Source organism: Brachybacterium sp. 107, from assembly GCF_052379725.1.
Taxonomy (GTDB): Bacteria; Actinomycetota; Actinomycetes; order Actinomycetales; family Dermabacteraceae; genus Brachybacterium.
On the sequence record NZ_JBQSYW010000005.1, the window covers coordinates 1 to 111514 of the forward strand.

Annotated in this window: 104 protein-coding genes, 4 tRNA genes and 2 pseudogenes (1 of these 110 cut by a window edge); 40 read left to right on the forward strand and 70 right to left on the reverse strand. The window is 70.5% G+C overall.

All coding sequences use genetic code 11. From position 1 onward, the window contains the following. Window positions 1-462, reverse strand: a pseudogene (locus ACT3UL_RS07450) (hypothetical protein); the annotation flags it as partial. A 394-nt stretch (window positions 463-856) separates the two neighbouring features. Between ACT3UL_RS07450 and ACT3UL_RS07455 the strand changes: the two are divergent. The 3 genes from ACT3UL_RS07455 (at window position 857) to ACT3UL_RS07465 (ending at window position 2924) form a co-directional block, all read left to right on the forward strand. Continuing rightward, window positions 857-1666: an ADP-ribosylglycohydrolase family protein gene (locus ACT3UL_RS07455; protein ID WP_444577537.1), complete on the forward strand. Its 810-nt coding sequence runs from the start codon at window positions 857-859 to the stop codon at window positions 1664-1666. A 79-nt stretch (window positions 1667-1745) separates the two neighbouring features. Next, window positions 1746-2441 (forward strand): lysostaphin resistance A-like protein, encoded by a 696-nt coding sequence (locus ACT3UL_RS07460; protein ID WP_444577539.1) that lies wholly within the window; start codon window positions 1746-1748, stop codon window positions 2439-2441. A gap of 96 nt (window positions 2442-2537) precedes the next feature. After that, window positions 2538-2924 (forward strand): hypothetical protein, encoded by a 387-nt coding sequence (locus ACT3UL_RS07465; protein ID WP_444577541.1) that lies wholly within the window; start codon window positions 2538-2540, stop codon window positions 2922-2924. Between the two features lie 156 nt (window positions 2925-3080). Here the strand turns inward: ACT3UL_RS07465 and ACT3UL_RS07470 are convergent, their stop codons facing one another. Both ACT3UL_RS07470 and ACT3UL_RS07475 read right to left on the reverse strand, forming a co-directional pair. After that, window positions 3081-4394: a hypothetical protein gene (locus ACT3UL_RS07470; RefSeq protein WP_444577543.1), complete on the reverse strand. Its 1314-nt coding sequence runs from the start codon at window positions 4392-4394 to the stop codon at window positions 3081-3083. Between the two features lie 117 nt (window positions 4395-4511). After that, complete coding sequence (locus ACT3UL_RS07475) at window positions 4512-5810, reverse strand: MFS transporter (protein WP_444577545.1); 1299 nt, start codon at window positions 5808-5810, stop codon at window positions 4512-4514. A gap of 509 nt (window positions 5811-6319) precedes the next feature. Between ACT3UL_RS07475 and ACT3UL_RS07480 the strand changes: the two genes are divergently transcribed. Further along, the gene (locus tag ACT3UL_RS07480; protein ID WP_444577547.1) at window positions 6320-7693 is read left to right on the forward strand and encodes an MFS transporter; all 1374 of its coding nucleotides are present in this window, start codon (window positions 6320-6322) and stop codon (window positions 7691-7693) included. Here ACT3UL_RS07480 and ACT3UL_RS07485 read toward each other — a convergent pair. Both ACT3UL_RS07485 and ACT3UL_RS07490 read right to left on the reverse strand, forming a co-directional pair. Then, a complete protein-coding gene (locus ACT3UL_RS07485) occupies window positions 7678-8538 on the reverse strand; it encodes an endo alpha-1,4 polygalactosaminidase (RefSeq protein ID WP_444577549.1) in 861 nt (286 codons plus the stop codon). The genes ACT3UL_RS07480 and ACT3UL_RS07485 overlap by 16 nt on opposite strands. Beyond that, window positions 8535-9683 (reverse strand): hypothetical protein, encoded by a 1149-nt coding sequence (locus ACT3UL_RS07490; protein WP_444577550.1) that lies wholly within the window; start codon window positions 9681-9683, stop codon window positions 8535-8537. The genes ACT3UL_RS07485 and ACT3UL_RS07490 overlap by 4 nt, the downstream gene beginning before the upstream one ends. A 129-nt stretch (window positions 9684-9812) precedes the next feature. Here ACT3UL_RS07490 and ACT3UL_RS07495 point away from each other — a divergent pair, with 129 nt between their 5' ends. Next, entirely contained in the window at window positions 9813-11477 is a 1665-nt protein-coding gene (locus tag ACT3UL_RS07495; RefSeq protein WP_444577552.1) for an NERD domain-containing protein, read from the forward strand. A gap of 138 nt (window positions 11478-11615) precedes the next feature. Here ACT3UL_RS07495 and ACT3UL_RS07500 read toward each other — a convergent pair whose 3' ends face one another. Together ACT3UL_RS07500 and ACT3UL_RS07505 are read right to left on the reverse strand one after the other, a co-directional pair. Then, window positions 11616-11891 carry an SHOCT domain-containing protein gene (locus tag ACT3UL_RS07500; protein ID WP_444577554.1) on the reverse strand — a complete coding sequence of 92 codons (276 nt, stop codon included), beginning with the start codon at window positions 11889-11891 and terminating at the stop codon, window positions 11616-11618. A gap of 106 nt (window positions 11892-11997) precedes the next feature. Beyond that, complete coding sequence (locus ACT3UL_RS07505; protein ID WP_444577555.1) at window positions 11998-13185, reverse strand: sensor histidine kinase; 1188 nt, start codon at window positions 13183-13185, stop codon at window positions 11998-12000. 129 nt (window positions 13186-13314) lie between these two features. On the opposite strand from ACT3UL_RS07505, the gene ACT3UL_RS07510 reads away from it, so the two are divergent. From ACT3UL_RS07510 to ACT3UL_RS07520, 3 genes are all read left to right on the forward strand, one after another. Then, window positions 13315-13965 carry a response regulator gene (locus tag ACT3UL_RS07510; protein ID WP_444577556.1) on the forward strand — a complete coding sequence of 217 codons (651 nt, stop codon included), beginning with the start codon at window positions 13315-13317 and terminating at the stop codon, window positions 13963-13965. A gap of 89 nt (window positions 13966-14054) precedes the next feature. Beyond that, complete coding sequence (locus tag ACT3UL_RS07515) at window positions 14055-16037, forward strand: GMC oxidoreductase (RefSeq protein WP_444577557.1); 1983 nt, start codon at window positions 14055-14057, stop codon at window positions 16035-16037. A gap of 156 nt (window positions 16038-16193) precedes the next feature. Further along, entirely contained in the window at window positions 16194-17768 is a 1575-nt protein-coding gene (locus ACT3UL_RS07520; RefSeq protein ID WP_444577559.1) for a DHA2 family efflux MFS transporter permease subunit, read from the forward strand. Between the two features lie 29 nt (window positions 17769-17797). On the opposite strand, the gene ACT3UL_RS07525 is transcribed toward ACT3UL_RS07520, so the two are convergent. Next, window positions 17798-19327 carry a polysaccharide pyruvyl transferase family protein gene (locus tag ACT3UL_RS07525; protein ID WP_444577560.1) on the reverse strand — a complete coding sequence of 510 codons (1530 nt, stop codon included), beginning with the start codon at window positions 19325-19327 and terminating at the stop codon, window positions 17798-17800. Between the two features lie 213 nt (window positions 19328-19540). On the opposite strand from ACT3UL_RS07525, the gene ACT3UL_RS07530 reads away from it, so the two are divergent. The 5 genes from ACT3UL_RS07530 (at window position 19541) to ACT3UL_RS07550 (ending at window position 25883) form a co-directional block, all read left to right on the forward strand. Further along, the gene (locus ACT3UL_RS07530) at window positions 19541-20155 is read left to right on the forward strand and encodes a TetR/AcrR family transcriptional regulator (protein WP_444577561.1); all 615 of its coding nucleotides are present in this window, start codon (window positions 19541-19543) and stop codon (window positions 20153-20155) included. Beyond that, a complete protein-coding gene (locus tag ACT3UL_RS07535) occupies window positions 20155-21882 on the forward strand; it encodes an MDR family MFS transporter (RefSeq protein ID WP_444577563.1) in 1728 nt (575 codons plus the stop codon). The genes ACT3UL_RS07530 and ACT3UL_RS07535 overlap by 1 nt, the downstream gene beginning before the upstream one ends. Window positions 21883-21978: 96 nt before the next feature. Then, window positions 21979-23862, forward strand: a complete 1884-nt coding sequence (recQ, locus tag ACT3UL_RS07540) for a DNA helicase RecQ (protein WP_444577564.1) — start codon at window positions 21979-21981, stop codon at window positions 23860-23862. Window positions 23863-23965: 103 nt separating this feature from the next. Continuing rightward, the gene (locus ACT3UL_RS07545) at window positions 23966-25099 is read left to right on the forward strand and encodes a hypothetical protein (protein ID WP_444577566.1); all 1134 of its coding nucleotides are present in this window, start codon (window positions 23966-23968) and stop codon (window positions 25097-25099) included. 103 nt (window positions 25100-25202) lie between these two features. Further along, window positions 25203-25883 (forward strand): NUDIX domain-containing protein, encoded by a 681-nt coding sequence (locus ACT3UL_RS07550; protein WP_444577567.1) that lies wholly within the window; start codon window positions 25203-25205, stop codon window positions 25881-25883. Window positions 25884-25901: 18 nt separating this feature from the next. Here the strand turns inward: ACT3UL_RS07550 and ACT3UL_RS07555 are convergent, their stop codons facing one another. The 9 genes from ACT3UL_RS07555 to ACT3UL_RS07595 all read right to left on the reverse strand — a co-directional run bounded on the left by ACT3UL_RS07555 (window position 25902) and on the right by ACT3UL_RS07595 (window position 36248). Next, complete coding sequence (locus ACT3UL_RS07555) at window positions 25902-27209, reverse strand: RNA polymerase sigma factor (RefSeq protein WP_444577569.1); 1308 nt, start codon at window positions 27207-27209, stop codon at window positions 25902-25904. Next, window positions 27206-27577, reverse strand: coding sequence for a YciI family protein (locus ACT3UL_RS07560; RefSeq protein WP_444577571.1), 372 nt, complete (start codon window positions 27575-27577; stop codon window positions 27206-27208). The genes ACT3UL_RS07555 and ACT3UL_RS07560 overlap by 4 nt, the downstream gene beginning before the upstream one ends. A 144-nt stretch (window positions 27578-27721) precedes the next feature. Beyond that, window positions 27722-28816 carry a metallophosphoesterase family protein gene (locus ACT3UL_RS07565; protein WP_444577572.1) on the reverse strand — a complete coding sequence of 365 codons (1095 nt, stop codon included), beginning with the start codon at window positions 28814-28816 and terminating at the stop codon, window positions 27722-27724. 99 nt (window positions 28817-28915) lie between these two features. Beyond that, window positions 28916-30169: a heparan-alpha-glucosaminide N-acetyltransferase domain-containing protein gene (locus tag ACT3UL_RS07570; RefSeq protein ID WP_444577574.1), complete on the reverse strand. Its 1254-nt coding sequence runs from the start codon at window positions 30167-30169 to the stop codon at window positions 28916-28918. 132 nt (window positions 30170-30301) lie between these two features. Continuing rightward, window positions 30302-30691 (reverse strand): hypothetical protein, encoded by a 390-nt coding sequence (locus ACT3UL_RS07575; protein WP_444577575.1) that lies wholly within the window; start codon window positions 30689-30691, stop codon window positions 30302-30304. Between the two features lie 86 nt (window positions 30692-30777). Then, the gene (locus ACT3UL_RS07580; RefSeq protein ID WP_444577577.1) at window positions 30778-32481 is read right to left on the reverse strand and encodes an ABC transporter ATP-binding protein; all 1704 of its coding nucleotides are present in this window, start codon (window positions 32479-32481) and stop codon (window positions 30778-30780) included. Further along, the gene (locus ACT3UL_RS07585; protein ID WP_444577579.1) at window positions 32478-33512 is read right to left on the reverse strand and encodes an ABC transporter permease; all 1035 of its coding nucleotides are present in this window, start codon (window positions 33510-33512) and stop codon (window positions 32478-32480) included. Before ACT3UL_RS07585 ends, ACT3UL_RS07580 begins: the two co-directional genes overlap by 4 nt. Before the next feature lies 1 nt (window position 33513). Then, window positions 33514-34608: an ABC transporter permease gene (locus ACT3UL_RS07590; RefSeq protein WP_444577580.1), complete on the reverse strand. Its 1095-nt coding sequence runs from the start codon at window positions 34606-34608 to the stop codon at window positions 33514-33516. Beyond that, window positions 34605-36248, reverse strand: a complete 1644-nt coding sequence (locus ACT3UL_RS07595) for an ABC transporter substrate-binding protein (protein WP_444577581.1) — start codon at window positions 36246-36248, stop codon at window positions 34605-34607. The genes ACT3UL_RS07590 and ACT3UL_RS07595 overlap by 4 nt, the downstream gene beginning before the upstream one ends. Before the next feature lie 275 nt (window positions 36249-36523). Here ACT3UL_RS07595 and ACT3UL_RS07600 point away from each other — a divergent pair, with 275 nt between their 5' ends. Beyond that, on the forward strand, window positions 36524-37489 hold the full coding sequence (locus ACT3UL_RS07600; RefSeq protein WP_444577582.1) for an SMP-30/gluconolactonase/LRE family protein: 966 nt from the start codon (window positions 36524-36526) through the stop codon (window positions 37487-37489). A gap of 28 nt (window positions 37490-37517) precedes the next feature. After that, the gene (locus tag ACT3UL_RS07605; protein WP_444577584.1) at window positions 37518-38336 is read left to right on the forward strand and encodes a hypothetical protein; all 819 of its coding nucleotides are present in this window, start codon (window positions 37518-37520) and stop codon (window positions 38334-38336) included. A gap of 93 nt (window positions 38337-38429) precedes the next feature. Here the strand turns inward: ACT3UL_RS07605 and ACT3UL_RS07610 are convergent, their stop codons facing one another. From ACT3UL_RS07610 to ACT3UL_RS07625, 4 genes are all read right to left on the reverse strand, one after another. Continuing rightward, window positions 38430-39194, reverse strand: coding sequence for a hypothetical protein (locus ACT3UL_RS07610; RefSeq protein ID WP_444577585.1), 765 nt, complete (start codon window positions 39192-39194; stop codon window positions 38430-38432). Between the two features lie 84 nt (window positions 39195-39278). Then, window positions 39279-40238, reverse strand: a complete 960-nt coding sequence (locus ACT3UL_RS07615) for a squalene cyclase (RefSeq protein ID WP_444577587.1) — start codon at window positions 40236-40238, stop codon at window positions 39279-39281. 78 nt (window positions 40239-40316) lie between these two features. Then, window positions 40317-40691 (reverse strand): DoxX family protein, encoded by a 375-nt coding sequence (locus ACT3UL_RS07620; protein WP_444577588.1) that lies wholly within the window; start codon window positions 40689-40691, stop codon window positions 40317-40319. A 189-nt stretch (window positions 40692-40880) separates the two neighbouring features. Then, window positions 40881-41891 carry an NYN domain-containing protein gene (locus ACT3UL_RS07625; protein ID WP_444577589.1) on the reverse strand — a complete coding sequence of 337 codons (1011 nt, stop codon included), beginning with the start codon at window positions 41889-41891 and terminating at the stop codon, window positions 40881-40883. Between the two features lie 776 nt (window positions 41892-42667). Between ACT3UL_RS07625 and ACT3UL_RS07630 the strand changes: the two genes are divergently transcribed. After that, a complete protein-coding gene (locus tag ACT3UL_RS07630) occupies window positions 42668-44293 on the forward strand; it encodes an HNH endonuclease signature motif containing protein (protein WP_444577591.1) in 1626 nt (541 codons plus the stop codon). Window positions 44294-44305: 12 nt separating this feature from the next. Here the strand turns inward: ACT3UL_RS07630 and ACT3UL_RS07635 are convergent, their stop codons facing one another. Further along, window positions 44306-44662: a cupin domain-containing protein gene (locus tag ACT3UL_RS07635; protein ID WP_444577593.1), complete on the reverse strand. Its 357-nt coding sequence runs from the start codon at window positions 44660-44662 to the stop codon at window positions 44306-44308. Window positions 44663-44710: 48 nt separating this feature from the next. After that, window positions 44711-45667, reverse strand: a complete 957-nt coding sequence (locus ACT3UL_RS07640; protein WP_444577595.1) for a LysR family transcriptional regulator — start codon at window positions 45665-45667, stop codon at window positions 44711-44713. A gap of 71 nt (window positions 45668-45738) precedes the next feature. Here ACT3UL_RS07640 and ACT3UL_RS07645 point away from each other — a divergent pair, with 71 nt between their 5' ends. The 7 genes from ACT3UL_RS07645 to ACT3UL_RS07675 are packed head-to-tail and all read left to right on the forward strand — an operon-like array spanning window position 45739 to window position 51556. Further along, window positions 45739-46830: a YeiH family protein gene (locus tag ACT3UL_RS07645; RefSeq protein ID WP_444577597.1), complete on the forward strand. Its 1092-nt coding sequence runs from the start codon at window positions 45739-45741 to the stop codon at window positions 46828-46830. A gap of 41 nt (window positions 46831-46871) precedes the next feature. Further along, complete coding sequence (locus tag ACT3UL_RS07650) at window positions 46872-47294, forward strand: TOBE domain-containing protein (protein WP_444577599.1); 423 nt, start codon at window positions 46872-46874, stop codon at window positions 47292-47294. Then, the gene (gene modA / locus ACT3UL_RS07655) at window positions 47291-48136 is read left to right on the forward strand and encodes a molybdate ABC transporter substrate-binding protein (protein ID WP_444577601.1); all 846 of its coding nucleotides are present in this window, start codon (window positions 47291-47293) and stop codon (window positions 48134-48136) included. The genes ACT3UL_RS07650 and modA overlap by 4 nt, the downstream gene beginning before the upstream one ends. 1 nt (window position 48137) lies before the next feature. After that, the gene (locus ACT3UL_RS07660; protein WP_444577603.1) at window positions 48138-48908 is read left to right on the forward strand and encodes an ABC transporter permease; all 771 of its coding nucleotides are present in this window, start codon (window positions 48138-48140) and stop codon (window positions 48906-48908) included. Continuing rightward, window positions 48905-49936, forward strand: coding sequence for a sulfate/molybdate ABC transporter ATP-binding protein (locus ACT3UL_RS07665; protein ID WP_444577605.1), 1032 nt, complete (start codon window positions 48905-48907; stop codon window positions 49934-49936). Before ACT3UL_RS07660 ends, ACT3UL_RS07665 begins: the two co-directional genes overlap by 4 nt. Before the next feature lie 22 nt (window positions 49937-49958). Next, window positions 49959-50930 carry a cation diffusion facilitator family transporter gene (locus ACT3UL_RS07670; RefSeq protein ID WP_444577607.1) on the forward strand — a complete coding sequence of 324 codons (972 nt, stop codon included), beginning with the start codon at window positions 49959-49961 and terminating at the stop codon, window positions 50928-50930. Continuing rightward, window positions 50927-51556 carry an endonuclease III domain-containing protein gene (locus ACT3UL_RS07675; protein ID WP_444577608.1) on the forward strand — a complete coding sequence of 210 codons (630 nt, stop codon included), beginning with the start codon at window positions 50927-50929 and terminating at the stop codon, window positions 51554-51556. The genes ACT3UL_RS07670 and ACT3UL_RS07675 overlap by 4 nt, the downstream gene beginning before the upstream one ends. On the opposite strand, the gene ACT3UL_RS07680 is transcribed toward ACT3UL_RS07675, so the two are convergent. Further along, window positions 51525-51788, reverse strand: coding sequence for a helix-turn-helix domain-containing protein (locus ACT3UL_RS07680; RefSeq protein ID WP_444577610.1), 264 nt, complete (start codon window positions 51786-51788; stop codon window positions 51525-51527). The two genes, ACT3UL_RS07675 and ACT3UL_RS07680, sit on opposite strands and share 32 nt — an antisense overlap. 66 nt (window positions 51789-51854) lie before the next feature. Between ACT3UL_RS07680 and map the strand changes: the two genes are divergently transcribed. Then, window positions 51855-52622: a type I methionyl aminopeptidase gene (map, locus tag ACT3UL_RS07685; RefSeq protein WP_444577611.1), complete on the forward strand. Its 768-nt coding sequence runs from the start codon at window positions 51855-51857 to the stop codon at window positions 52620-52622. Window positions 52623-52695: 73 nt separating this feature from the next. Here map and ACT3UL_RS07690 read toward each other — a convergent pair whose 3' ends face one another. Beyond that, window positions 52696-53886 carry an amidohydrolase gene (locus ACT3UL_RS07690; protein WP_444577612.1) on the reverse strand — a complete coding sequence of 397 codons (1191 nt, stop codon included), beginning with the start codon at window positions 53884-53886 and terminating at the stop codon, window positions 52696-52698. A gap of 112 nt (window positions 53887-53998) precedes the next feature. Between ACT3UL_RS07690 and ACT3UL_RS07695 the strand changes: the two genes are divergently transcribed. Both ACT3UL_RS07695 and ACT3UL_RS07700 read left to right on the forward strand, forming a co-directional pair. After that, window positions 53999-55303 (forward strand): acyltransferase family protein, encoded by a 1305-nt coding sequence (locus ACT3UL_RS07695; RefSeq protein WP_444577614.1) that lies wholly within the window; start codon window positions 53999-54001, stop codon window positions 55301-55303. Next, entirely contained in the window at window positions 55300-56322 is a 1023-nt protein-coding gene (locus ACT3UL_RS07700) for an NAD(P)H-dependent flavin oxidoreductase (RefSeq protein ID WP_444577616.1), read from the forward strand. Before ACT3UL_RS07695 ends, ACT3UL_RS07700 begins: the two co-directional genes overlap by 4 nt. An 18-nt stretch (window positions 56323-56340) precedes the next feature. Here ACT3UL_RS07700 and ACT3UL_RS07705 read toward each other — a convergent pair whose 3' ends face one another. Continuing rightward, window positions 56341-57180 (reverse strand): helix-turn-helix transcriptional regulator, encoded by an 840-nt coding sequence (locus tag ACT3UL_RS07705; protein ID WP_444577618.1) that lies wholly within the window; start codon window positions 57178-57180, stop codon window positions 56341-56343. Between the two features lie 101 nt (window positions 57181-57281). Here ACT3UL_RS07705 and ACT3UL_RS07710 point away from each other — a divergent pair, with 101 nt between their 5' ends. Beyond that, window positions 57282-58343: an aldo/keto reductase gene (locus ACT3UL_RS07710; RefSeq protein WP_444577620.1), complete on the forward strand. Its 1062-nt coding sequence runs from the start codon at window positions 57282-57284 to the stop codon at window positions 58341-58343. A gap of 78 nt (window positions 58344-58421) precedes the next feature. On the opposite strand, the gene ACT3UL_RS07715 is transcribed toward ACT3UL_RS07710, so the two are convergent. The 12 genes from ACT3UL_RS07715 to ACT3UL_RS07770 form a co-directional block, all read right to left on the reverse strand. Continuing rightward, a tRNA-Ala gene (locus ACT3UL_RS07715) sits at window positions 58422-58494 on the reverse strand. Window positions 58495-58548: 54 nt separating this feature from the next. Continuing rightward, window positions 58549-59202 carry a histidine phosphatase family protein gene (locus tag ACT3UL_RS07720; RefSeq protein WP_444577622.1) on the reverse strand — a complete coding sequence of 218 codons (654 nt, stop codon included), beginning with the start codon at window positions 59200-59202 and terminating at the stop codon, window positions 58549-58551. Then, the gene (gene rsfS, locus ACT3UL_RS07725; RefSeq protein WP_444577624.1) at window positions 59199-59573 is read right to left on the reverse strand and encodes a ribosome silencing factor; all 375 of its coding nucleotides are present in this window, start codon (window positions 59571-59573) and stop codon (window positions 59199-59201) included. The genes ACT3UL_RS07720 and rsfS overlap by 4 nt, the downstream gene beginning before the upstream one ends. Further along, the gene (locus ACT3UL_RS07730; RefSeq protein WP_444577625.1) at window positions 59570-60322 is read right to left on the reverse strand and encodes a hypothetical protein; all 753 of its coding nucleotides are present in this window, start codon (window positions 60320-60322) and stop codon (window positions 59570-59572) included. Before ACT3UL_RS07730 ends, rsfS begins: the two co-directional genes overlap by 4 nt. Then, window positions 60315-60893 (reverse strand): nicotinate-nucleotide adenylyltransferase, encoded by a 579-nt coding sequence (gene nadD, locus ACT3UL_RS07735; RefSeq protein WP_444577802.1) that lies wholly within the window; start codon window positions 60891-60893, stop codon window positions 60315-60317. The genes ACT3UL_RS07730 and nadD overlap by 8 nt, the downstream gene beginning before the upstream one ends. 35 nt (window positions 60894-60928) lie before the next feature. Continuing rightward, window positions 60929-61108: a hypothetical protein gene (locus ACT3UL_RS07740; RefSeq protein ID WP_343926161.1), complete on the reverse strand. Its 180-nt coding sequence runs from the start codon at window positions 61106-61108 to the stop codon at window positions 60929-60931. A gap of 89 nt (window positions 61109-61197) precedes the next feature. After that, complete coding sequence (locus tag ACT3UL_RS07745; protein WP_444577626.1) at window positions 61198-62469, reverse strand: glutamate-5-semialdehyde dehydrogenase; 1272 nt, start codon at window positions 62467-62469, stop codon at window positions 61198-61200. 43 nt (window positions 62470-62512) lie between these two features. After that, window positions 62513-63676 carry a glutamate 5-kinase gene (proB, locus tag ACT3UL_RS07750; RefSeq protein ID WP_444577627.1) on the reverse strand — a complete coding sequence of 388 codons (1164 nt, stop codon included), beginning with the start codon at window positions 63674-63676 and terminating at the stop codon, window positions 62513-62515. Between the two features lie 2 nt (window positions 63677-63678). Further along, a complete protein-coding gene (obgE, locus tag ACT3UL_RS07755; protein WP_444577629.1) occupies window positions 63679-65214 on the reverse strand; it encodes a GTPase ObgE in 1536 nt (511 codons plus the stop codon). A 97-nt stretch (window positions 65215-65311) separates the two neighbouring features. Next, window positions 65312-65566 (reverse strand): 50S ribosomal protein L27, encoded by a 255-nt coding sequence (rpmA, locus tag ACT3UL_RS07760; RefSeq protein ID WP_444577630.1) that lies wholly within the window; start codon window positions 65564-65566, stop codon window positions 65312-65314. 39 nt (window positions 65567-65605) lie between these two features. Further along, window positions 65606-65914, reverse strand: coding sequence for a 50S ribosomal protein L21 (gene rplU, locus ACT3UL_RS07765; protein WP_193115982.1), 309 nt, complete (start codon window positions 65912-65914; stop codon window positions 65606-65608). 289 nt (window positions 65915-66203) lie between these two features. Next, window positions 66204-69221: an Rne/Rng family ribonuclease gene (locus tag ACT3UL_RS07770; protein WP_444577632.1), complete on the reverse strand. Its 3018-nt coding sequence runs from the start codon at window positions 69219-69221 to the stop codon at window positions 66204-66206. Between the two features lie 378 nt (window positions 69222-69599). On the opposite strand from ACT3UL_RS07770, the gene ACT3UL_RS07775 reads away from it, so the two are divergent. The 5 genes from ACT3UL_RS07775 to ACT3UL_RS07795 are packed head-to-tail and all read left to right on the forward strand — an operon-like array spanning window position 69600 to window position 76907. Continuing rightward, window positions 69600-71156, forward strand: a complete 1557-nt coding sequence (locus ACT3UL_RS07775; protein ID WP_443350482.1) for a cytochrome ubiquinol oxidase subunit I — start codon at window positions 69600-69602, stop codon at window positions 71154-71156. A 19-nt stretch (window positions 71157-71175) separates the two neighbouring features. After that, window positions 71176-72258, forward strand: a complete 1083-nt coding sequence (gene cydB, locus ACT3UL_RS07780; protein ID WP_443350484.1) for a cytochrome d ubiquinol oxidase subunit II — start codon at window positions 71176-71178, stop codon at window positions 72256-72258. 13 nt (window positions 72259-72271) lie between these two features. After that, entirely contained in the window at window positions 72272-73963 is a 1692-nt protein-coding gene (gene cydD / locus ACT3UL_RS07785) for a thiol reductant ABC exporter subunit CydD (protein WP_444577634.1), read from the forward strand. Further along, the gene (gene cydC / locus ACT3UL_RS07790; RefSeq protein WP_444577636.1) at window positions 73960-75717 is read left to right on the forward strand and encodes a thiol reductant ABC exporter subunit CydC; all 1758 of its coding nucleotides are present in this window, start codon (window positions 73960-73962) and stop codon (window positions 75715-75717) included. The genes cydD and cydC overlap by 4 nt, the downstream gene beginning before the upstream one ends. After that, entirely contained in the window at window positions 75714-76907 is a 1194-nt protein-coding gene (locus tag ACT3UL_RS07795; protein WP_444577637.1) for a sensor histidine kinase, read from the forward strand. The genes cydC and ACT3UL_RS07795 overlap by 4 nt, the downstream gene beginning before the upstream one ends. 54 nt (window positions 76908-76961) lie before the next feature. Here ACT3UL_RS07795 and ACT3UL_RS07800 read toward each other — a convergent pair whose 3' ends face one another. The 8 genes from ACT3UL_RS07800 to ACT3UL_RS07835 form a co-directional block, all read right to left on the reverse strand. Further along, complete coding sequence (locus ACT3UL_RS07800; RefSeq protein WP_444577803.1) at window positions 76962-77549, reverse strand: response regulator transcription factor; 588 nt, start codon at window positions 77547-77549, stop codon at window positions 76962-76964. 118 nt (window positions 77550-77667) lie between these two features. Beyond that, on the reverse strand, window positions 77668-78612 hold the full coding sequence (mutM, locus tag ACT3UL_RS07805) for a bifunctional DNA-formamidopyrimidine glycosylase/DNA-(apurinic or apyrimidinic site) lyase (RefSeq protein WP_444577639.1): 945 nt from the start codon (window positions 78610-78612) through the stop codon (window positions 77668-77670). Window positions 78613-78616: 4 nt separating this feature from the next. Beyond that, entirely contained in the window at window positions 78617-79369 is a 753-nt protein-coding gene (gene rnc, locus ACT3UL_RS07810; protein ID WP_444577641.1) for a ribonuclease III, read from the reverse strand. Then, on the reverse strand, window positions 79369-79977 hold the full coding sequence (locus ACT3UL_RS07815; protein WP_444577642.1) for a YceD family protein: 609 nt from the start codon (window positions 79975-79977) through the stop codon (window positions 79369-79371). Before ACT3UL_RS07815 ends, rnc begins: the two co-directional genes overlap by 1 nt. Window positions 79978-80010: 33 nt before the next feature. Beyond that, complete coding sequence (gene coaD / locus ACT3UL_RS07820) at window positions 80011-80502, reverse strand: pantetheine-phosphate adenylyltransferase (protein WP_444577643.1); 492 nt, start codon at window positions 80500-80502, stop codon at window positions 80011-80013. Window positions 80503-80542: 40 nt separating this feature from the next. After that, window positions 80543-80923, reverse strand: a complete 381-nt coding sequence (locus ACT3UL_RS07825) for a DUF3224 domain-containing protein (protein WP_444577644.1) — start codon at window positions 80921-80923, stop codon at window positions 80543-80545. Window positions 80924-81014: 91 nt separating this feature from the next. After that, the gene (locus tag ACT3UL_RS07830) at window positions 81015-81587 is read right to left on the reverse strand and encodes a GNAT family N-acetyltransferase (protein ID WP_444577646.1); all 573 of its coding nucleotides are present in this window, start codon (window positions 81585-81587) and stop codon (window positions 81015-81017) included. Window positions 81588-81602: 15 nt separating this feature from the next. Continuing rightward, window positions 81603-82370 carry an SDR family oxidoreductase gene (locus ACT3UL_RS07835; RefSeq protein ID WP_444577648.1) on the reverse strand — a complete coding sequence of 256 codons (768 nt, stop codon included), beginning with the start codon at window positions 82368-82370 and terminating at the stop codon, window positions 81603-81605. Between the two features lie 101 nt (window positions 82371-82471). On the opposite strand from ACT3UL_RS07835, the gene ACT3UL_RS07840 reads away from it, so the two are divergent. Further along, complete coding sequence (locus ACT3UL_RS07840) at window positions 82472-83455, forward strand: helix-turn-helix transcriptional regulator (RefSeq protein WP_444577650.1); 984 nt, start codon at window positions 82472-82474, stop codon at window positions 83453-83455. A gap of 35 nt (window positions 83456-83490) precedes the next feature. On the opposite strand, the pseudogene ACT3UL_RS07845 reads toward ACT3UL_RS07840, so the two are convergent. Both ACT3UL_RS07845 and ACT3UL_RS07850 read right to left on the reverse strand, forming a co-directional pair. Beyond that, window positions 83491-83970: pseudogene (locus ACT3UL_RS07845) on the reverse strand (RsmD family RNA methyltransferase); the annotation flags it as partial. A 1-nt stretch (window position 83971) separates the two neighbouring features. After that, entirely contained in the window at window positions 83972-86212 is a 2241-nt protein-coding gene (locus ACT3UL_RS07850) for an ATP-dependent DNA helicase RecG (protein WP_444577651.1), read from the reverse strand. Window positions 86213-86503: 291 nt separating this feature from the next. Between ACT3UL_RS07850 and rpmB the strand changes: the two genes are divergently transcribed. Then, a complete protein-coding gene (rpmB, locus tag ACT3UL_RS07855) occupies window positions 86504-86701 on the forward strand; it encodes a 50S ribosomal protein L28 (RefSeq protein ID WP_096165582.1) in 198 nt (65 codons plus the stop codon). Between the two features lie 173 nt (window positions 86702-86874). Beyond that, on the forward strand, window positions 86875-87639 hold the full coding sequence (locus ACT3UL_RS07860) for a Type 1 glutamine amidotransferase-like domain-containing protein (RefSeq protein ID WP_444577653.1): 765 nt from the start codon (window positions 86875-86877) through the stop codon (window positions 87637-87639). 85 nt (window positions 87640-87724) lie between these two features. Here the strand turns inward: ACT3UL_RS07860 and ACT3UL_RS07865 are convergent, their stop codons facing one another. Both ACT3UL_RS07865 and thiL read right to left on the reverse strand, forming a co-directional pair. Further along, window positions 87725-88801 (reverse strand): NAD(P)-dependent alcohol dehydrogenase, encoded by a 1077-nt coding sequence (locus ACT3UL_RS07865; RefSeq protein ID WP_444577655.1) that lies wholly within the window; start codon window positions 88799-88801, stop codon window positions 87725-87727. A 60-nt stretch (window positions 88802-88861) separates the two neighbouring features. Then, the gene (thiL, locus tag ACT3UL_RS07870; RefSeq protein ID WP_444577657.1) at window positions 88862-89881 is read right to left on the reverse strand and encodes a thiamine-phosphate kinase; all 1020 of its coding nucleotides are present in this window, start codon (window positions 89879-89881) and stop codon (window positions 88862-88864) included. An 81-nt stretch (window positions 89882-89962) separates the two neighbouring features. Between thiL and ACT3UL_RS07875 the strand changes: the two genes are divergently transcribed. After that, the gene (locus ACT3UL_RS07875; RefSeq protein WP_444577659.1) at window positions 89963-90460 is read left to right on the forward strand and encodes a DUF3515 domain-containing protein; all 498 of its coding nucleotides are present in this window, start codon (window positions 89963-89965) and stop codon (window positions 90458-90460) included. Between the two features lie 21 nt (window positions 90461-90481). On the opposite strand, the gene ACT3UL_RS07880 is transcribed toward ACT3UL_RS07875, so the two are convergent. From ACT3UL_RS07880 to leuC, 7 genes are all read right to left on the reverse strand, one after another. Then, the gene (locus tag ACT3UL_RS07880) at window positions 90482-91597 is read right to left on the reverse strand and encodes a D-alanine--D-alanine ligase family protein (protein WP_444577661.1); all 1116 of its coding nucleotides are present in this window, start codon (window positions 91595-91597) and stop codon (window positions 90482-90484) included. Between the two features lie 13 nt (window positions 91598-91610). After that, entirely contained in the window at window positions 91611-92600 is a 990-nt protein-coding gene (locus ACT3UL_RS07885) for an NAD(P)H-dependent glycerol-3-phosphate dehydrogenase (RefSeq protein ID WP_444577663.1), read from the reverse strand. A gap of 46 nt (window positions 92601-92646) precedes the next feature. Then, window positions 92647-93450, reverse strand: coding sequence for a lysophospholipid acyltransferase family protein (locus tag ACT3UL_RS07890; protein ID WP_444577664.1), 804 nt, complete (start codon window positions 93448-93450; stop codon window positions 92647-92649). Further along, complete coding sequence (locus tag ACT3UL_RS07895) at window positions 93447-94043, reverse strand: hypothetical protein (RefSeq protein ID WP_444577665.1); 597 nt, start codon at window positions 94041-94043, stop codon at window positions 93447-93449. The genes ACT3UL_RS07890 and ACT3UL_RS07895 overlap by 4 nt, the downstream gene beginning before the upstream one ends. Window positions 94044-94092: 49 nt before the next feature. Next, window positions 94093-95409, reverse strand: a complete 1317-nt coding sequence (murA, locus tag ACT3UL_RS07900) for a UDP-N-acetylglucosamine 1-carboxyvinyltransferase (protein ID WP_444577667.1) — start codon at window positions 95407-95409, stop codon at window positions 94093-94095. 133 nt (window positions 95410-95542) lie between these two features. Next, entirely contained in the window at window positions 95543-96157 is a 615-nt protein-coding gene (gene leuD / locus ACT3UL_RS07905; protein WP_444577669.1) for a 3-isopropylmalate dehydratase small subunit, read from the reverse strand. A gap of 14 nt (window positions 96158-96171) precedes the next feature. Continuing rightward, window positions 96172-97611: a 3-isopropylmalate dehydratase large subunit gene (leuC, locus tag ACT3UL_RS07910; protein ID WP_444577671.1), complete on the reverse strand. Its 1440-nt coding sequence runs from the start codon at window positions 97609-97611 to the stop codon at window positions 96172-96174. Window positions 97612-97752: 141 nt separating this feature from the next. Between leuC and ACT3UL_RS07915 the strand changes: the two genes are divergently transcribed. Then, complete coding sequence (locus tag ACT3UL_RS07915) at window positions 97753-98487, forward strand: IclR family transcriptional regulator (protein WP_193116011.1); 735 nt, start codon at window positions 97753-97755, stop codon at window positions 98485-98487. Window positions 98488-98550: 63 nt separating this feature from the next. Here ACT3UL_RS07915 and ACT3UL_RS07920 read toward each other — a convergent pair whose 3' ends face one another. The 7 genes from ACT3UL_RS07920 to ACT3UL_RS07950 all read right to left on the reverse strand — a co-directional run bounded on the left by ACT3UL_RS07920 (window position 98551) and on the right by ACT3UL_RS07950 (window position 102746). Further along, window positions 98551-99381 (reverse strand): universal stress protein, encoded by an 831-nt coding sequence (locus ACT3UL_RS07920; protein ID WP_444577672.1) that lies wholly within the window; start codon window positions 99379-99381, stop codon window positions 98551-98553. A 154-nt stretch (window positions 99382-99535) separates the two neighbouring features. Continuing rightward, window positions 99536-99608, reverse strand: a tRNA-Glu gene (locus tag ACT3UL_RS07925). A 28-nt stretch (window positions 99609-99636) separates the two neighbouring features. Continuing rightward, a tRNA-Glu gene (locus ACT3UL_RS07930) sits at window positions 99637-99709 on the reverse strand. A 31-nt stretch (window positions 99710-99740) separates the two neighbouring features. After that, window positions 99741-99812, reverse strand: a tRNA-Gln gene (locus tag ACT3UL_RS07935). Window positions 99813-99996: 184 nt separating this feature from the next. Beyond that, window positions 99997-101517: a glutamate--tRNA ligase gene (gltX, locus tag ACT3UL_RS07940; RefSeq protein ID WP_444577673.1), complete on the reverse strand. Its 1521-nt coding sequence runs from the start codon at window positions 101515-101517 to the stop codon at window positions 99997-99999. A gap of 49 nt (window positions 101518-101566) precedes the next feature. After that, window positions 101567-102343 (reverse strand): fumarylacetoacetate hydrolase family protein, encoded by a 777-nt coding sequence (locus ACT3UL_RS07945; protein ID WP_444577674.1) that lies wholly within the window; start codon window positions 102341-102343, stop codon window positions 101567-101569. A 76-nt stretch (window positions 102344-102419) separates the two neighbouring features. Continuing rightward, window positions 102420-102746: a DUF4333 domain-containing protein gene (locus tag ACT3UL_RS07950; RefSeq protein WP_444577675.1), complete on the reverse strand. Its 327-nt coding sequence runs from the start codon at window positions 102744-102746 to the stop codon at window positions 102420-102422. Window positions 102747-103031: 285 nt separating this feature from the next. Between ACT3UL_RS07950 and ACT3UL_RS07955 the strand changes: the two genes are divergently transcribed. After that, window positions 103032-104108: an LLM class flavin-dependent oxidoreductase gene (locus ACT3UL_RS07955; RefSeq protein ID WP_444577676.1), complete on the forward strand. Its 1077-nt coding sequence runs from the start codon at window positions 103032-103034 to the stop codon at window positions 104106-104108. Between the two features lie 80 nt (window positions 104109-104188). Here the strand turns inward: ACT3UL_RS07955 and ACT3UL_RS07960 are convergent, their stop codons facing one another. Then, on the reverse strand, window positions 104189-104731 hold the full coding sequence (locus tag ACT3UL_RS07960; RefSeq protein WP_444577677.1) for a DUF2199 domain-containing protein: 543 nt from the start codon (window positions 104729-104731) through the stop codon (window positions 104189-104191). A 322-nt stretch (window positions 104732-105053) separates the two neighbouring features. Here ACT3UL_RS07960 and ACT3UL_RS07965 point away from each other — a divergent pair, with 322 nt between their 5' ends. Together ACT3UL_RS07965 and ACT3UL_RS07970 are read left to right on the forward strand one after the other, a co-directional pair. Further along, window positions 105054-106028 (forward strand): 3-methyladenine DNA glycosylase, encoded by a 975-nt coding sequence (locus tag ACT3UL_RS07965; RefSeq protein ID WP_444577679.1) that lies wholly within the window; start codon window positions 105054-105056, stop codon window positions 106026-106028. A gap of 73 nt (window positions 106029-106101) precedes the next feature. Beyond that, window positions 106102-108660: a DEAD/DEAH box helicase gene (locus ACT3UL_RS07970; RefSeq protein ID WP_444577681.1), complete on the forward strand. Its 2559-nt coding sequence runs from the start codon at window positions 106102-106104 to the stop codon at window positions 108658-108660. A 119-nt stretch (window positions 108661-108779) separates the two neighbouring features. Here the strand turns inward: ACT3UL_RS07970 and ACT3UL_RS07975 are convergent, their stop codons facing one another. From ACT3UL_RS07975 to ACT3UL_RS07995, 5 genes are all read right to left on the reverse strand, one after another. Next, window positions 108780-109220, reverse strand: a complete 441-nt coding sequence (locus ACT3UL_RS07975) for a hypothetical protein (RefSeq protein ID WP_444577682.1) — start codon at window positions 109218-109220, stop codon at window positions 108780-108782. A 251-nt stretch (window positions 109221-109471) separates the two neighbouring features. Then, window positions 109472-110503 carry a trypsin-like serine peptidase gene (locus ACT3UL_RS07980; protein WP_444577683.1) on the reverse strand — a complete coding sequence of 344 codons (1032 nt, stop codon included), beginning with the start codon at window positions 110501-110503 and terminating at the stop codon, window positions 109472-109474. Window positions 110504-110614: 111 nt separating this feature from the next. Further along, the gene (locus ACT3UL_RS07985; protein ID WP_444577685.1) at window positions 110615-110884 is read right to left on the reverse strand and encodes a hypothetical protein; all 270 of its coding nucleotides are present in this window, start codon (window positions 110882-110884) and stop codon (window positions 110615-110617) included. Next, window positions 110881-111132: a hypothetical protein gene (locus ACT3UL_RS07990; RefSeq protein ID WP_444577686.1), complete on the reverse strand. Its 252-nt coding sequence runs from the start codon at window positions 111130-111132 to the stop codon at window positions 110881-110883. The genes ACT3UL_RS07985 and ACT3UL_RS07990 overlap by 4 nt, the downstream gene beginning before the upstream one ends. Window positions 111133-111209: 77 nt before the next feature. Next, a protein-coding gene (locus tag ACT3UL_RS07995) for a glycine cleavage system protein R (protein WP_444577688.1) crosses the window boundary here: on the reverse strand, window positions 111210-111514 show its 3' portion. Its footprint extends 220 nt past the window's final position; the window shows 305 of its 525 coding nt (coding positions 221-525); its start codon lies off the right edge, out of view; it ends in the stop codon at window positions 111210-111212.

Sequence of the window (111514 nt, forward strand, 5' to 3'; positions counted from 1 at the left end):
GACTTCCTCCTCGGAGGGCTCCTCCTCCGCAGCAGGCGCTTCCTCAGCCGGCTCTCCCTCAGCAGGCACTTCCTCAGCGGGCTCGTCCTCGACGGCCGGCTCCTCGTCGACCACCTCGTCGGCCGCCGCGTCCTCGGCAGGAGCGTCGGCTTCCTCGTCCTCGATCGGCTCCGCTGCTGAGGTCTCGGCGGACGTCGGATCGTCTCCGCTGGAGAAGGCGATCGCGGAGCAGCCGCCCACGACGAGCAGGAAGAGCACGATGCAGCCGCAGCCGGCAGCGATCAGCCCCTTCTTCTTCCTCTTCGGGGCCGGCGGGACAGGCGGCATGCCGGACGCGCCGTTCACCGGGAAGCCGTGCGGGGTGCCGTTCTGGGCGAAGCCGTCGGGGACACCGCCGAAGTTCGGGGCGGGCGGGAGATCCGGAGAACCCGGACCCTGGGGCGAGGGCGCATTGCTGGTCATAGCTGCACTCCGTTCTGGGTAAGACATCAACCCCTGGGCACGGGCGTGCCAGGGCCACTGCTGAGAGAAGAGGCCTCGACGGTGTGCGTGGGCTCTGGAGCCGCAGCAGATCTGCGACGAGCATCGGCGTCCGATCCGAGATCGGAGGGGGAACATCTACCGCTTGGGCCTTCACCGGAGAGAGTACGATCGGCGTCCGACAGACGAAGCACTGCCGCCGTCAACAGCACCTGTGCAGCGCAAGGAGAACCCGAGGAGACCCGTGAGGTGGCGATGACGTCCGCGGGACGCTGAGACCGGGACGACGGGAGGGACTGCGCGCGGGAGCCGACGGGCTGACGGGGAGCACGGCGCCACGTACGATCCGGTCAACTCCCGAGCAGAGGTGGGCACCATGAACCGTCTGGACATCGTCAGGTCCGTCGCCGTCGCCGATGCCCTCGGGGCCCCGTACGAGCTGGGCCTGCATCCGGGGCCAGGGCTGTCCTCGAGGACGTTCACGGTCGATGGTCCGGAGGGACCCGCGCGGCCCACGGTACGGATCCTCGGCGGCGACGCACCGTATGGAACCTGGACGGACGACACCCAGATCGTGCTGATGGTGCTCGATGCCCTGCGCCGCGCCCCCTCGGATCCGGTCACCGCGTACAGGGAGAACCTCATCGCCTGGGAGCGCGGGGCGTTCACGCCGGCGGGCGTCCGGCTCGACGTGGGGATCCAGACCAGCAGCGCCATCGCCGAGCTGAAGCGGGGCGTGGATCCGACACCGACGACCTCCTCGGGCAACGCGTGCCTCATGGTCGCGATCGGCGTGTTCGCGCGCGGCAACGGGGCCGAGCATCTCGAAGCCCTGGTGCGGTCCACCCATCACAGCGACAAGGCGGTCCGCGACGCGGCTTCGATGCTGACGATCCTCGACGACGCCCGCGACGGTATCGAGCCGGTGCCGCCCGTCGATGTCGTCCTGCTCCCCGCGATGACGCCGACCGGCTTCAGCGAATCCACGCTGTACCTGGCGCAGTACGCCCTGCAGACCACGACGTCGTTCCTCGAGGGGATGGACTCGATCAACGCCGCTGGGGGCGACACCGATTCGATCGGTGCGGTCTACGGAGCGCTGTGCGCGGTCTCCGGCCGCGAGGCGCCGCGGGAGCTCACGGAGACGCTGGTCGCCGGGGAGGTGCTGGAGCAGTACGCGGGATGAAGCGGTCGGACGTCGCGGCGAGAAGCTGCCGACGTTCGTCTCTTGACCCCGGGGTGTGCCAGCGACGTCTACTGGACGGATGGATGCCACCGCACGGATGCGACCCACTCGCCCCGGCTGGCCCGAGGTCGTCCTCGGCGGCCTCGTCTATCTGGCGGCGTTCGGCGTCGTCGTCACGCTCCCCCGCATCGGTGATCCGGCGCTCACCGGCATCGTCGGACTCCTCGTCTCCGGGGCGATGGGACTGGCCGCCTTCGCGATCGCTGCCCTGATACGTATCCGCGGACTGGCCGCCTTCGGCATCCGCCGAGCGACGCCGTCGCATCTCCTCGTCGGGGCAGGCCTCGGAGTCGCCTCCTACCTGGTCGGCACGGTCCTCTCGGTCGGCTTCATCCTGCTCACAGGATTCAGCGAGAACGTGCAGTCGAGCTACCAGGCCGGTGCCGCAGCCGGCGCTGTGGGCCTGATCCTGTCGATCGTCGCCGGGGCGATGATCACACCGCTCGGCGAGGAAGCCTTCTTCCGAGGCGTTCTCGCCAATGCGCTGCTCGGGGTGACGAAGCCCTGGCTCGCGATCCTCCTCAGCGCCTCGATCTTCGCCCTTGCCCACGGCCTCAATCCCGTGCTGCCCACAGCGTTCGTCGTCGGCCTGGCCTCCGGGTTCCTGTTCCATCGCTCGGGTTCGCTGTGGCCCAGCGTGATCCTGCACGGGGTCAACAACCTCACCGCGATGCTCGTGCCCCTGGCGGTCGCACAGCTCGCCTCCGGGACGTGACCAGGCCGCATCCGCACCGCACGTGCTCTGCGATCCGTCAACTCGGACATCACCCGCCTGGTCGCCACCCCTGGACATGCATGCTCTACTGGAGGTATGAATACTCTTTCCTCCACTCGCCGCCGGATGACCCGTGACGAGGCGCTCGCCTGGAACGCCGACTGGTCCCCCGCTGACGTCTCGCTGTTGGAGGAGAACTTCGACCGGGTCGGAGCGCACACCTTCTACCGCACCCAGTCCAACGGCAGCCTCACCGTGCAGGACAAGGCCGGCAAGTCGCTGATGTACATCCATCCTGGCTATGTGTCGTTCCCGGCGGGCCTGGCCCCCGAGGACCGCGCGAACGCCGAGGTCCAGGGCTTCGACCTCTCCACCGTGCAGACCGGCGCGAAGGTGCCCGCCAAGGGCGAGGAGCAGCTCACGATCTGCCCCGACTGCTTCTACGCGATGCCCTACACAGGAGTGTGCGACACCTGCGGCTGATCCGCGGGACGAGGGACCCCTCCGCACCAGGAGGACCCCCGATCTCCAGCACAGGCCTACGGTTCACCCTCGTGGTGTCCGTCGGCCTTCTGCGTCCCCGGCCCTCTGCGTCCTCGGCCGTCTGAGCCTCCTGGCCGCCTGCGCCGGCGCTGCCTCTCAGGGGCGTGGATCGGCTCCGGGCCACCGAGCCTGCTGCTCGAAGAACGTCGGCGGGCGGCGCACGTCGATCCCGCCGACCTCCTCGGCCTCCGCTGCCAGCTCGAACGCCCGTGTCTCGGGACCGTAGGGAAGAGTGTGCGGGCCGACCTCGCGGACCAGGGGCCCCGCGCTCGGGACCGCCCCGGCGCTCCCGATCCTCGTGGCCTCGAGACGCCGGTTCAGGCGGTTGCCGAGGTCCTGGTCGCGGAACGGAGCGACATCCGGCCAGGTGATCACGACGGTGTGGCGCTCGAGCACCTCGATCCGCTCGATGCTCTCCCAGGGCACCAGGCCCTGGCCGTGCAGGATGTCGAACCAGCCCTGCGAGGTGATCGTCGCACTGCGGCTCTCGTCGGCGCGCAGCAGACGCATCAGGCGGGGCGCGAGGATCGCGATGCCGAGCACGGGGGCCCACACCAGCAGCAGCCCGATCCACCACGAATCGCTGCCCTGCGCGATCACTGCCAGGATGCCGATCAGCAGCAGGATGCAGGCCGACAGGGCCCAGACACGGCTCGCGATGCCGATCCAACGGCCGCTCCGGGAGGGGGCGAGCGCCTCCGGATCCGGGGACCAGTTCGCCTCCAATCGCAGGGCGTGGACCTCTGCGGCCGTGGGGGCGAACCCTTCCTCGGCCCAGCGGGCCACGGCCTGCTGGGCCCCCGGGCGCCAGCGCACCCGGGCACCCAGCCCGTCGACCGGGCGCCCGAGGGACTCGGCGGCACACTGTGCCTCCCGCACCGGGGCGATCCCCTCCCAGGGGAGGGGGTCCCGTATCTCGCCGTGGCCTCTGGTGATGGTCAGTCCCGACGGGGAGACGGCGACCACGCCCGCGCCGTCCGCATAGCGACGGCTCAGCCACGGCAGCGCCGTCGCGGTCGGGAGGGCGATCAGCACGGTGAGCATCACGGCAGCGAGCACCCCGCCCGGCGCGTCCAGGGACACGCAGATGCCGAAGGCGATCAGACCGATCACCGTCGACCCGAGCGCGATCCACGACACGATGATCGCGAGGCGACGCGAGCGGTTCGCCACGATGACCGCCTCGCCGAGCCGGCGGGGTTCCCGCAGATCCCGGTGGAACCCGATGACGGTGCTCGCCCAGATGATCGAGCCCAGCATCAGCATCACGAGGGTGACGGCGATGCGGAATCCGACACCCTGGTCACCGTCCCCGAACGGGACGGAGCCCAGGATCAGGAGGAACAGGACGGAGAGGCCCCCTCGCACCGGCGGGATCGACAGGCACCCCATCGCAGTCCTCGGGCTCATCGCGGGCACGCTCCTGCCCGGTCGGACGTCACGAGCTCGGGAAGGCCGACGGGCGCGGGGAGGGCGGGGAGGGCGGGGAGCAGCACCCCGATACGGTACGCCCCACGGGACGTCTCCTCACGCGATCGGCTTGCGCACGAGCAGGCCGTAGCAGACACCGCCCAGCACGGCGATCACGCCGGCCACCAGGAACGACGGGGTGTAGGAACCGGTCGCATCGACGACCACGCCGGTGACGATCGGTGCCAGAGCGCCGCCGAAGTAGCCGCCGAAGTTCATGATCCCGCCGAAGCGCGCCGCGTGGGAGTCCGGGACGATGTCCGAGGAGATCGCCCAGGACTGCGCCTGCGCGGCCGCGACGATCGCCAGGGCGAGGCTGAGCACCAGGAGGGCGAGGGCGAGGTTGTGCACGAACGGCACGATGCACAGGAGCACACCGAGCGCGACGCACCCGCCCACCAGGATCACCTTCTTGGAGAGCATCGAGCTGAGCTTGTACCTCCGCGCCAGCACGACCGTGACGCGGCCGGCGAAGATCGCACCGAGGGCTGCCGCGAGGTAGGGCACCGCCGCGACCCAGCCCGTGCTGGCGATCGAGACGCCGAGGGTGTTCTGCAGGAACAGAGGCAGGAAGGTCAGGAAGATGTTCCAGATCCAGATGGTGCTGAAGAAACCGAGCATCAGACCCCAGGTCTGCGGGTACGTGAAGAACGTGAGCCAGGGGATCTTCACGGGCTCCTCGGCGGCGTCGTCACGGCCGGCGAGGATGTGCCGGTATTCGTCGTCGGAGAGGTGCTTGGAGTCCTCAGGAGCTCGGTAGAACGCCCAGAACGCCACGGCGAGGAGAACACCAGCGGCGCCGATGATGAGGAACATCGAGCGCCAGCCGAAGGTGAGGGTCAGCAGCGTGAGCACTGGAGGTGCGATGGCCGATCCCCACTTCGATCCGGAGTCCCAGATGCCGGCGGCCTGACCGCGCTCCTCGCGAGGGAACCACTGGGTGGCGATCTTGCTCGAGTTCGGGGAGTTCGGTGACTCACCGATGCCCAGCAGCACGCGGAAGGTCAGGAAGTGCGCCATGGTGTGGCCGAAGGCCATCAGCGCGGTGGCGACCGACCACATGCCCATCGCGACGAAGTACATGCGCCGCGGTCCCACCTTGTCGATGAGATAGCCGGCGGGCAGCTGGCAGAACGCGTAGGTCCAGGAGAAGACGGCCCCCATGAGACCGATGTCGGTGTTGGTGAGGCCGAGCTCTTCCATCATGAACGGCGCCGCGATGGAGATCGAGCTCCGATCGAGGTAGTTCAGGAGGCCCGCGAGGAGCAGCCATCCCAGGATCAGATAGCGCAGGTTGCGCACTGCACGGTACTTCCGAGCGGGTCGCTGCGCTCGCGTCGTGGGCGTCGACGTCATCGGCTGAATACTCCTTCGTAGACAGGGTGCCGCGGCGCGATGCTGCGCTGCGGGCGCGGTCCGTTCTCGGACTGCAGGGGTCGAGGGTGGGGTGCCGTGGCCGGGCGGAGGACTTCTGTGGGCTCATCGGGCTCATCGTCACGCTGTGGTCCACGACACGATCCATAGATCCTATAGGTAAACATGGTCCTGTCAAACACTGCCACGGCACCCCGAGATTCGCGCGTCGGCCTGACTGAGCAGACCACACCTCATTCTCGGCCAATGCGCACCGCCGTGAACGTCAAAGAGCAGTCGTTGGAGTGTGCGCAGGCCTATAGGATCACTCTCCTGTCTCCGCTCTCCGCTCTCCGCAGACGCTGAGTGCGTGAGGAACCCGGACGCGACGAGGTGCCGTGCGGCGGGACTGCACGGATCATCCTGCGATCACTCGTTGACGCCCTGGAGGACTCGCGTCAGAGTTCAACGATCAGTGCGTCGCGATCGCCGCAGGAAGCGAAGGAGCTCCCATGTCACGCCCGGATCCCTCTGCCACGCCGGCCTCCTCAGGGCAGGAGCCGCCCGCTGAGGCCGGGGTGAACCCCGGGACGCACCGTCTGGTCCCCCGCGCCCCGGCGATCTCGTGGTGGATGCTGCTGCTGACCACCGTCGCGATCCTCATGACCTCGGTGGACCACCAGATCCTGCCCGCCGTGCTGCCCCAGATCTCCGAGCAGTACGGGCTCGACGCGCAGCAGGCCGGGCTCATCAACTCCGTGTACTTCGCCGGCCTGGTCGCCGGCGGCGTCATCTTCGGCTACCTCTCCGACCGCATCGGCACCGGCTACCGACGCTCGTGGACCTGGAACGTGGCGATGCTGCTCGCCGTGATCGGCGGCGCGCTCACCTTCGGTCTGGCCGGCAGCTTCATCGCCTTCCTCCTGCTGCGGATCCCGATGGGCATCAGCCGCGGCGGATCCGAGCCGGTGAACGTCGCGATCGTGGCCGAGTGGTGGCCCAAGGAGCACCGGGGTTTCGCCGTGGGCGTGCACCACACCGGCTTCCCGATCGGGCAGTTCCTCGCAGGCGCCCTCATCGCCATCGTGCTCGGCTCCGCCCATTGGAGCGCCGCCTTCCTGGTCATCCCGATGCTCGGCATCCCGATCATCATCGGGCAGGCATTCCTGGGCCGGAAGAAGCATCAGGCCACGGTGTACCGGAAGATGGAGGAGATGGAGCAGACGCCTCCGCTGCCGGAGCTCTCCACGCGCAGCGACGGCAGCTTCTGGGGCCCGGTCAAGGAGGCCCTGCGGCACAAGAACGTCCGCTGGGCGGTGGTGCTGTGCTTCCTCTTCCTCTGGGGTGAGGCCGGCGTCGTCACGTTCTTGACCACGCAGTTCCGCGGCTTCGGGATGGGGGTCTCCGACGCGATCCTCGTCTCCGGCGCCTCGGGGCTGACCGGCTGGATCGGCCAGGTGGTGTGGGGTTCCCTCTCCGACCGTCTCGGCCGCAAGTTCGCGATCGGATTCCTCATCGTCGGGTGGGCCGGAAGCCTGCTGGCGATGATCTTCATCCACGATCTGACGTCGGCCTGGATCATCCTGCTGGTGTGGGGCCTGTTCCGCAATGCGCCCTTCCCGGTCGTCTATGCCCTCCTGGTGGACTCCGTGCCGCGGGCCGCCGGCACCGCGCTCGGCATCATGATCGGCGTGGCCCTGGGCGTCTCGGGCATCTTCGCCTCGGCCGTCTCCGGCACCGTGATCACGCAGCTGGGCTTCACCTGGCACTACATCGTGCTGGCGATCATCTGCCTGCTCGCCTTCATCCCGCTGTCCCGGATCACCGAGACCGTCGCCATCGCTCGCAGGCGCATGCCCGACGGTCCGGCTCAGCAGCTCTCGTAGACGTACCCGGGCTCGCCGCTCGCAACCAGCTCCACGTCGCGCAGGATCGTCAGCGGTGCCCGGTCCGGATCCGCACACACCTCGGCGAAGCTCATCCCGGCCTCGGCGAGGGAGGGCGGGTACTCGATCTGGAGCACGTGCTCGCCGTAGACGTCGGTGTGGGCGGAGCACTCGTCGTACCTGCCGCATTCCTCGGTCACCGCCAGGTCGAAGCCGAGCTCGGTGTGCGCCGTCCCGGCGATCTCCGCGGCGTTCTTCTGGGCGGTGGCCAGGCCGGAGGCGTGGGCGATCTCGACGTACCGGGCGGCGAGGCTGCGGGCGCCGTCCTCGTCGATCGCGTCGAAGCGGGTCCAGGTGTCGAGGTTGTCGATCTCCACCGCGTCGAATCCCGCGTCGGCACATCCGGCGAGGACGGGTTCGAGGATGTTGAGGATCCCCTCTCGCTGCGCGGCGGTCGAGGGGTCCAGCACGTACTCGTCCGGCCAGTCCGGATCGGTCACGAGGTCGCCGCCCGGATCGGTGAGCAGCAGCTCGGGGTGGTCGCGCCAGAGGTCGGCCTCGTCGGGCTGGGTCTGGAAGCCGTTGACGTAGCAGATGCTGTAGGTGCCGGGCTGCGGTTGCGCGCGGGCGTCGCGCACCACGACCGCGACGTCGGCCTCATAGGCCCCGCCGAGCTGGTAGTCGAAGCCGCCGGTCGACGGAGGGAGGGCGACGTCCGCGGCGTCAGTCGGCGAGGCGGACGGCGTCGGGGCCGCCGCACCGGTGCAGGCGGCGAGCGCGAGGCTCGAGAGGAGCACGGCCGCGGCTCGACGTGCTCGGGCCGAACGCCCAGGGAAGCCCGTCATGCGGTCCGGTCGCTCACCTCATACGGCACCCCGAAATCCCGGGCGGCGCGACGGGCACAGGAGAGGGTGTCCTCGAGCGGCGGGTAGGTCAGCGCGCCGCTGGTCAGCTGAACCTCGAGACCGTCCGCGGTCTGCTTCATCCCCAGGACCTGGTCGAAGGGGATGAGCCCTCGATCATGCAGCACGTCGAACCACCCGTGACGGCTCACGCCGGCGTCGTGACGCTCCCGGCGCACGGCACGGACCGCCTGGACCACGAAGATCGGGACTCCCACCACCGGGATCCACCCGAACACGAGCAGCACGAACCAGTTCCCGTCGCGCAGCGTGCCCTCTGCGAGCACCGCACCGACGAGGATCACCTCGAAGAACGCCATGATGAGCGCCATCCACAATGAGCGCATGCCGCTCCCCCACCGCTGCATGCGGGTGGGTTCGTGGCTGCGCGGATCCGGGCACCACGCGGGGTCCAGGTGCAGGGACCGGGTCTCGTCGAGGCTCGGCAGGAACCCGTCCGCCATCCATCGCGCCACGGCTTCGCGCGCACCGGGGTGCCAGCGGACGTCGGGTGCGGCCACCGCCTCGAGGCGATCCAGCGATTCATGGATCTCGTCGTTTTCCGGCCGCTGAGCAGAGAGCTCCGGGAAAGGCTCCGTCTCCTCGTCGTGGTGTTCCGGGGAGATCACCCGCACGCCCTGCGTCGAGACACCGATGCCGCCTGCGCGCGCCGACCTTTTCCGACTGCGTCTCGGCAGTGCCGTGGCGACGATCAGACCTGCCAGCGCCGCGGCGAGCACGACGATCCTCAGGGGCGCAGGGGTGGGTCCGGCGAGGACCGCGCCGGCGATCGGTGCTGCGATCGCGGTGAGGATCAGCCCTGCCCACGAGAGCGCTACAGCGGCGCGCCGGGGCCGTGAGGCGACGGCGATCATCCCGTCGGGCCCGTCGGGCGGTCGCAGGTCCCGGAGGAATCCCGACAGCGTCATCGACCAGATGGAGACCGCGGCGAGGAGGATCACGGCCTCGATGGCCAGGATCATGGCCAGGTCGTCGATCTCGCGTGCGAGGAAGCCAGTTCCGAGCAGGACCGCCACAGAGAGCGTTCCCCTGGCAGGCGGCCAGTCGTAGAACCGTGCGTCGGACATCACCGGGTCAGCGCTCGCTGCAGTCGGAGGGAATCATCATCACCGCGCCATCATATTCACCCCTCCCCTCACTCCCACACGGATAACCTGGTGCCACCAGCGACGACGCCGCCAGCACGAGGAGCCCATATGCCGATCACCGTGCCCGACTCCCCCGAGTTCGCCTCCGAGGCGGAGCGCGTGGTGTGGGAGCACCTGGCCGCTCAGCTGCCCGGGAACGCGCTGCTGATCGCCGGGCAGCGGGTCACCGCCGCCGGTGAGGAGATCGAGGCGGATCTGCTGGTGCTGTGGCCCGGGATCGGCATGGCGGTGATCGAGGTGAAGGGCGGGCAGGTCTCGCTGCGCGGCGGGCGCTGGCTGCAGTCGGACCGGAAGGGCACCCACGAGCTGCCGCGCTCCCCCATCGAGCAGGCCCAGCGGGCCAAGCACGAGATCATCCGCTATCTCCGAGACACCTCCTCCCGGCCCATCGGGCGCAGCGTGCATCTGGCCGTCCTCCCCTACACCCAGCTCCCCGCGGACTGGGATCCGTCGGAAGCGCCCCGGGGCCTCGTGCTCGATGCCACCGACCTGCCCCGACTCGCCGAGGCGATCGTGCAGGCTCTGCGCACGCACGCCCACGACACCTACCAACCGCTCGATGAGCAGCAGCGCGATCATGCCCTGAGGATGCTTCGCCGCACGCACGGGGCGATCGAGAACCATCAGCTCCTGGCCCGCGAGATCGCCGACGAGGGCAACTCCCTGACCCGCGAGCAGGAACGCGTCGTCGCCCTGCTGCGCTTCCAGCACCGCGCGCAGATCATCGGCGGTGCCGGCTCCGGCAAGACCCACCTCGCCATGATCAAGGCCCGCGCCCTGGCCCGCGAGGGCTTCCGCACCGCGCTGCTGTGCTATTCCCGGGGCCTGGCCCGGCACTTCGAGCATCTCTCGGCGAGATGGCCGGAGGCCGAGCGCCCCGCCTACGTGGGGCTCTTCCACGATCTGCCGGTGCGCTGGGGCGCGGAATCCGAGGACCAGTTCACGGCGGAGACCGGCGGGACCCCGGTCATCTATTACGAGGAGCATCTCCCCCGCCGTCTCGCCGAGCTCGCCACCGAGCAGGATCCCGACGAGCTGTTCGACGCGATCGTGGTCGACGAGGCCCAGGACTTCGCGGACCTCTGGTGGGATGCGCTGCGTCTGTGCCTGCGCGAGCCCGACGACGGGGTGCTGTTCGTGGTCGCCGACGAGCACCAGAGCGTGTTCGACCGGGAGGGCCGTGCCCCGATCACCCTGAACCCCTTCCCGCTGGACGACAACCTGCGCAACACCCGCGCCATCGCCCGGACCTTCGCCCCGATGACGCCGATCCAGCAGACTCCGCGGATGGACGAGGGCCCGCCGGTGCGCTACGTCGAGACCTCCCCCGAGGACGCGGTCTCCGCGGCGGACGACGTCGTCGAGAGCCTCATGGACGAGGGGTGGGAACCGGGCCAGATCGCGCTGCTGACCACCCGCAGTCGCCACCCGGTGCAGAAGGAGCAGATCGAGAACTACGGGTATGACGCGTACTGGGATGAGTTCTTCGCCGCGACCGACGTGTTCTACGGGCACGTGCTGAACGTCAAGGGCCTCGAGCGGCCCGTGGTGGTGCTCGCCCTGAACGGCTTCGGCTCCGCCGAGCGCGCCCCGCAGCTGCTGTATGTCGGGCTCTCCCGCGCCAGGTCTCTGCTCGTGGTGGTCGGCGACCAGGGCGAGATCTGGGATGCCGGCGGCGGCGAGGTGCTGCAGCGGGTTCTCGGGACGACGTGAGCGCTCCGGCCGACGGCATCGACGACGCGAGGAACGCCCGAGCGCCGCGGCACGACGGGGATCACGGGACGCCTCGCGCCCGCTCCCCGAGGTTCCGCGGCGCCGTGGCCGCTGCTGGGTACGTCCGCGGACGTCTCGTTACTTGGTCTTCTCGCGCAGCACCGCCCGGCGGGCGCGGAACTCGTCCTCGTCGATCTCGCCGGTGGCGTAGCGCTCCCCGAGCGTCGACTCGGCGTCACGGCGCGGAGCCTCCGCGTGCCAGCGGCGACGGCGCATCGCCCCGGTGATGACGAACGCGGCGACGATCAGCAGGACGAGCAGAGGGAAGAACGGGAAGAAGAAGTGTGGTCCGTTCCAGGCGCCGTCGCCGTACGGGCCGCCGGCGGTGAGCTGGGTGAAGGTCTGGGTGATCATGGGAGAGATCCTCTCGGTCGATGGTGGTCCCACCCTCCTGCGAATCGACGCTCGCTCCATCGGCCCGGGAGCGGCATCGCGGCTACGTCAGCGGGCGTAGCGGCACTCAGCCGGGGAGCACGGCGCGCACTGAGAAGGTGTCGTCGTCGGCCCCGATCTCCACGCTCCCGTGCAGGTCTGCCGTGCGGCGCCGGATGCCGGCGATCCCGAAGCCCTCGCGGAGCTCGGTGAGCGGTGGCGCGGCATTGAGGATGCTCAGCTCCACCTCCCGCTCGCGGACGGTGAGATGCACTCGCGCTCTGCGCTCGGCGGCGTGCTTGACCACGTTGGTCAGCGACTCCTGCACGATCCGGTAGGCGGCGACGTCGACCGCCGCCGCCACGGGCCGGCGCTCCCCGGTGACCGTCAGCTCCACGTCGATCCCGGCCTCGCGCATCCGGGCGCACAGCGCCTCCAGCCGGTCGATCCCCGGGGTGGGGGCGTGGGAGTCGGTCGAGGCCGCGTCCGGGGCGACGGCGGCGAGGGTGGCCCGCAGCTCGGCGAGCGCCTCGGCGCTGGCCCGGCTGATCACCTGCAGCGCTTCGCGGGCCTGGTCGGGGCGGCGTTCGGCGATGTGCAGGGCGATGTCCGCCTGCATCTGGATCGCGGCGAGGCCGTGGCCCACCACGTCGTGGACCTCGGAGGCCAGGCGGAGCCGCTCGGCATCCAGGGCGGTGCGTTCACGCTCGTCGCGCTGGCGGGAGCGGGCTTCGAGCGTGAGGCGTCTGGCGAGGCCGACGCAGTAGGGCACCAGCACCCAGGCCGCGATAGGCACGGCGCTCACCAGCGCGGTGAGCGCAGCCATCGGTGAGGCGGCGACCAGGGCGTGGGCCAGCAGCAGGAGGATCCCGATCCCGGCGGCGATCGCGGAGCGCGGCAGCGGCGCCCGCCGGGCGAGGGCGAAGGCGCTCACCAGCACGGTCACGAGGATCGGACCGAAGGGGTTGCCGAGCGCCAGGAACAGGGAGGTCGCCGTCGTGGCGAGTGCGAAGGCCGGGACCGGCCACCGGCGCAGCGCCACCGCGAGCACGGCGAGGCCGGCGAGCAGGTAGGCCCAGCCATCGGGGACCGTGGCGGACACCCAGCTCCAGGGCCCGCCGCCCGTGCCGCCTGCGCCCTCGGGTCCCCAGCTGCTGCCGGGCCCGTCGCCCGCTCCCCACTGCCCTGCGACGCGCAGGGAGACGAGCACCAGCAGCCCCACCGGCAGCGCGAGCAGCACGTCGCGCAGATGCGGAGGTCCCGGGCGCGCGCTCATGGGGCAAGTGTCCTCCACCTCTCCGGGGCCGTCGCCGACCCTCGTGCGTACGGCGGTGTACGTCCCGGGACGTACGCGCAGCGGGTGCCGTGCGCGGATACTGGTGTCCGAGACGAGGGAAGGACCCCGATGATCCGCGTGCTGCTGGTCGATGATCAGGATCTGGTGCGGCTGGGCCTGCGCACGCTGCTGGAGACCGAGGACGGCTTCGAGGTCGCCGGCGAGGCGGCCGACGGGCTGGCCGCCGTGGCCGAGGCCGTGCGCGCCGTGCCGGACGTGGTGCTCATGGACATCCGCATGCCAGGCATCGACGGGATCGAGGCGACGCGGCGGATCGTGGCCCGTCCCGAGCTCGCCGCCGTGCGCGTGATCGTGCTGACCACCTTCGAACGTGACGAGCACGTGTTCGAGGCTCTCCATGCCGGGGCTGCGGGCTTCCTCCTCAAGGACACCCCACCGGTGCGGCTGCTGGAGTCGATCCGCACCGTGGTCGACGGCGGGGCGCTGCTCGCCCCGAGCGTCACCCGCACCCTCATCGCCGAGTTCGTCGCCGAGCAGCGCCGTCCCATCTCCCCGCATCCACGGATCGGGGACCTCACGACGCGGGAGGCCGAGGTGGTGGGTCTCGTGGCGCAGGGCCTGTCGAACCAGGAGATCGCCGAGCGTCTTGTGCTCAGCCCTGCCACCGCCCGCACCCACGTGAGCCGGGCGATGATCAAGCTCGGGGCCCGCGACCGCGCCCAGCTGGTGGTGTTCGCGTACCAGTCGGGGCTGGCGTGACCCGTGTCGGCGGAACCGGGACCGCCCCGGAGACTACGGTGAGCTGACGGATCAGCTGTATCCCCCGTTTCGAGAACACCGGAGTTCCCATGCCGACTGATGGCCGCGACGAGCAGCTGCGCTCACTCCTGACCGACGCCCTGGATCCGGCGCTGGCCCGTCCCGCCGTCCTCGAGGACATGCTCGCGTCCCTGCGGGAGGCGGAGGCCGAGGGCGTCGGATGGACCGAGCGGATCCTGTCCGGTGCCCCCGGCTCTCGCGCCCTGGTGGGCGATCTGCTCTATGCCCGGGGCCTCACGCCGGGGAATGTCGGCCCCGACCTCGCGCCGCATATCGACTCCTGGTCCGCGCCCGGCGTCGACCGCCAGGAACCGCTGCTGCTCGAGCACTCCGCCTTCGCCACCCCGGAGACGATCACCGAGCAGTACGACGCGATCGTGGTCGGCTCGGGCGCCGGCGGCGGCATGGCGGCGCAGACCCTCGCGCAGTCGGGCCGTCGAGTGCTCGTCGTCGAACGCGGCGATCTCCCCCGTCGCAGCGACCTGCTCACCGACCATCTGCGCACCCCGCGCTCCGGCAGCGGCCTGTTCCCGCACTCCGGCCCCGGCCCGGACGCCGAGGTGCGCGAGGTGATGCTCGGCGACGGCCCGTGGCGGGACGTCGCCGCGGGCGCGGGCCTGTGGAGCAACAACGCGATGACCATCGGCGGCGGCACCCGGATGTACGGGGCGCAGGCCTGGCGCTTCGGCCCGAAGGACCTCACGATGGCCAGCACCTACGGGGTCCCCGAGGGCAGCTCCCTGGCGGACTGGCCGATCACCTACGACGAGCTCGAGCCGTACTACACCCGCGCGGAGCAGATGCTCGGCGTCAGCGGCGGCCCGTCGACCGACCCGTGGGAGGGGCCGCGCAGTGCGCCGCTGCCCATGGGGCCGCTCGACCGCTCTCCTCTCGGCGACCTGCTGAGCGGCGCGGCCGAGCGCCTGGGGTGGGGCACCCAGCCGGTGCCGCTGCTGATCAACACCCGCGAGCGCGCCGGACGGGCAGCCTGCATCCGCTGCGCGCAGTGCGTGGGCCTCGACTGTCCGGTCGGAGCCCGCGCCGGCAGCCACAACACCACGCTCCCCGCGGCGCTCGCGACCGGGAACGCGACGCTCCTCCCCTCGGCGCAGGCCTCCCGGATCCACGTCGGGCCGGGCGGCCGTGCCGCGGCGGTGGACCTCGTCGGCGAGCGCGACGGCACTGCCTGGCGGCGCACCGTCTTCACCGATCTCGTGGTCCTGGCGGCCGGCGCGATCGAGAGCGCCCGGGTGCTGCTGGACAGCGCGAGCGACCGGCACCCGGGCGGTCTCGGCAACGACGCCGACCAGGTGGGCCGGCACCTGCAGGGGCACGCCTACGGCGGTGCGGCCGCCCTGTTCGCGGAGCAGGTGGTGGATCTGCGCGGCCCGGGTGTGGACATCTCCACGACCGATCACCGTCACGGCAACCACGGCGTCGTCGGCGGCGGGATCCTCGCCGACGAGTTCGTGCCCACCCCCGCGAGCACCCAGCGCGAGCTGCGCCTGAGCGGGCTCGTCGACGCGGACATTCCCGTCGGCTCCCCCACGATGGAACGGGCGATGCTGCGCCTGGGCAAGGTCGTCGGCCCCCTCCAGGAGGTCACCAGCGCCGACTCCAGGGTGCAGGTGACCCCCTCCCGGCGGGACCGTCTGGGCCGTTCGATCGTGCGCCTGTCCGGGAGTCTCCACGCCGAGGACCTGCGCGGCCGGGACCTGCTCTCCGCCCGCGCCGCCGACTGGCTGCGCGAGGCCGGCGCGCTCGACGTGCGGCCGATGCCGTCGATGCGCCTGCCCACCCCGCCCAGCGGCGGACAGCACCAGGCCGGGACCTGCCGCATGGGCACCGATCCGGCCGCTTCCGTGGTCGATCCCGACGGGAGGGTGTGGGGGCACGAGAACATCGTGGTGGCCGACGGGTCCACGCATGTCACCAACGGCGGCGCGAACCCCGTGCTCACGATCTACGCGAACGCCCTGCGGATCAGCGAAGCGGTCGTGCGGGCGGGCTGAGTCGTGCGGGCGGGTTGAGGTGCCGGTCGGCTCCGGCAGCCGTCCGGACCGTGTGTCCTGCACGTCACGTGCAGCGCACTGGTGCGTCCGCCCGGGCGTAGCCTTCCTCCTGCGCTCCCGTCGGAGCGCCGACACTCCTGCGCCGAAGGTTGCTCCATGCCCCACTCCGACCCGACCGCCGCAGCACGTGCCGCGACCGGCACCGACCGCGACCCACGGCTGGACCGTCCCTGGCCCGCGCTGTGGTCGATCGTGCTGGGCTTCTTCATGATCCTGGTCGACACCACCATCGTCACCGTCGCGATCCCCCGCATGCAGGCGGACCTCGGCACGGATCTGGCCTCCCTGCTGTGGGTGACCAGCGCCTATCTGCTCGCCTACGCGGTGCCGCTGCTGATCACCGGGCGCCTCGGCGATCGCTTCGGGATGAAGACGATGTACATGGCGGGCCTGGCCGTGTTCACCGCCTCGAGCCTGTGGTGCGGCCTCGCCGGCAGCGTCGAGATGCTCATCGTGGCCCGCGTGGTCCAGGGGCTCGGCGCCGGCATGATGACCCCGCAGACGATGTCGATGATCACGCGCATGTTCGCCCCCAAGGACCGCGGGCAGGCGATGGCGCTGTGGGGCGCGACCGCGGGCGTCGCCACCCTGGTCGGTCCGATCGCCGGCGGGCTGCTGGTGGACGGTCCCGGCTGGGAATGGATCTTCTTCGTGAACATCCCCGTGGGCGTCCTCGGGCTGCTGCTGGCCTGGAAGAACGTGCCCCGCTTCTCCCGGCGTGCCCACTCCTTCGACTGGCTGGGCGTGGTGCTCTCCGCCGCGGGTCTGTTCCTGCTGGTGTTCGGCATCCAGGAGGGCAACACCTACGACTGGGGCACGGTCACCGACTCCCTGCAGATCGGCCCGCTCGACACCCACGTGCCGATCAGCGTGCCCGGCCTGATCATCGCGGGCGCGCTCACCATGGTGGCGTTCATCGTGTGGCAGGCGAAGAACCGGCGCGAGCCGCTGGTGCCCCTGTCGCTGTTCCGGGACCGCAACTTCTCCGTCGCGAACATCGCGATCGCCATGATGGGCGCGACCGTGCTGACGCTGTCCTTCCCCATCACGCTCTACTTCCAGCGGGTCATGGGCATGTCCCCGACGCAGGCCGCGCTGATGACCGTGCCGATGGCACTGGTCTCCCTCGCCTTCGCCCCGTTCGTCGGGAAGTGGATGGTCACCCGCAACCCGCGCTGGATGGCGCTGGGCGGCTTCGTCTCCCTCGCCGCCGGTCTGTTCTGGCTGTCCCGGATCATGACGCCCGACGCCTCGATCGTGCTGCTCCTGCTGCCGTTCGTGCTCGTGGGCCTCGGCAACGCCTTCATCTGGGGGCCGCTGTCGCTGACGGCGACCCGCAACCTGCCACCCTCGCTCGCGGGCGCCGGCTCCGGGGTCTACAACGAGACCCGCCAGATCGGCTCCGTGCTGGGCTCCGCCGCGATCGCGACGCTCATGAACAACCGCATCGCCGAGCGGATCGCCGAGACCATGGGCGACGCCGGGGCTCAGGCACCCGCCGCCGGCGAGGGGTCGATGTCGGCGGATCTCCCCGAGATCCTCCACGCCCCCTTCGCCTCCGCCATGGCCGATGCCATGCTGCTGCCCGTGCTGCTGTCCCTGGTCGGCGTGCTCGCCGCCTTCCTCATCGGCAGGCCCGTGGACACCGGGGCGTGGGAGAAGGACGCCTGAGGCACGCCTCGCGCAGTCGACCCCGCCGCTCAGCGGTCCTTCCGCGTCCGGGAGACGGCGTCCTTCAGCCGCGTCGGGATGCGCATCGCGCGCTGTGAACGATCCGTCGCCTCGTCGGTCAGCCGCGAGAGCGTCACGAGGCGCTTGTCCAGTCTGGCCACGCGCGCCTCGGCCTTGAGCGCACGCTGCTCCGCGCCGTCCGCGCGCCGTCGGGCATCGTCGAGGGACTGCTCGACCTCGTCCAGGCGTCGGCCGAGCTGGGCGAGCTGGTCCTGGGTCGCCTTCTGCCGCTTGGCGGCCTCCCGCCGGATCGCCGCCTGCGTCTGCTTCCGGCGCGTGTCCCTGTCCTGCAGCACGGCGTGCCGCTGCGTCACCTCCGGAGGCTCCCCGGTCCATGTCGGCCGCACCACGGGCTGGAACGACGTGCTCTCGATCTTCCGCTCGTAGCCCGCGAGGGCGGTCTCCTGACCCGGGTCGTAGATGTGCTCGAAGCCGTTGTCGTGGATGAAGTCGCTGAGGACGCCGAACCGTTCGGCGTGGCCCCGGTTGAACTCGGTGAAATCCGCGTGGGAGTACAGCTCCTCCACCGAGCGGGGCTCGTGCTCTGCGTCGCGGATCACGTACGGGATGCCGTGGTGCTGCGCGAGCTCGAGAGTGCGCGAGTCATGGGCCAGCATCACGCTGGGGGTGCCACCGAGCACCGCGGCGATGTTGCCGTGGGCCCGCGCCCCGAAGGAGAACGCCATCTGCGACATGCGCTCGATCCACGGATAGGCATCGACGAACATCTCCGCCCGCGCCGAGGTGAACTGCGGGTGGCTCCGAGCCAGCGGCAGGCGCGGATCGGAGCCGGCGAAGGGATCTGTGGCCCAGAGCATGAGCCCGAGGGAGCCGTGCTCCTGCGCCATGTACGTGGCCCGATAGTGACGCTCCGCATCCTCGATGAGGTCCCCTCCGAAGGGGTCCTTGGTCTCGAGGTTGTACGCGATCTGCGCCCCGCGCTCGAGGTCCTCGGGCACGTCGACCTGATGCCCGGGCCCGTGCAGCGCGAGCGATGGGCAACCGACGACGACCACGTCGTGGAATCCCAGCGAGCGCAGGTAGTCCGCCGTCCTCTCTCCCCGCACGGACAGGGCGCTGGACCCGTTCAGCACCGCTCGCGCGAAGCGCTTCACCGTCGGCTCCATGGCCTTGAGCGCCGCGGGGTCGCCGTCCATCGGGAGCTGCGCGCCACCCGAGAGCATCAGGAAGGGGATCGTCAGGCGCTCGAGGAACTCTGCGGTCCGCAGCAGCTGACCCTCGAACTCCGGGCGGAAGGCGTTGGCCAGCGGCAGGATGAATCCGTCGTACTCATCGTTGACCGCATCGGCCATCTTCGCGGTGATGCGGTAGTAGTTGGCGTCGACCTCCGTGTCCCGGGTGGAGAAGAGCTTGTGCGCAGCGGCTCCGTAGACGAGGTTCCCGCTGTTGGTCCCGAGCAGGTTCCGGTCCAAGGTGTGGAAGGCGTCGACGACGTCGAACGGCGTCTTGCCGAGACGCATCAGGTATCGGGTGGTCATGGAATCGCTCTCTCTGGACACGGCAGGCGCACGGCCGCTGCGGGACCGACATCGCTCCTCCCCGCCGAGGCTACTGGGCCGGGCGGGGCGACGAGCGGAGTTCGGGAAGAACGACTCCGACGCCTGCCCCGACGCTCCGGCCCGCCCCACCTGTGAGGCACGAGGCGCGGGAACCCTCTTGAAGTGAAGTTGCATGAGTGCAAAACTGCACTGGTGCAAACAGTTGAGTCCGGTCTTCGCCAGCGGCAGCGTCTCGAGACGCTCCGCGGTCTCCACCTGGCCGCTTCCGAACTGGCTGAGGCGGCCGGCCTCGCCGCGGCGACGGTCGATGCGATCGCCGATCGTGCCGGAGTCTCCCGCCGGACGTTCTTCAACTACTTCGCCAGCAAGGAGGACGCGATCCTCGGGCTGGTCCCGCCGCGCGTCCCCGACGAGGTCCTCGAGTCCTCCTTCGAGGACAGCACGGACACCGATGACCTGCGCCGTGCCGTGCACCTGCTCGTCGCCACGGCCCGCGCCTCGCGCATGACCGAGGGCGGCTACGCCCGGCGCCGGGAGCTCGTGGACCGCTTCCCCGAGTTCAACCACCGTCTCAAGCGTCAGGCGCAGGAGATCCAGGAACTCGTCCTCGATCAGCTCACCGAGCAGGACTCCCTGCTGAGCGGGCACGTCGAGGGCCCCCTCGACAGAGCCCGCGCACTGGTCCTGATGGCCGCATCCATCATGCGTTTCGCCTACGAGAGCGATCCGCGAATCCTCGAGGAGGAGAACCTCTCCGCCTTCGACCACTCGATCTCCGTCTTCCGCTCACTCCTGAAAGAAGCCTGATGTCCACTCGCGCTGACACCCACGCGCGGCCGCACTCCCCCACCGAGGAGTCGACCCCCTCGACCAAGACGATCGTCCTGCTCTTCGTCGGCCTCATGGTGACCATGCTGATGGCCTCCCTCTCGCAGACGATCCTCTCCACCGCCCTGCCCACGATCGTGGGCCAGCTCGGCGGCGTCGAGCAGATGACCTGGGTCATCACCGGATACATCCTCGCGTCGACCGTGATGATGCCCGTCTACGGGCGCGTCAGCGACCTGTTCGGCCGCAAGCCCGTGCTGATCGCTGCGGTGCTGCTGTTCATGATCGGCTCCGTCGTCGGCGGGCTGGGCAACAGCATGGCGCTGCTGATCATCGCCCGCATCATCCAGGGCCTCGGCGGCGGCGGGCTGATGATCCTCTCGCAGTCCGCGATCGCGGAAGTGGTCCCGGCGCGGGAGCGCGGCAAGTACATGGGCGTCATGGGCGCGGTGTTCGCCGTCTCCTCCGTCGCCGGTCCCCTGGTGGGCGGCTGGCTCACCGAGGGCCCGGGCTGGCGCTGGGCGTTCTGGCTGAACCTCCCCCTCGGCGTGCTCGCGATCGTCGCGATCGTCCTGTTCCTGCACCTGCCCGCGCCGATCCGTACTCAGCGACCGAAGATCGACTACCTCGGCATGATGCTCATCGCCGCCGCGACCGTCGCCGTCGTGCTCGTGTGCACCTGGGGCGGAAGCCAGTACGCGTGGCTCTCCCCGCAGATCATCGGGCTCCTCGCCGCCGCACTCGTGCTCGGAACCCTCTTCGTCCGGGTCGAGGCCACGGCCTCGCAGCCCGTCATCCCGCTGGACCTCTTCAAGAACCGCAGCTTCGTGCTAGCCACCCTGGCGGGCCTGCTCACCGGCGTCGCGATGTTCGGTGTGCTCAGCTACATGCCCACCTACATCCAGATGGTCGCCGGGGTGGACGCCACCGTGGCGGGCCTGCTCATGATCCCGATGATGGGCGGCCTGCTGATCTCGTCGATCGTCTCCGGCCAGCTGGTCACCCGCACCGGCCGCTACAAGATCTTCCCCCTCATCGGCTCGGCGATCATGGCCGTCGCGCTCTATCTGATCTCCACCATGACCCTCGAGACCAGCAATGTCGTGATGTGCACGTACATCGGCATCTTCGGCATCGGCCTGGGGCTCGGCCAGCAGATCCTGATGCTGATCGTGCAGGATGCGTTCCCGGTGCGGATCCTCGGCACCGCCACCGCCTCCTTCAACTACTTCAAGCAGGTCGGCGCCACGATCGGCTCGGCGATCGTGGGCGCGGTGTTCGCCTCCCGCCTGGCGACCCTGCTCACCGAGAACCTCTCCGCGGTCGACCAGCCGTCCGGTGCCCCCGGCGGGGCGCTCGACGTGAACGGGCTGACCCCGTCCGCCGTCGCCGATATGCCCGATGCGTTCCGCATCCCGATCATCACCTCGTACAACGAGGCGCTGCTGCCGATCGTGCAGTGGCTGATCCCGGTCGCCCTGGCTGTCGTCGTGGTCATGCTGTTCGTGAAGGAGAAGGCCCTGTCGACCAGCATCGACCGCTCCGTGGACGAGTCCTCGGTGGTGGGCACCGGCGACGGGGCCGCCATCGCGGCCTCGGCGCTCACCGAAGCCACCGTCGAAGATGCCGAGCACCCGCACGGGGACGACGAGCACGAGACCGGGAACGTCTCCGGCGACCGGGTCCCGGTGTCCTCCGACAGCTGACCACCGGTCGCCGGCCGCCGGCCGCTCACACGCCCGCCGTCCACACCGATCCCGCCCGGTCCCCACCCGTCCCTGCCGACGAATACAGTGGCCACCATGGATTCTCCGCGCACCGCCGACCCGATCTCCGCCCTCCGCGAGGGCGATGCCGAGCAGACGGATGCCGCACTCCAGGTCCTCTCGACCGTCTTCGGGTACGACTCGTTCCGCGGCGAGCAGGCCGAGATCATCGAGCAGGTCGCCGGCGGCGGGGACGCCGTGGTGCTGATGCCCACCGGCGGCGGCAAGTCGCTGTGCTATCAGATCCCCGCGCTGCTGCGCAGCGGCACGGGCGTGGTCGTCTCCCCGCTGATCGCGCTCATGTCCGATCAGGTCGCCGCGCTCGAGGCCGTCGGAATTCGTGCGGCCTACCTCAACTCCACGCTCGAGCGGCACGAGGCCCAGGCCGTTGAGCAGCAGCTGCTGGCCGGCGAGCTCGATCTGCTCTACATGGCGCCGGAGCGTCTTGTACTCCCGCGCACCATCGACCTGCTGCAGCGAGCCCGGCTCTCCCTCGTCGCGATCGACGAGGCGCACTGCGTCTCCCAGTGGGGCCACGACTTCCGCCCCGACTACATGGGGCTGTCGGTGCTGGCCGACGCCTTCCCGGGCGTCCCGCGGATCGCGCTGACCGCGACCGCCACCGAGGCCACCCACCGTGAGCTCACCGAGCGTCTGCGGATGGAGGACGCGAAGCACTTCGTCTCCAGCTTCGACCGCCCCAACATCCAGTACCGGATCGAGCCCAAGGCCTCCCCGCGCGAGCAGCTGCTGAAGCTGATCACCGCGGAGCACGAGGGCGAGTCCGGCATCGTGTACTGCCTCTCGCGCAAGAGCGTCGAGACGACGGCGGCCTGGCTCTCCGAGCGCGGGATCCCGGCCCTCCCGTACCACGCGGGGCTCGACGCCCGTGTGCGCCAGGACCACCAGGAGCGGTTCCTGCGCGCCGAGGGCCTGATCATCGTGGCGACCATCGCCTTCGGCATGGGCATCGACAAGCCCGATGTGCGCTTCGTGGCGCACCTGGACCTGCCCAAGTCGATCGAGGGCTACTACCAGGAGACCGGCCGTGCGGGGCGCGACGGTCAGCCATCCACCGCGTGGATGGCCTACGGCCTGGGGGACATGGTCAGCCAGCGCAAGTTCATCGACTCCGGCGAGGGCGACGAGACCTTCAAGCGCAACGCCCGATCGCATCTGGACGCGATGCTCGCCCTGTGCGAGACGGTCTCCTGCCGGCGCGTGCAGCTGCTGCGCTACTTCGGGCAGGACTCCGAGGCGTGCGGCAACTGCGACATCTGCCTGAGCCCGCCGCAGACCTGGGACGCGACCGTGCCCGCGCAGAAGCTGCTCTCGGCCCTGATCCGGCTGGATCGCGAACGCGGCCAGAAGTTCGGTTCCGGTCAGATCATCGAGGTGCTGCTGGGGCGGGAGAACGACCGTTCCCGCCAGTCCCGGCACGAGGAGCTGAGCGTCTGGGGCATCGGGGCGGAGCTGAGCGAGAAGGAATGGCGCTCGGTGATGCGTCAGCTGATGGCACGCGGCATCGTCGATGCCGAGGGCGACTACGGAGTGCTCGTCCCCGGGTCCCATGCCGGTCCGGTGCTGCGCAGCGAGGTCACCGTCGAGCTCGCCGTGGACCGCAGCCCGGCGAAGGCCACGCGCTCGCGATCGTCGCGCAGCGGTGGCGGGGGCGGATCCCGCGCCGCCGAGGGGCTGGAGATCGCCGAGCGCGAGCGCTTCGAGGCCCTGCGCACCTGGCGCACCTCGGTGGCGAAGGAGAAGCAGATCCCTCCGTACATGGTGTTCTCCGATGCCACGCTGGTCGCGATCGTCCAGTCCCGGCCGGAGTCGACCGGTGCCCTCGCCGGCATCAGCGGGGTGGGGGCGAAGAAGCTCGCGGAGTACGGCGATGCCGTGCTGGAGGCCCTCGGCGTGTAGATCGTCCGACACACGGCGGTCTCGATCCGGCATCGTTACCGGTACCAGAACCCGATGCGGATATCCTGAGCACTTCCGTCAGCGAAGTTCCAGGAGCTCCCCCGTGTCCCAGCCCCCCGCCTCCCCCATGCCCCAGTACGGCGGCCCGATGTCCACCCCGCCGTCGTCCCCGATGCCGCCCCCTCCGCCGCCGAAGAAGAAGCGCACCGGCCTGATCATCGGCATCATCGCGGGCGCGCTCTTCCTGATCGTCGCGGTGATCGTGGTGATCGCCCTGATCATCTTCTTCGCCGTGCGCAACGGTGGCGGCGGCGACACCACGGGCGGCGGCGGCGGGGACAAGGCCGCGACGCCGGAGGAACAGGCCACGACCCTGGTCACCGACTACATGGATGCCCTGGTCGCCGGGGACTCCGCCGCAGCTTTCGAGCTCGCGGCCGATCCGAGCGGGAGCGACGAGGTGCTGCCCGCGGCGGCCTATGACGCGGCACTCGCGGCCGCACCGATCGCCGACGTCGTCGTGGAGGCCCCCGCGATGGAGCCCGAGGGCATCGACGGCACCGTGCCGGTGTCGTTCACGGTGGGCGGCGAGGCGACCACCTACGACTTCACCGTGAGCGACTACGACTCCGACGAGGTCTTCGAGCTGGATTCCCCCATGTGGTCCACCTACACACCGGATTCCCTGGCCGGGCTCGGTGCCACGATCAACGGCGAGGAGCTGCCCACGGATGTCAGCCTCGCGATGCTGCCGGGGTCCTATGAGATCGCCTTCGGGGTGGAGGGCTTCGCCCCCTCGGTCACGGATCCGATGGTGTACACCGACTACGACACCGACGTCGAGTGGCCCGAGGCGACGCTGACCGACGACGGCCTGGCCACCTTCCGCGCCGCGGTGCAGAAGTCGGTCGATGCCTGCATCGCGCAGGACACCCTGAAGGCCGGCTGCGGCATCGGCGAGCTGCCGGCCACGACCGATGACGGCTACACGCTCACCGACGGCACGGTGAAGCGGTCCCTCCCCGAGGACAGCCAGCGCACCATCGACAAGATGACGGCGACGCCCAGCTACGACGAACCCACCTTCGTCGAGGGCGAGTACATCGGCAGCATCGACACGACGATGGACTGCGAGAAGGACGGCAAGAAGGGCACCTGCGAGATGTGGATGGGCGGCGGTCTCGGCACCCCCTCCGTGGACATGGCAGATCCCGAGCATCCCGTCACCTGGAGCTGATCCGGAGCGGGACGGAACGACCTCGGAGCGGACCAGCACCTCGTGCTGGTCCGCTCCGCTGTTCCCCGCTCCGTCCGTCGTACCCCTGCGGCACACTGAGCGCATGACCCTCGAACCCTCCGACGACGCCGTTCCCGCGGAATTCCGCGAGCATCGCTGGCAGCGCGGCACCTGCCCACGCTGCGGCGGCGGCCAGGTGCTCCACCGCGTCATCGGCATGCCCGTGCCCGGGGCCATGGAGTCGTCCCCGTCCTGGGTGGTCTGGGCGGGCTGCACGGGCCTCGGCCCGGATCGTGAGTGCGGTGGCTGCGGGCACTCCTGGTGGGCTCACGACGTGGGCTTCGCCGACGACGAGGAGGAGCCCGAGGACCCGGCACCCCTGCGGGTGTTCGGCGCGGTGATCGTGCGCGACGACCGGTTCCTCGCCGCCCGGCGCCGCCCCGGGAAGAGCGCCGGCGGTCGCTGGGAGTTCCCCGGCGGCAAGATCGAACCGGGCGAGTCCCCGCAGCAGGCCCTGATCCGCGAGCTCCGCGAAGAGCTCGGCGTCGAGGTCACGGTGGGATGGCTGCTCGGCCGCGGGGAGGCCGACGCCGGTGACCGCGACCTCCATCTCGACTGCTATTGGACCCGCCTGGACCACGACGGCCCGCTCGCCAGCACCGACCACGATCGGCTCGAGTGGGTCACCCGTGATCAGCTGGCGACCAGGGACTGGGCCGACGCCGATGTCCCCGTCGTCGCCCGGATCCTCGAGGGTGCCGAGCCGCGGTTCGATCGCCGCTGACCGTGAGGCCGCTCCTGCTCAGCTCGTCCGGAGCAGCTCGCGCAGCAGGTCCGACTCCCCCTCGCCGCCCGGGCGCTCCAGCGCCGCGCGGAAGGCCGGGACGGCCCTGTCGTGCTCGCCCAGGCGGCTGAGCAGCTCACCGCGGATGACATGGAACGGACGGTGCGCATCGAGCTCCTCCGCGAGCGGCTCGAGGTCTGCGAGGGCCGCGGCCGCACCGTCGGCCTCCGAGATCGCGACCACCCGCGCGAGCTGCACGATCGCTGTGGGCCAGTGGACCAGCAGGGCGTCGTAGAGCTCGACCACCTCGCGCCAGTCGATGTCCTCGTGCCGCTCGGGCACGGCGACGCACGCCGCGATCGCACCCTGGAGCAGATAGGGGCCGCGCCCGCCCTGGGCGAGCGCGCCGACCACGAGACGGTCCGCACGATCGATCAGCTCGCGATCCCACTGCGCACGATCCTGCTCCGCCAGGGCGATCGGACGGCCGCGTGCGCCGGTGCGGGTGGAGGCGCGTGCCCGCAGCAGCAGGGCCTGGGCGAGCAGGCCGCGCGGTTCCGTGCGTCCCGGCAGCAGGTCCACCAGCACCTCGAGCGTGTGCACCACGGTGTCGAGCACAGCGGCCCGCGACCCGGAGCCCTCCGGGGCCGGGCCCGGGGCCGCTCCGCCCGAGCCGGCTCCCGTGGCCAGCAGCACCGAGAGCACGTCCAGCACGTCGACCAGCCGGGAGTCGAGCTCCTCGGCGGGCGGCACGCGGCACGGGATGCGACTGAGGCGGATGCGCTTCTTCGCCCGGGTCAGCCGGGCCGCCATCGTCGAGGTCTGCACGAGGAACGCGGCGGCGATCTGCTCGGTGCTGAGCCCACCCACGAGGCGCAGGGTCAGGGCGATCCGCGAGGTGGGGGCCAGCGCGGGGTGGGCGGCGAGGAAGATCAGCCGCAGCCGTTCGTCGAGCACGACGGGAACGGACTCGTCCTCGATCCGTCGGTGGCCCGGGTGCTCGTCCTCGTCCCCGTCCTCGTCCTCGTCCTCAACTCCGTCGCCGGCACCGTCCCACACCAGCAGGGGCAGCTTGCGCTGCAGGGTCTGCGCGCGCCGCATCACGTCGAGCGCACGACGACGGGCCGCTGTGGTCAGCCAGCCTGCTGGGTTCTCGAAGACACCGCTGCGCTCCCAGGTCTCGAGCGCCTGCGCATAGGCCTCCTGCACGCTGTCCTCGGCGAGGTCGAGATCGCGGGTCAGCGCGACCGTCGCCGCGAGCACCGTGCTCCAGTGGGCACGGTGCGCCGTGGCGACGGCCGCCGCTGCGGCCCCGGGGTCCGTCACGCGGGGATGCTCCCGTGCACGCCGGGCTGCTCCTCGGCGCTCATGGGGCGCACCTCGACCCCGCCTCCCTGATGGATGATCGGATTGCGCCGTGCCACCGCGATCGCGGCGTCCAGATCGGGCACCTCGATCACGTAGAAGCCGACGATCACCTCGTTGACCTCCACGAACGGGCCGTCCACGAGGCTGTCGGCACGGATCGAGGTGGTCGCGTCGTGGTCCTCGAGCGGGCTGCCGAAGATCATCACGCCCTCGTCCACCAGCTCCTTGCCGTGCGCGTCGTGCTCGGCCATCTGCGAGGCCAGCACCTCGGGATCGGTCGTGGCCTGATCGGTGGGGTGGTACAGGAACACGGTGTAACGGGCCATCAGGATCATCCTCCTTGCGAGGCGGCGTCTCTCGCCGTCCTCACCCTGTTGTCGAACGGGATCGGCAGAATCGACAGTGCTGCAGATTCGATAGTGCTGAGACATCGACAGTCCTGCGACATCGGCTGCGCCCCGGGCGCCGGCTCAGCGCACCCCATCGGGGAACTCGGCCGGCTCGCCGGGCTGCGCCGCCGCGTCGAGGTCGATGCCGTAGTCCGCGGCGAAGCGCAGCTCGGTCCCGGCGTAGACCTCCTCGGCACTCTCGTCGAGATGGAACACGCGGGCTCCGCGCACGCGATGGTTCTCGGCTCCACCCGCGCCGTAGGCGCCGAACCCCGTGCCGGGACCGTAGCCGAGCTGGATCCCGTAGTAGTTCCCGACATAGGTGTTGATGTGGTCGTGGCCCACGAACAGGCCCTTCACGTCGCCGCGCTGCTGCATCGCGGCGAACATGCCGGAGTTGAACGGGCCGGGGCACTCGTCCTCGTTCCGCTCCCCCTCGAGGGAGTGCTTCGCCACGGCGCGGGCGTGATCCGCCTCGGTGCGCGAGTCGACGCTCGCGAACCACATGAAGCGGTGCTCCCACAGGGCGATGTGCTGGAACACCAGACCGGGGACCACGGCGGAGTTCTTCCGCTCGAGCTCCTCCGAGGTCCGCAGATACCACTGGATCTGGTCGGGGCGCAGCCAGTCCCAGTCCGGGTAGCCCTCGAAGTCCTGGCCGGCGATCTTCTCGGGCGCATAGCGGCCGGAGTCCAGGAGCCACAGGGCGAAGGCATCGGAGCGGCCCTTCCCTGTGGCCTTGTCCTTGCCTCCCTGCCCTCTGCCCCTCGAGGAGCCGACGGTGAGCACCTGGTTCCCGCTGCCGGTGATCCCCTTCGCGCCGGGGGTGTTCACGTTGTGGGGGTACTGCGCGACGAAGTCCAGGTAGCCCTGCTCGTCCAGGCCGGTCGTCGCCGTGGAGTCCTCGTCGTGGTTGCCGAAGGTGATCGCCCACGCGATGCCGCGGTCCTCCATCGGCCGCACGACGTTGTTGATCGCCTGCTTCGCCTCGAGCTCGGTGGTGGGTGAGCCGTCGATGACGTCGCCGTTGATGACCACGAAGTCCGGCGTCACGTCATCGAGCACGGCCTCCTGCAGGGCGATCGTGCGCACGTCGGTGCGGTGGCCGTCCTGGGTGTCGTTGAACTGGACGACGGTGAACGTGCCGTCGTCGCGGAAGCTCAGGTCTCCGCGCACGATCCCCTCCTTCGGGTTCCTGACGTGCGCGCCCTTCGTGGGCGCTGCAGAGGCGGAACCCATCATGCCTGCTGCGACGAGCCCTGTCGCGCACTTCGCTCAGGAGCGCACGAGGCGTCGGCCGATGCGGGCCAGCAGCGCCTCGAGCGGTCCGCGCGCGCCCCGCGCGGCGAGCACCGCACCGAGCCCGACGGCGAGCGCGAGATGCACCGTGAGGATCCCGAGCCCGGCGACGTACCAGGGCATCGAGGTCAGATCCCCGCTCGACACCAGCACCGCGGTGATGAGCGCGACGCTGGTGAGCGCCACGTGGATCACGTACAGCGTCAGCGGGGCCGCTCCGGCGCTGCGCAGGATCCGGGCGGGCCGGCCCACAAGATGCCGACCCGGTGGGAGCAGTCCGATCGCGACGGCGATCAGCACCACCGCGACCCCGCCCGTGGCGAGCATGTCGCCCAGCGTGCCGGTGTGGGGCGCGGCCTGGTACCAGGCACCCGGGGTCGCGGCGCCGAGAGGACCTGCCACCACCGGCAGGACGTACCCGATCACGGCGGCGACGGCGCCGCTCGCGGCGGCGAGGACGGCGGCTCGCCGGGCCCGCCCGCTCTGCCGGGCACGCAGCAGGCACCGCATGAGCACCACCCCGAGCAGCAGGTACGGCACCCAGGTGATCAGCGGGTACTGGCCGGTGAGCGCGATCCCACGCAGCACCGTCAGCGGTTCCCCGAGGCTGAGCAGGGTCACGGTCCCGAACTCGACGGGGCCCGGGACGCTCTGGGCGAGGGGGCGCCCGCCCACCGCGAGCACCGCGATGAGCGGCACGAGGAGACGGGTGGGCACCAGCAGCAGGGGCGCCGTGATCATCATCGCCAGACCGAACGGCACCAGCACCACCATCACCGAGGAGGGCAGCAGCTCCAGCAGCAGACCGATCAGGGTCACGCAGGCGCCGCGCACCATGACGGAGGCGACGGCGCCGCGGCGATCACCGCGCTCCAGCCGGCGTCGCGTGGCGAGCACGAGGCTGCAGCCGCCGATCACGGCGAAGAGCGTCGAGGACGGTCCTTCGGTGAGCACGTGGGCAACCCGGGCGAGCGGCCCCTGGATCCCTCCGACATCGGGCATCAGCGCCAGCGGCGCCAGCAGGTGAGCGGTCATCATCCCGATGATCGCGAGCAGACGCACCAGGTCGAGCGCCTCGATCCGATCCGACGCGGGGCCGGGCTCGTGCGTCGAGTCAGGGCTGGCTCCGAACGAGGGGTCGGCTGTGGTCGCGGGCACGGTCCCGAGCACCGTCGTCGTTCGGTCCCCGGCGACGGGGTCCGGTTCCGGGAGGCAGGAGGTCGATGTCATGCCTCCAGGTTTCCGTGCACGGCCACCGAGCACGTCGGAGCACGGGTCGACCCCGGATCCTCCTCGGGGAGGAGTGCAGGGGGAGGACGTAGTCCCTCCGTCGGACCCACCGTCCCCGCCGTCCCGACCGGCTCAGCCGGTCCGCACCGTGTCCAGCACGATCGACTCGTCACCGACCTCGGTGCAGGTGAAGGTGGTGTCCACGACCGTGAAGCTCTCTCCGGCGGCGCAGACAGGTTCCTCACCGCCCACCTGGAGGGTCGCCGTGCCACCCTCCGTGGCCTCGACCAGCCGTATCCGTTCCGTCGTCCCGTTGTTCTCGGTCCCCTCGCCGGCGTCCAGCGGGCGCGGCAGCTCGTAGAACTTCGTACCGGAGATCTCGATATGGCAGCTCGAGTCCGTCTCGCAGGTCGAGCTCCAGCTGTCACAGGCCGCGAGCGGGATGGTCAGCCCGACGATGGCGAGGCCGAGCAGCACGTGCCTGGGCCTGCGACGACGACTGGTTCGGGGTCCGGTGCTCATGCTCTCTCCTGCTCTCTCCTGCGCGTCCTGTGTGGTGACCGGCCATGTGTCCAGACACCGTAGCGGGAATCGGCGCGCTGCGACGCTCAGCCCGTCGCGCCGGCGCCCCACTCGCGCTGGAACGCCTCGCGTCGTGTCGCCTGCTCCACGGGGTCGGGCACCGGGAGCGAGGCGATCAGTTTGCGGGTGTACTCGTGCTGCGGGCGCTGCAGCACATCGGGCCCGTGGCCGTCCTCGACCAGCTCGCCGCGCAGAAGCACGCCGATCCGATGGGCGAGGGAATCGACCACAGCCAGGTCGTGGCTGATGAACAGCGCTGCGAAGCCCAGGCGGGCCTGCAGCTCCCGGAACAGCTCGAGCACGGTGGCCTGCACGGAGACGTCCAGGGCGCTGGTCGGCTCGTCGGCGATCAGCAGCTCCGGCTCGAGCACGAGCGCTCGGGCCAGGGAGATGCGCTGGCGCTGGCCTCCGGAGAGCTCGTGCGGGTACCGGGTCGCGTACGCCGCCGGCAGCTCGACGGATTCCAGCAGGGTCCGCACCTGCCGGGAACGGTCCTCCGCGGACTGCCGGGGCTCGTGGACGATCAGCGGCTCGGCGATGCATTCCTCGATCGTCAGGTGCGGGTTGAACGAGGTCGCCGGATCCTGGAACACGAAGCCGATGCGCCGGCGCACGGGCTTGAAGTCCTTCTCCCGCACCCCGTTCATCTCGTGCCCGAGCACCTGGAGGCTGCCTCCGGTGGCGCGTTCGAGACCCGCGATGGTGCGGCCGATGGTGGTCTTGCCGGAGCCCGACTCCCCCACCAGCCCGTACACCTCACCGGCGCGGATCTGGAAGTCCACGCCCTTGACGGCGCGGAACGGGGCCCGGCCCAGCCTGCCGGGGTATTCGATGACGAGGTCCTTCGCGACCACCACGGGGGCGGCGTCCTCGATCACCTGCTGCTGCTCGCGGCTCAGCGCCGTCCAGGCGGAGTTCCGTCCCAGGTGCGGGACCGCGGCCAGCAGCTTGCGGGTGTACTCCTCGCGCGGGCTGGCGAACAGCTCCTTCACCCCGGCCCGTTCGATGATGGAGCCGCGATACATGACCGCCACGGAATCGGCGAGGTCGGCGACCACGCCCATGTTGTGCGTGATGATGATGACCGAGGTGCCGAAGCGGTCGCGCACATCGCGCAGGAGCTCCAGGATCTCCGCCTGCACGGTCACGTCGAGCGCGGTGGTGGGCTCGTCGGCGACGATCAGCTCGGCGCCGAGCGCGAGCGCCATGGCGATCATGATGCGCTGCTTCTGGCCGCCGGAGAACTCGTGCGGGTAACGGTCGATGCGCTCGGCCGGATCGGGGATCCCCACCGACTCGAGCGCCGCGATCGCCTCGGCGCGGATCTCCTTGCGGGTGATCTTCGGCCGGTGCGCCTTCAGGCCCTCCCCGAGCTGCCACCAGATGGGGAACACCGGGTTCATGGCGCTCGAGGGCTCCTGGAAGATCATCGAGACGTCCTCGCCCCGCAGCGCCCGCAGGCGCTTCCCGCTCAGCCCCACCACGTCGGTCCCGGAGACGAGGATCGCCCCGGAGTCCTCCGCGGTCTCGGGCAGCAGCCCGAGGATGGAACGGGCGGTCACGGACTTGCCGGAGCCTGACTCGCCGACGATCGCGAGGATCTCCCCCGGCGCGACGCTCACGCTCACGCCGTCGACCGCGTGGACGTCGCCGCCGTCGGTCGCGAAATGGATGTCGAGGTCGGTGATCTCGAGCCGGGGAGTGCTCTGCGTGCCGTTCATGCCGGTCATGCCGTCACCTTCTTCCGCTGCGCGCGCGAGCGCTTCCTGCGGGTGCGCAGTCGCGGGTCGTTGAGATCGTTGATGGATTCGCCCACCAGGGTCACGCCGAGCACGGCGGCCACGATCGCGAGGCCCGGGAAGAGGCCGGTCCACCAGATCCCGCTGGTCGCATCGCTCATGGCCCGGTTGAGGTCGTAGCCCCATTCGGAGGCGCTGGTCGGCTCGATGCCGAAGCCCAGGAAGCCGAGGGCGGCCAGGGTGAGGATCGCCTCGGAGGAGTTGAGGGTGAAGATCAGCGGCAGGGTGCGGGTGGAGTTGCGCAGCAGGTGGGTGCCCATGATGCGGCGGTGCCCGGTGCCGATGACCTTGGCGGCCTCGACGAACGGTTCGGCCTTCAGCCGTACCACCTCCGCACGGATCACCCGGAAGTACTGCGGCACGAACACGACGGTGATGGAGATCGCCGCGGCCATGATGCCGCCCCAGGCGCCGGACTGGCCGCCGGAGATCACGATCGACATGACGATCGCGAGCAGCAGCGAGGGGAAGGCGTAGATCGCGTCGGCCAGCATCACCAGCACACGATCCAGCCAGCCGCCCACGTAGCCGGACAGCAGCCCCAGCGCGACCCCCAGGAACAGGGACGCGATGACGGCGCACACCATCACGGCGACCGCGGTGCGGGTCCCCCAGATCACGCGGGAGAGCACGTCGAAGCCGGTCACCGTGGTGCCCAGCAGGTGCTGGGCCGACGGGGGCTGCTGACCGCCGAACTTCACACCGTCGGCCCCGGTGGCGGCGAAGCCGTAGGGGGCGAGCAACGGGGCGAACAGGGCCGTCAGCAGCAGGCCGACGACGAGCACGATACCGGTGATGAGCATTCCCCGCTGGAGGCCGACGCTGCGACGCAGATGGCTGACCACGGGAAGTCGGAGGTACCAGGGCGAGCGGGCCGTGGCCGCGACGGTCGCCGATTCCACCGCGAGGTCCGCGTCGGTGCCGCCGCCCTCTCCGGGCGGAACAGGGTTCGAGAGCGTCATGTCAGTACCTCACTCGGGGGTCGATGAGGGCGGCGACCACGTCGACCACGAAGTTGGACAGCGCGACGATGACCGCGAGCATCATGACGATGCCCTGCACCGCCACGTAGTCGCGGGCCTTCATGTACTCGGCGAGCATGTAGCCCAGTCCGTTCCACTCGAAGGTGGTCTCGGTGAGCACCGCGCCGCCCAGCATCATCGCGATCTGCATGCCCATCACGGTGACGATCGGGATCAGAGCGGGACGCAGGGCGTGGCGCGTGGTGAGCCGGGACTCGGAGACCCCGCGGGAGCGGGCGGAGTCGATGTACTGCATCTCCAGGGTTCCGATCATGTTCGTGCGCACCAGGCGCAGGAAGATCCCGCCGGTGAGCACGCCGAGCGCGATCGCCGGCAGCACCGCATGTGACGCCACATCGATCAGCGCGTCCACCCGGCCCAGCCGGAGCGCGTCGAGCAGGTAGAACGGGCTCGGGTTCAGGATCGAGCCCATGGTCAGCTCGCCGCGGGTCGAGATCCGCCCGGCCACCGGCAGCCATCCCAGGCCCACGGAGAACACGAGCTTCAGCAGCAGGCCCACGAAGAACACGGGCGTGGCGTAGCCGAGGATCGCGACGACCCGCAGCACGGCATCGGGCCAGCGATCGCGGGTGCGCGCCGCGATCATGCCCAGCGGCACGCCGGCGACGAGCGCCACGACCACGGCGTAGACGACCAGCTCGAAGGTGGCGCCGCCATAGGTCGTGAGGATCTCGGTGACCGGGGTGCGATCCGTGTAGGACATGCCGAAGTCGCCCTGCAGCACGCCGCCGAGGTAATCGAAGTACTGCACGATCAGGGGCCGGTCGTACCCTGCCTCGGCCCGCCGCTGCGCGAGCTGGTCAGGGGTGAGGCGGCCGCCGAGGGCCGCCGTGATCGGGTCGCCGGTGATCCTCATCAGGAAGAACACGACCGTCATCAGGATGAACACGGTCGGGATGATGAGGAGGAAGCGGACCAGGATGTAGCGGCCGAGACCCCCGCCGGACCGCTTGCGCCGAGGCGCAGGCGTGCTGGCGGGGGTGTTCTCGACCTCGGTGTCGAGGCCCGTGGTCACTTGCTGAGCGGGGCGAGGCGGAACTTGAACGAGGAGTCCAGGGTGACGCCCTGGACCTCGGACGTCGACACGGCGATCTGCGCGCCCTGCAGGAGTGGCAGGGTGGAGATCTCGTCGGCGACGATGTCCTGGATCTTCACGAACAGGGCCTCGCGCTCGGCGGGGTCTGCGGTGCCGCGCTGCTGGGCGATCAGCTCGTTGACCTCGTCGTTGCTGTAGTGGTTCACCAGGAAGTTGTCGGTGAGGAAGAACGGCGTGAGGTAGTTGTCTGCGTCCGAGTAGTCGGGGAACCAGCCCAGCTGGTACGCCGGGTAGACGTCGGTGGTGCGGTCGGTGGAGTACTGCACCCACTCGGTGGACTGCAGGTCCACGACGAACAGCTCGCCCTCCTCCAGCTGCGACTTGATCGCGGCGTACTCGTCGCCCGAGGAGTTTCCGTAGTGGTCGGGGTTGTACTGCAGGCTGAGCTTGACCGGGATCTCGACGCCCGCATCCTCGAGGCGCTGCTTGGCCTTGGCGGCGTCGGGGCCGCCCTTGCCGTCGCCGTAGAGGTCCTGGAACTGGGTCCCGTTGCCGGGCAGACCCTCGGGGATGTACGAGTACAGCGGGGTGTAGGTGTCCTTGTAGACGGAGGTCGCGATGGCCTGGCGGTCGATGAGGTCCGCGGCGGCCTGGCGTACGGCCTGCGACTTCTTCGGGTCGGCGTCCTCGGTCTTCGCGCCGTAGGGCATGGTGTCGAAGTTGAACACGATGTAGCGGATCTCGCCGCCGGGGCCGTCGTGCACGGCGACGGCGTCGTCCGTCGAGAGGTCCTCGATGTCGGTGGCGGAGAGCGAGCGCCACACGCAGTCGATGTTGCCCTGCTGGATGTCGAGCTTCATGTTGTTCTGATCGGCGTAGTACGACATCGACACCTTCGCCGTGGCGGGAGCGCCGAACAGCCCCTTGTACCCCTCGAAAGCCTCGAAGGAGACCAGCTCGTTGAGCTTCCAGGTGGCGATCTGGTACGGCCCGCAGAACGCCTTGCCGGAGACGATCTCGTCGTCGGGCAGCACCGCGTCGGCCGGGAACACGTCGGCGTCGACGATCGGGCCGGCCGGGCTGCACAGCACGTACGGGAACGTCTGGTCGCCCGGCTCCTTGAGGTGGAACTCGACGGTCAGGTCGTCGACCGCCTCGACCTTCTCGAGGTTCCCCAGCAGGCTCGACGGGCCGTTGGGGTCGGCGATCTTGAGCTGACGGTCGAAGGTGTGCTTGACGTCCTCGCTGGTGAGTTCGTTGCCGTTGGCGAAGGTGAGACCCTCCTGCAGGGTCACGGTGTAGATGTTGTCGCTCGTGAACTCGGCGGACTCGGCGAGGTCGGGCTCGGGCTTGCCGTCCTCGGAGCCGATCTTCGTGTTCATGAGGTAGCCGTAGACCTGCGTCCACACGGTCGAGGAACCGTTGTCATAGGCAGCGGCCGGGTCGAGCGCGGTGACCTTGTCGGTGGTGCCGACGGTCAGGGCGCCCTCGGCGTCACCACCGCCGCCGCTCCCGCCGCCGTCGTCCGTGGTCTTGGCGCAGGCCGACAGCAGCACGGGGATCCCCGCCAGGGACAGCAGCACTGTGCGTCGCTTGGGGGTGAGAGCGGCATCGAACATGGGTTCCTCCAGAGGGCAGGCCGGTGCACGGGTCACGGCACTGTGACGGATCGACGCGGCTCCATGTGGCGGAGCACACGCATGGTGTGGCCTGCAAGCTAACAGCGTCTCGCGCCCACCCCGCATTCCTGGACGGTTTCCGGGGGCCTGTTGCGCAATCGTGACGGAGCCGGGCACCCCGCGCCGCGATCCTGTGCCTCGCGGCGCGGGACCGACAGCACCGGACTGACGGCACGGGGCTGACGGCACACGACCTGCTGGCCTACGATCCGACCATGATGACCCCCGCACCGGTTCAGCCCTCGTCCGCCCTCCTCACCCCCGGGGCGACGCTCGAGAAGGTCGCCACCGGCGCCACCTGGGCCGAGGGCCCGGTCTGGCTGCCCCAGCGTCGGGCCGTGCGCTTCAGCGACATCCACACGAACCGGATCCTGGAGTACTCGGAGGAGACCGGTGAGCTGACCGTGTTCAGCGATGCCGCGGAGCACACCAACGGCCGCACCCTGGATCTGCGCGGCCGGGTCGTGGAGTGCTCCCACGGGCGCCGCGCCGTGCAGCGCGATGCTGCCGTCGGCCCCGGTGATGAACATTCTCCGACCACGCTCGTCGACCGGTTCGGCGCCGTCCGCCTGAACTCTCCGAACGATGTGGTCGTCGCCTCCGACGGGGCGATCTGGTTCACCGACCCGGCCTACGGCATCAAGCGGCCCGTCGAGGGGCACGCCGGCGAGGAGGAGTACGGGGATCGCTATGTGTTCCGCTTCGACGAGTCCACCGGCGCCCTCACTCCCGTGGTGATCGACGTCGAGGCACCCAACGGGCTCGCCTTCTCCCCCGACGAGACGCTGCTCTACGTCGCGGACTCCTCGCTGTCCCCGGCGGACCCCGACGCGACCGGCACGGACCGCCCGCGCGGTCACGCGATCCACGTGTACGACGTGATCGAGGGACGCCATGCGAAGAACGGTCGGAGCCTGGTCGAGGTCTCCCCCGGCCTGCCCGACGGGATCCGGGTGGACGTCGAGGGCAGGATCTGGAGCTCGAGCCTGTCCGGGGTACAGGTGTTCTCCCCCGACGGCGAGCGCCTGCTGGACCTCCCCGTCCCGGAGAAGACCGCGAACCTGTGCTTCGGCGGGGAGGACGGGAGCACGCTCTACATCGCCGCGTCGTCGAGCCTGTACCGGATCCGCACCACCACCCGGGACGCCAGCGCCACGGCTCCCGTCCGCTCCGCCGCATGATCGCGGCGCGAACCGGAGGAGAGCCCCGATGATCGCCGTCGGCGCGAGCCCGAGCAGTCTCTTCACCCAGAAGCTCATCGGACTGAGCGCCCTGACGCTCATCTTCCTCGGCCTCGGGGTCCTGCTCGCCGTCCTCGCAGCACGCGACGGATGGTCCTGGGGCCTCCTCCTCACCGGCGGAGTCTTCGCCCTGGGCGGTCTGATCTGCCTCAGCGGCGCTCTCGGGATGATCCGCGAGCGGCGCACCGCCGGGGCCTCCTCCCGTCGGCCCCTCCAGATGGTGCCGGTGGGCCGGCCCCTGCCGGCGCCGACCACCCGGCGCGACCCGTGGGCGTGGGAGGACGTGGTGCGTGCCGTCGCCATGGCGTTCGACGACACTCCGTACCTGGTGATGGCCGATCAGGACCAGATCCGCATCTCGGCGAACCTGGCCGACGCCCGGTGGCGGCACCTGCTCACCGAGCGGAGCCTGTCGACGACGTTCGCCAGCACGCTCGTCCGCACGAAGCCGGGGACCGCCCGCCGCCTGGACGTGCTCTACGAGGTCGACGCGTCCGCGGGACCGGCCGGGCTCGGTGCGGTCGCCGCGCTCTCCTCGGGCCGCAGCTGGCACTTCTCCCGACGACAGGAATGGGCCCTGAACCGGCATGGCTTCCACAAGGTCGTCGACTACCGCTTCTCCACCCGTGACGTGAACGTGCCGCTGGACCATGCGCTGACGATGGCCGGCTGGAAGCAGACCCTGGACGCCGAGTCCAAGGGGGCGCTGGTGCTCGGGATCCTCGGACTCTCCGCGATCCCGCTGGTACCTCTCGCCTTCCTCATCAAATGGCTCGTGGAGCGCTGACGCGCTGCGTCCTCTCGCGCACGCCGCACGTCGCCCCTCTCCCGTCGCCCGTCGCCCGTCGCCCGTCGCCCGTCGCCCGTCAGCTGACAGTGATCAGCTGAACCCGTCGATATGCGGCATGGACGCCTCGTCCAGGAGGGTGTCGCAGCCTCGGCTCGGACTCGGCCGGCAGCCGATGTCGGTGCGGGAGAGCCCGATCTGCCGACGGATCTCCACCTGGCCGTGGCCCGTCGGCGGTTCGGAGGCGGTGACCGTCTCCTGCGTGATCACTTCGTCGGGGAAGAGATCGAACTCCAGGATCTCGCCCGTCTCGAGCGTCTCCGATCCCGGTCCGTGGACGTAGACCGTCCCGTTGTGGCCGGCCTCGGCGACCTTCCCTCCCGGCTCCTCACCGGGGTCCGTCGGGAGCGCGGTCCATGGCCCGCCCTCCCCGGCGGTGACCTCATCGCCCGTGGTGGCCTCGGTGCTCTCGAGGGTCGTGATGATCTCGTCCACCTCGGCCTGGGGGTCGGCCCAGTCGACCGCATAGGTGGTCGCCACCGAGAGATCGCAGTACTGGGCATTCGGCACCGGACCGCCCGGCGCGATGCCCGAGCAGACGATGTACCAGGTCTCCTCGATCGGCTCCCCGAGCACCGGCTCCAGGGCGGCCTGCCGCGCAGCGGCCTCCTCGCCGAACGGTCCGGCCCATTCCTCGTACCCCTGCTCCGCCTCGGTGCGGGCACGGTCCGCCGGATGCGCGATCCCTCCGCGCACGAAGACCGTCACCGCGCCGGCGATCACCAGCACGGCCACCAGTGCGGCCGCCGCCGCGACGATCAGTGCCCGGCGTGTGCCCCGCGACATCTTCTCCCCCATGGAGCTCCCCCTCGACCGTGCCTCTGTCGTCTCCCCAGCCGCTCTCGCGGTTCCCCCTGGGGTGCTTGCCGAGGCTGACTCACGTCACCCCTCGTTCCACCAGCGCAGCACCCGCAGTGCCTCCAGCGTGATCCACTTCGAGGGCTCCCCCTCGGGGACGTCGACCTCGAACCACACCTCACCGGGCAAGACCTTCTGCTGGAGCCAGGTCCCGTCGGCCTGCTGCGCCTCGCGCACCATCGCCACGGCCTCCTCCATCCGCGACTCCTTCCGGCCGGCGAGCCGGAAGTGCTCGAGAGCGCGCAGCACCGAGTAGATGTGGCGCGGCGGGTAGAGGAAGTGATCCACCCAGGGCCCGGGCATCTCCCGGGTGCGGAGGGTCCAGGCGAGGTGACGCTCCAGGAGGTACTCCTCACCGGCGTCGCGCGCGGCTCGCGTGGCTCTGCTGCCTCCGGTGGCCTGCTCATGGATCAGCAGGGCGCGCAGCACGTTGAGGGTGGAGTGGAAGCTGGAGCGTTCGGAGCCGCTCTCCCACTCGCAGTTCCAGCCCCGGTCCTCCATCTGGTGCTCGAGGAACCAGCGCGGCAGGGACTCGACGTCCGCCCCCAACCACAGTCCGTTCGCGAGCGTCATCGCGTTGATGCAGCAGTCCACCTCACCGCCCCAGTAGGGCAGCGAGTCGTCGTACTCCCAATGCGAGTTCTCCGCCAGCAGCTGCGCCGTGTTCCGCTCGATGAGCGGGGCCGGATCCATGCCCCATTCGCGCAGAGTGGTCAGGCTCCAGGTGGTCGCCGTCCACGGCTGACCGGGCAGGAGCTGGTTCTCGTGGTCCTCGAAGAATCCCTTCGGGAAGAAGGCGCCACCGGCCCATTGGCCGTCCGGATCCTGTTTCGCGAGCAGAGCGGCCCCGAAGCCCTCGTGCGGGATCCGTGCCCGGGTCGCCTCCCACTGGTCCGTCGGCGCATCGAGCAGGTCGCGTTCGACCTGCCAGCGCAGCGCGGGGTCGGAATCGAGGAGCCAAGCGATCACATCGGTGGGTGACATGCCTTGATCCTGCCTCACCGCAGCGGCTCTGACCAGGATGCACCACCGCCAGGCGTAGTCAGAGCTGGTAGTCGCCGGTCAGAGCTGGTAGGGGCCGAACCGAGACCAGGCGACGAACACGGAGAGGATCGCGAGCACGATCGAGGGCAGCGCCGCCACGAAGCCGTCACCGCGGCGGATGTGCACGAGCGCCGCGAAGACCATCGTGATCGCCAGGCCGGCCGCCGCGAAGGCCACCAGGATCGTGGCGACCCCGGTGAGCGCGGGCAGGATCAGTCCGACGGCTCCCAGGACCTCGAGCACGCCGATGCCGACGATCACGCTGTGCGGGAAGTCCTCGGCATAGGGGGTGCGTTCGATCTGTTGAGCGCGCGGGGTCAGCAGCTTCGCAAGTCCCGACCCGATGAACACGGCAGCGAGCAGGAAGGCGAGGATCCACAGGACCAGGTTCATGACGTCGTCTCCTTCGTCGGGGTCTCCAGTATCCTCCCGCACCGACGGTCCTGTCCTGCGATTACCGGTGCTGCCTCCCGATCGCGTGCAGCGGTCACCGAGGTCGCAGCGGGACGGCAGCCGGCGGGGTGCGGTGCCGATTCAGGAGGTGCTGCGGTCAGTACGAAGTGCGCTCAGTTCGAGGCGCGATCAGTACGAGGCGCGCACCAGACGCTCGTGCCCTGTCTCCTCGAGCACGGCGATGTCGGAGTTCGCCTTGAGGAAGTCCGAGAAGGAACGGAACCCGAGGGTCTTCTCGCTGAAGGACGGGTCCATGCGGCGCATGTGCGACTTCACCGCCGAGCTGTGCAACCACTCGCTGTCGCCGCGCCCGCCCAGCTGCAGGGCGCGCTGGAGCAGTCGTGTCGCCGCCTCGCGCGGGTCCTCGGAGCTCTCGATGTCGTCGTCATCGGCCGCGGCATCGGCTGCGGCGTCGGCCGCCTCCGCCGCGGCATCAGCAGCGTCCTGGGCGGCCTGTGCCGTTGCGTCGGATCCGGCGGACCCAGCGGAGCCGCCGGTGTCACTGCTTCCCCGGCCTCGACCGTTCCCGTTCCCCTGGCCGCGGCGGGTGCGCGTCCTCGTGGGCGCCTCGGAACGCTCGACGCCCGGGAGGTTGTCGTAGGCCTCGAACTCGTCGCACGCCGCGGCGAGGGACTTCGCGGTGGAGCCTGCCACTCCCATCGCGATGACGTAGCGGCCGAGGCGGCGGCAGCGCTGTGCGAGCGGGACGAAGTCCGAATCGCCGGCGACGATCACCACGTGGGTGAGGTCGGGGATGCGGAACATGTCTTCGACGGCATCCACGGCGAGCCGGATGTCGGCCCCGTTCTTCGCGTAGGCGGCGGCGGGGAACAGCTGCACGAGATCCACGGCGCGGGCGACCAGCTGCGAGCGGTACTCGGCGTTGACCGGCGAGGACCAGTCGGCATAGGCGCGGGTGAGCATGAGGGAGCCGAAGGAGGCGGCGTAGTCGATGATCGCGCCCACATCGACCGTCGCCTTCGCGAGCCGCTCGGCGATCTCGGGCTCCGTGGGGTCCTCAACGATGCGCTGACGGTCGCGGCCATAGGCATTTCGTCCGTGCACCCGGTCGTACCAGGACATCACGATGTTGTCGAAGTCCAGGTAGACGGCGACGCGGGGATCAGAGAGTTCGGCCATGGGTCCAGTCTGCCCGGTGTGAGGACGGGTCGATACCGACTCGCCGTGGAGATCGGTGCGCGCAGTGAGGGCTGGCGCACGTCGTGGGGGCGGAGGCGGCCGACGGGCGGGAGTCGAACAGTGGGATCCCACTCCTGAGCTCCTGAGCGCCCTGATGCCTGCCCGACGCCCCACCCTGCACACCATTCCCATCCCCTCCATTCCACCCTTTCGTCCCAACCCTTCCTCCGTTCTGCGTTATCACTTCGACGACACGCCATACAGCACCACACAGACATTCTTCGTGCACGTCACGAGAATTCGGTCGAAACCGCCTGCCGCCCCGCACCCGAGGCGACGCGACAGCATGTCGAGGTTCACGAGGGCGCCGCCCCCTGCACACCGTGTCGTCGACTCCGGGAGTCGTCGCCGTGCGGGAGTGAACTGCAGCTCGTCGTGGGCTACGAGGCGGCGACTGCCTCTTCTGGCGCCGCCCCGGAGTCCGGTCCGCAGGAGATGTCAGGTCGATCCGCGGAGGCTTCGCGGAGGCTTCGCGGTGGCTTCGCGAAGGCCCCGAGGCGACCCTTCCTCCCCAGAGGCACTTTATCCACAAAGCAGCGTCACCATTTTGTGGATACCGCTGAGAAACAATGTCGAAGTTATCCACACCCCTTCTTCTGCGGCATTCTGACGACTAGGCTCAAGGTACTCGGGATCAGAGCACAGAACTCGCCACAGGACGCGGCACAGGACTGGAACGCGGCTGGTCGGCGGAGCGCGACAAGGGGGTGGAGAGCATGAGCACACAGAGGCACAGCCCACCCGTGGGCGGGGAGTCGGACGACGAAGACCGCCAGGCGGCCGACCGGGCGTTCCTCGAGTCGCTCCCACGCCGCTTGCAGATCGTCGACGCTCGCTCTCCTCTGACCCGTGACGGCCTTCCTGACCGCACGGACTGCGGAAAGGACCCGGAACTCGGCGCAGCCGCGCAGCAGGTCTGGGATGCCGAGAAGGCCAGCGCCCGCGCTCTCGCCGGCCGGTATCGCGCGCTCGCGGAGCTCTTCGACCACGAGAGGGAGGACGACGAGGACGAGGACGACGTCACGACGGCCCGCGCCGCGATCGCGCTGCGCGTCACCCACGGGGTAGCCCGGTGGGAGCTGCGCTCGGCGCATCGCGCGGCCCATCACCTGCCCCGCACGTTCACCCTGCTCGAGGGCGGAGCCTTCCCCTCCTGGTGGTTCCAGCGCATGGTGCGCGAATCGGAGGATCTCGGCGAGGAATCTCGGCGCCAGCTCGACATCGCCGTCGCCACCTGGTCCCCGGACATCCCGGTCGACCGCTTCGTCACACTGCTCGGCGCGCTGGTGGGCCTGCTCGCCCGCCGGGAGGAGGAGCCCGAGACGGCACCCCCGCCCCCACGAGAGGTCACCATCGCCCCGGATTCCCCCCGCGGGGTCGGCTCCGTCAGCGCGCGCGGCCCCATCCCGGAGATCCTGGAGTACTGGAAGCGGTTGGATGAATCGGCCCGCGCGATCCAGGCGGCACAACGGAAGGCACTTCGGGACGACACGGAGATCCCGTACGACGTGGATGACCTGGTCACCACGACGGGCCGTCCGCTCCCGCTGTCACGCCTGCGCTACGAGCTCCAACTGAACGCCACCTTCGACACCGGGGACGTCCAGATCCCCGGCCCTCGCTTCCGGCTCAACGTCACGGTGCCTGCTCTGACCCTGCTCGGCGTCTCGGATGCCCCGGGCATGGTGGACGGCACCACGCCGATCCCTCCCGAGATGGCTCGCCTGCTGGCCGGCGGGCAGGAGACCTGGTTCCGGGTGCTGACCGATCCGTGCTCCGGCGCATTCCTCCCGCTCCCGGCGGAGCGATACCAGCCCACCCAGGCGATGCGCGAACATCTGCGGCTGCGCAACGCGACGTGCGCCGTGCCCGGCTGCACCCGTCCGGTCTCCTGGGCCTCCGAGTGCGATCACCTCGAGGAGTTCGATCACGAACGGCCCGTGGACGGTGGCCGCACCGAGCTGGAGAATCTCCACCTGCTGTGCTGGCAGCACCATCAGGACAAGACCGCAGGACTGCTCGACCCCACCCGGATCCCCACCGTCGCCCGCGAACCCGGTCGGACCAGCTGGCGCATCGGCCGCAGCGGCGACCATGCCCTCGTCGCCGACGACGTCGACCTCGCCACGCGGATCGCGGTCGAGGAGCTCGAGAATGCCTGGCGAACGCACCTCTCGAGGCTCAAGCGAAGTTCGGCCGAGAAGACCGCCGAGAAGACTGCCGAGAAGTCGGGGAAGAAATCGGCCGAGAAGAAGACCCTGCCGATGCCACCGGCGGAACCACCATCGGAGCCACCGTGGAGCCGATGGCCGGAGTCTCGGACTCGCCCTCCGCCCCTCTGAGATCCGGTCAGGTCACTCGGCCGTCGCCGCGCGCCGTGTCCCGATCTGCAACGACTGGCGCTTGCGGTGCACGGTCAGATACTCCAGACCGTGTTCACCGGCACGGAAACCCCGCACGGTGCGCCGTGGCAGGAGCGCGATGTCGCCGCTGCGCAGCGGCTCCTCGCCGCCCTCCGTGACGAGAGTGCCGTCACCACGCACGACATGGATGAGGGTGTCGACCTCTGCGCCCACATGCGTCTCGATCTGATCCCCTGCGGGCAGCCGGATCAGGTTCGAGTCGAGCTCACGATCCGGTTCGGCGATGGACCATACGGCGCCGCGGTGCGGCTGGTCGGGCAGCTCGTCGGTATTGGTCAGGATCGGCATGTGCTCAGCTCCAAGAGGTCGGTGTCCCTCTCGAACGTACACGTGCGCTCAGGGGATCGGCCGCCTGGCTCCTGTCGCGACGGCGACGAGATCAGCCGCCGGTCCGGTGAGGGTGCGCGGCCCCTTCCAGACAGCGGTCAACGGACGGCGGAGCCTCGCCCCGACGACGGGAACCCGGCGCAGCTGACCGGTCTCGAGCTGTGCCCGCACAGCCAGCATGCTCAGCACCGCGGGCCCGGCGCCGGAGGCCACGGCGACCCGCACAGCGGCATTGCTGCTGAGCTCCTGCACCGGCGGAGTGCTCGCCGCCGCGGGGACCAGCTCCTCGAACGCATCGCGGGTCCCGGATCCCCCCTCACGGACCACGAGTGGAGTCGCCGCGAGTTCCTCGAGCGGCACCGGCCCCTGCACCGGCCCCGGCTCCGACCCCGGCTCTGAGCTCGCGCTGCGCGCCCCACGTCCCGCCCAGGGGTGATCCGGGGAGACGACCAGCACCAGCTCGTCCTCGCGCAAGGTGCGGGCGTGGACCCAGCGCGGCACGTGCGGGGTCTCGATGAAGCCGAGCTGCAGCTGCCCGCCGCGTATCTGCTCCAGCACCTGGGTGGAGTTCAGCACCCGCAGATCCACCCGCACGCGGGAGCTGGTGCGGCGCAGGTCGGTGAGCCACGCCGGCATGAGGTGCTCGGCGATGGTCATCGAGGCGCCGACCTGCAGGTCCAGGGTGTCGCCATCCCGGCTGTGCCGCAGCCAGGCGGCGAAGTCGTCGGCCGCTTCGAGCAGCTCGCGGGCATGGGCGGCATAGAGCAGCCCGGCCGACGTGGGCCGTGAGCCGCGCGGGTCCCGTTCCAGCAGCGGCATCCCGGCCTGCGCCTCGAGCTGACCGATCATGCGGCTCGCATTGGGCTGGTACATGCCGAGGCGACGTGCCCCCGCGCCGAGACCGCCTTCGTCGACGACGGCGACGAAGAGCGAGAGGGCCTGCAGGTTCGGGAGAGCATCGGGCATATCAGAAGGATATGCCCTGATCGACTATTGCCGTCTACCGGCCACGGACCAGCGGTGACAGGGTTCTTCCCATGCCCGAAACTGCCGCCACCCCCACAGGCGCCGACACCGCCCGTTCCGAGACCGCCCGCACCAACACCGCCGGCTCCGTTGCTGCCCGCACTGACACCGCTCCCCCGTCCCGCCGCCCCTCGCTCCTCCCGGGGCTCGCGCTGAGCCTCGGCGTGGCTGTGCTCGCACAGCTCGTGGCGCCCTTCGTCCCCGGGGTGAGCGCCCTGATCATCGCGATCATCGTGGGCATCACCCTCGCGAACACCGCGGGCCTGCCGGCGCCCGTGGTGCCCGGCACGGACTTCTCCGCGAAGAAGCTGCTCCGTGCGGGCATCGTGCTGCTGGGCCTCCAACTGGTGCTCGGCGACATCCTCGCCCTCGGCGTCCCGATGCTCCTCGTCGTGGTCTGCGTCGTCGTCGGCGGGATCTTCGGGACGATCGCACTGGGCAGGCTGCTGAAGGTCGACCCGCGCCTGACGCTGCTCATCGGCTGCGGGTTCTCGATCTGCGGCGCCGCGGCGGTCGCCGCCGCGGCCGGTGTCACCGACCCCGAGGACGAGCACGAGGAGAAGACGGTCACCGCAGTGGCGCTCGTGGTCATCTTCGGCACCCTGATGATCGCCCTGCTGCCGGCGGCGGCCACGCTCATGGGCCTGTCGGCGCGCTCCTCGGGCCTGTGGGCCGGGGCGTCGATCCACGAGATCGCCCAGGTGGTCGCGGCCGGCGGCGTGCTCGGGGGCGGCGCCCTCACTGTCGCCGTGATCGTGAAGCTCGCTCGCATCCTCATGCTCGCTCCCGTCATGGCCGTGCTCGGCGCCCGGGAACGCTCCCACGGGACGGCCGACGGGAAGCGCCCGCCCCTGGTGCCGCTGTTCGTGCTCGGATTCCTCGCGATGGTGCTGCTGCGCTCCGTCGTCCCCCTGCCCGAGGTCGTGCTGACCATCGGCGGACTGCTGCAGACCACCCTGCTCGCCGCCGCGATGTTCGCCCTCGGCACCGGCGTGAAGGTGCGCAAGCTGATCCACGTCGGCGCCCGCCCCTTCGTGCTCGCGGCACTGGCCACGCTGCTCGTCGCCGCGATCGCTCTGGGCGGCGTCCTGTTTGTCAGCTGACCCCAGCACCCATCCGCATATGCGGACGTATCATGGCGAACATGTCGCAGATACGAGTCCGTGAGGCCGCCACCTTCCTCGGTGTCAGTGATGACACCGTCCGGCGCTGGATCGAGAAGGGGTCTCTGGAGGCCGCGGCCGACGCCAGCGGGCGGACCGTCCTGGACGGGGTCGAGGTGGCGCGCATGGCCCGCGAGCTCGCCGTGACTCCGGAGCTCGCCGGCGCCACCCGCACGTCGGCCCGCAACCGCTTCGTGGGACTCGTGACGAAGGTCGTCATGGACACCGTGATGGCTCAGGTAGAGATGCAGTGCGGGCCCTTCCGCGTGGTCTCCCTGATGAGCAGCGAAGCTGTGCGGGACCTCGGCCTCGAGCCGGGCTCGGTCGCGAGCGCGGTCATCAAGGCCACCCACGTCGTCATCGAGGCGGAGACGCCCGCGCCCTCCCCGGACAGCGCTCCATGAGCGCCGCCGACCGACCCCGCACCGCCGACCGACCCCGCGCCGCCGTCTCGGGCCTCGCCGCCATCGCGGCACTGGCCCTGGCGCTCGGCGCCACGGGCTGCAGCGCCGTCGGCGGCGCCGGCGGCGGGCGGACCACCACCACCCTCACGGTCTATGCCGCGGCGTCGCTCCAGGAGCCCTTCGAAGAGCTCGGCGAGCAGTTCGAGGCAGATCACGAGGGCGTGGACGTGGAGTTCAGCTTCGCCGGTTCCTCCACCCTGGTCGAACAGATCCAGCAGGGCGCTCCGGCCGACGTCTTCGCCTCGGCCGACACCTCGACCATGGACGAGCTCGTCGACGCGGGGCTCGAGGCCGCCGATCCGGTCGCCTTCACCAGCAACACGCTGATGATCGCGGCGCCGGCGGGCAACCCGGCCGGGGTCACCGACCTCGCCTCGCTCGCGGATAACGGGATCGACCTGGTCGTCTGCGCACCCGCGGTGCCGTGCGGCGCGGCCGCCGAGACCGTCGAGAGGGCCGCCGGTGTGGACCTCTCCCCCGTCAGCGAGGAGCAGTCCGTCACCGACGTGCTGAACAAGGTCTCCAGCGGCGAGGCCGATGCCGGGCTGGTCTACGTCACCGACGTGGCGAAGGCCGGGGACGAGGTCGAGGGCATCGCCTTCCCCGAGTCGGACAGCGCCGTGAACACCTATCCGATCACCACGGTGGAGGACTCCGCGCAGCCCGAGCTCGGCCAGGAGTTCGTGGACCTCGTCACCGGGGAGACCGGTCAGCAGGTGCTCGGCGAGCACGGCTTCGGCGAGCCCGGGGCCGGCACCGGCACCGGCACCGGCAGGGACTGAGATGAGATCGCTGCCCCGCTGGGTGCTGATCCCGGCCATGCTCGGTGCCCTGTTCGTGCTCCTGCCGCTGGTGGCCATGGCAGCCCGCGTCCAGTGGGGCAGCTTCCTCGATCTGATCACGAGCGAGTCCTCTCTGCAGGCATTGCGGCTCAGCCTGCAGACGTCGGCCACGAGCGCCCTGGCCTGCGTGATCCTCGGCGTGCCGATGGCGCTGCTCCTGGCCCGCACGAGCTTCCCGGGCCTGTCGCTGCTGCGCTCCCTCGTGCTCATCCCCCTGGTGCTGCCCCCGGTGGTGGGAGGCATCGCGCTGCTCTACACCTTCGGGCGGCAGGGCCTGCTCGGTCGGCAGCTCGAGGTCCTCGGGATCCAGATCGCGTTCTCCACCACGGCAGTGGTGATCGCCCAGACCTTCGTGGCGCTGCCCTTCCTCGTGATCAGCCTCGAGGGGGCGCTGCGCACCGCAGGGACCCGCTACGAGGTGGCCGCGGCCTCGCTCGGCGCGCGGCCCTCCCGGGTGCTGGCGACCATCACCCTCCCCCTGGTGCTGCCCGCCCTGCTCTCGGGCACGGTGCTCTCCTTCGCACGGGCGCTGGGCGAGTTCGGCGCGACGATCACCTTCGCCGGCAGCCTCCAGGGCACCACCCGCACGCTGCCCCTGGAGATCTACCTGCAGCGCGAGAGCGACCCTCAGGCAGCGGTCGCCCTGTCCTTCGTGCTCATGATCGTCGCTGTGCTCATCATCGCGTTCGTCCGGCGGCGGGTGAGCACATGACCCTCACCCTGGAGGCGACCGTCCGCGAGCGCGGGCTCGACCTCGCCCTCGACGTCGCCGACGGCGAGACGCTCGCGCTCGTCGGCCCCAACGGCGCCGGGAAGTCGAGCGTCCTCTCCCTGATCGCCGGCACCCTGCGTCCGACCACCGGACGGATCACGCTCGAGGGCAGGCTCCTGAGCGCGAGCGGCCTGCTGGTGCCGCCGCACGATCGCGCCGTCGCCACGCTCGCGCAGGATCCGGTCCTGTTCCCCCATCTCAGCGCCTCCCGGAACATCGCCTTCGGGCTGCGGGCCCAGGGCACGCCCCGACGCCGGGCCCGGGAGGAGGCGTCCCGGTGGCTCACGGAGATCGGGCTGGGCGAGCTCGCGGACCGGCGCCCCTCCCAGCTCTCGGGCGGACAGGCGCAGCGGGTGGCGATCGCTCGCGCCCTGGCGGCGTCGCCGCGTCTGCTGCTGCTGGACGAGCCGATGGCCGCCCTGGACATCGACGTGGCCCCGGCGCTGCGCGAGCTGCTGCGGCGCGTCCTCGGCGAGCGCACCACGATCCTCGTCACCCATGACGTGCTCGACGTCGTCACCCTCGCCGATCGCGTCGCCGTGCTCGAGGGCGGGCGGCTGATCGAGAGCGGACCGACGGCGGACGTGCTCGCCCGCCCGCAGCAGCAGTTCACGGCGCGCCTGGCCGGGGTGAACCTGCTGACCGGGACCTGGGACGGCCGCACCGTCGACGGCGCCCTCGCCGGGGTGACGCACGAGCCGGTGGCGACGGGGTCGCGGGTCCGCGCCGCCGTCCGCCCGACGCACGTGGATCTGCTCGAGGACGACGCCCTCCCGCCGCCGGGAACGACGGTGCTGACCCGTCGGCTGACGGATCTGGAGCCTCGTGGGGACCTGGTGCGAGTGCGCGCCGGGGAGATCGCGGCGGATCTCACCCCGCAGCTCGTGGCGCAGCAGCGTCTGCGACCCGGGGACGAGGTGCGCCTGGGCATCCACGCGCAGGATGTCAGCATCTACCCGGTGCGCTGATCGGGAGGCGCACAATGGGCACATGGACGACACCTCAGCCCAGGACGACCGCGATTCCCAGGAGAGCTCTGGCAGCGGACTGACAGTGATCATCGCGTTCTGCGCGAACCTGCTGGTCGCGATCGCGAAGACGGTCGTCGCGCTGCTGACCGGATCCGCATCGATGCTCGCCGAGGCCGTGCACTCCTGGGCCGACACCGGCAACCAGGTGTTCCTGCTCGTCGGCGAGCGCCGGGGCCACCGGGAACCCGACCGCTCCCACCCGATGGGGTACGGCCGCGACAGCTACGTGTGGGCGATGTTCGCCGCGATCGGCCTGTTCGCCGTGGGGGCCGGGGTCTCCGTCTGGCACGGGATCCAGTCCCTGAGCGCGCCCGAGACGGAGGGCGTCGAGTACGGCTGGGCCTACCTGGTGCTCGGGATCGCCTTCGTCCTGGAGGGCTTCTCCTTCCTGCAGGCCCTGCGCCAGGCCCGCCGCGGGGCCCGCTCCCGCCGGGTCAGCCCGCTGCGCCACGTGAGCACCACCTCGGATCCGATGCTGCGGGCGGTGTTCGCCGAGGACGCCTGCGCGCTGATCGGCCTGGTGCTCGCAGCGCTCGGCATGGGCCTGCACCAGCTCACCGGGCAGCCCGTGTGGGATGCGATCGGCTCGATCCTGGTGGGTCTGCTGCTCGGGGTGGTGGCGATCCTCCTCATCGCCCGCAACACGGCATTCCTCACCGGCGAGGGCGCCTCCCCCCAGGCCAGCGCCGCGCTGCTGCGCACCCTGCAGGAGCACCCCGACGTGGACAGCGTCAGCTTCCTGCACACCGAGTGGGTCGGCGCGGATCAGCTCCTCGTGATCGCGTCGGTGGACCTCGCCGGGGACTCCGCGGAATCGGCGCTGCAGGACACCGTCCAGGCCATCGAGGACCAGCTGGAGGAGAACCCGCACGTGCGACGCGCGCTGCTCACCCTCAGCCATCCCGACAGCACGCCCCTGGACGTCGCGTGATCGATCTGCGCGCCCTGCAGGGCGAGCTGCTCGTGGAGCACGGGCCGCAGGGCTGGTGGTGGCCCGGCGAGGAGCCCTTCGAGATCGCCGTCGGCGCGGTGCTCGTCCAGCGCAGCCGCTGGGAGCAGGCCGATCTGTCGATCATCGCGCTCCGGGCGGCCGGCCTGCTGGACCCGGGCGCCCTGGCCGACGCCGATGAGGAGATCGTGCGCGAGCTCGTGCGCGGATCCGGGTTCCCGACCTCGAAGCCCCGCCGGTTGCAGGCGCTGGCCCGGTGGGTCGAGGATCGCGGCGAGGCCGCGCGGTCACTCGAGGATGCCGCTCTGCGCGCGGAGCTGCTGGAGGTCGAGGGGATCGGTGAGGAGACGGCCGACGTGATCGGCCTGTACTGCTTCGGGCGCCCGGCTTTCGTCTGCGACGAGTACGCCCGACGGGTGCTGCGAGGGCGAGGAGCCGAGGTGCCGGGCTCCTACCCCGCGTTCCGACGGGAGATCGCCCCGACCCTGGAGCGCGCCGACTTCACCGTCGCCGAGCTCGCGGAGCTGCACGGCCTCCTCGTCGAGGAGGGGAAGCTGGACTCGAAGAAACGAGCCTCTACGAGGCGAGTTCGCTCGCGGACTCGCTGATCGCGGCCCAGATCTCGTCCAGCGACAGACCCAGCACGCCGGCGATCGCCGCGATCGTCGGAAAGGCGGGGGTCGCGACCCGGCCGGATTCGATCTTGCGGAGCGTCTCCGGCGAGACTCCGGCGGTGAGGGCGATCTCGAGCATCGAACGGTCTCCGCGGGCTCGGCGCAGCAGAGCGCCGAGCCGCTCACCGCGGGCGATCTCGTGGGGCGTGAGAGGTAGTCGGACCATGCGACCCATACTAATACCGGTATAGGATTACCGGGATAGTTATCCCAGCAGCCTGGAAGGCACCGCATGATCGAGATCCTCACCCCCACCGAGCTGACCCGGGCCCGGAACACCGGACGACTCGTCGCCGAGATCCTCCAGGAGCTCGCGAGCCGCAGCACCGTCGGCACCTCCCTGCTGGAGATCGACTCCTGGGCCCGCGAGCTGATCCTCGACGCCGGCGCGCAGTCCTGCTACGTCGACTACGAGCCGTCCTTCGGCCGCGGCCCGTTCGGGCACTACGTCTGCACCGCCGTGAACGATGCCGTGCTGCACGGGATGCCCCGCGACCAGTCGCTCGCCGACGGCGACCTGCTGACCCTCGACCTCGCCGTGCTCCGGGACGGGGTCGCGGCCGATGCCGCCCTCAGCATCGTCGTCGGCACGAAACGACCCGCACGGAGCATCGCGATGATCGAGACCACGCAGCGCGCCCTCGCGGCCGGGATCGCCGCAGCCGGCCCCGGCGCTCGCCTGGGCGACGTCTCGGCCGCGATCGGCGCCGTGCTGCAGGGTGCCGGCTACCCCGTGAACACCGAGTTCGGCGGGCACGGCATCGGGTCGACCATGCACCAGGACCCGCATGTGCCCAACATCGGCCGCGCCGGGCGGGGCTACCGCCTGCGCCCGGGCCTCCTGCTCGCGCTCGAGCCCTGGGTCATGGAGGACACGGACGAGCTCGTGGTGGATCCTGACGGCTGGACGCTGCGCAGCGCGACCGGCGCGCGCGCCGCGCACACCGAGCACACGATCGCGATCACCGAGGACGGCGCGGAGATCCTCACGGTCTGCTGACCGGGCTCCGGAGCGGATCGGTCGATGCGCCGACCGATGGGCCGAGCGATGGGCCGAGCGATGGGCCGAGCGCTCAGAGGAGCACCTCGCCGGACCGGGCGACGACGCGCCCGCCGGCGAGCACGAGCTCCCGGCGCGGGGCACGCACGATCGCGTCGGGCACGTTCTCCGCCTCGACCAGGACCAGATCCGCGCGGGCGCCGGGCACCAGGTCGTGCACCTCGCGGTGCACGAATCCTGCTGCGTCGCTGGACGCGAGCCGGGCGACCCGCACGAGGTCCTCGTCCCGGCGCGCCCCGTGGAGGCGTGCGAAGTCCAGGGCCACGCGCAGCAGGTCGCCGTCCCCGTAGGGGGACCAGAGGTCGCGCACGCCATCGGTGCCCAGCCCGAGGCCCACGCCGGCCTCCCGCATCGCCTCCCAGGGCAGCGGTGCCGAACCGATGGGGGCGACGGTGCTCCAGGTGATTCCCAGCTGCGCGAAGTCCGCGAGCAGGGACCGCTGGCGCCCGGCGGGAAGCTGGCCCAGGGCGAAGCCGTGAGCGATGTTCACCCTCCCCTCGAGCCCGGCGCGGCGGGTCCGGTCGATGATCAGCTCGTACTCGAAGGCCCCCAGGTCACCCCCGGCGTGGAGATGGATGTCGAGGCCGCAGCCGTGCCGTGCGGCGATGTCGAAGAGGCCGTCGAGCTGGGCGACCGGGTCACGATCGATGAGACAGGGGTCCAGGCCTCCGATGCTGTCGGCGCCGGCGCGGGCCGCACGATCGAGCAGATCCAGGACGCCCTCGCGTCGGACCACGCCGTCCTGGGGGAAGGCGACGACCTCCACCTCGAGCGCGCCCTCCAGGCGTGCGACAGCCTCCTGGACCGCGGCGATGCCGTCGAGGCCGACCCCGAGGTCCACGTCGACATGGCTGCGGGCCGCGGTGGTCCCGTGGCGGAGGAACTCCCGCAGCACCCGCTCGGTGACGTCCGGTCCCGGGATGCCCAGGGCGCCCCGCTGGGCGCGCTCGTGGGCGATACGGCCCTGCGTCGTCGGCTCGCCGCCGTAGGGCACCCACGGCCGACCCCACCAGGACTTGTCCACGTGGGCGTGCGCATTGATCAGGCCGGGGAGCGCGAGCATGCCGTGCCCGTCGATGACCTCTGCGCCCGCCGGGGCCTCCGCTCCGGGTGGGAGCAACGCCGAGAAGGTGCCGCCGTCGATGTGGAGGTCGACGAGATCGTGGCCCCAGGGCCGGACGGAGCGGAGGATCGTGAGCGTCATGCAGGAACGGTATACCGATGACGCCGGGTGATCACGAGCAGGTCGTCGTGCGAGGGCGTCGCGCTCAGGTGCCGGTCCTCGCCGGCTGTCGGTGCCCGACTACTCTGCTGCCATGACGACAACGCGCCTCAGCCGCGCCCAGAAGGTCGATGCCGCCACTCCCGACTCGCGCAACCGTGTGGTGGATTTCCTGAGGGCAGCCGCGATCACGGTGGTCGTGCTGGGGCACTGGACGATCGTCGCGGTCGATGCCGACGGCGGGATCTCCCCGCACGGAGTGCTCGACACCGCCCGCTGGACCCATCCGTTGACCTGGGTGTTCCAGGTGATGCCGATCTTCTTCCTGGTGGGCGGCTACTCCAACGCCCTGTCGTGGCGCTCCGCCCGGCGCAAGGATGTCGGCTATGCGCAGTGGCTCCGCACCCGGCTGCGTCGGCTCGGGATCCCGCTGCTGCCGCTGCTGGTGGCCTGGCTCGTGATCAGCGTGATCGCGCTCGCCGCCGGAGCCCCGACCGCGGCGCTGCAGCTCGCCACGCAGATGGCGCTGGTGCCCACCTGGTTCCTGGCCGCCTATCTGCTCGTGATCGTGGTCGCCCCTCCCCTGCTGGTGCTGTGGGAGCGACTGGGCTGGTGGTCGATCGTGGGCGGCATCGCCCTCGCCGGGGTGGTCGATGCGGTGAGCATCGGCCTGGACCAGCCGTTGCTGGGGTACCCGAACTACGTGCTGGTCTGGGCGAGCTTCCACCAGGTCGGCTTCGCCTGGCTCGACGGGCGTCTGAGCGGCTCCGCCCGACGCCTCGTGCTGGCCGGTATCGGCGCGGTGGGTCTCGCCCTCCTGGTCGGCCTCGGCCCGTACCCGGTCTCGATGATCACCTCGGGGGCCGACGAGATCAGCAACTCCAGCCCGACCCGCGTGACGATGGCGTTCCTGGGGATGCTGCAGGCCGGCCTCGTGCTGCTGCTGGAGCGGCCGTTGACAGCGCTGCTGCGCCGTCCCCGGATCTGGCTGGTGACCGTCCTGGTGAACCGACGCATCATGACCTGGTTCCTGTGGCACCTCACGGCCCTCGTGGGCCTGTCCCATCTCCTGCTCGCCCGGGGCGGGTTCGGGCTCGGGCCGACGCCGCTCAGCGGCAGCTGGTGGGCGACGCGCCCGCTGTGGGCGCTGGTGCTGCTCGCCCTCACCGGGGTGATGGTGCTGGTGTTCGGACGGTTCGAGGAGCCTCGCGACGACGACCGGCCCGCCCCGCCCCTGTGGCAGCCGATTCTCGCCGTCGTGCTCGTGTGCGCCGGTCTGGCGGTGATGGCCGACGCCGGGATGGTCGGACCGGACGGGCTGAACTGGATCTGGCCGCTGCTGCCGATACTGGGCATGGTCGCCGGCGGCGTGATCCGTTTGCGAGGATCGAGGGCATGACCCCTGCGCTGCTCGACTCCCGCCTGCCCCTCGTCGCCGCACCGATGGCCGGCGGCCCCTCCACCGTCGCCCTCGCCCAGGCGGTCGCCGCAGCGGGCGCCTTCCCGTTCCTCGCCGGCGGCAACAAGAGCGCCGTCGCCCTCGGCGCGGAGATCGCCGCGCTCCGCGGGCTCGGCGCAGATTTCGGGGTGAACCTCTTCGCGCTCCCGCCCCGCGCGATCGACGAGGCGGCGTTCGCGGACTATGCCGCCGAGCTCGCCGCGGAGGCCGACGCCTACGGGATCGCCCTGGATCCGGTGCCCCGCAACGATGACGACTCCTTCGCCGAGAAGCTCGAGATGCTCACGCGCAGCCCGGTCCCGGTCGTGTCCTTCACGTTCGCGCTCCCCGCCGCCGAGCACGTGGCCTCGCTGCATGCCGTGCGCACGGCAGTGCTGGCCAGCGTGACCTCGCCCGAGGAGGCGCGGGCCGCGTCCGAGCTCGGGGTGGACGGTCTCGTGGTCCAGGGGCCGGACGCCGGCGGGCACAGCGCCACCCACGACCCGACCCGCACCCCGCCCCCGATCCGGACGCCCGAGCTGGTGCGCCAGGTCGTCGACTCCGTGGATCTGCCGGTGATCGGCGCGGGCGGCGTGGACGGGCCGGTCGCGGTGCATCGGATCCTCGCCGCAGGCGCCCGGGCCGTGGCCGCCGGCACCCTGCTTCTGCGCACCGATGAGGCCGGCACCTCGCCGACCCATCGCGCGGCCCTCGCGGACCGTTCTTTCACCGAGACGGCGCTGACCCGGGCCTTCACGGGCCGGCCGGCCCGCTCGCTGCGCAACGGCTTCCTCGAGCGGCACGACGCCTCGGCACCGACGGCCTATCCCGCCGTCCATCACCTCACCCAGGAGCTGCGCCGTGCGGCGGGGGCCGCCGGGGACACCGACCGGCTCCACCTGTGGGCCGGGACCGGCTGGCGCAACGCCCCGGAGGGCCCGGCGGCCGACGTCATCGCCCGGCTCGCCAAGGGCGTCTGAGCCTCCGCCCGGGCGTGGTCAGGGCGCCCGCAGCACCTGGGTGCCGATGACGCCCAGCAGCTCGAGCTTCTGCGCGGCGTCCGTGCCCTCGAGCGGGAAGAAGGCGTGCATCGACACGTCCTCGTCGGGGGTGAGCAGGACTTCGCAGCGCAGCTCGATGGCACCGACCTCCGGATGCAGGAACACCTTCTGGTCGATCTGGCGCTGCGCGACGTCGTGCAGCGCCCACAGCCGGGCGAACTCGCCGCTGCGCTCCTCCAGCTCGCCGACCAGTGCGGTGACCTCCGCGTCCCCGCCGCGGCGGGTGAACGCGGCGCGCAGATCGCTCACGTGGGCGGTGGAGATCCTCTCCCAGTGGTCCGAGGGCATCAGTCGGGCCGACGGGTCGGTGAACCAGCGCCACACGACGTTCCGGTCCCGAGCGCTGTCCCCCAGCACTCCCCCGACCAGCGCCTTGCCGAGAGCATTCGTCCAGAGCACCTCGCCGAGATCCGTCAGGATCACGACGGGGAGGTCCGTGAGCCGGTTCCCCAGGGCGATCAGACCCGGGCGCACATGATGGCCGGCGCGCCGCGGGGGCGGGGCGTGACCGCCCAGACGCAGCAGATGGTCGCGCTGCTCCCGGTCGCAGTGCAGCGCCTGGGCGATGGCCAGGACGACCCCGGCCGAGGGCGCCGAGCCCCGGCCCTGCTCGAGGCGCGTGTAATGGTCCACCGAGACGCCGGCGAGCATCGCGACCTCCTCCCGGCGCAGGCCGGGCGTACGACGTCGGGCACCTTCGGGCAGACCGGCGTCGACCGGACGCAGCTGCTCGCGGCGGCGGCGCAGGAAGTCGGCGAGGCCCTGTCGATCGATCATCGACCCATCCTCCTCCCCGCCCGGCCCGCTATCCAGGGACCGCCTCTCCCCGGATGGACCGGGCCTCGTGCCACGGTCGGCAGAGGTCCAGGCTCAAGGGCATGACCACCACAGAGAACAGCGCCACCGCTGAGCACCCCACCACCGCAGCCACCGATCCGACCGCACCCACCACTCGACCCACCACCCGCCGCCTCGGGACCACGGGACCGTCGGTCTCCTCGCCGGGCCTCGGCGCCATGAGCCTGTCCGGCGCCTACGGGCCGAGCGACGACGCCGAGAGCCTGCGCGTGATCCACACCTATCTCGATGCCGGGGGCACGCTCCTGGACACCGGAGACTTCTACGGCGCCGGGCACAACGAGATGCTCATCGGCCGGGCGTTGCGGGAGCGCTCGCGTGAGGACGCGGTCCTCTCGGTGAAGTTCGGAGCCACGATCTCCCCGACCGGCATGCCGCTGGGATTCAACGGGCGGCCCGAGAACGTCGCCACCTCGCTCGCCTATTCGCTGCGCCGGCTCGGCGTGGACCACCTCGACGTGTACCGGCCCGCGCGCCTGGATCCCGAAGTGCCGATCGAAGAGACCATCGGCGCCATCCAGGAGCAGGTCGAGGCCGGGTACGTGCGCCACATCGGACTCAGCGAGGTCGGCACGGAGACCATCCGACGCGCCGCGGCGGTCGCCCCGATCAGCGACCTCCAGATCGAGTACTCCCTGCTCATCCGGGAGATCGAGACCAACGGGATCCTGGAGACCTGCCGCGAGCTGGGGATCGGCGTCACGGCCTACGGCGTCCTCGCGAAGGGCCTGGTCGCCGGGCGTTCCGGCGATTCCGGAGGCTCCCGGGGGATGTTCCCCCGTTTCCAGGGCGAGAACCTCGCCCGCAACCGCGCGCTGCTCGAGCAGATCCAGGGGATCGCTGCCGCGAAGGGCATCTCGATGGCGCAGCTCGCGATCGCCTGGGTCGCCTCCCACGGGGAGGACATCGTGCCGATCGTCGGGTCCCGGCGCGTCGACCAGGTCACCTCCATGCTCGGCAGCACGGCCGTGCAGTTGGATGAGCGGGACCTGGCCCGGATCGATGCGGCCCTGCCCGTCGGCGCCGCCCAGGGCGACCGCTACCCCACCGCCCTCATGGGGCAGCTCGACAGCGAGAGCTGAGCCCGGGCAGCAACAGCAGAAGGGCCCCACCTCGCGGTGGGGCCCTTCTGACGAGTCACTGTCTCACGGTTTCTCGAGTGGAGCTAAGGGGATTCGAACCCCTGACCTCTTCCATGCCATGGAAGCGCGCTACCAACTGCGCCATAGCCCCGTATCGGGTGTCGCCCTCATCAGGCGACTCGTAAAGATTACCCCGATCCTCGGCTCAGGTGAAATCGGGAGCCAGGTTGTGTGACACCAGCCTCATGAGACGCCCGCTGGTGTCCGAGGTGAGGGGCTCGAGCACCGAACGATGGCAGTTCTCCAGGCCCGCGATGCCCCGGAAATCGTCGGCGTCCAGTCCCAGCAGCGCGGTGATGCCCAGCGTGATCGCCGCACCGTGCGAGACGACCATGACGGTGCGCCCCGTGTTCTCGGCGACCAGGCGCCGGCAGGCATCCGCGATGCGTTCGGCGACCGCAGGGCGGTCCTCGAGACCCAGCCCGGTCACCGGACGATGCGCACGCCAGTCGGCATGCTCCGTCGGCCAATGCCGACGGATCTCCTCGCCCCGCAGTCCTTCCCAGGTCCCGAAGCTGCGCTCGATCAGCGCGGCGTCGGTGGTGACCTCCAGACCGCAGGACGACGCGACGATCTGCGCAGTGTCGCGGGCACGTTCCAGCGGAGAGGCGACGATGAGATCGGGCGGGTTCGCGGCCACCGCGGCGGCGAGCACACCGGCCTGGCGGGTCCCGGTCGCGTTCAAGGGGATGTCCACCTGTCCCTGCAGGCGACCTTCCTTGTTGTAGTCCGTCTGCCCGTGACGCACGAGGATCAGGCGCGTACGTGCGGGGCTTCCGGTGGAGCGGGCGGGCGTCACGCCGCGGGGTCCACGATCTGCAGGTCCAGCACCGGGGCATCGCGCCACAGCCGCTCGAGGGCGTAGTAGGCGCGGTCCTCGGCATGCTGGACGTGCACGACGATGTCGCCGTAGTCCAGAAGCACCCACCGGGCATCCCGCTGGCCCTCGCGGCGCAGCGGCTTGCGGCGGCGGTCGCGGAGCAGCGCCTCCTCGACACCGTCGACGATGGCCGAGACCTGGCGCTCGGAGTCCCCGCTGCACACGAGGAACACGTCGGTGATCACGACCTGCTCGGAGACGTCGAGGCCGATCACCTCCTCGGCGAGCTTGTCGGCGGCGGCCTGACCGGCCACCCGGGCCAGATCGAGGGAATCTTCGGGGGCACTCACGCGGCTGATTCCTTGAGGACGAGATGGTCGGTGAACAGATTCTGCACGGAGGCATCCAGGGCGGAGGCCTCCCCGGGGCCGAGGACCCCGGTCAGGAGAAGGATGACGAGCACGATCAGGGCGACCGCGATGAGGGTCCACACCAGCCAGACCAGCGAACGGCTGGCGGCTCCTTCGGCGCGGTGGAGGACCTTGCCCTCGAAACGGGGTGCCGGCCGCGGGGAGGGTGCCTCGGTGACCGAGAGCTCCCCCAGCTCGACCCCGTCGGCATCCCGCTCGATGACCGCGGTCGGCGAGCCCTTCGAGCCTTTCGAGCCCTTCGAGTCGGTCGAACGTGTCGACCGTCCGGGGCTCGCCGCCTGCGCCTGCGCAGCGGGGCTCTCTCCCGCGATGGCACCGCCGGAGGCTCTCGTGGCATCGGAACCGGCAGTGCTGTCGGAACCGGCAGTGTTGTCGGACCCATTCCCGCTGTCGGACGCGGAGCCGGAGGGATCCGCAGGTGACTCGGCCTGCTCCGGCTGCTCCGGGTCCTCGCTGAGCTCGATGATGCGGGCGCGCCGGCCGAACTTGCGCAGAGTCGGCACCGGAGCTGCCGCATCGGGCGGCTCGACGGCACCGCGCACGCCGGGGACCGCGGCCTGGTCATCGGTGGTCGCGACGGCCGAGCGCGATTCCAGCGCGGCGCTCTCCTCGGGGCTCAGCGCGCGAGCGCGTCGTCCGCGACGCGGAGTGGTGTCGGATTCAGTCATCGCCGTCACCTCCTGTGTAGAGGGCGTACTTGTTGATGTATTGGACGACGCCGTCGGGGACCAGATACCACACCGGTCCTCCCGCTGCGACGCGGGTGCGGCAGTCGGTCGAGCTGATCGCCATCGCCGGGACCTCGATCAGGCTGACCCCGTCGGCCGGGAGGCCGGAGGTGTCCAGCTCGTGCCCGGGACGGGTGACGCCCACGAAGTGCGCCAGGGAGAAGATCTCCTCGGAGTCCTTCCAGGTGAGGATGGACTGCAGCGCGTCGGCGCCCGTGATGAAGAAGAGGTCCGCCTCGGGCTGCTGATCGTGCAGGTCCCGCAGGGTGTCGATCGTGTAGGTCGAGCCGGGACGGTCGATGTCTACGCGCGAGACCGTGAACACGGGATTCGCAGCGGTCGCCACGACCGTCATGAGGTAACGGTGCTCCGGATCCGAGATCTCCCGATCGGCCTTCTGCCAGGGGCGACCGGTCGGGACGAAGACGACCTCGTCGAGGCCGAAGACGCTCTGGACCTCACTGGCTGCGACGAGGTGACCGTGATGGATGGGATCGAACGTCCCGCCCATCACGCCGATCCGTCGTCGCTGCTGCTCCATGGCGATCAGTGATCGCCGTGCCTGTCGGAGTCCCCGCGCTTGCGCTGGTTGGTCCCGCCGGTGAGGTAGGTGATCCCGAGCAGGATCAGCATGATGACGAAGACGCCGATGCCCACCATCGGCGGCGTGACGCCGCCGGTCGCGTGCTCGCCGGCCTCGGCAAGGATCATGAGCTGGTCGATCATGGTGTTCTAGGCCTTTCCAGGAGTGACCGGGCCATCATCCCACAGCCGCGCGCCCTGCTCACGCCGCGACGCCGGCGATGGGAGCGCAGTCACGGCCGCACGTGCCCCTGACCGATCACGAGCCACTTCCCCGTGGTCATCTCGGGGAGCCCCATCGGGCCGCGCGCATGGAGCTTCTGGGTGGAGATGCCGATCTCCGCGCCGAAGCCGAACTCGCCGCCGTCCGAGAAGCGCGTCGAGGCGTTGGCCATGACCACGGCGGAATCCACCTCGGCCAGGAACCGCTGCTGCGAGAGCAGGTCCCGGGTGAGGATCGATTCGGTGTGCCCGGAGGAATGGGCTCTGATGTGCTCGAGCGCCTCGTCGAGGTCGGCGACCACCTTCACCGCGAGCTCGAGGGCGAGGTACTCGATGTCCCAGTCCTCCGCGGTCGCCGGCACGACCTCCGCAGCGGTGCCCGCCGCGGACAGGATCCGGGCAGCTTCCTCGTCGGCATGCAGGCGCACCCCGGCCGCCGCGAGCGGGGTCGCCAGGCGCGGGAGAGCCGCTTCGGCCACCTCCCGATGGACCAGCAGGGTCTCCAGGGCGTTGCAGACCCCGACGCGCTGGGTCTTGGAGTTCAGGACGATCTCGCTCGCCTGGTCGAGGTCGGCGCTCGCATCGACCAGGATGTGGGTCGTGCCGGTTCCGGTCTCGATCACCGGGACCAGGGAGTTCTCGACGACTCGGCGGATCAGCCCGGCTCCGCCGCGCGGGATCAGCACATCGATCAGTCCCCGCGCCCGCATGAGCACGTCCACGCCCTCCCGGCCGTGCGCGTCGATCCCGACGATGAGGTCCTCGGGCAGACCGTGCTCGGCCAGCACGGACCGCAGCACCGCGATCAGGGCGGTGTTCGAGTGCAGGGCAGCGGAACCGCCGCGCAGCACCACCGCGTTGCCGGACTTCAGCGCGAGACCGGCGGCATCGACGGTGACGTTCGGTCGGGCCTCGTAGACCATGCCGATCACGCCGAGGGGCACACGCACCTCGCGCAGCTCGAGTCCGTTGCGCAGCACGGAGCCGCGCATCACCTCACCGATCGGGTCCGGGAGGTCAGCGGCATCGCGCAGCTGCTGGGCGATCGCGGCTACCCGCTGGGGGTCCAGTGCCAGACGGTCGCGCAGTCCCGGCTCGATCCCCGCGGCGTCGGCCGCCTCGAGATCACGGGCGTTGGCGGTGACGATGTCCTCGGCGTGCGCGACCAGGGCGTCCGCCATCGCGCGCAGCACGGCGTCCTTGGTGTCGCGATGCAGGCGGGCGAGGGCCGGCTGGGCCTGCTTCGCGCCTCGGGCGGCGTCTTCCACGGCATGTGCAGTCATGCCGGGATCCTACGGTCGAGGGCCGGACCACCACAGGACCGTCTCAGAGCACGACCAGGTGATCGCGGTGCACGACGGGCCGACGGAACCGCTCCCCCAGCACCTCTCGCAGCTCGGCCGAACCGCGGCCGGTCATGGCTCGCAGCTCATCACTGCTGAACGAGGTGAGGCCGCGTGCGATGACCTCTCCGTCCGGTGCGGCGATGTCCACCGGAACACCATCGGGGAAGGTCCCCTCCACCCCTGTGACCCCCACCGCCAGCAGGGAGCGCCGACGGGTGCGCATCGCCTCCGCCGCGCCCTCGTCGAGCACCAGGGTGCCCGCTCCGCGAGTCGCGAAGCGCAGCCACACCAGGCGGGACCGTCTGCGGCCGTGATGGCCCGGGAAGAAGGTGCCGATGTCCTCGCCGGTCGCGGCGGCGGCGAACTTCGAGGCGGAGGTCAGGACCGCGGCAGTGCCGGTGGTGGAGGCCAGCTGCGCCGCGGACAGCTTGGTGACCATGCCACCGGTTCCGATCTTCGAGCCGACCGAGCCGATGCTCACCCCGGCGAGGCGCGCCGCATCCTCGACCACGCCGATGCGCGTCGCCCCGGGCTCCTGCGGCGGTGCCGTGTACAGGCCGTCGACGTCGGTGAGCAGGAACAGGGCGTCCGCCCCGAGCAGCTGGGCGACCAGCGCCGCGAGCCGGTCGTTGTCCCCGAAACGGATCTCATGGGTCGCCGTGGTGTCGTTCTCGTTGACCACCGGGAACGCCCCGAGGCCCATGAGGGCCTCCAACGCGTTGCGCACATTGCGGTACGTCTGCGGGCGGATCACGTCGGACTCCGTGAGCAGCACCTGACCGGTGATCCGCCCGTGGTCCCCGAACGCCGTGGACCAGGCGGTCGCGAGCAGGGCCTGACCCACGCTCGCCGCGGCCTGCTGCAGGTCCACGGACGTCGGCCTCTCCTCGAGCCCCAGCGGGCCCAGGGCCGCCGCGATCGCTCCCGAGGAGACGATGACGACCTCCGTGCCCTTGCTGCCGAGCCAGGCGCAGGTGGTCGCGATCTCGCGCACCCGCAGCTGATCGAGGCGGCCGTTCGCGTCGGTCAGGCTCGAGGAGCCGATCTTGACCACGATCCGCCCGGCGTTCGCCAGTCCGGACCGCTCGGTGATGCGTGCCGGCTGGCGCAGCCCGGTTCCGCTCCCGCTCTCCGTCCCTGCCACGTTCAGGCGTTCCTGTCGTCCTTCGCCGGATCGGCCCAGTGGCCGGCGCGGCGTTCGGCATCCATCGCCGCGATGCGCTTCATGCGGGCATCGGTGCGGGCCCGCTGGTCCTCGCGCTTCTCCTCACGAGTGGCGCGATGGTTGTCCTCGAGCCGCTTGTCGGTGCCACGGCGACCCAGCAGCAGCTCCGCGCCGCCCACCATCGTCGGCTCCCAGTCGAACACGACCGCATCGTTCCCCGGGCCGATCAGCACGGTCGATCCGGAGACAGCCCCGGCCTTGAAGAGTTCGTCCTCGGCGCCCAGCTTGGCGAGACGATCTGCGAGGAAGCCCACGGCCTCGTCGTTGGTGAAGTCGGTCTGCCGCACCCAGCGCTCGGGCTTGTCGCCCTGCACCCGGAAGGCGGTCGATCCCTCGTACTCCTCCTTGACCACGCGGAAGCCCTTCGCATCGACCGCACGCGGGGTGATGACGATCGGGGCGGCGACGGGCTCGGGCAGCTGGGCACGAGCCTGCTCGACGAGCTCACCGAGCACGAAGGACAGCTCGCGCAGGCCCTTGTGGGAGAGCGCGGAGACGTCCAGCACGGGCACGTCCCGCTCCACGAGACGCTCACGGACCATGTCCGCCATCTCGGTGCCGTCGGGAAGATCGGTCTTGTTGAGCACGATCACCGAGGGGCGCTCCATGAGCGGCACCCGGGTCTCCGTCTCCTCGTCGAGCCCGGCGGCGTAGGTGGCCAGCTCGTTCTCGATCGTCTCGAGGTCGGTGAAGGGATCGCGATCCGACTCCAGGGCCGCCGCGTCGAGCACGTGCACGAGCACGTGGCAGCGCTCGATGTGCCGCAGGAAGTCCAGGCCGAGACCCTTGCCCTGGCTCGCGCCCGGGATCAGGCCGGGCACGTCGGCGACCGTGTAGCGGAAGTCGCCGGCCTCGACCACGCCGAGGTTCGGCACGAGCGTGGTGAACGGGTAGTCCGCGATCTTGGGGCGTGCGGCGCTCATCGCCGCGATCAGCGAGGACTTGCCGGCGCTGGGGAACCCGACCAGGGCCACATCGGCCACGGTCTTGAGCTCGAGCACGAGGGTGCGCTCCTCGCCGGGCTCGCCGAGCAGGGCGAAGCCGGGGGCCTTGCGCTGGGTGGAGGCCAGTGCCGCGTTGCCGAGGCCGCCGGTGCCGCCGCGGGCCGCCGTGAAGCGGGTGCCGATGCCGACCATGTCGATGAGCACCGTGCCGTCGGCCTCCATGACGACGGTGCCGTCGGGCACGGGCAGCACGAGGTCCTCGCCGTAGGCGCCGTGGCGCAGGTCGCCCTTGCCGAATCCACCGCTGGTGGCCTTCTGATGGGGCTTGTGGTGGTAGCTCAGCAGGGTCGTGGTCGACGCATCGACCTCGAGGATGACGTCACCGCCGCGACCGCCGTTGGCTCCGTCCGGGCCGGCCAGCGGCTTGAACTTCTCGCGGCGGATGGACGCGGCGCCGTGCCCGCCCGATCCTGCGGCGACCTGCAGCTCGACGCGATCGACGAACGTGGCCATGGGGTTCCTCCAGGAGGTGTTGAGATATGCGTCGAGGGGCGGAGCGTCGGCTCCGCCCCTCGAAGGCAGCTGGTGCCCCGGTTCCCGGGGCGAGCGATCAGACCGTCTCGACGATGCTGACCACGCGACGGTCGCGCTTGCGACCGAACTCGACGGTGCCCGCGGTGAGCGCGAACAGCGTGTCGTCGTTCCCGCGACCCACACCGTCACCGGGGTGGATGCTGGTGCCGCGCTGGCGCACGATGATCTCGCCCGCGCCGACGGTCTGGCCGCCGAAGCGCTTGACGCCGAGGCGCTGGGCGTTGGAGTCACGCCCGTTCTTGGAGGAGCTGACGCCCTTCTTTGATGCCATCTGGAATCAATATCCTTCTGTCGTGTTCGAAGGGATCGCTCAGGCGATGCCCGTGATCTTCAGCCGAGTGAGCTCCTGGCGGTGGCCCTGGCGCTTCTTGTACCCGGTCTTGTTCTTGTAGCGGAGGATCCGGATCTTCTCGCCGCGGAGGTCCTCGACCTTCTCGGCGGAGACCTTCACCTTGGCGAGGTCGGACTGCGCGGAGGTGATCTTGTCACCATCAACCAGCAGCACGGGAGCGAGATCGATGCTGTCGCCCGCCTCGCCTGCCACGCGGTTGATCACGATGGTGTCACCGACCGACACCTTCTCCTGACGACCGCCTGCGCGGACGATTGCGTACACCACGTCACTGCTCCATCTTGTCATTCGAACTCTGCACTTGAGTCATGCACCCTGCTCGGTGATCCGCGGACCTGCGACCGTCAACCGGCCCTGCACTCCCCGGAGGGTGTTCAGGCGGGAGATGCGGTCGCGCGGGTGTCACCAGGAACATGACTGCGGCACGTTTTGCGCCAGGGAACAGCTTACGATCCCCAGCACCTGAGGTCAACCACCAGAGGCCGTCCGACCTGCGAGAACGCCGTCACATCCTGTGGAACACATCACGCGGAGGCGCTCCTGTCCCGCCCGCACCTCATTCTGGCGAAGAAGTGTCCCGCTCCTGCTCCTGCTCGGGCTGCGGCGAGGTCCCGGAGGATACGACCTCACCGTCGACCGTCACCTCGGGCTGCGCGCTGCTGCTCGAGGCCGCGGCGATCGAGGCGATGGTGGCGCGGGCGAGGGCTCGGCTGTCCGCATCGCCCTCGAGGCGGTGGACGTCCGCGGCGGACTCGTCCGAGACCGCCTCGTCGGCCCCGTTCTCCTCCGTGGAGGAGCCGCTGCGCGTTCGGCGCCCACGTCGCTTGGACGACTTCGAGGACTCGTCCCCGTGGCCCCCGGGGTTGCCACCGCCGCCGTTCCCGCCGTTCGAGCTCCCGCCGCCGTTGCCGCCGTTGCCGCCGTTGCCGCCGTGACCGTGGTGATCGCCATCGATGTCGACGACGAGGCCGCGGCCGTTGCAGTGCTCGCACGAGGTGGAGAAGGTCTCGACGAGGCCCTGGCCCACGCGCTTGCGGGTCATCTGCACGAGACCGAGCGAGGTCACCTCGGCGACCTGGTGCTTGGTCCGGTCCCGGCCCAGGCACTCGACCAGGCGACGCAGCACGAGATCGCGGTTGGACTCCAGCACCATGTCGATGAAGTCGATGACGATGATGCCGCCGATGTCGCGCAGCCGCAGCTGGCGCACGATCTCCTCGGCCGATTCGAGGTTGTTCTTTGTGACGGTCTCCTCGAGGGAGCCGCCGGAGCCGGTGAACTTGCCGGTGTTCACGTCGACCACGGTCATGGCCTCGGTGCGGTCGATGACCAGCGAGCCGCCGGAGGGCAGGTAGACCTTGCGGTCCATCGCCTTGAGCAGCTGCTCGTCGATGCGGTGCTTGGCGAAGACGTCCTTGTCCGACACGTGCCGGGTGACGCGCTCGAGGAGGTCGGGCGCGACATCCGAGACGTACTCGTGGACGTCGTCGTAGACCTTGTTCCCCTCGACGATCAGCGAGGTGAAGTCCTCGTTGAAGACGTCGCGGACCACCTTGATGGCGATGTCCGGCTCCTGGGAGAGGGCGACCGGGGCGTTCTTCGCCTTCTGGGCCTTCTGGATCTTCTCCCACTGGGCGCGCAGGCGCTCGACGTCGTGGGTCAGCTCCTGCTCGCTCGCACCCTCCGACGCGGTGCGCACGATGACGCCCGCGTCCTCGGGGATGATCTGGCGCATGATCTTCTTCAGGCGGGTGCGCTCGTTGTCGGGCAGCTTGCGGGAGATGCCGGTCATGGAGCCGCCGGGCACGAACACGACATAACGGCCGGGCAGGGAGATCTGGCTGGTCAGCCGGGCGCCCTTGTGGCCGATCGGGTCCTTGGTGACCTGAACCAGGACCGGGTCGCCGCTCTTGAGCGCGAGCTCGATGCGGCGCGGCTGGCCCTCGAGGCCCACCGCGTCCCAGTTGACCTCGCCGGCGTAGAGCACGGCGTTGCGGCCCTTGCCGATGTCGACGAACGCGGCCTCCATCGAGGGCAGCACGTTCTGGACCTTGCCCAGGTACACGTTGCCGACCATCGAGGTCTGGGCCTTCTGCGCGACATAGTGCTCGACCAGCACGTCGTCCTCGAGGACGGCGATCTGGGTGCGGCCGGCGCGCTCGCGCACGACCATGGAGCGCTTGACGGACTCCCGGCGCGCGAGGAACTCGGCCTCGGTGATGACGTTGCGACGGCGACCGTTGTCGCGTCCCTCGCGGCGGCGCTGGCGCTTGGCCTCGAGGCGGGTCGAGCCCTTGACGGCCTTGACCTCGTCGCGCGCCTCGCGGACCTTGACGACCGTGTTGGGCGGATCGTCCGACGTCGAGGTCGACGCGGACGACGAGTCGTCGCTGCCGGAACCGGAGCGACGACGACGGCGGCGACGGCGGGAGCTCGACGAGCCCGAGGAGCTGCTGTCCGACCCGTCGGAGCCGTCCTCCCCCGTGCTCTCGTCCCGACCCTCGGTGGAGTCCTCGTCCTGGGGCCTGTCGTCCGCATCCGGGGCGTCGTGGTCGTCCGAGCTCTCGTCCTCGTCGTCCCCGCGGCCACGACCGCGACGACCGCGGCCACCGCGGCGGCGACGACGGCGGGAGCTCGAGGAGCGCTCGTCGTCCGCATCGGAGTCGGAGTCCTCGTCCTCGGACGAGTCGGAGTCGGAGTCGTCCTCGGTGTCGTCGCTGTCGTCCTGGGACGAGCCACGACGCGAGGAGCGGCGCGAACGGCTGCGTCGCGAGCGCGAGCGACCGGACTGCTCCTCGTCGCTGCGCTCGGACGAGTCCTGCTCGTCCTGCTCCTCGGTGTCGTCCTCGGTGTCGCCGTCGGCGTCCTCGAACGAGATGGCCCTGCCGCCGACCGGGGCGTCCTGCGGGCCCACGGTCGTGCGGGACTGGGGGGTGGGTGCCTGGAAGAGGAGCGAGGCGAAGTCCATCTGGACCTGCTCGCGACGTCGGGCCCGATCATCGGACTCGGTCTCCTGAGCGGGGGCCTCGTCCGTGCCGCGGGCCGAGGCGAGGGCGCGCAGATCTCCGGCCACCGGGCCGTCGTGGTCCGCAGGGGTCTCCTCCGCGGGATGCGGGGCCTCCGGCTGCTTCTCGTCGGACTGCGCGTCGTCGCTCTGCCGGGCCTCGGGCGCCCGAGTGGCGCGGCGGCGGGTGGAGCGCCTCCGGGTCGTGGGCTCCTGAGTCTCAGGGTCCTGTGCCGCCTCGGGCTCCTGGGCTTCCGACGCTGCGGTCGTGGGGGCCTCGACGGCCGGCTCCTCGACGACGGGCTCCGCGACGGGGATCACCGGGGCGCCGGCGGGCGCTCCGGCGCGACGGCGCGGTCGCTTCGTGGTGGTCGTGGGTGCCGGATCGGCGGGGGCGTCGCTCTGCTGGGCGACGATCGTGCGCGGGGCGGAGGTCTCCGTCTGCTCCGGCGTCGCAGCCGGGGTCGGCGCCCCGGCAGGGGCTCCGGCCCGGCGACGACGTCGCGCGGGAGCGGTGGTGGGGGTCGAGTCCGACGTGTCGTTCTCGGGATTATGGGTGCTGTCAGCCATGCGGCCGTCTCCTTCTGAAGGAACCAGCGCACCCTGGCCCCGAATGGTCATCGTCCCTGGGGACGGAAGTCTCAGGCCCTCGCCGTCGCGCAGCTCCCTGGAAGGAAGCGCTGCGATGCCGATCGCGGAAGCACAGCGGTCGCGGTCAGACGCGTTGCCGGTGCTCCGACGTGACGACGCCGGGAGGTTCCCCCACCCGGTACGGAGCAGGAGAGTGCCGCGGTCAGTATGGCACAGGACGCACTTCGGGACCTGTGCGACATGCCCCGTCCGTCACGATCCGACCGGCGCCCAGGCGGAGGGAGGACCATGGTCCTGATGGACCCTGCAGGAACCGCATAGGTTCTCCAGCAGCGTGTCGCTCTCCCAGGAGGTTCGATGGAAGCCCTCGACATCGCACGGTGGCAGTTCGGCATCACCACCGTGTACCACTTCATCTTCGTGCCGCTCACGATCGGCCTGTCGCTGCTCGTCGCCGTCATGCAGACCAGGGCGGTGTTCTCCAAGGACCCCGCCCGCAAGGATGCCTGGACGCGGATGACCAAGTTCTTCGGCTCCCTGCTGATCGTGAACTTCGGCATCGGCATCGCCACGGGCATCGTGCAGGAGTTCCAGTTCGGCATGAACTGGTCGGAGTACGCCCGCTACGTCGGGGACGTCTTCGGGGCCCCGCTCGCCCTCGAGGGGCTCGCGGCGTTCTTCCTCGAATCGGTCTTCCTGGGGCTGTGGATCTTCGGCTGGGGCAAGCTGCCCGAGAAGATCCACCTGCTCACGATCTGGGCCGTCGCGCTGGGCACCACGGCGTCGGCCTACTTCATCGTCGCCGCGAACTCGTTCATGCAGCACCCCGTCGGCGCGATGCTGAACCCCGAGACCGGACGCGCCGAGCTGGATCCATCCCAGGGCTCGATCTTCGCGGTGCTCACGAACGTCACCACGATGGCCGCGTTCCCCCACGTGGTCTCCGGCGCCTGGCTGGTGGCGGCAGCCTTCGTCACCGGCGTCGCCTCCTGGCACATGGTGCGCCACCACAACAAGGCTCGCGAGAACGGCCTGGAGACGGCAGAGGGCGCGGACCACCACCACGCCGCTCGGGACCTGTTCCGGCCCGTCGTGCGCTTCGGCGTCATCGCCATGTTCGTCTCCGCCGCCGTGCTGGTTGTCTCCGGCGACTTCCAGGCCCAGATCATGTTCAAGCAGCAGCCGATGAAGATGGCGTCGGCCGAAGCCCTGTGCGAGACGGAGACGGGGGCCTCCTTCTCGATCCTCGCCGTCGGTGGCCCGGATGCCTTCTCCACCGACTGCGACGGCGTCACCCACCTCATCTCGGTGCCGTACGTGACGTCGTTCCTGGCCACCCACACCTTCGATGCGGAGCTGCAGGGCGTCGACGACCTCAACGCCCAGTACAAGGAGCAGTTCGGCGAGACCGTCACAGACATCCACGGCGACGAGCTCACCGCCGACTACCGCCCCAACCTCTTCGTCACCTACTGGTCCTTCCGCCTCATGATGGGCCTGGCCGCCTTCAGCGGCATCCTCGCCCTCTGGGCGCTGTGGGTCACCCGTGGCAAGGGCGACAGCGCGCGCACCACCGGATCGAAGCTCTTCCAGTGGTTCGCCGTGCTGTCCATCCCGATGCCGTTCTTCGCGAACTCCGCCGGCTGGGTCTTCACGGAGATGGGCCGCCAGCCCTGGGTGGTGCACCCCAATCCCGACGACCCGACGATCCGTCTGATGACCACGCAGGCCGTCTCCAGCCATCCCGCCTGGATGGTCGCGACCAGCCTGATCGCCTTCACCCTCGTCTACGGGGTGCTCGCGGTGGTCTGGTTCCAGATGATGCGCAAGGCCGCCCTGAAGGGCGTGCCCCTGCCCCGGCGCGACCCGGAGACGGACGAGCTCGACACACCGACCCTCTCCTTCGACTACTGAGAAGGGAACCGATCAGATCATGGACGCCATGCTCGATCCCACGGTCCTGCAGACCCTGTGGTTCGGCCTCATCGCCTTCTTCTTCCTCGCCTACTTCGTGCTCGAGGGCTTCGACTTCGGCGTGCAGATGAACGTGGCGACCTTCTGGCGCCGCGGCTCGCGCACCCGCGGCACGGTCCTGGAGACCGTCGGCCCCGTCTGGGACGGCAACGAGGTCTTCCTGATCACCGGCGGCGCCCTGCTGTTCGCCGCCTTCCCCGAGTGGTACGCGACGCTGTTCTCCGGCTTCTACCTCGCCCTGCTGCTCCTGCTGCTGGTGCTCATCGTGCGCGTGTGCGCCTTCAAGTGGCGCGGCAAGGTGGACAGCGAGCGGTGGCGGACCAGCTGGGACATCGTCCACGTGATCGGCGGCTTCGCCCCGGCCCTGCTGTGGGGCGTCGCCTTCGGCAACATCGTGGCTGGGGTGGGGATCGATCAGAACCACTGGGTGACGACCTCCCTGCTGGGGCTGCTGAACCCCTTCGCCCTGCTGGGCGGGGTGGTGTTCGTGCTGCTGTTCTGGCTGCACGGCACCCTGTACCTCACCCTCAAGGTCACCGGCACCCTGCGCGAGGACGCGAACCGCCTCGCCGGGATCCTGGTGTGGCCCACCATCGTCGCCGGCGCCGCGTTCCTGCTCTGGTACCAGCTGGCGCACTCGCATTCCACCTGGACCTGGATCCCGCTGGTGCTCGCCGCCCTCGCCCTCGTGGCCGTGGTGCCCCTGAACCGGCTGCGGCGCGAGGGGCTCGCCTTCACGGCGACGACGACCGCGATCAGCGGAGCCGTGGTCACCCTGTTCGGCGGGCTGTTCCCGTACGTGCTGCCCTCGACCGGCGATCCCGCCAACTCGCTGACCGTCGCCAATGCCTCCTCCACCGAGCACACGCTCACCGTGATGCTGGTGGCCCTGGCGATCCTGCTCCCGCTCGTGCTCGCCTACACCGCCTGGGCGTACCGGGTGTTCCGCCACCGGATCAGCGACGAGGACTCCCCGATCCCCGGCTCCGAGCTGCTGGAGAAGGCCAAGAAGGGCTACCGCGAGGCGTTCGAGCAGGAGTGAGGGACGGCAGCCGATGACCCCCACCGCCCCGGCCCCTCCGCGAGCAGCCCGGACCCGACGCGCGCCGGTGGATCCCCGCCTGCTGCGCGAGGTGCGCTCGGCCCGCAGACATCTGGTGCGCACGGTCGCGCTCGGTCTCGTGCAGGCCGCCTGCGTCATCGCCACCGCACTGGTGATCGCGCGGCTCGGCGCGCAGCTGCTCGAGCATCGACAGCTCCCCCAGGACGCCCCCGTCCTGCTGCTGGCCCTGCTCGCGGCCCTCGCGGTGCGGGCCGGTGCTGTGCTCGTCGAGCAGCGCACCGCGCACCGCGCCGCGACCGAGGCGATCGGGGACCTGCGCGGCCGGATCGTCGCGCACGCCGCGACCCTGGGGCCGCGCGGGGGTGCCGGCCGCGGCGCGGACCTCACGACCCTGGCCACCACCGGGATCGAGAGGCTGCGGCCCTATCTCGTGGGCTACGTGCCGCAGCTGATGCTCGCCGTGACCGTGACGCCGCTGTGCCTGCTCACGATCGGGATCCTCGACCCCCTCAGCGCGGTCATCGCCGTGATCACCCTGCCGCTGGTGCCGCTGTTCATGATCCTGGTGGGGAAGATGACCGTGGGCCGCTCCGAGGTGCTCCTGGCGGACATGCGCACCCTGTGGTCGCAGCTGCTCGACCTGGTCGACGGCCTGCCCACCCTGCGAGCACTGGGACGCGAGAGGGGCCCGGAGAAGATCGTGCGCACCCTCGGGGATCGGCACCGGGCCTCCGCGATCGGCTCGCTGAAGTTCGCCTTCCTCTCCTCCATGGTGCTCGAGCTGCTCGCCACCCTGTGCGTCGCCCTGATCGCGGTGAGCATCGGCATGCGTCTGGTCTACGGGGAGATGGACCTCGCCCCGGCGCTGGCCGTGCTCGTGCTGGCACCGGAGATCTACCTGCCGTTGCGCAACGTCGGCTCCCAGTACCACGCCTCCACCGACGGGCTCGCCGCGGTGGGCGCCGCCTTCGAGGTGCTCGACGAAGTCCCTCCGGCCGACGGGGAGATCCCGGCCCCCGATCTGCGCACCTCCCACCTCGCCCTGCGCGGGGTCTCGGTGCTCTCCCGCGACGGCAGCGCCCCGCACCGGGCCGATCTCGAGCTGCGGCCCGGCCGGGTCCTCGCTCTCACCGGAGCCTCGGGCGCCGGGAAGACCACGGCGGTCCAGGTCCTGCTGGGGCTGCTCGACGCCGACGGCGGCCACGCCGAGGTCGTCGATTCCCAGGGCGTCGCGACCGACGTCCGCAACCTCGACCGGCGCACCCTCTGGGACCAGGTGGCGCTGCTCCCCCAGCGCCCCGTGCTCCCGCCCGGGACGATCCGCTCCGTGCTGGAGTCGGCGCGCCCCGGGGCCACGGACGCGGAGCTCGAGGAGGTCGCCGCGGCGACCGGCCTCGGGACGGTGATCGCCCAGCGGGGCTGGTCCGCGGATCTCGGCCGCGCCGGCCGGGGGCTCTCCCTCGGCGAGCGGCAGCGGCTCGCCCTGGCCCGGGCGCTGCTGTCCCCGACGCCGCTGGTGGTGCTCGACGAGCCCACCGCCCACCTCGACGGAGCGACGGAGGACCTCGTGCTCGATCTGATCCGCACCCTGCGCGCCCAGGGCCGCACGGTGCTCGTCGTCGCCCACCGCTCCCGGCTGGTCGACGTCGCCGACGACGTCGTCGTGGTGGAGGCCGCGTCATGAGCGCCGCTCCCACTCCCCTGCGCCGCGCCGAGCGCGCTCTGGAGATCCCTCGTGGTCGCCTGCTCGCGGCGCTGCTCGCGGCGTGCGCGACCCTCGCCTCCGCCTTCGCGCTCGCCGCCGTCTCCGCCTACCTCGTGGCCCGGGCCTGGACCATGCCGCCCGTTCTCGACCTCACGGTGGCCGTGGTGATGGTGCGCGCCCTCGGCGTCTCCCGCGGCGTGTTCCGCTGGCTGGACCGCATGCTCGCCCACGACGTCGCCCTGCGCGGGGTGGTCTCCCTGCGCACCAACCTGTTCACGACTCTCGCGGCTCGCACGGACGACGCTCTGACCCGGCTGCGCCGCGGGGATCTCCTCGCCCGCCTCGGGGACGACGCCCAGGAGCTCGGCGACCACGTCGTCAAGGCGCTCCTGCCGGCGCTGGTCGCCATGGTGATGACCGTCGTGGTGCTCCTGACGATCCTCCCGCTGTCGCTGCTGGCGGCAGGCTCGATGCTGCTGGCCCTGGCGCTCGCGAGCGTGCTGGCGCCGCTGGCCGCCTATCGCGGCGCGCGGATCGCGGAGCAGGCCGTGCTCACCACCCGCTCCGGGGTGAGCGCGAGCGCGCTGGAGATCCTCGACGACGCGACGTCCCTGCGGGTGGACGGCCGCCTCGAGGCGGCGCTGGCAGAGTTGGATTCGCGCCAGCGCGATCACGACGCAGCCATCGATCGGGCGGCGCTGCCGGCGGCGGTGGCGTCGGCTGCGGTGCCGGCGGCCATGGTGCTCGCCATCGCCGGGTCGCTGCTCGCCGCGGGAGCGGCGTGGACCGACGGCGGCGCCTCTGCCGGACAGATCGGTGTGCTCCTGCTGCTGCCGCTGTCGTCCTTCGAAGCGGCCACCGCCCTGCCCGCCGCGGCCGCGCAGTACGCCCGCTCCCGCGCCGCCGCGGAGCGTCTCGCCGAGCTGGCCGGGACCGCCTCGCCCCTCGCACCCGCCGCAGAAGTGCGACGTGGCGACCGATCCGGGGCCGAGCATCGGTCGTCAGAGCGCAGTTCCGGGGCGTCGGACGCGGCCGCAACGGCGACAGGCCCTGGAGTCGCGCATCTGCGGGCGACGGGGCTCAGCGCCGGCTGGAGCGCCGGGTCGCCGTGCGTGCAGGGGCTGGACCTGGACCTGCCGCCGGGCTCGCGGCTCGCGGTCGTCGGGCCCTCTGGCAGCGGGAAGTCGACGCTGCTGGCCACCCTCGCCGGGCTGCTCGAGCCGCTCTCGGGGCAGGTGGAGCTCGACAGCGGAGAACCATTGCGCTCCGACGTCGTGATGTTCGCCGAGGACGCTCACGTGTTCGCCACCACGCTGCGGGAGAACCTGCGGGTGGTGCGCGGCGATCTCGAGGACTCCACGGCCACCGCTGCGCTCGCGGCGGTGGGCCTCGACGACTGGGTACGAACCTTGCCCCACGGGCTGGATGCTCCCCTGGGCCCCGACGGGACCACGGTCTCCGGTGGGGAGCGCCGCCGCCTGCTGCTCGCCCGCGCAGTGATCCGCGGGGGCCCTGTACTGCTCCTGGACGAGCCCACCGAGCATCTGGACACCGCGAGCGGCGATGCCCTTCTGCGCGCCCTCCTGGATCCTGCCGACGACTCGCTCGTGCCCGCCTCGAGCAGCGTCGTGGTCGTCACCCACCGCCCCGAGGCGATCCCCGCCGGGACAAGGGTGCTGCAGATCGGGGAGAATGCTCAGCATCCCGGGAGCCACCAGGAGGAGAGCACATGACGTCGACCGCCCCGCCGCCCCGGCCCGACCGGCCGCGGCTGCAGGACCTCACCGGCGCCGTCCTCGCGGGCGGCGATACCGAGGACCTGCTGACCTTCCTGGTCCGTACGGCCCGCACCGATCTCGACGCCCGCAGCGCCGTGCTCGTGCTCCCGACGGAGCCGGGCACCTGGGCCTTCGAGCTCGTCGACGGGCCCGACGCCGCGGACCTGCTGGGAAGCACCCTCGCTCTGAACTCCCCCGCAGGCCGTGCGCTCGAGGACGCCGATGCCGCCTCCCTCGAGCTGATCGGCACGCTCCGGGTCGCCGGGCAGGAGCATCCCGCGCTGATCGCGATGGTCGACGCCGCGGAGCACGGCTCCGGCTTCCTCGCCGTGCTGCAGAGGCCGACGACGGATCCTTCAGGATCTGCGACGGGGACTCCGGCTGCTGCGCCGAGAACTCCCGGGTCCGCCGGACTCTTCACCGTCGCGGACCGGGAGCGGCTCGACGCCCTGGCCTCCCTGGTGGAGCTCACGATCCGGGTTCCCACACTCCGGGTCTCCGGAGAGCTCGACGACGAGCGCAGCCGGATCGCCCGCGACCTGCACGACCTCGCGATCCAGGAGCTGTTCGCCGTGGGCATGGAGCTCGAGGCGCTCACCGAGGCGCTGGCCGGGCCGGGTGAACCGCCCTCGAACACCCGTATCCGCACCTCCGTCGCCGCCTCCGTCCAGGGGGTGGAGAACGCTGTGGCCCAGATCCGGCAGATCGTCCAGTCGCTGCGGCGCGAACGGCTCGAGGCGACGCTGACCGAGCAGCTGCGCCACGAGGTGGGGCTGGCCACCGCCGGGCTGGGCTTCGTCCCGGCGCTGCGCCTGCCCCCGCATCCCGCGGAGATGGACGCCGAGGTGCCCTCGGAGATCGCCGAGGACGTGGTCGCCGTGGTACGGGAATGCCTCGCCAACGCCGCGCGCCACGCGCACGCGAGCGCTGTCGCCGTCTCGGTGAGCCTCTTCTCCGAGGGGGTGGATCGGGTGGTGCAGGTCAACGTCTCGGACAACGGGCGCGGGATCGACCCCACGGTGACGCGTCGCAGCGGGCTCGCGAACATGTCGAGCCGGGCGCGGCGCCACTCCGGCTGGGTCGACGCGATCAGCCTCCTGCCGGGCACCATGATCTTCTGGCGGGTGACGCTCCCGGCGAGGTGATGCCGACGTGGCGTGGCACCGGAGAGGCATGACGATGACCCTCCGGCGCGCGAGCTACTTCCAGCCGGCGCGGCGGCGGGCCGCGACCATCGCGGCGACCTGGGTGCGACGCTGCATGCCCAGGGTCTGCAGGATGACCGTGACGCGGTTCTTGACGGTCTTCTCGGCGATGCCGAGCTCGTCGGCGATCTCGCGGTTGGAGTGCCCGTCCCCGATGAGGTCGACGATGCGTCGGTCGGAGTCGGAGAGCTCCTGCTCCTCGGTGACGTGGTCCGCGGGCCAGACGGTGCGGCCGGCGTGCACCGCACGGATCGAGTCGGCGATCTCCTGAGAGCGGGCGGACTTCAGGATCAGCCCCGCGGCGCCCGCGGCCCGCGACTCCCGCAGCGCCGCGTCGTCGTCGAAGCTCGTGAGCACCAGCATCGCCTGCTCCGGGTCGATCTCCCGCGCCGACCGCATGACCTCGATGCCCGTGCCGTCGGGCAGCTGCAGGTCCACGACCAGCACGTCGGGCCGGATCGCCGGCAGCCGTCGACTCGCCTCGGCGACCGAGGACGCCTCGCCGACCACGCTCAGATCGCTCTGCGCGTCGATGACCGTGACGATCCCGCGACGGACCACCTCGTGGTCGTCCACCAGCATCACGCGGACCGCTGCGGGCTCGGGCTCGTTCGTCGTCGTCGTCACCGGACGTCCTTCCTGGGCGGGGCTACTTCGGATGAGCTGCTCGGCTCGTTCTGCGCGGATCGTGCTGCTCGGATCATCGTGGCGACCGCTGGCACCGGGGGCAGTAATGGCTGCTGCGTCCCTGGTGGAGCGCTCGTCTGAGCACAGTGCCGCACCGCTGGCAGGGCTCCCCGTCGCGACCGTAGGCGCTGAGCGAACGGGCGAAGTACCCGCTGCGGCCCTCGACGTTCACGTACAGCGCGTCGAAGCTCGTCCCGCCCACCTCGAGCGCGCGTTTCATGACCTCGCGGGCCGCGCGCAGCAGCTCGAGGACCTTGCGCTGGCTGAGCTGCCCTCCCGGGGTGTCGAACCGGACGCGGGCCGCCCACAGCGCCTCGTCGGCGTAGATGTTGCCGATCCCGCTGACCAGGTCCTGGGCGAGCAGCAGAGATTTCACGCCGGCCCGACGGGAGCGGATCGTGCGCGCGATGGCAGGGAGGTCCGCCGCAGGATCCAGCAGGTCCCGGGCGATGCCGGCCGCGGAGGCGGGGAGCAGGGAGTCCGGGCTGCCCTGCCCGGCCAGGGCGCCATCAGACGTCGGGGCCAGGGGGCTGGTCCACAGGCCGCCGAACAGACGCTGGTCGACGAGGTCGATCGCGGCGCCGTCATCGAGGTGGAGGGTGAGACGACGATGGCGCAGCGGATCGGGGGCGGGCCCTTCGGAAGGGGTCGCGACGGGGAGCGCGACGATCGGGGCGGGATCCCGCAGGCGCAGCTGGCCGCTCATGCCGAGGTGGCCGATGAGGGCCTCGCCGGTGTCGTGCCCGTCCTCGTCGGCCAGTCGCCACCACAGGAACTTCCCGCGCCGTGCGACAGCGGTCAGCCGGGTGCCGGTCAGGGCACCACGCAGACGGTCCGCCCCGCCGACCTGACGGCGGATGATCCGGGCGTCGAGGATCTCGACGGACTCGATGATCCGACCCACGGTGCGCGGTTCCAGGCCGCGACGGACGACCTCGACCTCAGGCAGCTCGGGCATGGCCTCAGCCCCGTGGGATGAGGGTCTCGCCGCGCTCGGCGAGCACCGTGCGCACTGCGCTCTGGGCCGCGGCGAGCTCGGCCTCCTTCTTGGACGGGCCCTCCCCGTTCGCGGTGACGATGCCCTCGATGGTCACGGTCGCGGTGAACATCTTCTCGTGCTCGAGCCCCTCCTCGGTGATCCGGTAGCTGGGGCTGACGCCCCCGGTCGCCGCGATCTCCTGCAGGCGGGACTTGAAGTCGTAGCTCGTCTCGAGGAACTCGTCGGAGTCCAGCAGGGGCCTCATGAGGTCCAGCACGAAGCGACGCGAGACGTCCTGCCCGAGGGCCAGGTGCACGGCGCCGATGACGGCCTCCGTGGTGTCGGCGAGGATCGACGCCTTGGCCCGTCCCCCGGTGAGGTCCTCCCCGCGGCCGAGCTTCACGTAGGCGCCGAGGTCGAGCTGGGAGGCGATCACGGCGAGCGCCCGGGTGCTGACGGTGGCGGCGCGACGGCGGGCGAGGTCCCCCTCGGGCAGCGTGGGATGGATCGTGTACAGCTGCTCGGTGACGGCCAGCTGGAGCACCGCGTCGCCGAGGAACTCGAGGCGCTCGTTGTGCGGGATCTCGTCGTGCTCGTACGAGTAGGAGCGGTGGGTCAAGGAGAGATCCAGCAGACCCGACTCCTGCAGATCCGCCGCCTGCGCACCGTCCAGCGGCAGCTTCGCCAGCAGGCCCGCGGGATCGGAGGCCTCGGTCGAGCGGCGCCTGCGCGCCATCAGCGCCCCTCGCCCTCGGTGGGCGCGTCCTGACCCTCGGAGGCTGCGGTGTCCGTGGACTCGTCGAACAGGCCCTGCAGCGCCGCGAAGCGATCATCGATCACGTCGTGGTGGTGGTCGGGATCGTCCTCCATGCGGAAGCCGCACTGACCGCACAGGCCCGGGCAGTCCTCACGGCACAGCGGACGCTCCTCGGCCGCCATCGCGAGCGCATCACGCACCAGCGGGCCCAGGTCGACGTCGTCGCCCGTGAGCATGGTGGTGTCCTCGCGCTCGTCGGCCTTCACCTTCTCGGGGAACATGTACAGCTCGTCGAGGCGCGCGGCGACGTCCTGCTCGACGGGGTCCAGGCATCGCGAGCACTCGCCCTCGAGGTGGGCGGTGACGGTGCCGTGGACGTAGACCCCTTCGACGACGGACTCGAGCTCGATCTCCACGGCGAGGTCCTCGCCCTCGGGGACCTGCATCGCGAGTCCGCCGACCTCCCGGGCGGGGGCGGTGAGGGTGCGCTCGACGCGACGGTGGGAGCCGACGTTGCCGACGAGGTCGACCGCGTCGAAGAGCAGGTCCTTGTCGAGGGGAGAGGCGGAGGCGGGATCGGAAGACATGGTGAGGCGGTCCTGTTCAGGTCGTGGGGTCGTTCAGGATACGGGCGCGGCGGCCCGGAGCGCGTCCAGCGAGGCGGGCGGGAGCATGTCGGAGACATCACCGCCGAGGGAGTGGACCTCGCGCACCAGGGACGAGGAGATATGGGAGTACGAGGAATCCGTGAGCAGGAAGACGGTGTCCGTCCCGGCGAGGTGCTGGTTCATGCGTGCCATGGGCTCCTCGTACGCGAGATCGAGCTGCGAGCGCAGGCCCCGCACGACCGCACCGGCGCCGACGTCGCGGCAGAAGTCGACCAGCAGCCCCGTGGGCAGGGTGCGGACCTCGACCGCGTCGCCCAGGCCGTCGGCCTGTGCCACGGCGTCGATCGTGGAGGTGCGGGTCTCGAGGTCCAGGAGCCCCTTCTTGGACGGGTTGTGCGAGACGGCGATGATCACGTGGTGCCCGAGCGCGACAGCCCGACGGGTGAGGTCGAGATGCCCCAGGGTGAAGGGGTCGAACGAGCCGGGCAGGACGACGATGCTCATGCCGCCACTGTAGTGCGTGCGCCGTGGATGTCCGGCAGTGTCATGCCAGCTCGAGGGCCACGTGGTGGGTGCCGTCGTCATCGATGCGTTCGATGCCCAGAGCGCCCCGGAGGCCGGAGAGCTCGCCGGTCCCTGACCCGGGGGCGATCACGTACTCCAGGGTGGGCTCGCCGTCGGCCATGGTGCCCAGCTGATGGAAGGTGACGGTGCCCCGCCGGCCGTCGAGCACGCCGTCGAACCGCTCGAGCGCGATGTACCCGGCGTTGCCGGTCACGGGGTCGCCGGAGGTCAGCATGAGACCTGTGCTCGTGCCCTCGAGGTCCCCCGTCCAGGTCTTGCTGAGGTCGAAGCGGTCATCCGCCGCGGGCAGGGGCTCCCCGGGGAGCAGGTCGACGGTGAAGGTCGCGCTGAGTCGCATCATGGCACCAGTCTCTCAGGATCGCGGGCCGCGTAGCGAGAGGGAGTCTGACCGGTGATGGTGCGGAAGTCACGGACGACATGGGCCTGAGCGCTCAGGCCCTGTGGGCGCGGTGCTCGCGGGCGAGGATCGCGAAGGACATCCCGTCCAGCCAGCGGCCGCTGCGGTGCAGGGACTCCTCGACGAAGACTCCCTCGCAGCGCATGCCGATCTTCTCCATGACGCGGCGCGAGGCGAAGTTCTCGGCGAAGCAGGAGGCCTCGACCCGGCGCACGCCGAGGCCGTCAACCGCGAGGTCGAGCAGGGCGGCGGCGAACTCGGTGCCCAGCCCCCGGCCCTGCACGGCGGGGTCGAGCACCCAGCCGAGCTCGGCCTGCTGCCCGCGGGCCTGCCGGACCATGTCGGCCTGGGACCAGGCGTCCTGCAGCGACACCTTGCCGTCGGCGATGATCCGACCGTCCAGGATGCCGACGACGCTGGAGGCGAGCGAGTTCGCCCACCACTGCTGGTGGTCCTCGAGGCTGGCGCTCAGCGTGGTGGTCCACTCCTGGACCTCCGGCAGCCGGTACCAGGGCCAGACGGCGTCGGCGTCCTCCGGGCGGGCCGGGCGCAGCTCGAGTCGGTCGGTGCGGACGGGCCAGTCGAGATCGGTGAGCGCGAGGGTCATCGGCCCATCCTAGGATCACGCACGGGCGTGAGGATCGCTCCTGTTCAGGGCCGCGACCACCTGGGGGTAATCGCCGCGGGCCTCGGCCCCGCGCAGGAACTCGACCTGCTGCACCCTGATCTCGGTCGCCTCCGGCCGGTCCTCCAGGAGACTCATCACCTCGTCGACGAAGTCCTCCAGGGGCATCGCCGTTTCGCTGGTGGCCTGCCCGGGCATGAGGTCCGTGCGCACCGCCGGCGGGATCAGCTCGAGGACCTCGACCGCAGTGCCGGCGAGCTGCAACCGCAGCGACTCCGAGAGCATGTGGATCGCGGCCTTGGTGGCGTTGTAGGTGGGGGTGGGGCGCAGGGGGATGAAGGCGAGGCCCGAGGAGACAGTCATGATCGTCGCCGAGGGCTGCGCGAGCAGATGCTCCATGAACGCGGCGATGAGGCGGATCGGCCCGAGCAGGTTCGTGGTCACGGTGGCCTCGGCGGTGGGCAGGAACTCGGCAGGGTCCGTCCAGTCCTCGGCGCGCATGATGCCGGCCATGGTGATGAGCACGTCGAGATCGGGGTGCTCGGCGAGCACGGTGCGCGCGGCGGCCTCGATGCTGCCCGAGTCGGCGGTGTCCACGCGGACGGTGTCGATACCGGGGTGCTCCGCGGCGACGCTCTCGAGCAGCTCCGTGCGGCGCCCGCCCACGATGACCTGGTTCCCCTTCTCCTGCAGGCGCAGGGCGAGGGCGAGTCCGATGCCGCTGGTGGCGCCGGGAAGGAAGATGGTGTGTCCGGTGATGTCCATGGGGTCGAGACTGCTCCCCCGGCGAGGCGCTCACCAGAGTCCGGATATCGGGGGATCACCGATCCCTGGCAGCCGGGCGGCGTGAGGTCGATACTTCAGCAATGTACAGGGACGCGCTCGCAGACTTCCTCGTGCGGCATCGCGCCGCCCTCGCCCCGACCGACGTCGGCCTCGGGCCCGGTGCGCGACGCCGCACCCCCGGCCTGCGCCGCGAGGAGGTCGCGCAGCTCGCGACGATGTCCACCGACTACTACACGCGGCTCGAACAGCGGCGCGGGCCTCAGCCGAGCACCCAGATGCTCGCGGCGATCGCCCGGGCGCTGCGGATGACGACCGACGAGCGCGACTACCTGTACCGGGTGGCCGGGCACAGCGCCCCGGAGCGCCATGCCGTCGAGGGCTACGTGGCGCCGGCCCTGATGCGGGTGATGGACCGTCTGCACGACACTCCGGCGATGGTGCTGTCCGCCCTCGAGGAGCCGCTCGTGCAGAACGGACCGGCCCGGGCCCTGTTCGGGGACGCCGAGCAGCTCACCGGCTGGGAGCGCAGCGCGATCTACAGCTGGTTCGTGCATCCCGAGCAGGCGCGCGCCGTATACCCGGCCGAGGAGCATGCGCACCACGGCCTGTCCAAGGTGGCCTCGCTGCGGGCGGCCTACGGGGCGATGGGCCCGCGCTCACGGGCGTCGGAGCTCGCGGAGATCCTCTCCGCGCACAGCGCGGAGTTCGCGCAGCTGTGGGACTCCCAGGTGGTGGCCCGTCGCTTCGAGGACCACAAGGTGGTGCTGCACCCGCAGATCGGCCGGATCGAGGTGGACTGCCAGGCGCTGCTCACCGAGGATGCCTCACAGGTCCTGCTGGTGCTGACCGCTCCACCGCACAGCGAGGACGCCGGCAAGCTCGACCTGCTCGCCGCACTCGGTACTCAGTCCGTCGCGGAATCGGGACCGGAGTCTGGATCGGGGTCGGGCTCCGACGCAGGAGTGGGCTCGGTCGCGAGATCGGGCTCGGTCGCGAGATCGGGCTCGGTCGCGAGATCGGGCTCGGTCGCGGGCCCGCCGAACTGGAGCACCGTCTCCCCGTAGGTCTTGGTGCCGTCGTCGGCCCAACCCTCCGGCCAGCCCACCGGCCGAGTACGGCTGGAGCGCTCGATGACCACAAGAGCCTCAGCGGTCAGCGCCGGGCGCAGCGTGAGCAGGAGGGCTTCGAGCGCCTCGGTGGTGATGTCATACGGTGGGTCCAGGAACACCAGGGAGAAGTCCCGGCCCTCGAGCTGACCGGCGACCGTCTCGGCCTTCCCGGCCCGGATCTCGCACCTCTGCTCGAGCCCGAGCTCGAGGGCCGTGCGGCGCAGCTGCTTCGCGGTGGGGGCATGGAGCTCCACCAGCAGGGCGTGGGTCGCCCCGCGGGAGAGGGACTCGAAGGCGAGGCCGCCGGTTCCGGCGTAGAGGTCCAGGACCCGGGCGCCGCGCAGGGCGTCCCAGCCGTCCAGGCGCGAGAACAGGGCCTCGCGCACCCGGTCGGAGGTGGGTCTCGTGCCCTTCCCGGGCGGTCCGGGGATCGTGCGGCCGCCGAGCGTGCCCGCGATGATGCGCGGCATGTCAGCTCCTCTCCACGTCAGGATCGGCGTCACGCAGGCGGTTCTCGATGGCGCCGGCGAGATCGGGATGGGCGGTCAGATCGGGATCGGCCGCGACGACGGCGAAGGCGTCCTCGCGGGCCTGCTCGATGATGCGAGCATCCCGGATCACGTCGAGATGCTTGAGGGTGCGCTGCAGTCCGGACTGCTCCTCCCCCACCAGGTCTCCGGCTCCGCGCGTCTCGAGGTCGATCTCCGCGAGGGCGAAGCCGTCGGCCGCGCCCGCGATCTGCTCGAGACGAGAGCGGGCGTCGCCCGGGGTGAGGCGGGTGCTGAGGAAGGCGATGCCGGCGTGCTCGCCACGGCCCACACGACCGCGCAGCTGGTGCAGCTGGGAGACGCCGAAGCGCTCCGCGTCCAGCACGATCATCGTCGAGGCGTTGGGGATGTCGACCCCGACCTCGATGACGGTCGTCGCGACCAGGATGTCGATCCGGCCCGCGAGCATGTCCTCCATCACGCGCTGCTTGTCCTCCGAGGGCATCCGGCCGTGGAGCACCCCGATGCGGGCACCGGCGAGCTCCGGGCGCCCGGCGAGGCGCTCCGCCGTGGCCAGGACGCCCCGCGCCTCCTCGAGACGGGGGGCGGCGCCGCCCCCGTCCGCGTCGGGAGTCGGGGGCAGCTGCTCCGGCGGGGCCTCGGGCGGGGGCGATCCCTCCCCGGCTCCTGTCTCGTCGATGCGCGCGCAGACGACGAACACCTGCCGACCGGCCGCGATCTCCTCCGCGGCCCGCCCCCACATGCGCGTCTCCCACCGAGAGTTCTGCTCGGGGACCACATGGGTGGTGACACCGGCGCGCATGCCCGGGCTCTCGCGCAGGGTGAGCACATCGAGGTCGCCGACGGTCGCGAGCGCCGCGGTGCGCGGGATCGGGGTCGCGGTCATCACCACGACGTGGGGGCTCATGCCCGAGGGGCCCTTCGTGCGCAGACGGCGGCGGTGGTCCACCCCGAAGCGGTGCTGCTCGTCGATGACCGCGAGGCCGAGGGCCGCGAACTCGACACCCTCGGTCAGCAGGGCGTGGGTGCCGATCACGATGCCTGCGAGCCCTGAGGTCACGTCGAGCAGGGTCTGCCTGCGTTCGGCGGTCCGCTGCGAACCGGTCAGCAGGCGCACCCGGGTGGCGTCCGCCGCGCCGTCGAGCTGGCCGGCGCGGGCGAGGTCGCCGAGCAGCTGGGTGATCGTGCGGTGGTGCTGCTCGGCGAGGACCTCGGTCGGGGCGAGCAGCACGGCCTGGTGACCGGAATCCACCGCGCGCAGCATCGCGCGCAGGGCGATCACGGTCTTGCCGGAGCCGACGTCGCCCTGCAGCAGCACGCTGGTGGGATGGTCTCGACCGACGTGCTCGGCGAGCTGATCGCCGATCTCGAGCTGTCCGGCGGTGAGCTCGAAGGGGAGCCGGTCGTCGAAGAGATCCTGCAGCGGCCCAGTGGCCCGCAGCGCCGGTGCAGGGGTGCGGGCGTCGACGGCGCGCCGCTGCGCGAAGATCGCCTGCAGCACGAAGGCCTCCTCGAACACCAGGTGGGCCATTCCCTCCCGGGTGTCCTGGACCGTGGCGGGGACGTGCACCTTCGTCACGGCCTGCGGGAGCGTCAGCAGGCCGCGGGCGGAGAGCACGGAACCGGGCACGGGCTGCGCCAGCGAGCCCGCGAACTCGATGCCCTGCTCGGTGGCCGCGCGCATCGTGCGCTGGGCGATGTTCTGCTTCAGCGGATAGACGGGCAGCGGCCGCTGGGCATGGGCGATCCCCTCCGGGGTGTCGTCGTACTCCTCGTAATCCGGATGGGTGATCTGAGGTGAGCCCGAATACGAGTTCCAGCCGACGGTGCCGCGCACGACCAGGTGCTTGCCGACCACGAGCCGGCTGCGGTGCCAGTCCACGAGGTGCTGCTTGGCGAGGAAGAAGGTGAGGGTGATCTCCTCGACCTCGTCGGAGACCACGACCTCCAGGATCGATCCCCGGCGGCTGCGCATGCTGCGCTCCTTCACCCGCACCACGGAGACGATCGCGCTCATCTCCTCCCCCACCTGGACGTCGTGGAGCGAGCGGAGCGGGGCCGGGACCGTGTAGCGGCGAGGGGCGAAGCGCAGCATCGTGTCGAGGTCCTTCACCCCGAACGAGGACATCGCCCTGGCCTCCTTGCGCTCGAGGAGCTCCGAGAGCGGCATGGAGCCGCGGGCGGACTCGACCCTCCTGGCCATGCGGTGCCTCCTCGTCCCTCGTCGACTGCGGCGCGACGTGGGACGATGATCCCGCGATCCGGCCTGCTGCGCGACCATCGTGCCACCCGGGACCGACGTTGTGGCGGAATCCACAAGGCGTCGCACTCGCCTCCCCTTCATGTGGACGGGAGATCTGGGCTATGCTTCCGTGGTTGCCCTGACCTCCTGGGGCTGGCGCCCCGCGCCCACCCGAGGTCACCGACTCCTGCGAACCGAGATTGCGGGAAGGGCGGGCACCTCGATCAGAATTCGACTTTTCAGGAGACGACAGTGGCTTCTTCCACGTGTGACATCTGTGCCAAGCACCCGAGCTTCGGCAAGAGCGTTTCCCACTCGCACCGCCGTACCTCGCGTCGTTGGAACCCGAACATCCAGTCCGTGCGCACTGTGATCAACGGGACCAGCAAGCGCGTGAACGTGTGCACCTCCTGCCTGAAGGCGGGCAAGGTCAGCACGCTCGGCGCCTGAGCGGGAGACCGTACAGACCCCAGGACCGACAGGTCCCTCCACGAGAGCCCTCACCCTTCGGGGTGGGGGCTCTCGTGGTTCTGCGGGTCGTGCATCCTCCAGGTCGTGGGTCCTCGCGATAGCCTCGCCCGCATGCCCGGGCTCCCGCTCGGGCCCGAGTCCGAGGAGATCCGATGCCTGCGTCCTCCCCCACCATCCTCGCCACCAGCGCCGGGTACCGCCCTCATCCTCGGCTGCGCTTCGGCTTCGGGCCGATGATGGCCTTCGCCGTCGAGCTCAGTCGTGAGGCCGCGTGCACCGGCCAGCCCGCGGGTGACCACCGCGACCGTGCACCCCGTATCTGCCACATCGGGACCGCCTCCGGGGACGACCGGAGCTTCCAACGGGATATGGAGGAGGCAGCCCGGGAGGCGGGCTACGAGCTGCATCACCTCAGCCTGTTCTCCATGCCCAACGTGGAGGACGTGGAGAGCTACCTGCGTGGCTTCGACGTCATCTGGGTCAACGGGGGCTCGGTGGTGAACCTGCTGGCTGTGTGGCGAGCCCATGGACTGCCGGAGATCCTGCACCTGCTCTGGCAGGACGGGGTGGTGCTCGCGGGCGTCTCCGCCGGCTCGATCTGCTGGTTCGAGGGCGGGGTCACCGATTCCTTCGGCCCGCAGCTGGCCCCGGTCACGAACGGCCTGGGTTTCCTGCCCGGCGCCAACGGGGTGCACATGGACACCGAGGAGCGCCGTCGCCCGCTGATCCGCGAGCTGGTGGCGGACGGCACGCTCGGCCCGACGGTGTGCACGGACGACGGCGCCGGGCTGCTGTACCGCGGCACCGAGCTCGCCGAGGCGGTCACCGAGGTGGACGGCGCCCGGGCCGCACGGATCACACGGGACGGATCAGGCGGCGTGGTCGAGCAGGAGATCCCAGTGCGTCGGCTCCCGTGACACGGCAGCCGTCATCCCACCGAGACGACGACGCCCGCGGTGCCCCGAAGGGCGTCGCGGGCGTCGTCGTGCGCTTGCCGGGCCGTCAGGCGACCTCGGCGTCCTCGAAGGTCGCGGTGTCGATGACGACGCGGAAGAAGACCTCACCGGCGACCACGCGCTCGTAGGCGGCGTCCGCCTCGTCGACCCCGATGGTCTCGATCTGCGCGGCGATCCCGTGCTCGGCGCAGAAGTCGAGCATCTCCTGGGTCTGGGCGATGCCGCCGATGTTCGAGCCGGCCAGCACCTTGCTGCCGCCGATGACCGAGCCGAAGCTGAGCGGCTGCTTCTGCGGCGGCAGGCCCACCACGGCCACCACGCCGCGGGGCTTGAGCAGGCCGAGGTACTTGTCGACGGGGATGTCGGCGCTGATCGTGTTGAGGATGATGTCGAACTCTCCGCGGTGGTCGGCGAAGAAGCCGTCCTCCGAGGTGGCGAGCGTCTGCTGGGCACCGAGCTCGATGGCCAGCTGCTCCTTCTTGCGGGTGCGCGACAGCACGGTGACGTCGGCGCCCATGGCGGCGGCGATCTGCACGCCCATGTGGCCCAGGCCGCCCAGACCCAGCACGGCGACCTTCTTCGGGGCGCCGTCCTTGGAGTCCGCGGCACCCCAGCGGGCCAGCGGTGCGTAGGTGGTGATGCCGGCGCACAGCAGCGGTGCGGCGACGTCGAAGTCCAGGCCCTCGGGGATGCGGCACACGAAGCGCTCGTCGACGACGACCTTCTGGGCGTAGCCGCCCTGCGTGATCGTGCCGTCGACGTCGGTCGCGTTGTAGGTGCCGACGTTGCCCTCCAGGCAGTTCTGCTCCTGGCCGGCGCGGCACTCCTCGCACGTGCCGCAGGAGTCCACCATGCACCCGACGCCCACACGGTCCCCGACCTTCCAGTCGGTGACGTCCGAGCCCACGGCCTCGACGACGCCGGCGATCTCGTGGCCGACGGTGAGGGGGAAGTTCGCCTCGCCCCACTCGTTGCGGATGGTGTGGATGTCGCTGTGGCAGATCCCGGCGGCCTTGATGTCGATGACGACGTCGGTGGGACGCGGGTCGCGGCGCTCGATGGTCGCGACCTGGAACGGCTGATCGGGGCCGGTCTTCTGCAGTGCCTTCACGGTGATCGTCATGGGGTCTCCTTCAGGAGGTCGGGATGCCCTCGAGGGACGCTCGAGGGGTACGGGCCCAGACTAGGCCTGGTCCCCGAAGTGGTCGAAACCCGTTCCATCGATCGGGGCACCGTCCAGGAGCACGCCGTGGTCCTTCTCTCCGTCGGCAGGCAGCACCCGCCCGATCGGTCGGAAGCCCGCGGGCACGCTCCCGCCGGCGAAGGTGGCGAGCATCGCGTGCTCCTCGCCGCCGTGGAGCACCCAGGCCCAGGGGTCCTCGCCGAGCTCGGCGGCAAGATCGGCGAGCTGCGAGACGTCCGGGGCGAGGGCGTCGGAGTCCAGGTCCAGGAGCACGCCGGAGGCTCTCGCGATCCGGGTGCCGTCCCGCACGAGCCCGTCGGAGAGATCCATCATCGCCCTCGCTCCGCGGCCGACGGTCCACCCCAGGGCGAGGTCCGGCTCGGGGGCGTCGTGCCAGGTGACGAGGTCGCCGTGCCCCGACGGCCCGAGGGTCGTGCCGTCCGTCCCGATGACCTGGCCGTCCTGCACCCGGATCCGGCCCGAGAGGACCAGGGCCAGGCCGGCGGCGGAGCGGCCCAGGCGCGGGGACCCGATCGCGAGGACGTCACCGGGACGGGCGCCCGAGCGCAGCACGGGCTGCTGGGCGTCCTCGAGGGATCCGAGCGCGGTGACCGTCACCGTGAGCTGCTCGGACCGTCCCAGATCACCGCCCACCACGTGGGCGCCGTCGACCTCCGCGCGTCGGGACAGCCCGATCGTGAGCTCCTCGAACACCGAGGCGGGGGTGTCCGCCGGGGCGGAGAGCGCGACCACGAGGGCGAGCGGCCGGGCACCCATGGCGGCGATGTCGGCGAGGTTCTGCACGGCGGCCTTGTGGCCGATCCAGGTCGCGGTCGTCGTGGCGGGCAGGAAGTCGTGCCCCTCGACGAGGGTGTCGGTCGTGACCACGATCCGTGGCGAAGGAAGCCGCACCACGGCGGCGTCGTCCCCGGGGCCGACCTCCACGCGGGGGTCGGTGGACAGATGCGGGAGCATGCGGGCCAGGAGCCCTGCCTCCCCGAGATGGGTGTCGCCGATCATGGACCCAGTGTGCCGGAGACCCGACCCCGGTGGCAGACCCGGCCCCGGCGGCGGCGCAGGTTCGGCCGGTACCCTTCACCCGTGCTCCGCTCCCGCCTCCCCGCCTTCGCCGCCGCCGGTCTGCTGACCGTGACGGTGGCGTCCTGCGGCACCGTGCAGGTGCCTGCGGGACCCGACGCCACCGATCCCGTCTGCGCCGACATCATCCTCGCGGCCCCGCCGCAGGTGCTGGGCATGGACCGCACGGAGACCTCGAGCCAGGGAACCGCCGCCTGGGGCAGCGGTGACGACACCGTCGTCATGCGCTGCGGTGTCACCCCACCCGGGCCGACCAGCGACCAGTGCACCACCCTCGAGGACGCCAACGGAGTGCAGGTCGACTGGATCGTCCGCGAGCTCGAGGGTGATGTGTTCCTGTACACGTCCTACGGTCGGGATCCCGCGATCGACATCACGGTGCCGCTCTCGGCGGCCCCGGATCAGCCCAGCGGCGCGGCGCTCGATCTCGCCCAGGTCGTGAGCCGGAACATCGAGGCCACCGACCACTGCGTGGGGCCCGGCGACGAACCGACGGGCTGAGCCCTGGAGCGGGGGCGCCGCTCAGCGGGGCCCGGGACGGCGACCGCGGGCCTGCTCGACGAGGTCGGTGAGAAGGTCGCTGTAGGAGAGCCCCATGTTCTCCCAGAGCACCGGGAACATGGAGTACGGGGTGAAGCCCGGCATCGTGTTGACCTCGTTGACGATCACGCGGCGGTCCTCGGTGACGAACACGTCCACCCGGGCGAGGCCCTCCAGGCCCAGCACGGTGAAGGCGCGCGAGGCCACCTCGCGGACCTCCTCGAGCTGGGCGTCCGGCAGGGCGGCCGGCACGTCGATGCTCACGGTCCCCTTGCCGAAGTACTTCGCCTCGTAGTCGTAGAAGTCGAGGTCGTCGCCCACCTTCACCTCACCGGGGACCGTGGTGCGCACCTCATAGCCGTCGCCGCCCTGCAGCACGCCGCACTCGACCTCGCGGCCGATCACGGACTCCTCGATGAGCACCTTGGGATCCTCGGCGAACGCGGCTTTCATCGCGGTCTCGAGCTCCGCAGGATCGCCGACCCGGCTGACCCCGAGGCTCGAGCCGGCACGGGCCGGCTTCACGAACCAGGGCAGCGGGTGATGGCGCTCCAGATGTGCCCTCACCTCGTCGGCCCCGGCTGCCCAGCGGTCCTCATGGACCACGATGCCGGGGGCGCACTCGATCCCGGCGGCGCGCAGACCCTGCTTGGTGGCGGCCTTGTCCATGCAGGTGGCCGACGCGAGCACCCCGGAGCCGACGTACGGGATGTCCAGCAGCTCGAGCAGGCCCTGGACGGTGCCGTCCTCGCCGTAGATGCCGTGCAGCAGCGGGAAGACGACGTCGATCTCGGCCAACGGGTGCACGACGCCGTCGACGACGGTGCGCAGCTCGCTGCGGCCGCCGGGCTGTCGGCGAGTCGCGGGCAGGAGCACCTCGGCGCCCTCCGGTGCCACCTCGGGGGCGCGGCCGTCGACCAGGGTCCAGTCCGAGGGGTCGTCAGAGACGTGGACCCAGGTCCCGTCGCGGGTGATGCCGATCGCGAGCACGTCGAAACGGTCTCGGTCGATCGCAGCGAGGATGCCGCCGGCGGTGACGCACGAGATGCCGTGCTCGCCGCTGCGGCCGCCGAACAGAAGGGCGACGGTGGTTCTCATGCCGAAAGGATATTCACTCCGGGCGCACGCCGCGCGCCAGCAGGGCCGTGGTGACCTCATCGATCCGCGCATCGTGATCGACGACATCCACGACGGCATCGGTGATGGGCATCTCGATACCGAGCCGTGCGGCCAGCTCCGACACGGCACGGGCCGTCGCGACGCCCTCGGCCGTCTGCCCCACCTCGGTCGCCGCGGCCCGCACATCGAGGCCCCGGCCCAGCGCCAGATCCAGGCGATGGTTCCGGCTCAGCGGCGAGGAGCAGGTGGCGACCAGGTCGCCCATCCCCGCCAGTCCGGCGAAGGTGTCCCGACGCCCGCCCAGAGCGACGCCGAGCCGGGTGATCTCCGCGAGCCCGCGGGTGATCAGGCTGGCGGTGGTGTTGTGGCCGTGGCCCAGTCCGGTCGCGGCGCCCACCGCGATGGCGATCACGTTCTTCACGGCGCCGGCGATCTCGACCCCGACGACGTCGGTCGATGTATAGGTGCGCAGGTAGGGGGCCTCGCACCAGATCGCGAGCACGGAGGCCAGCTCCTCGGACCCGGCGGCGACGACGCTCGCGCAGGGGCGGCGCTCGGCGATCTCCCCGGAGAGGTTCGGACCGGACAGGACACCGATCCGCTCCGGCTCCGCTCCCCCGGCCTCGGCGATGATCCGGCTGATCCGGGAGTCGGTGCCGCGCTCGATCCCCTTGGTGAGGGAGAGCACGGGCACGGGCGGGAGTGCGGGCCACGACTCGAGGGTCGCGCGCATCGACTGCGCGGGCACCGCGAGCACGATCCCGTCGGCCCCGTCGAACGCCTCCTGGACCGAGGAGGTCGCGCCCACGGTCTGTGGGAGCAGCCGGTCCCCGAGGTAGGCGCTGTTGCGGTGCTCCTCGCGGATCTCCCGGGCGACCTCCTCGCGGCGTGCCCACAGGGTGACGTCGGCGCCCCCGTCGGCGAGGACCTGCGCGAAGGTGGTGCCCCAGCTGCCGGCACCGAGAACGGCCAGTCGTGTCATGCCTGCCTCCTCTCAGCGTCGCAGTCCCTGCGTCGCTGCCTCTGTCTCACTTCTGTCTCACAGCACGGTAGCCCCGCTGCGGAGCGCCGACCTCGGGACGGTGGCCATCGGTCCTGCCGTCGTGCAGGACGCTCGGCGGCTCGGCCCCGCGGATCTCTCCGAGCAGAGCGGCGATCCGTGCCATCAGCTCCTCGGTGACGCGACGAGCCGCCGTCTGCGGGGTCTCGTCGTCCTGCTGCGCGACCACGTACGGCGTCCCCACCAGCATGATCACGCGTCGGCCTGGTCCGGGCCGCGGGAACGGGGAGCCGACGGGCCACAGCCTGCGGCCGCCCCAGCTCGCGATGGGAACCAGCGGGGCACCCGTGTCCAGGGCCAGGCGTGCCGCACCCAGGAGCCCCTTCATCGGCCACAGCTCCGGGTCCCGGGAGTAGGTGCCCTCAGGGAAGATCATGAGCACCTCGCCCCGTCCCAGGGCCTTGCGCGCGCTGTCCAGAGCGTCACCGCCCCGGGAGGTACCGCGGTGCACCGGGATCTGCCGGGCCCCGCGCAGCAGCGCACCCAGCGCGGGCACCCGGAACATCGCCTCCTTGGCCAGGAAGCGCGGGGCGATGCCGTGGGCCTGCAGGAGCTGGCCATAGAGGAAGGCGTCGATCGGGCCGAGGTGGTTGCCGCAGGCGATCGCCGCGCCCTCGGCGGGAAGGTTCTCCGCACCTCTCCAGAGGGGCCGGGCGAGCAGGCTCATCAGCGGTCGGAGCGGCAGCTGCGCGAGGCCGACGACGAGCCCGGCCCGCCGGGCCGGCGCCCGTGACGTGCCCAGATCCCAGCTGCGCGCCGGCGAGACCCTCACCGGTCGGAGGTCGGCGTGCGGCCCAGGGCCTTGCGCGTGGCCTGCCCGGTGAGGGCACGCATCGACGAACCACCGACCATGGTGCGGCGGCGCAGCGTCGTCGGCGCCCGACGGGCGAGCGTGTTCACGGCAGCGGCGTGCATCAGCCGGCGCGGAGCGAAGGCGAGGCGTCCGCGCATCGAGCGGAACTTCACCGCGGTGGTGACCTGGAGCAGCTGACCGCCGGGCAGCAGCGCCACCCCGATCCGGACGTGCATCTTGTCGTCGTCGTCGATGATCAGCGCCTCGGAGCCCACGACCTCGTCGGCCACGTACTCCCGCTCCGGCGGCGGCACCATGTCGAACAGGCGGATCGCCTCGTCGCGCAGGGCGCGCATCCCCCGCTTCGACAGCGGCGTGTTCTCGTGCGAGAAGATCGCGTCGGCCCAGACCCGCGGGTCGGGCTCGTCGACGCCGCCGGTGGGCACGATGACCACATCGCAGTAGTCGGGGATCGGGATGTCACGCAGCGCCAGCGAGCTCCCGGCCGTGGCGGCCAGCGGGTTCTCGCCCGTGTGCAGCTCGGCATCCGCCGAGACGTCCTCGCTCATCATCAGCTGTGCTCCCTCAGCTCGCAGTGGATCATCGGTTCGACCCGGGACGTCAGTTCTCCCAGAACTCCGCGCCGAGAGCGGTGAGCTTCTCACGGAAGGACTCGTAGCCCCGGTCGATGAGGTCGATGCCGCGGATGGTGGAGACCCCCTCGGCGCCGAGCGCGGCGACGAGATAGGAGAAGCCGCCGCGCAGGTCCGGGACGGTGATGTCCGCGGCCGTCAGGGCATTCGGGCCGGAGATCACGGCGGAGTGGTTGTAGTTGCTGCGGCCGAAGCGGCAGCTGGATCCACCGAGGCACTCGCGGTACACCTGGGTGTGGGCGCCCATGTCGTTGAGCGCCGAGGTGAAGCCCAGACGGTTCTCGTACACCGTCTCGTGCACGATGGAGATGCCCTCGGCCTGGGTGAGCGCGACCACCAGCGGCTGCTGCCAGTCCGTCATGAGACCGGGGTGCACATCGGTCTCCACCGCGATCGCCCGCAGCGGCGTGCCGGGGTGATAGAACCGGATGCCGTCACGGGTGATGTCCATCCCTCCGCCGACCTTGCGGAAGATGTTCAGGAACGTCGCCATCGGCTTCTGCTCGGCGCCGCGCACGAAGACCGACCCCTTCGTGACCAGCGCGGCGCAGGCCCAGGACGCGGCCTCGATGCGGTCAGGGATCGCGACGTGCTCGTAGCCGCCCAGCTCCTCGACGCCCTCGATGGTGATGGTGCGATCCGTCTGCACGGAGATGAGCGCGCCCATCTTCTGCAGGACCGCGATGAGATCTTCGATCTCGGGTTCGACGGCCGCATTCGTGAGCTCGGTGACGCCCGTTGCCCGCACGGCGGTCAGCAGCACCTGCTCGGTCGCCCCGACGCTGGGGTACTCGAGGTGGATCTTGGTGCCGTGCAGACCGTTCGGGGCCGTGATGTAGATGCCCATCTCACGCTTGTCCACGACGGCGCCGAAGTTCCGCAGCACGTCGAGGTGGTAGTTGATCGGCCGGTCACCGATCCGGCAGCCGCCCAGATCGGGGATGATCGCCTCGCCCAGGCGGTGCAGCAGAGGTCCGCAGAACAGGATCGGGATCCGTGAGCTCCCGGCGTGGGCGTCGATGTCCGCCACGTGCGCGCGCTCGACGTTGGAGGGATCCATGCGCAGCGTGCCGCCGACCACGTCCCGTTCGACCTTCACGCCGTGGATCGACAGCAGCTGCGAGACGATCTGCACGTCGCGGATGTCCGGGACGGAATGGAGCACGCTGGGCTTGTCACCCAGCAGGGCCGCGACCATGGCCTTGGAGACCAGGTTCTTCGCCCCACGAACAGTGATCTCACCGTTGAGAGGGCTGCCCCCACGGACGTGGAATGTCGAGCTCATAGTGTCCTTGCTTCGCTGAGCAGGCGCCCGGGACGCCCGATGTCTGACCGAGTCACCATACCGGAGCAGACTGCAGGGCCACTGCGACCCTCGTCATAGGTCGCAGCGGCCCTGCAGGATCAGATCCTCGGGGTCAGACGGAGTCCGCGGTGCGTGCCGGGAGCGTCTTGGGCATCCAGGCGGGGCGCGTCGCCTCGAAGTCGGTGATGTCCTGTTCGTGGCGCAGGGTCAGGCCGATGTCGTCCAGGCCCTCCATGAGGCGCCAGCGGGTGTAGTCGTCGATGTCGAAGCGGAAGATCGCCTCGCCCGCGTGGGCCTGGCGGTTCTCGAGGTCGACGGTCACCTCGGTCCCGGGTGCCTCCTCGAGGATCTTCCACAGCTGCTCGAGGTCATCCTCGGACAGCACCCCGGCGACGAGGCCCTGCTTGCCGGCGTTGCCGCGGAAGATGTCCGCGAAGCGGCTGGAGAGCACGGCCTTGAAGCCGTAGTCGCGCAGAGCCCACACGGCGTGCTCACGGGAGGAGCCGGTGCCGAAGTCGGGGCCCGCGACCAGCACGGAACCGTTCTTGTAGGCGGGGCGGTTGAGCACGAAGTCGGGATCGTTCGTGCGCCAGGCGTTGAACAGCCCGTCGTCGAACCCGGTCTTGGTGACCCGCTTGAGGTAGACGGCGGGGATGATCTGGTCGGTGTCGACATTGCTGCGACGCAGCGGGACCCCGATGCCGGTATGGGTGGTGAAGGCTTCCATGACGATGCTCCTGATCAGGCGACGGGCTGGAGGTCGGACGGGGCGGTCGGGGCGCCCAGGTCCGACGGGGAGGACAGCGTTCCGCGCACCGCGGTGGCGGCGGCGACGACCGGGGACACCAGATGGGTGCGCCCGCCCTTGCCCTGCCGACCCTCGAAGTTGCGGTTGGAGGTGGAGGCCGCGCGCTCGCCCGGTGCGAGCTGGTCCGGATTCATGCCCAGGCACATCGAGCAGCCGGCCTGACGCCATTCGGCGCCGAAATCGAGGAAGATCTGGTCCAGGCCCTCCTGCTCCGCCTGGATGCGCACCCGCGCCGAGCCGGGTACGACCAGCACGCGGACGTCGGGATCCTTCTGACGACCCTCCAGCACGGAGGCGAAGGCCCGCAGGTCCTCGATGCGGCCATTGGTGCACGAGCCCATGAACACCGTGTCCACCCGGACGTCCTTCAGCGGCGTCCCGGGCACGAGGTCCATGTACTCCAGCGCGTTCTCGGCGGCCACGCGAGCGTTGTCGTCCGTGAAGTCCTCGGGCGCGGGGACCGACGCCGACAGCGGCAGACCCTGGCCGGGGTTGGTGCCCCAGGTGACGAAGGGCTCCAGCTCATCGGCGTCGATGTGCACCTCGGCGTCGAAGGCGGCGTCGTCGTCGCTGCGCAGGGTCCGCCAGTACTCGACGGCCGCGTCCCAGTCCGCGCCGCGCGGGGCGTGGGGACGGCCCTGGACGTACTCGAAGGTGATCTCGTCCGGCGCGATCATCCCGGCGCGGGCGCCCGCCTCGATCGACATGTTGCAGATCGTCATCCGGCCCTCCATGGAGAGCTTCCGGATCGCCTCGCCGCGGTACTCGAGCACATAGCCGGCGCCGCCGCCGGTGCCGATCTTCGCGATCACCGCGAGGATGATGTCCTTCGCGGTGACGCCGGGCCTGAGCGTTCCGTCCACGGTGATGGCCATGGTCTTGAACGGGTTCAGCGGGAGCGTCTGGGTGGCGAGCACATGCTCGACCTCGCTGGTGCCGATGCCGAAGGCGAGTGCCCCGAAGGCGCCGTGGGTCGAGGTGTGCGAGTCGCCGCAGACCACGGTGATGCCCGGCATGGTCAGCCCCAGCTGCGGGCCGACGACATGCACGATGCCCTGGTCGAGATCGCCGAGGCTGTGGATCCGCACGCCGAACTCCTCGGCGTTGCGGCGCAGGGTGTCGATCTGGGTGCGCGAGGTGATGTCCGCGATCGGCTTCTCGATGTCGATCGTGGGCGTGTTGTGGTCCTCGGTCGCGATCTGCTGGTCGAGGCGACGCAGCGCACGGCCCTCCTGACGGAGACCGTCGAACGCCTGCGGGCTGGTCACCTCGTGCAGGAGCTGGAGATCGATGTACAGCAGGTCCGGTTCGCCGTTCTCTCCGCGACGGACAACGTGGTCCGCCCAGACCTTCTCTGCGAGGGTCCCCGCCATGTCGATCCTTCCCTGCGCCCGTCGTGTGGACGCGTGTCTGCATGCTGGAACGCGCCCAGGGTGCGAGCGCACGACCCATCGTGTGCGGGTCCTCGGCCCGACGCACTTGCGTCTCACCCAATAAGACGGCAGTATCGGAGCATGGACAAGATCTCGGAGGAGAACGGCAGCGGCGTCGGCGTGCTCGACAAGGCGGCTGTCGTGCTCGGCGCCCTGGAGGCAGGCCCCGCAACGCTCGCCCAGCTGGTGCAGTCGACCGGCCTGGCACGACCCACCGCCCACCGCCTGGCTGTCGCGCTGGAGTACCACCATCTGGTCTCACGCGACATGCAGGGACGCTTCATCCTGGGACCGCGCCTGGGCGAGCTGGCCGCCGCCGCCGGGGAGGATCGCCTCCTCGCCGCCGCGGGGCCGGTGCTGGCCGCCCTGCGGGATCACACCAGCGAGTCCGCACAGCTCTACCGCCGCCAGGGCGACCATCGCATCTGCGTCGCCGCGGCGGAGCGACCGATCGGCCTGCGGGACTCCGTCCCGCTGGGTGCGGCGCTCACCATGAAGGCCGGGTCCGCCGCGCAGATCCTGCTCGCCTGGGAGGAGCCGGACCGTCTGCATCGCGGTCTGCTCGGCGCACGGTTCACCGCCACGCAGCTCTCGGCGGTGCGCCGTCGCGGATGGGCCCAGTCCATCGGGGAGCGCGAGCCGGGCGTCGGCTCGGTCTCCGCCCCCGTGCGCGGACCCAACGGCCGTGTGGTCGCCGCCCTGAGCATCTCCGGGCCGATCGAGCGCATCACCCGCCAGCCGGGTCGACTCCACGCGGCCTCCGTGATGAGCTCCGCGAACCACCTCACCGAGCTGCTGCGCCGCGCCGGCGCGTGAGCCTCAGCGCACCACGCGGGCCGGGACGACGACGACTCAATCGCGTCAGTCGCGTCAGTGGCGTCAGTCGCGTTCGATCCAGACCGGGATGTTCGCGAAGCGCAGCACCGTGACCAGCTGCCGAGGGGCGGCGAGCGGCTTGTCCGGCCCATGGGTCCGCTCCCCCGCGACCACCATGATGCTCGCTCCCTCGCTGGCCTCCACGAGCTGCCGGGCGCTCGCCCCCGCGGCGATCGTCACGTCGCTCACGTACACCCCCGGGTGGGACAGAGCGATGCGCTGACTGGTGCCTGCGAGGATCTCCTGCGCCTGCTCGGGCGTGGTCTCGGCGCGCACCACGAGATGGATGTCCCTCCCGTATGCGGCGGCGAGGTCCGCCGCGCGGGTCACGACCTCCGTGGCGTTCTCGTGATGCACGAGACCGATGGGCCCATCACCATCGACATGTCCCCTCACCACCACGACGGGGCAGTGCGACCGTGCGGCCAGGGCGAGGCTCTTGGATCCCACGATCAGCGTCAGGAGCCGACCCATCCCCCGCCCGCCGACGACGACGAGGTCGGAGTCGGCACTCGCCTCGACGAGCACCGGGACGGCGTTGCCGTCGACGATCTCGGAGGTGATCGGCAGATCCGGGCGCTCCTCCCGCGCGATCGCCAGCGCGTCCTCGATGAGTCCGTGCGCCGCGTTGCGAATGCCCGAGCCGGTCATCCCCGGGATCGGATCGGTGTTCACGTCCAGCTCGGTCCACACGAAGGCGTGCACCAGGTGCAGCACGCCGCCGACACGATCCGCATGCCGGGCGGCCCATCTCACCGCGAGATCGGATTCATCGGCGTCGAAGACACCCACGGTGATCTTCGGCCGGGACGACGAGGGAGTGACGTGGGTCATATCGATACGATACCCCGCCGGGTGGGCACTTTCCAGAAATCAGACAGACGGCCAGGATCGACGGCCGACGCCGGAAGGCATTGAGAGAAGGCGATGCGGAAAGTCTCCGGACAACAGAAAAGGAGCCGATGCGCTTGGCATCGACTCCTGTCCGTACCCCGTACCGGATTTGAACCGGTGTTACCGCCGTGAGAGGGCGACGTCCTAGGCCGCTAGACGAACGGGGCCTGCGCGTAATCCGAAGATCTCGCGTCGTACCCCGTACCGGATTTGAACCGGTGTTACCGCCGTGAGAGGGCGACGTCCTAGGCCGCTAGACGAACGGGGCGCGGACCGCACGGCTGAAAAGCCGTGAAGCGCTGGGGTACCAGGACTCGAACCTAGAACGACGGTACCAGAAACCGCTGTGTTGCCAATTACACCATACCCCATGGTGACAGTACGTTTTTCTCGTCTCGTCCTGGTCTGATCCTCGGTGGTTTCCGAGGTCTTTCCGGGCCGAACTTCCATGCCGTACCGAGGTAAGACTCTACCGGGTTCTTCCCGACAAGACAAAGCGAGAAGGCCTCTGGGCGCTGTGAGGCTGAGCACGCCGCCTCACAGCGCCCGGACAGGTCAGGCCTCCGCCGCGAGCCGATCGCGCAGGGCGCTCAGCCGGGCACGGCTCGACGCCTTCCCGAGCAGCTCCATGGACTCGAACAGCGGCGGCGAGATCCGTCGGCCGGAGATGGCACTGCGCAAGGGCCCGAAGGCCAGCCGCGGCTTGATGCCCATGTCCTCGACGATCGCCTCGCGCAGGGCCGGCTCGAGAGCCGCGGCGGTGAAGCCGTCCTCGGGAACGGCGTCGAGCTCCCGGATGGCCCGCTCGAGCACTCCCACGGGGTCGTCGCCGAGCTTCTTGAGGGCGTCCGGCTGCACCTCGAGGTCCTCATCCGCGGTGAACAGGAAGCCCAGCAGATCAGGCGCCTCGCCGAGCAGGTTCATACGGGTCTGGACCAGAGGAGTTGCCGCGGCGACCAGCGCGCGCTGCTCCTCAGTGACGGACTCGCCGAGGATGCCTCCCTGCTGCAGGTACGGCACCAGGCGCTCCGCGAGGTCCGCCTCGGGGAGCAGACGGATGTGGTCCGCGTTGATCGCGGTGGCCTTCTTGATGTCCACGCGCGCCGGGTTCGGGTTCACGTCCGAGGCGTCGAAGCGCTCGACCATCTGCTCGCGGCTGAAGATGTCTTCGTCGGCGCTGTAGCCCCAGCCCAGCAGGGCGAGGTAGTTGACCATGCCCTCGGGCAGGAATCCCTGCTCGCGATAGAGGAACAGATTGGACTCCGGGTCGCGCTTGGAGAGCTTCTTGTTCCCCTCCCCCATGACGTACGGCAGGTGGCCGAACTCGGGGACGCGCTCGGCGACGCCGATCTCGATGAGCGCTCGGTACAGGGCGATCTGACGGGGCGTCGAGGAGAGGATGTCCTCGCCGCGCAGCACATGGGTGATGCGCATGAGGGCATCGTCGACGGGGTTCACGAGCGTGTACAGGGGCTGCCCGTTGGCGCGCACCACGACGAAGTCCGGGGTGGTGCCGGACTTGAAGGTGATCTCGCCGCGCACGAGGTCCGTGAAGGAGAGGTCCGTGTCGGGCATGCGCAGGCGCCAGGTGGGCAGGCGGCCCTCGGCGCGGAAGGCGGCCTTCTGCTCCGCGGTCAGATCGCGGTCGTAGCCGTCGTATCCGAGCTGGGGGTCACGGCCCGCGGCGCGGTGACGCTCGACGATCTCCTCAGCGGTCGAGAACGACTCATAGATGTGCCCGGCGTCCTTCAGCTTCGCGATGACGTCCTGATAGATGTCCGCGCGCTGGGACTGACGGTAGGGACCGTCGGGCCCGCCGACCTCGACACCCTCATCCCAGTCGATGCCGAGCCAGCGCATGGCGTCGAGCAGCTGGTGGTAGGACTCCTCGCTGTCACGGGCGGCGTCGGTGTCCTCGATGCGGAAGATGAGCTTTCCGCCGTGATGGCGGGCATGCGCCCAGTTGAACAGGGCTGTGCGCACCATGCCCACGTGCGGCGTGCCGGTGGGGCTGGGGCAGAAGCGCACCCGGACCTCATCGGTCGGTGCTGAGGTCTGGGCCGGGGTGCTGGTCACGCGGAGTGCTCCTGGAGGTGCGAAGGGGTGGGTGTGGACGGTCGAGGGATCAACGGCGCACGACGGGGTTGGACAGCGTGCCGATCCCCTCGATCGTGATGTCGATCGTGGAGCCGGCGTCGACGGTCCGCACGCCGGCCGGGGTGCCGGTGAGGATCAGGTCGCCGGGCAGCAGGGTCACGACGCTGGAGATCTCGGCGATCAGGTCGGCGACGGAACGGATCATGTCGGCGGTGGAGCCGTCCTGGGCGATCTCGCCGTCGACGCTCGAGGAGATCGCGACGGAGGATGCCTCGAGATCGGTCTCGATCCAGGGGCCGATCGGGCAGGAGGTGTCGAAGGCCTTCGCGCGGAACCACTGGTCCTCGGCGCGCTGGGAATCCCGGGCGGTGAGATCGTTGGCGCAGGTGTAGCCGAGGATCACGTCGGCGACGTCCTCGGCGGCGACGTCCTTGGCCATCCGCTTGATCACCACGGCGAGCTCCGCCTCGAGGCTGACCTCCTGGCTGTAGGCCGGGATCACGACGGGATCGCCGGGGCCGACGACGGTGGTGTTCGGCTTGAGGAAGAACAGAGCCTGCTCGGGCACCTCGTTGCCGAGCTCGGCGGCATGGGCCGCATAGTTGCGGCCGACGCACACCACCTTCGAGCGGGGGATGACGGGGGCGAGCAGGCGGACGTCCTCAAGAGGGAGGACCTTCCCGGTGGGGCGGATATCGGTGTACAGGGGATCGCCGGTGAGGCCGTAGACCATCTCCTGGCCGTCCTTCTCCTGGACGATGCCGTACATGGGATCTTCGCCGGTGGTGAATCGAGCAATGCGCATGGCACCCAGTCTAAGACGTCGGGCCCACCTCTCCCGAGGTGAGCCCGACGTGGGTCCCGAGAGGTCGGTGAGGAAGTCAGTTGACCTCGTCGGCGACCTGGATGTCGAAGTTCACGGTGTCGTCCTCGACAGAGCTGACAGAGACGGTGACGTCGATGGACTGGCCATCCGCAACGAGCACGCAGGTCATCTCGGCCCCTTCCTCGGCGGGCAGGTCCTCAGGGCACGAGACCTCGTCGGGCGCCTGGCCCACTTGAGCCTCGAGCTTGTCGGAGATCTGCGTCGCAACATCCTCGGCAGGCACTGAGCCCGGACCGAGCAATCCGCACCCGGCGAGCGCGAAGGTCGCCAGGGCGGCAACGGCGAGGGGGCGAACGATCGGACGAAGGCGGTTGGCCGACATGGTGAACTCCTGGGTCAGCGCCTGCCCGTCGGTCGGGTGACCGATGGCGGGGCGTCCTTGGTGTCCCGCACCTTTCCACTCAGACGGTCGAGCGTCGATGGGGAGAGCTCCCCATCGACCTCCGACCAGCATCGGCAGATGGATGCGCACTCTCGGGCAGATGCGGCGATCTGCAGGAGCACCCACCCGCACAGCCCTGGACGCGAGCCCGAGGCGCACCTATGCTTGAATCATCAATCATATCGGCGGAGGCTCTCCGCCGGGCGACTCAGGAGTTCTGACCCCATGACCCTCGACCCGCACACTGTGACCTTCGGACTGGACACCTTCGGTGACGTCACCGTCGATCTCGAGGGATCACCGGTCCCACCCGCGCAGGTGATCCGCGACGTCATCGCGCAGGGAGAGCTCGCCGACCGGGTGGGCATCGACCACTTCTCGATCGGGGAGCACCATCGCCCGGACTTCGCCGTGAGCGCTCCGGATACAGTCCTGGCCGGCCTCGCGACCCGCACTGAGCAGATCACGCTGGGCACCGCGGTGATCGTGCTGAGCTCGGACGATCCGATCCGTGTCATCGAACGCTTCTCCACGCTGGACGCGCTGTCGAACGGCCGCGCGGAGCTGACGGTGGGGCGAGGCTCGTTCACGGAGTCCTTCCCCCTGTTCGGCTTCGCCATGCAGGACTACGAGACCCTGTTCGAGGAGAAGCTCGACCTGCTCAGCGAGGCGCTGACACGGGAGCCCATCACGTGGTCGGGCAGCATCCGGCCGCCGTTGACGCAGCAGTCGGTGCACCCTCGCATGGAACGAGCCCTGCCCACCTGGGTGGCGGTCGGCGGCAGCCCGAACTCGGTGGTGCGCGCAGCCCGCTACCGGTTCCCCCTGATGCTGGCGATCATCGGAGGTCCCGCCCATCGCTTCACGCCGTACGTGAGCCTGTTCCATGAGGCCACCGAGAAGCTCGGCCACGACCGGCTGCCCGTCGGCGTGCACTCCCCCGGTCACATCGCCGTCGACGACCGGACCGCCTGTGATCAGCTCGCCCCACATTGGATCCACAACCGCAATCAGATCGGCCGTGAGCGGGGCTGGGGGCCGTCGGGCATCGCGGAGTTCGAGGCGGAGATGCAGCATGGCGCCCTCTACGCCGGCGGGGTCGAGACGGTCGCGACGAAGATCGCCGACACGATCCGTACGCTCGGCGTGGACCGCTTCGATCTGAAGTATTCCAACGGCCCGATGCCCCATGAGCAGCTCATGGAGTCCATCGAGCTGTACGGCACGAAGGTCATCCCCCGGGTACGGGAGCTCCTCGCGGAGACCCCAGAACCGCAGACCTCGGCGTTCGACGACGCCTGAGCCGGGCATCCCGGGCCGGCCGCCTGATCGCGGCCAGCGGCTCGTGTCCAGCGGCTCGTGGGTCGGGGCCCGACGCACGGTCACAGGTCCGCCGCCGGCAGCAACATCGACCGGATGCGCAGCTCGGCCTCCGTGCGCGCGATCCCCTCGTAGAAGTCGCGCACCAGCGGATGCCCGAAGGTCGAGTCCGGCACGAGCAGCGGGCGCTGTCTGCCGCGCGTGCAGACCTGCACCCGGACGGAGAGCGTGCCGGAGTACCCCGGGATCGCTGTGGCCAGCTGCCCCGCATAGTCCTCACGATGGTCGGGATCCTCGTAGTTCTCGACGTAGTCGTCGTAGCAGACCCCGCTGATCTGGACCCATGGTCCGTATTCGAGTGCGGCCTCCTCCCCCGTGATCGGGATCGGGAGGGTTGCCCGCAGGAAGCAGTCAGCACCGCGAGCCCGATCGATGAGGCACAGGTCATTCGTCGCCCGGGCGTGGAATCTCCGGGAATGGGTATCGAGCTCCAGGTAGGGGTCAGGGCGGCGGAAGCCGAGCACGGGCCACGGGTTCTCCGCCGAGCCGTCCGTGCCGTCCTGGTGCGCCCCGCAGCTCGCGCAGTCGTAGTCGATGCTGGCCATCCCTGATGCTCCTCACCGGTCGCGGTCCGTCGCGACCCCTCGTGACCTCACCGTAGGGAGAGGAGCACCGTCATGTCCGAGGAAGGGCGGCGGTGTGGACACAGGCACGCTGGGGAGGAACGGATGGCACGAGCTCGTACGATGGATCGGACCGACGCCGATGAGGCGTGGAACGGTCGGACTGCGACGTCCTCGCCCACGGGGGTCGAAGGGACCGCATGGGCCGTACGAACCGCGCGGACCGCATGGGCCGAATGGGACGCCGGGGACGACGGGGACGACGGGGACGACGATTCAGGAACGACGAACAGGGGCGCACGAGATGAGCACGCAGCGGGCGCAGAGCACACCATCCGTCGCCGCGCCCGCCCGGTTCCTCTCCGTAGCCCAGGCGCGGGAAGCTCGCCTGGCCCACGAACGTCGGGCGGATGCCCTCACGGCCGCGCACCGCGAGCGCAAGCAGGCCGGCCAGAAGCACCCGGTCGAGGACTTCCTGTTCACGTATTACCCCTTCTCGCCCGCGAAGCTGCGACGCTGGCATCCGGGGTGGGACGTGGCCTACGACCCCTCCGCCGACCATGACGAGCACGGGGATCCGGTGATCGCCGACGTCGACGAGGCCGCGAACCGCTCCTGGTACGTGGACTCCCCGGCAGATCACGCCTCGACGCGAGGCCCCCAGCGGCGCGCCGATGTCGCGCGCTATCTCACGGACCGCGCCGATGCCCTCGCCTTCATCACGCGGCTGCTCTCCTCCTCCTCGCTCGCGCGGCGTCGGCCGCAGTTCGGGTGCTTCGGACTGCACGAATGGGCGATGGTGCACCGGGTGCCCGACGGAGCGCAGCGCCATGAGGATCTCCCGCTGCGCCTCTCCCCGGCCGAGACCGATCAGGTCGTGGAACGGGAGAACCTCGTGTGCTCGCACATCGACGCCTTCCGGTTCTTCACCCCCACCTCCGCGCCGCAGAACACCCTCCAGCCCACCCGCGCCACGCAGGTCGAGCTCGACAACCCGGCCTGCCTCCACGTGGGGATGGACCTCTACAAGTGGGCCATGAAGCTCACGCCGCTGCTGCCGTCGGACCTCGTGCTGGACTGCTTCGAGCATGCTCGGGCGACCAGGGTGCTGGACATGGAGGCGAGCCCCTACGACGTGCGCCCGCTGGGCTATGGCGTGGTGCCGATCGAGAATGCCGCCGGCAAGGCCGAGTACGTGCGTCGCCAGCGGGCCCTCGCCGAGCAGGCCGACGCGCTGCGCGCACGGATCCTGGAGCAGCTGCCCCCGACGACCGCCTGATCACCGAGTTCGCGTGAGCTGTGCCCTGCGCGAAGGGTTCGGAGCTGTCCGGGCTCCCTGGCAGACTGGGGCCATGCCGATCCTGACACCGTTCCTGCCCGCGAACCGCTCCGATGCCGGACAGGACGCGATCGTCGACGGGTTCATGGACGCCCAGGAGTCCGTGGGGCGCACGCTGTACCCGCACCAGGAGGAGGCGCTGCTGGCGATCGCCGCCGGCGACCACGTGATCGCCGCGACCCCGACCGGCTCGGGCAAGACCACGATCGCGTATGCGGCGCTCTTCGCCGCGATGGCCCGTGGGGAGCGCTCGTACTACACAGCCCCCATCAAGGCGCTGGTGAGCGAGAAGTTCTTCGATCTCGTGGCGCAGTTCGGTGCCGAGAACGTGGGCATGATGACCGGAGATTCCAGCGTCAACCACGATGCGCCCGTCATCGTGTGCACCGCCGAGATCTTCGCCAATCACGCCCTGCGCGACGGCCCGGGCAGCGACGTCGGCCTCGCGGTGATGGACGAGTTCCACTACTACGGAGATCCCCAGCGCGGCTGGGCCTGGCAGGTGCCCCTGGTGGAGCTCCCCGACTGCCAGTTCGTGCTGATGAGCGCGACGCTCGGCGACGTCTCCCGCTTCACCGAGGATCTCGAGGAGCGTACCGACCGCGACGTCACCGTCATCGACGATGCCCCGCGCCCGGTGCCGCTGGACTTCCGGTGGTCCCTCGAGCCGCTGCCGGACACGATCTCCACGATCCTCCAGGACCGCGATGCCCCCGTCTACATCGTGCATTTCACGCAGAAGGATGCTCTCGACCAGGCCCAGGCGCTCCTCGGCGAGAAGGTGCTCTCGCCGGACGAGAAGGAGCAGATCCGAGAGATCATCGGAGACTTCCGGTTCTCCAGGGGCTTCGGTCAGATCCTGTCCAAGCTCGTGCGCGAGGGCATCGGCGTCCATCACGCCGGGATGCTCCCGAAGTACCGCCGTCTGGTCGAGAAGCTCGCCCAGTCCGGGCTGCTGAAGATCATCTGCGGCACCGACACGCTCGGAGTCGGCATCAACGTGCCGATCCGCACCGTGCTGCTGACGGGGTTGGCGAAGTTCGACGGCAAGCGGATGCGCCTGCTCAACACCCGCGAGTTCCACCAGATCGCCGGACGAGCCGGTCGCGCCGGCTACGACACGATCGGTCATGTCGTCGTGCAGGCACCCACCTGGACCATCGAGTTCGAGCGCGAGCGTGCCAAGGTGCGGGCCCGCGAGGAGGCCGGCAAGGTCTCCAACAATGCGAAGAAGCGCAAGAAGGAGCCCAAGCCCCGGATCCCCGAAGGCGCGATCTCGTGGTCCGAGGCGAACCTGACCAAGCTCGTCGAGAACTCCCCGGAGGCGCTACGACCGCATCTGAAGATCACGGCCGGCATGGCGCTCGCCCTCATCTCCCGCCCCGGCGATGCGATCGCCTCGGGCCGTCATCTGATCATGACCAGCCATCAGACCCGCTCGCAGAAGCTGAAGCTCGTCAAGGACGCGGTCGAGCTGCTGCGCGGGCTGCGCGATGCCGAGATCATCGAGATGCTCGACGAGCCCGATCATCTGGGCCGACGCATCGCCCTGGTCGAGGACCTCCAGCTGGACTTCACCATGAACCAGCCGCTGGCGCCCTTCGCGATCGCGATGATCGATTCCCTCGACGAGGAGTCGGAGAGCCTCACGCTGGACACCGTCTCGATCATCGAGGCGATCCTCGAGGATCCCCGTCAGATCCTGTTGGCGCAGCAGAACTCCGCCAAGGGAGAACTGCTCGCCGAGCTGAAGGCCGACGGCGTCGAGTACACCGAGCGCATGGCCCAGCTGGACGAGGTCACCTGGCCGAAGCCGCTGGAGGCGGACCTCGAGGCGGCCCTGGAGATCTATGCGAGGACCCGTCCCTGGGTGCGGGTCGACGACCTCTCCCCCAAGTCCGTGGTGCGCGAGATCCATGAGACCGGCCAGACCTTCAGCGAGTTCGTCCAGCGGTACGGCCTGCAGCGTTCCGAGGGCATCGTGCTGCGCTATCTCTCCGATGCCTACCAGGCGATGCGCCGCACGCTCCCCCAGGACCTCCGCACGGAGGAGCTCGAGGACCTCATCGAGTGGCTCGGTGTGCTCGTGCGCGGCATCGACTCCTCCCTGCTGGACGAGTGGGAGGCGCTCTCGCATCCCGAGGACGCCGAGGAGGACGCCGCCAGCGAGCTGCGTCCCACCTCGCCACGCGGACTATCCTCCCAGACCAAGGTGCTGCGCACGATGATCCGCGCCGCCATGTGGCAGCGGGTCGAGCATTTCGCCTTCGAGCGGGAGCAGCGGCTCGCCGAGCTCGACGGCGAGCAGGGCTGGGATCGTCAGCGCTGGTCCGAGGCGATGGATGCCTATTACGACACCTACGATCACGTGGGCATCGATGGAGCGGCCCGTTCGCCCCAGCTGCTGCAGATCACCGAGGAGTCGAAGCTCTGGCGGATCCGTCAGGTGCTGGACGACCCCGACCGCAACCACGACTGGGCGATCGAGGCGGAACTCGATCTTGAGGCGACCGACGAGGCCGGGGAGCCGGTGCTCGCCATCACCCACGTCGGAGACATCGCCGACCGCTGAGCGGTGACGGTGGGCAACGCAGCCTGACCACCCCACATGAGTGGGACCGCGCACAGGTCACGGACGGCGAAGGGGCCGGTACTCATCGAGTACCGGCCCCTTCGAGGGTGACGTCGCGCTCAGAGAGCCTGCGGGTTGCCCTGGATGCCCTGGGGGTTGCCCTGGATCGCCTGCGGGTTGCCCTGAATGGCCTGCGGGTTGCCCTGGATCGCCTGCGGGTTGCCCTGAATGGCCTGCGGGTTGCCCTGGATCGCCTGCGGGTTGCCCTGGATCGCCTGCGGGTTGCCCTGGATCGCCTGCGGGTTGCCCTGGATCGCCTGCGGGTTGCTCTGAATGGCCTGCGGGTTGCCCTGGATCAGCCGGGAGAACTGCGGGTTCCCCTGGATCGCCTGGGGATTGCCCTGGATGCCCTGCGAACTCGTCACGAGGGTGGAGGAGAGACCGATGCCTGCAACGGTGAGGGCTCCTGCCAGAGCGGCGCCACCGACCAGCCGGAAGCACCGCGACTTCCAGGAGACTGCTGAAGAATTCTTGGCGTGGACGTCCTGAACGTGGCGCACGATGACGACCTTTCGGAGGGCGGAAACGAGGCGGCGGAGGTGCCGACACAACACATAGTACGTGTGTGCCACGATTCACAACAGTCCACGTCCGCCTCGCGACGTTCCCGGCACCGACCTCCGGTTGCCGCCGCGGACGACGACGGGACGGGCATGAGACGGGCACGAGACCGGCGTACCGCTCGGACGCCGGTCTCGCACCTGTCGCCTCTGCCTCGCCGAGACCGGGATGGTCCCGTGCGAAGGACAGGTCAGGAGGCCGCAGCCTCCTGGTAGACCTGCTCGGCGACGTCGCCGAGGTACGGGCCGTACATGACACCGGCCTGCGAGGTGTACCCGAAGCTGTTCACCGAGATCTGAGGACCCGACGGCCCATCCCCCGCGAACCAGGGGCCACCGGAGGACCCGCCGGTCATATCGCAGTCGATGGCCTGGTCGTCGGTGCCACCCAAGGTGTCGTCCGACCCCGTGTCCTGGCACTGCTCGAGCGACTCCCCGTCGAAGGGTGCTGCGGCCGGGTAGCCGAACGAGGTGTACAGGGCCCCGCGCGCGGTGTTGAACTCCAGTCCGGATCCGCCCACCATGTCACCGAGGACTGCGGTTCCGCTCTCCGGCTCCACGACGGCGAAAGCGATGTCGTAGTTCATGTCCTCGCCGGATACCCACTGGTCGGTGGCGAAGAGGTCCGAGGCGCTCCACAGGCCGTGGGGAGTCTCGCCGTGGTCGTAGCCGGGTGCGAAGACCCAGTTGCCCGCCCAGGCGCCGGCGTCGTTCACACAGTGCCCGGCCGTCGAGACCGTCGAGCCGTTGGCTGAGGCGACGGAGTTGCCCGAGCACACATAGTCCTGGCCGCCGACGGTGAAGAACACCTTGCCGACGTGGTCGGTGCCCACGGCTGCGGCGGCCTGCTCGCCGTCCGCAGCCGCAGTCTGCTCCTGCGCAGCCGCGTCAGGTCGTGCGGCTCCCTCGACCGAAGGGATCGTGACCGTCGCGGACGATTCGACCTGACCGTCCGGGTCGTCGCTCCCCTCGATCAGCTCGTCGGCGGGAGTCGCGGCTTCCATCCGATCGGCAGTCCAATAGTTCGTCGCATCGTCCTGGGAGGACTCCGTGATGCGTGTGGTCTCCAAGTCGTCACCGCCCACCGGGTCCGCGGCGGCGAGGCCCGCTCCTCCCAGCAGAAGCGCTGTCGAGAAAGCGAGTCCTCCTGCCGTGCGGGTGCAGCGACCGAGGCGCGCGGCGAGCGTGGGAGGAGAGTCATGGACGTCCTGGGGATGGAACACCGTGGGGGTCCTTTCGGAGGGGAAACGGACGGCCTCCACGAGGCCGCGTCGCCACCCTAAATGCTGTGACCCCCTTCACATGGCGTTTCCGCAACATTGGTGACCACGCGGTCACTTGCCGGTGATCTGGTCCGATGTCCGACCCGTCGCACTGTCGTCGCAGGTGCGCCCGCGTGTTCCGGGCTCCCGGTACGCGTCGCCCGCGTCCGTCTCGTCGGCTTCGTCCGTCTCGTCCGTGGACGGAGATTCCCTGGGCAGGGCACGCTCCCGGCGGGCCGGGATCGCCGCCTCGCGCCGCTGCGGGGTCCAGTGCTCCGCCGCCGAGGAGGCGTTCTCATCGTGCTCCTGAGCGGAAGGATCCTGAGATCTGCGCACCGTCATGAGCTCTCTCCGGCCAGGCCGACGAGATGACAGACGTCGCTCATCGAGTGCACCGCCCACTCGCCGCTCGGACGACGTCGCAGGTCGGTCAGGTCCGCATTCGCAACTGGGAGGCGGAGCCAGGCATCGGCAGGCGTCTCGTGCAGCCAGTGCCAGCGGTCGCGCGCGCGGCCCGTCCCGCTCAGGGCAGGATCGACGGAGTCATCACCGGCGGCGTCACCGTGTCGGACCAGGAGGATGCGATGCATGCGCGGGAACCTATCAAACCCGGGGGCCCACCACAGGGGATCCCGCGGTCGTGACGGCGTCGAGCCCGTCCGCGGGATCAGTCGGTCGCGTCGAGCTCCAGGTCCACCATGAGCTCTGCGGCGATCTGCTCGAGCGCGTCGCGGATCCCGTCGTCGTCGGCGCCGACGGCGAGGCGCAGCTCGGCCTCCGCCTCGAACAGCATGCCGCCGCCCTCGGGTGCCTCGCGGGTCCAGCTGCGCAGGCCGTCGATCGTCGCCCCCTGCGAGGTGAGGGCCGAGGTCACCTCCCGGACCATCCCGGTGCGGTCCTGCCCGAGCAGGTGCAGCCGCAGGGACTCCCCCGTCTGCGAGCCGACGTCGGCTCCCGCGACGTTCGCCTCGA

Bases quoted from the DNA above. Each gene is read 5' to 3' on its own strand.
- ACT3UL_RS07775 (WP_443350482.1), top strand. From the start codon at position 69,600: ATGGAAGCCCTCGACATCGCACGGTGGCAGTTCGGCATCACCACCGTG.
- ACT3UL_RS07570 (WP_444577574.1), bottom strand. From the start codon at position 30,169: ATGACATCGACCTCCTGCCTCCCGGAACCGGACCCCGTCGCCGGGGAC.
- ACT3UL_RS07490 (WP_444577550.1), bottom strand. From the start codon at position 9,683: ATGTCCGACGCACGGTTCTACGACTGGCCGCCTGCCAGGGGAACGCTC.
- ACT3UL_RS07835 (WP_444577648.1), bottom strand. From the start codon at position 82,370: ATGGACATCACCGGACACACCATCTTCCTTCCCGGCGCCACCAGCGGC.
- ACT3UL_RS07850 (WP_444577651.1), bottom strand. From the start codon at position 86,212: ATGGCCAGGAGGGTCGAGTCCGCCCGCGGCTCCATGCCGCTCTCGGAG.
- ACT3UL_RS07970 (WP_444577681.1), top strand. From the start codon at position 106,102: ATGCCGATCCTGACACCGTTCCTGCCCGCGAACCGCTCCGATGCCGGA.
- ACT3UL_RS07660 (WP_444577603.1), top strand. From the start codon at position 48,138: ATGAGATCGCTGCCCCGCTGGGTGCTGATCCCGGCCATGCTCGGTGCC.
- ACT3UL_RS07945 (WP_444577674.1), bottom strand. From the start codon at position 102,343: ATGCGCATTGCTCGATTCACCACCGGCGAAGATCCCATGTACGGCATC.
- ACT3UL_RS07840 (WP_444577650.1), top strand. From the start codon at position 82,472: ATGTACAGGGACGCGCTCGCAGACTTCCTCGTGCGGCATCGCGCCGCC.
- ACT3UL_RS07895 (WP_444577665.1), bottom strand. From the start codon at position 94,043: ATGATGAGCGAGGACGTCTCGGCGGATGCCGAGCTGCACACGGGCGAG.
- ACT3UL_RS07795 (WP_444577637.1), top strand. From the start codon at position 75,714: ATGACGTCGACCGCCCCGCCGCCCCGGCCCGACCGGCCGCGGCTGCAG.
- ACT3UL_RS07510 (WP_444577556.1), top strand. From the start codon at position 13,315: ATGATCCGCGTGCTGCTGGTCGATGATCAGGATCTGGTGCGGCTGGGC.
- ACT3UL_RS07480 (WP_444577547.1), top strand. From the start codon at position 6,320: ATGTCACGCCCGGATCCCTCTGCCACGCCGGCCTCCTCAGGGCAGGAG.
- rnc (WP_444577641.1), bottom strand. From the start codon at position 79,369: ATGGCGCGCAGGCGCCGCTCGACCGAGGCCTCCGATCCCGCGGGCCTG.
- cydD (WP_444577634.1), top strand. From the start codon at position 72,272: ATGACCCCCACCGCCCCGGCCCCTCCGCGAGCAGCCCGGACCCGACGC.
- ACT3UL_RS07475 (WP_444577545.1), bottom strand. From the start codon at position 5,810: ATGACGTCGACGCCCACGACGCGAGCGCAGCGACCCGCTCGGAAGTAC.
- ACT3UL_RS07990 (WP_444577686.1), bottom strand. From the start codon at position 111,132: ATGCATCGCATCCTCCTGGTCCGACACGGTGACGCCGCCGGTGATGAC.
- ACT3UL_RS07620 (WP_444577588.1), bottom strand. From the start codon at position 40,691: ATGAACCTGGTCCTGTGGATCCTCGCCTTCCTGCTCGCTGCCGTGTTC.
- ACT3UL_RS07710 (WP_444577620.1), top strand. From the start codon at position 57,282: ATGACCACCACAGAGAACAGCGCCACCGCTGAGCACCCCACCACCGCA.
- ACT3UL_RS07665 (WP_444577605.1), top strand. From the start codon at position 48,905: ATGACCCTCACCCTGGAGGCGACCGTCCGCGAGCGCGGGCTCGACCTC.
- ACT3UL_RS07455 (WP_444577537.1), top strand. From the start codon at position 857: ATGAACCGTCTGGACATCGTCAGGTCCGTCGCCGTCGCCGATGCCCTC.
- cydC (WP_444577636.1), top strand. From the start codon at position 73,960: ATGAGCGCCGCTCCCACTCCCCTGCGCCGCGCCGAGCGCGCTCTGGAG.
- ACT3UL_RS07920 (WP_444577672.1), bottom strand. From the start codon at position 99,381: ATGACCCACGTCACTCCCTCGTCGTCCCGGCCGAAGATCACCGTGGGT.
- thiL (WP_444577657.1), bottom strand. From the start codon at position 89,881: ATGATCGGCGACACCCATCTCGGGGAGGCAGGGCTCCTGGCCCGCATG.
- ACT3UL_RS07580 (WP_444577577.1), bottom strand. From the start codon at position 32,481: ATGACCGGCATGAACGGCACGCAGAGCACTCCCCGGCTCGAGATCACC.
- ACT3UL_RS07630 (WP_444577591.1), top strand. From the start codon at position 42,668: ATGAGCACACAGAGGCACAGCCCACCCGTGGGCGGGGAGTCGGACGAC.
- ACT3UL_RS07830 (WP_444577646.1), bottom strand. From the start codon at position 81,587: ATGACCCTCGCGCTCACCGATCTCGACTGGCCCGTCCGCACCGACCGA.
- ACT3UL_RS07700 (WP_444577616.1), top strand. From the start codon at position 55,300: ATGACCCCTGCGCTGCTCGACTCCCGCCTGCCCCTCGTCGCCGCACCG.
- mutM (WP_444577639.1), bottom strand. From the start codon at position 78,612: ATGCCCGAGCTGCCTGAGGTCGAGGTCGTCCGTCGCGGCCTGGAACCG.
- ACT3UL_RS07525 (WP_444577560.1), bottom strand. From the start codon at position 19,327: ATGACCACCCGATACCTGATGCGTCTCGGCAAGACGCCGTTCGACGTC.
- ACT3UL_RS07625 (WP_444577589.1), bottom strand. From the start codon at position 41,891: ATGGCCGAACTCTCTGATCCCCGCGTCGCCGTCTACCTGGACTTCGAC.
- map (WP_444577611.1), top strand. From the start codon at position 51,855: ATGATCGAGATCCTCACCCCCACCGAGCTGACCCGGGCCCGGAACACC.
- ACT3UL_RS07465 (WP_444577541.1), top strand. From the start codon at position 2,538: ATGAATACTCTTTCCTCCACTCGCCGCCGGATGACCCGTGACGAGGCG.
- ACT3UL_RS07560 (WP_444577571.1), bottom strand. From the start codon at position 27,577: ATGGCCCGTTACACCGTGTTCCTGTACCACCCCACCGATCAGGCCACG.
- ACT3UL_RS07690 (WP_444577612.1), bottom strand. From the start codon at position 53,886: ATGACGCTCACGATCCTCCGCTCCGTCCGGCCCTGGGGCCACGATCTC.
- leuD (WP_444577669.1), bottom strand. From the start codon at position 96,157: ATGGAAGCCTTCACCACCCATACCGGCATCGGGGTCCCGCTGCGTCGC.
- ACT3UL_RS07640 (WP_444577595.1), bottom strand. From the start codon at position 45,667: ATGCCCGATGCTCTCCCGAACCTGCAGGCCCTCTCGCTCTTCGTCGCC.
- ACT3UL_RS07615 (WP_444577587.1), bottom strand. From the start codon at position 40,238: ATGTCACCCACCGATGTGATCGCTTGGCTCCTCGATTCCGACCCCGCG.
- ACT3UL_RS07885 (WP_444577663.1), bottom strand. From the start codon at position 92,600: ATGACACGACTGGCCGTTCTCGGTGCCGGCAGCTGGGGCACCACCTTC.
- ACT3UL_RS07965 (WP_444577679.1), top strand. From the start codon at position 105,054: ATGAGCACGCAGCGGGCGCAGAGCACACCATCCGTCGCCGCGCCCGCC.
- ACT3UL_RS07610 (WP_444577585.1), bottom strand. From the start codon at position 39,194: ATGGGGGAGAAGATGTCGCGGGGCACACGCCGGGCACTGATCGTCGCG.
- ACT3UL_RS07915 (WP_193116011.1), top strand. From the start codon at position 97,753: ATGGACAAGATCTCGGAGGAGAACGGCAGCGGCGTCGGCGTGCTCGAC.
- ACT3UL_RS07495 (WP_444577552.1), top strand. From the start codon at position 9,813: ATGCCGATCACCGTGCCCGACTCCCCCGAGTTCGCCTCCGAGGCGGAG.
- coaD (WP_444577643.1), bottom strand. From the start codon at position 80,502: ATGAGCATCGTCGTCCTGCCCGGCTCGTTCGACCCCTTCACCCTGGGG.
- nadD (WP_444577802.1), bottom strand. From the start codon at position 60,893: ATGGGCGGGACGTTCGATCCCATCCATCACGGTCACCTCGTCGCAGCC.
- ACT3UL_RS07680 (WP_444577610.1), bottom strand. From the start codon at position 51,788: ATGGTCCGACTACCTCTCACGCCCCACGAGATCGCCCGCGGTGAGCGG.
- ACT3UL_RS07535 (WP_444577563.1), top strand. From the start codon at position 20,155: ATGTCCACTCGCGCTGACACCCACGCGCGGCCGCACTCCCCCACCGAG.
- ACT3UL_RS07645 (WP_444577597.1), top strand. From the start codon at position 45,739: ATGCCCGAAACTGCCGCCACCCCCACAGGCGCCGACACCGCCCGTTCC.
- ACT3UL_RS07485 (WP_444577549.1), bottom strand. From the start codon at position 8,538: ATGACGGGCTTCCCTGGGCGTTCGGCCCGAGCACGTCGAGCCGCGGCC.
- ACT3UL_RS07730 (WP_444577625.1), bottom strand. From the start codon at position 60,322: ATGACTGAATCCGACACCACTCCGCGTCGCGGACGACGCGCTCGCGCG.
- ACT3UL_RS07635 (WP_444577593.1), bottom strand. From the start codon at position 44,662: ATGCCGATCCTGACCAATACCGACGAGCTGCCCGACCAGCCGCACCGC.
- murA (WP_444577667.1), bottom strand. From the start codon at position 95,409: ATGAGCTCGACATTCCACGTCCGTGGGGGCAGCCCTCTCAACGGTGAG.
- recQ (WP_444577564.1), top strand. From the start codon at position 21,979: ATGGATTCTCCGCGCACCGCCGACCCGATCTCCGCCCTCCGCGAGGGC.
- ACT3UL_RS07470 (WP_444577543.1), bottom strand. From the start codon at position 4,394: ATGAGCCCGAGGACTGCGATGGGGTGCCTGTCGATCCCGCCGGTGCGA.
- ACT3UL_RS07460 (WP_444577539.1), top strand. From the start codon at position 1,746: ATGGATGCCACCGCACGGATGCGACCCACTCGCCCCGGCTGGCCCGAG.
- ACT3UL_RS07605 (WP_444577584.1), top strand. From the start codon at position 37,518: ATGATCGCCGTCGGCGCGAGCCCGAGCAGTCTCTTCACCCAGAAGCTC.
- ACT3UL_RS07550 (WP_444577567.1), top strand. From the start codon at position 25,203: ATGACCCTCGAACCCTCCGACGACGCCGTTCCCGCGGAATTCCGCGAG.
- ACT3UL_RS07520 (WP_444577559.1), top strand. From the start codon at position 16,194: ATGCCCCACTCCGACCCGACCGCCGCAGCACGTGCCGCGACCGGCACC.
- ACT3UL_RS07600 (WP_444577582.1), top strand. From the start codon at position 36,524: ATGATGACCCCCGCACCGGTTCAGCCCTCGTCCGCCCTCCTCACCCCC.
- ACT3UL_RS07985 (WP_444577685.1), bottom strand. From the start codon at position 110,884: ATGACGGTGCGCAGATCTCAGGATCCTTCCGCTCAGGAGCACGATGAG.
- leuC (WP_444577671.1), bottom strand. From the start codon at position 97,611: ATGGCGGGGACCCTCGCAGAGAAGGTCTGGGCGGACCACGTTGTCCGT.
- ACT3UL_RS07695 (WP_444577614.1), top strand. From the start codon at position 53,999: ATGACGACAACGCGCCTCAGCCGCGCCCAGAAGGTCGATGCCGCCACT.
- ACT3UL_RS07950 (WP_444577675.1), bottom strand. From the start codon at position 102,746: ATGTCGGCCAACCGCCTTCGTCCGATCGTTCGCCCCCTCGCCGTTGCC.
- cydB (WP_443350484.1), top strand. From the start codon at position 71,176: ATGGACGCCATGCTCGATCCCACGGTCCTGCAGACCCTGTGGTTCGGC.
- obgE (WP_444577629.1), bottom strand. From the start codon at position 65,214: ATGGCCACGTTCGTCGATCGCGTCGAGCTGCAGGTCGCCGCAGGATCG.
- ACT3UL_RS07880 (WP_444577661.1), bottom strand. From the start codon at position 91,597: ATGAGAACCACCGTCGCCCTTCTGTTCGGCGGCCGCAGCGGCGAGCAC.
- ACT3UL_RS07865 (WP_444577655.1), bottom strand. From the start codon at position 88,801: ATGACGATCACCGTGAAGGCACTGCAGAAGACCGGCCCCGATCAGCCG.
- ACT3UL_RS07825 (WP_444577644.1), bottom strand. From the start codon at position 80,923: ATGATGCGACTCAGCGCGACCTTCACCGTCGACCTGCTCCCCGGGGAG.
- ACT3UL_RS07960 (WP_444577677.1), bottom strand. From the start codon at position 104,731: ATGGCCAGCATCGACTACGACTGCGCGAGCTGCGGGGCGCACCAGGAC.
- ACT3UL_RS07815 (WP_444577642.1), bottom strand. From the start codon at position 79,977: ATGTCTTCCGATCCCGCCTCCGCCTCTCCCCTCGACAAGGACCTGCTC.
- ACT3UL_RS07595 (WP_444577581.1), bottom strand. From the start codon at position 36,248: ATGTTCGATGCCGCTCTCACCCCCAAGCGACGCACAGTGCTGCTGTCC.
- ACT3UL_RS07585 (WP_444577579.1), bottom strand. From the start codon at position 33,512: ATGACGCTCTCGAACCCTGTTCCGCCCGGAGAGGGCGGCGGCACCGAC.
- ACT3UL_RS07515 (WP_444577557.1), top strand. From the start codon at position 14,055: ATGCCGACTGATGGCCGCGACGAGCAGCTGCGCTCACTCCTGACCGAC.
- ACT3UL_RS07800 (WP_444577803.1), bottom strand. From the start codon at position 77,549: ATGCTGGTGGACGACCACGAGGTGGTCCGTCGCGGGATCGTCACGGTC.
- ACT3UL_RS07770 (WP_444577632.1), bottom strand. From the start codon at position 69,221: ATGGCTGACAGCACCCATAATCCCGAGAACGACACGTCGGACTCGACC.
- ACT3UL_RS07705 (WP_444577618.1), bottom strand. From the start codon at position 57,180: ATGATCGATCGACAGGGCCTCGCCGACTTCCTGCGCCGCCGCCGCGAG.
- ACT3UL_RS07650 (WP_444577599.1), top strand. From the start codon at position 46,872: ATGTCGCAGATACGAGTCCGTGAGGCCGCCACCTTCCTCGGTGTCAGT.
- rpmA (WP_444577630.1), bottom strand. From the start codon at position 65,566: ATGGCATCAAAGAAGGGCGTCAGCTCCTCCAAGAACGGGCGTGACTCC.
- ACT3UL_RS07745 (WP_444577626.1), bottom strand. From the start codon at position 62,469: ATGACTGCACATGCCGTGGAAGACGCCGCCCGAGGCGCGAAGCAGGCC.
- ACT3UL_RS07955 (WP_444577676.1), top strand. From the start codon at position 103,032: ATGACCCTCGACCCGCACACTGTGACCTTCGGACTGGACACCTTCGGT.
- ACT3UL_RS07860 (WP_444577653.1), top strand. From the start codon at position 86,875: ATGCCTGCGTCCTCCCCCACCATCCTCGCCACCAGCGCCGGGTACCGC.
- ACT3UL_RS07670 (WP_444577607.1), top strand. From the start codon at position 49,959: ATGGACGACACCTCAGCCCAGGACGACCGCGATTCCCAGGAGAGCTCT.
- ACT3UL_RS07500 (WP_444577554.1), bottom strand. From the start codon at position 11,891: ATGATCACCCAGACCTTCACCCAGCTCACCGCCGGCGGCCCGTACGGC.
- ACT3UL_RS07740 (WP_343926161.1), bottom strand. From the start codon at position 61,108: ATGATCGACCAGCTCATGATCCTTGCCGAGGCCGGCGAGCACGCGACC.
- modA (WP_444577601.1), top strand. From the start codon at position 47,291: ATGAGCGCCGCCGACCGACCCCGCACCGCCGACCGACCCCGCGCCGCC.
- ACT3UL_RS07505 (WP_444577555.1), bottom strand. From the start codon at position 13,185: ATGAGCGCGCGCCCGGGACCTCCGCATCTGCGCGACGTGCTGCTCGCG.
- ACT3UL_RS07575 (WP_444577575.1), bottom strand. From the start codon at position 30,691: ATGAGCACCGGACCCCGAACCAGTCGTCGTCGCAGGCCCAGGCACGTG.